The following is a 115,343-nucleotide window of genomic DNA, read 5'->3' as shown; positions in this document are numbered from 1 at the left end:
CGCCGAGCGCCGCGAGCGTTCCGCCGCTCCCGCGCAGCGCCAGCTGACCGGCGAAAAGGCCACCGGCACCGTCAAGTTCTTCAACGGCACCAAGGGCTTCGGCTTCATCGTGCGCGATGACGGCCAGCCCGATGCCTTCGTGCACATCAGCGCCGTCGAGCGTTCGGGCCTGCACGGCCTGTCGGAAGGCGATCAGCTCGAATTCGACATCGAGATCGATCGCCGCGGCAAGGCTTCGGCCGTGAATCTGGTCCAGCGCTGATGGACCTGGCCATGGCCGCCCCTGGCGGCCATGGCTCCATCTCGCGCTTTCCTCGATCGCTTCACGAGCGGCCCCGGAAAGCACGCGGTGCATGTCGAAGGCACGGGTCAAGGCCGCCTTCGACAGGCCGGCAGCGGGCAAGGGGCCGATGCCCCCGATTCGATTGCACGGCATGCGGACGGACCAGCTCCCTTTCGGAAGCGAAATCCGGCCTCATTGCCTGAACCCCAGGCCAGAGGGGGTTCGTTCCTGCCTGCAAGGCCGCCCTTCGCCGGCGCCGTCAGGCTGATGATCTGAGAACCTGGCCTTGTCATGGCGCCACCGACGTCATGACACGGCCAACAAGACGACAACGGATTGCATGAACAACGACGATCGCAGCGGCGACAATGACTCTCCTCTTCTCGACCTGGACAAGGGTTCGGTCCAGCGGTTCATCGCGCGCGCCAAACGCCAGGGCGTCATCACGGTCAAGGAGCTCAATGCCGCTCTTCCGCAGGACCAGATGAACACCGACCAGATCGAGGACATCATGGCCGCGATCTCGGAAATGGGCGTCAAGATCATCGAGAACGACGATGACGACGACGAGGATGGCGAGCAGGAAGACGGTGTCGACGCCGTCGATGGTCGCGATGACGAGTCCGGTTCGGATTCCGATTTCGAGGAAGGCAATTCCCGTCGCCGTCCCGGCGAGACCCGCAAGGCCGACACGCACGCGCGTTCCGACGACCCGGTTCGCATGTACCTGCAGGAAATGGGCTCCGCCGAGATGCTCAGCCGCGAGGGCGAGGCCGCCATCGCCAAGCGCATCGAAGCCGGCCGCGACATGATGATCATGGGGCTCTGCGAAAGCCCGATGACCTTCCACGCCATCATCGGCTGGTCCGAAGCGCTCAACAACGGCGACATGCAGCTGCGCGAGATCCTCGATCTCGACGCCATGCTCTCCAAGGAACCGCAGCCCGAGAACCTGGGCGAGGACGGTGAAGCCGACGGCGAGATTTCCGCGGCCACGGCCGGTCCCACCTTCAAGGAGGACGACGATTCCGACGAGGACAACTCGGAGGAAGTCGACGAGGACGGCAACCCGATCGCCAAGCGCCGCATCGAGGACGACGAGGAAGAGGACAACACCCTCTCGCTCGGCCAGATGGAAGCCGCGCTGACGCCGGAAGCCCTGGAGAAGTTCGCGCTCATCACCGAGCTGTTCCGCACGTTCGAACGCGTCCAGAGCGAGCGCCTCGACGCGCTGGCGCTCGGCATCGACTTCCCCGCCGCCAAGGAAGAACAGTACCAGCAGCTTCGCGAGGATCTTACCGCGCAAGTCGAATCGGTGCAGTTCCACGCGACGAAGATCGAATACCTCGTCGACAACCTCTACGCCTTCAACCGCCGCCTCACCACGCTCGGCGGCCAGATGCTGCGCCTGGCCGAGCGCCACAAGGTCAAGCGCGCCGACTTCCTGGAGGCCTACACGGGCCGGGAACTGGACGACACCTGGGTCGCCGACATGGCGAAAAAGGACAAGAAGTGGGCGGCCTTCGCGGAAAACGAGGCTGAACCGGCCGAGCGCATCCGCCTCGAGGTTTCGGACATCGCGGCATCCACCGGCATGGCCCTGTCCGAATTCCGCCGCATCGTGAACATGGTCCAGAAAGCGGAGCGCGAGGCGCGCATCGCCAAGAAGGAAATGGTCGAGGCGAACTTGCGCCTGGTGATCTCGATCGCCAAGAAGTACACCAACCGCGGCCTGCAGTTCCTGGATCTCATCCAGGAAGGCAACATCGGCCTGATGAAGGCGGTCGACAAGTTCCAGTACCGCCGCGGCTACAAGTTCTCGACTTATGCCACCTGGTGGATCCGTCAGGCGATCACGCGCTCCATCGCGGATCAGGCCCGCACGATCCGTATCCCGGTCCACATGATCGAGACGATCAACAAGCTGGTGCGCACCAGCCGCCAGTTCCTCCATGACCAGGGCCGCGAGCCGACGCCGGAGGAAATGGCCGAAAAGCTGTCGATGCCGCTCGAGAAGGTGAAGCGGGTCCTGAAGATCGCCAAGGAGCCGATCAGCCTCGAAACGCCGATCGGCGACGAGGAAGACAGCAGCCTGGGCAACTTCATCCAGGACGAGAACGCCGTCATCCCGGTGGATGCGGCGATCCAGTCCAACCTGAAGGAAATGATCACCCGCACGCTGGCCTCGCTCACCCCGCGCGAGGAGCGCGTGCTGCGCATGCGCTTCGGCATCGGCATGCCGACCGACCATACCCTCGAGGAAGTCGGCCAGCAGTTCTCGGTGACCCGCGAACGTATCCGCCAGATCGAGGCCAAGGCCCTGCGCAAGCTCAAGCATCCGAGCCGTTCGCGCATCATGCGGGCATTCCTCGACTGAGCCGTGCCCTGCAGCAAGCGGGCTCATCCCGCGCGGCAAATGGCGAGGCTATCAGCCTCGCCATTTTCGTTTGTAGCATGATGGATCGACACGGCATTGGACGCCCCTATCCAAGGGGCTCCCATGCCGGAATCGATCCCCAGGCCGTCAGAAGCGGGTGCTCATCCCGAAGTTGATCGAGCGGCCCATGCCCGGTACCGGGCGCAGCATGCCGGTGGCGCCGTAGTCGCCCAGCGACATGCCGCCGAGCGGCAGGGCATAGCCCTTGTCGAACAGGTTCTTCGCTTCCACCGTCAGCGTGATGCCCTGCGCCAGCAGCCCCAGCGTATAGCCCGCCCGCAGGTTCACCAGCGCATAGCTCTGCGTGCGCGGCTCGTTGCGGGTGGCATCGACACGGGTCTTCTCGGCCACGAACTGGATGTCCGCGCCCGCCTCGAAGGCGCCGCTGCGATGCGCGAGGCCCATCGTCAGGTTGAACGGCATCTGCCGGTAGAGCGGGCCGTTGTCCGAGCGGTTCTGCCCGTGAACCCAGGCGGCGCTGGCGGTGAAGTCGGTCTCGCCGCGCGCGGTGCGCTGCAAGGGCACGCTGGCGCTGGCGTCGATGCCGTAGAGCTCGGCCTCCTGGTTGGCGAACTGCAACTGCACAAAGCCGCTGGGCATGCCCATCATGTCGGTCAGGTCCCTGAGGCGGACCGCATCGATGTAGTCGTGAACGCGGGTATAGTAGGGCGAGATCTTGAGCATGGCGCCGCCCTTCGCGGTCAGCCGCAGGGCCGCGCTGACCGTGTCCGCCCGCTCCGGCTTGAGGTCGAGGTTGCCGACATAGCCGTTGCCATCGCCGTACCAGCCGATCATCTGGCTCGACATCGCCCCCTGCCCCCAGGCATAGCGCTCGTAGAGGTTGGGCGAGCGGGTCTTGTGGGCATAACCCAGTTCGAAGGCCAGCATGTCCGCCGCCTGCCAGCTGACCAGCGCCGTCGCGCTCCAGTTGTTGTCACGGCGATGACGGTCGGCGGCGTTGAACGTGGCCGCGGCCATTGCATCGGCCATGTTCATCATATCGGTGCCGTAAGGCTGGACCGCGCCGGTGTTCATCGTCACCCGGTCGAACCGCGCGCCGATCAGCGTAGAGAGACGGTCCGACCAGTGCGATTCCCACTCCCCGAACAGGCCCAGACGGTCACGCCTGCCGTTGTTGATATTGAGGTAGGTGTCCGGCCCCATCATCATCGACCCGGCAACCGGCGGCCACCAGTCGTCCATCCCTTCGTGATGGAAATCGCCGCCAAGGTGCAGCGTGTCCTTGCGGCCGAGCGGCAGGTTGACCTTGAGCGCGGACGTGAAGGAATGAACCTCGGTCTTCATCGGCATCGTGCCAGGCTGCTTGTCGGCCAGGAAGTCCATCGCATGGTCGGTATCGCGGTAGCCGGCGGTGAAATCGACATCGCCCCAGCCGAACACCCCGCGATAGCGGCCGTTGAGGAACCACGACGTGTTCGAGGTCATGTCCATGTACTGGTTGGGGAAGGCCTCATAGGGCGCGAAGTGATAGCCCCCCTTCACCTCGAACAGGCCGACATCGGTCTGCGCGGCGAGGGCAAGCTGGTGATCGGTCTTGGCGTATTCGGTGGAGCGCACCTTGCCCATCGCGCCGCCGCCCTTGTAGTCGTCGGACTGGGTGTAGGAGCCGGTATAGGTCGCGCTCACGCGCTTGCCCGCCACGGTCAGCGAAAGCGCGCCGCCGAAGCCATCGCCATTGCTGCGATAGAAGCTCGAGGCCTCTCCCGTCACCAATGTGCCGCCTTCCACCGCGAAGCGCGGCATCCGGCTCTCGACGCTGACGATCCCGGCGATGGTGTCGCCGCCCATGCTCACCGGCGAGACGCCGGGCACCACCGCGATGGCGCCGACCGTCTGGGGATCGGTGTAGGACAGCGGCGGGTTCATGTCGTTGGGACAGGCAACGTCGATCGGCAGCCCGTCGACAACGATCAGCACCCGCTGCTCGCTGAGCCCGCGCAGGATCGGCATCGAGGACAGGCCGCCCCCGCTCGCCGCGCTCACCCCGGGAAGCTGCGCAAGGATGGCGCCGGTATCGCTGCTCGACACCGCCTCGCGGCGAAGGCGCTCCACCGAGACCCTGGAGGCGTTGAGCGGCGCCGCGGCGATATTGCGCACGGCCGACGTGAAGTCCGCGTGGAGGGCGGGAAGCGCGGCGGCCTCGGCGGCGGGCGGCTCGTCGGAACCGGTTTCCTGGGCGGCAAGAGGGGCAGGCGCAAGAGCGAGCGCCGCGGCGATCGCGAAAATGGACGTCTTCATGGAAAAACCCTGTTGTTCGCGGGGCCAGCGCTCCGCGCCGACCCTGCGTGACCTGAACTGTCGAAATACCGGGCCGCCGTGCGCTGCGCAGGCGGCCACGGGATCGGCTCAGGCCGGAGGGCCTCTCAGCGGTGGGCGCAAATGGGGCCGTGGGGCAAGCGCAACCGCGCGGACCGGCGCGAAGCCCAGCGCCACGATGAAGGCGATCGCCAGCGCCAGCAGCACCGGATCGGCGCCGCCCAGCGAGACCATCGACAGCGCGCCGAACGGACATTCGCCCTTGGCAGGCTTGCCGGGCACGTGATCGCCGCCGGTCTTGAGCGGCACCAGCATCTGCAGGGTGCCGTCACCGCCGGAGGCATCGTGACAGATCTCGATGGTGATCGCGCGGAGCCCCTGCCCCGGCATGAAGCCGGTCGGCAGAAGGGCCTTGAGGCAGAGCGCGATAGCCGCAAATACAAGCGCTTGCTTGTGATACTGCCGGAAAAAGACGCGCCAGGTCCCCATGGCCCCTGCCCCTAGCCCAGCCTTCGCATGTTGTCACGCAAACTGGTACGTCAGCTGCAGGCCGACTGCCCGCCGGTACCGGTGACGCCCGCGGTGAGGTTGCGGCTGTCGCGGATCAGGAAGGCCGCTTCCTGATAGAACACCGGGTTCTGGACAAACATCGTCCCGAACAGCGGCTGGTAGGCGTAATAGACCTCGACATACATGACCGCCGAATTGGTCGTCGCGGTGATCACGTGCCCGGTCTTGCCCATGCCGGTGAGCGTGGTGCCTGCCGCCCCATAGGCCGAACTGCGCGCCAGGCTGCCCCGGCATCGCTGCCAGTGGATGTATTGCTGGTTGCTGGAGTTGATCTCCAGGCTGGAGAGAATGATCCGCCCGTTGCCGGTGAAATTGAACGAACTGCCCTGCATGACCGCGCCCGACATGACCGAGTTGATCTGCGTCTCGGTCACTGTCGGGGTTACCGCGGTATTGTCGGTCTGGCCAAGGCGCGAGGCGTTGTCCGCCACCGAAGTCGCGATCTGGGAAACCTCCATCTTCACCATCGCCATGTAGGCAAGCTCGGTGCCGTAGAGGCCCAGCGTCAGCATGATCGGCAGCATCAGCGCGAATTCCATCAGCGACACGCCGCTGCAATCGCGCCGGAGCCTGCGCATGACGCGGCGCAGGCGAGGAACAAGCATCCGCTTCATCGGCAACTCCCCGCCGCCGAGCCATAGCTGCTCTGCAGCGCGTATGGCTGGTTCTTCCGCACCGCGATCGCCGTCAGCGTGCGGCTGTTGTCGCGGTTGGTCAGGCCGGGGATCGGGAACAGCGGCTTGTAGGTCGCCTTGACGGTGTAGACGACAACGTCGTTGGCGCCGCCATTGCCCGACTTGCCGATATCGGCATCCCACTGGCCGTTCTTGTTCTCGTCGGTGTAGGTTTCCCCGTTGTCGCAGGTGCCGTTCGAATTGGCGTCGTTCCACGCCTCGGGCCGTGCGATGTCGGAGAAGTCGTAATAGCTGCTGCGCGTGACGGCGATCGTCACGCCCGGCGCGACATTGCCGACGATGCTGGCGATCGCCTGGTCCTGCGCTGCGGTATCGACCGCCTCCAGCGTGCCGTTACGCGCCGATTCCTCGACCGCGCCGTGCAGCACCGCGCTGACATAGGCCATGTGGCCGATATCGAAGATGCCCATCAGCAGCACGATCAGCACCGGCCCCGCCACCGCGAATTCCAGCGCGGTGACACCGGCCTGATCACGGCGTAGACGGGTGCGCAGAGCGCGAAGGCGGCGCCCGGTCACTGGGTCAGCCTCAGTTCGCCGACCTGCTTGGCGATTTCCTGGAAGGCCGTGCTCAGTTCAGTCGCATTGGCGGCCGTATAGGAACTGTTGGCCGAGGCGCAGGTCGTCAGGTCGCTCGACAAGGTGGACGTGAAGGCGATCACCCAGAGACGGATGCCCTTCGCCTTGATCGCCTCGCAGACGGCCAGGAAGCGCTTGGTATGGTTTGCCGTCTCGGTCGACGAGCTGCCGTCGCTGGCGACCTTGCGGTCCCAGTATTCCATGCCCCAGGCCTGCTGGTAATAATTGACCGTCTGCATCTCGCCGTCGGTCATGAAGATCAGATGGCGCGATACCTCGCCGCCGTTCGCGGCTTCAGTGTTGACGTTGTCCTGGAAGATGCCTTCGGGCGAAATCATCCGGCCGCCCCAGATCATGCCGATGTCGAGGTAGGTATTCCCGTTGGCGACCAGCGAATTGGCGTAAGTATTGAAGGCGGATTGCGACATCTCGGTCAGCAACTGCCCTTGCGCCGGGCAGGGAGAAGTCGCCAGTTTGCCGTTGGTGGTACTGGCATAAGTCATGTTGTTGCTGCCGCACGTGCCACTGGAACAGCGCATGTAAGCGGCCTCGGGCCAGAGCGGTCCCCAGCGCGTGGCATCGTTGCTGGGAATCGTGTCGAGATCGATGTCGTAGGCACTGGAGGGCGAGATGCCGGTCACCGAATTGTAGCTGATGCTGCTGGTGGCAACCGTGGAACGCTCCAGGATGCAGCCATCCCAGGTAGAGGAGACCGCGGTCCCGTTGGTGCCGGTGTAAAGCGTTGCTGAATCGCCCGTCTTGAAAACGTCGGTGGCCAGCGTCCAGGGCTGATAGACCGTCTGGTAATATTCCGAGTTGGCGGTCGGCGTTCCGGTAACGGTCTTGGCGCCGGTCCACGTCTCGTTGGTAGTCTCGGTGCGGGTGCTGTCCTGATAGTAGATCTTGTACTTCGAACCCGACTGCGCGCAACTGTAGGTACGCTGCGTCTGCCCCTGAGAGATCTTGCGTGTCACCGTGAGGTTGGGGCTGGTGCCGCTCACCGTCAGCGTGACCGATTCCGAACCGGAGTCACCCCAGGTCGTGGAAGTCGGCAGGTTGTTCTGGCAAGTCGAAGAATTGTTGTAACTCGTATTGGAATACTGCGTCAGGCTTCCGGTCGACGTCGAGCCGTACGTCGTCGAACTGCTGCTCTTCGTCGCGCTCGAATAGTCGATGTAGATCGCCGTCTTCGTCTGGTAGGTCCAGGTATCGGCAATGTAGCTCGGGTCCACGGCCGTCACCAGCTTGCCGACGTTGACGGTGGTGCTGTAGGGCACGAAACCATAACGGATACGCGCGTTGGTGGCCGCCGTCGCATCGGCCAGCGTCGTGTAAAAGTCCTTCATCGCCTGTTGCAGCGCGGCCAGGCGGGTCTGGCTGCCGGACAGAATCTGGCCCATCGACCCGGTGGTGTCGAGCACCATCATCACATCGGCATTGCCCACGCCCATCGACGAGGCGCAGCTCACCGAAACGGTGAAGGTGTTGAACCCGAACAGGCGCATGACCAGCGTGTTGAGCGTGGTCGTCGCCGTGCCGGTAACGGTCTTGCCGCCGTCGGTCGATGCCGCAACGAAGCTGGTGCCGGTCACTTCCTGCGAGGTGCTGTCGAAATTGGTGGCGAAGTAGTTGTTCGCGGCGGTCTGCGAGGCGGTGTCGAAACCGGCTGTCGTCACCGTGCGGCGACCAGCGAGCACGGCGGCGTCGCAGGCAGCCTGGAGCTGGTTGCGCACCTTGTAGTCCCGGCTGAGATCGATGCCCGAACCGACGACAGCGGCGGCCACCATCATGCCGACAGCGGCCAGCGGCAGGATATTGCCCGCCGTGTCGCGCAGCAGATGCAGGAACCGATAACTCAAGAGGCGCATCGCTAGCCCAGTCATGAAGGAATACCCCCCGGTAATCAGGGAGTTTCCCTAGACAGGAATGCTTAAGGAAACCCTTCGTGGTGCTACGGCGCGCATCCTCGACAAAACGTAGCCAATCGATGGAAACGCCAAATTAACCTTGCGAGGCGGCCTGCAGAAAGCGCCCCTTTGCCTTGAAAACAAACGATACATCACCGCAACCGCCCATCCCTTGCGGATGGCGTCGGCAACCGGGATCGCCTTGACGGTTGAGGCATGAGGGGCGCACCGCTAATCCGAAAGAATGAGCCAGCCCGTTACGCCCGCCATCCTTTTTGTCTGCCTCGGCAATATCTGCCGTTCGCCGCTGGCCGAGGCGGCCCTGCGCTGCGAAGCGGCCCGCGCCGGGTTCGATGTCCTGGTCGATTCCGCCGGAACCGGCTCCTGGCATATCGGCAATGCCCCCGATCCGCGCGCCCGCGCCGAGGCGCTGCGGCACGGCATCGACATCTCGTCCTACCAGGCCCGGCAGGTCGGGGCCGACGACTTCGACCGGTTCGACCTGATCGTGGCGATGGATAACAGCAACCTCGGCAATTTGCGCCGGCTCGCCCCCTCGCGCCCCGGCGGAACGCGGGCGAGCCTCTCGCTGATGCTGGACCATGTGCCGGGCATGGCGGGCCGCGATGTCGAGGATCCCTACTTCGGCGGTCCGGAAGGCTTCGTTACCACCTGGGAGCAAGTGACGGCAGGTGCCAGAGGCCTGATCGCGGCACTACAGAAGGCGTGACCAGTAGCGCAGCGTCTTCGCGGTTTCCAACGCGTCGCGGTGGTCCTTCCACGAAAGGGCGCAGGTGAGCCCATCCAGCGGCGCGTAGCCGCGCTTGCTCCAGAACGCATCGAGCGGGCGGTAGGCCGCGGGCCGGTCGGGATGAGCGGCCTCGCGGACCACCGATGCAAAAACGGCGATCCGTGCCCCAGCCTTGCGCGCCTGCGCCTCGCGCTGGTCGAAGAAGGCGTGGCCCACCCCCTGCCCGCGCCATTCGCCCAGCAGCACCGATTCGCCGAAATAGAACGCCTCGGACACGTCGATTCCATGCATCTCGACAGGCCCGCGCAAGGCCTGCTCCTGCGCCGCGAGCGGCGACGCGGTTGCCGCGCCGACGATGCGACCGCCCTCGCAGGCCGCCACCAGCACACCGCCGGGCGCCTTCACGAAGGCGGCAAGATAATCACGCTCGTAGGCCGGATCGCCGTCGTAGAGATAGGGCCACTCGGCAAAGACCGTCATGCGCAGGCGCGCAAGATCGTCCACGGCCGAGAGAATCTCGGCTCCGGTCAGCGTGCGTATGGTCAATGTCATGGCAATATCCGTCTGGGGCCCGTCCAGGGTCCGTCCACGTTACGGTCACGTCCCGGCCGCGAACCGTCTGCAAACACGGGATAGAAGCGGCGCACCACGCTCGCAATAGTGGCGCACTTCCTCCGCCACCAGCCTCACACACCCTGCATCGCCGACCGGATGACGCAAGCCGGTTTGCTTTTGCCCCCCATTGAATTATATGCGCGCTCGAACGCCCCGGCCGAGCTGTCGCCTAGCGACGCCCCCGCGCCGGGGCTTGCTCTTTTTATCCATTCAAGGACGAACACGCATGTCCCGTCGCCGCCAGATCTACGAGGGCAAGGCCAAGATCCTCTACGAGGGCCCCGAACCCGGCACCCTGATCCAGTACTTCAAGGACGATGCCACTGCGTTCAACGCGCAGAAGAAGGGCACGATCCAGGGCAAGGGCGTGATCAACAACCGCATTAGCGAGTACGTGTTCACGCGCCTCAACCACATCGGCGTGCCCAACCACTTCATCCGCCGCCTCAACATGCGCGAGCAGCTGGTCCGCCAGGTCGAGATCATCCCGATCGAGGTCGTGGTGCGCAACGTGGCGGCCGGCTCGATCTCCAAGCGCCTCGGCATCCCCGAGGGCGAGATGCTGCCGCACACGCTGATCGAATACTACTTCAAGGACGACGCGCTGGGCGATCCGCTGGTCGCCGAAGAGCACATCGCCTGCTTTGGCTGGGCCACCAACGAGGAGATGCAGGACATCTCGTCGATGGCGATCCGCGTGAACGACTTCATGTGCGGCATGTTCGCGGCGATCGACATCCGCCTCGTCGACTTCAAGCTCGAATTCGGCCGCATCTGGGACGGCGACTACAGCCGCGTGATCCTGGCCGACGAAATCAGCCCCGACGGCTGCCGCCTGTGGGACATGCACACCGGCGAGAAGCTGGACAAGGACCGCTTCCGCCGCGATCTGGGCGGTGAGGAAGAGGCCTACCAGGAAGTCGCCCGCCGCCTCGGCCTGCTGCAGGACGACAATGGCCCGAGCGAAGTGCTCGACCTGTCGAAGCACCGCAAGCTGCGCGGCAAGTAAGGCATCGCCTGAACGCATGCAAAGGCCCGGCCACCGCAAGGTGTGCCGGGCCTTTTCGCGTCAAGGCTTGCGAAAGCGGCCTGAATTCGCACAAATCACCTCTTGTTATCAGCATCTTGCTCAGGCACTGGCGCCACATGCGAACGATTCTCATTACCGCCCTCCTCCTTGGCGCCGCCATCCCTGCCATTTCCGCTCCGGCCACGGCGCGCGAAGCCGTAGCCGCGCCGCGTGCCGAGGACAGCAGCTGGGCCTTCGAGAAGAGCGACGTCCCGGTCGATCCCGACTTTCGCTTCGGCCGCCTGTCCAACGGCATGCGTTATGTGATCCGCCACAATGCGACCCCCGCCGGCACGGCCGTGGTACGCATGGAGATCGCCGCCGGATCGCTTGACGAAACCGATGCCGAACAGGGCTTTGCGCACTTCCTCGAACACATGGCCTTCAACGGCTCGGCCCACGTCCCCGAAGGCCAGATGGTGCCGCTGCTGGAACGTGAGGGGCTGGCCTTCGGTGCCGACACCAATGCCTCGACCACCTTCGAACGCACCGTCTACAAGCTCGACCTGCCGCGCGCCGACCAACACCTGCTGGATACCGCACTGATGCTGATGCGCGAGACTGCCAGCGAGTTGACCATCGCCCAGGCTGCCGTCGACCGCGAGCGCGGCGTGATCTTCTCGGAAATGCGCGACCGCAACAGCTACGGCTACCGCAACAGCGTGGCGTCGGCCGGGTTCTTCTATCCGGCCTCGCGCTATGTCCGCCGTTTCCCGATCGGCACGACGGAAACCCTGAACGCGGCCAGCGCCGCATCGCTGCGCGCCTTCTACGAGCGCGAATACGTGCCCGCCCATGCCACGCTGGTGGTGATCGGCGATTTCGACGCGGACGCCGTGGAAACCGCCATCCGCAGCCGCTTCACCGACTGGGCACCGCGCCCCGCCGAAGCGCAGCCCGATGCCGGTCCGGTCAATCCCAAGGACAAGGACCGCACCGCCATCTGGATCGACCCCGCCCTCTCCGAGCGGCTGGTGATCCAGCGTAACGGCAAGTGGCTGGACGAGCCCGACACGATCGCCCAGCGGCAGGAAAACCTGCTGCGCTCGGTCGGCTACGACATCGTCAACCGCCGTCTCCAGCGCCTCTCCCGCAGTGCCGAACCGGCGTTCCGCGGCGCCGGTTTCGGCACCGGCGACGTGTTCGAGGCCGCTCGCTCCACCCGCCTCATCATCGACAGCGTGGACGGGAAATGGGCCGATGGCCTTGCCGCGGCCACCCGCGAATATCGCCGTGCGCTGACCGGCGGCTTCACCGATGCGGAAGTGGCCGAACAGCTCGCCCAGCTGCGCACCGCTCTGACCAATGCCGCAGGCTCGGCAAATACCCGCAGCAATGCCGCCCTTGCCGCCGCCGCGCTCTCGCTTGTCGAGGACCGTCAGGTGCCCTCGACGCCGCAAGGCGCGCTCGACCGCTTCACGGCCTTTGCCCCGCAGATCACCCCCGCCGCCGTGCTGGCGGCGATGAAGCGCGAGGCCCTCGCACTCGACAAGCCGCTGATCCGCTTCGAGGGCCGCACGGGCCCGACAGGCGGTGAAAAGGCCCTGCGCGAGGCCTGGCGCCAGGCCATGCACGCGCCGCTCCCCGCCGAGCAGGCCGCTGCCACGGCGCAGTTCGCCTATACCGATTTCGGGACCCCCGGCACGGTCGTTTCCGACACGCTCGATCCGCTTTACGGCATCCGCGAGGTGCGTTTCGCCAATGGCGTGATGCTCAACCTCAAGCATACCGACATCACCAGGGACCGCATCGCCGTCAGCGTGGCCATCGACGGCGGCAACATGCTCGACACCCGCGCCAACCCGCATGCGACCGACATGGTGCCCTACATGGACGAAGGCGGCCTCGGGAAGCACAGCCGCGACGAACTCGACACGATCATGGCCGGGCACACGCTGGGCTTCGGGCTCGGCAAGGGCGAGGCCAGCTTCGCGGCGCAAGCCGGAACGACGCCGCGCGACCTCGAATTGCAGCTGCAACTGCTCACCGCGCTGATCACCGATCCCGGTTACCGGGCGGAAGGCGAAGTGCAGTACCGCCAGCAGATCAACAACGCCTTCGCCAGCCTTCGCGCGACGCCGGGTTCGGCGATGCAGGCCGATCTCGGCACCATCGTTTCCGACAACGACCCCCGCTTCAGCCTGGGCAAGCTGGAAGATTACCGCCAGCTCACTTATGCCAAGCTGAAGGCCGATATCGGCGACCGGCTGGCGCACGGCGCCATCGAGGTCGGCATCGTCGGCGATGTCGACGAGGACAAGGCGATTGCCGATGTCGCCGCCACGCTGGGCGCCCTGCCCGCGCGCGAAACCGCCTTCCGCGAGTACGCCGACCAGCCGCCGCGCACGTTCACCACGGACCGCAAGCCGCGCGTGGTCCGCCACACCGGCCCGGCCGATCAGGCGCTGCTGCGCGTAACCTGGCCGACGCGCGACGATGCCGATGCGATCGAGACGCTCAAGCTGCAACTGCTCGAACGGGTGGTGCGCATCGAACTGACCGACAGCCTGCGCGAAGCGCTCGGCAAGGCCTATTCGCCTTCGGCCGGTGCCGCGCTGTCGCGCCGCTGGAAGGGCTACGGTACCTTTGCCGTGGCCGCCTCGGTGGACGTTGCCGACGTGCCCGCCGCCCGCAAGGCGATTGCCGATGTGATGACGCAGCTGCGCAAGGCGCCGGTGAGCGACGACGTGCTGCAACGCGCGCGCCAGCCGCTGCTCGAAGCCTTCCAGAACGCGCTCAAGAGCAATGCCGGCTGGATGGCGCTGGTGGACCGCGCCCAGACCGAGGCGGACCGCATCGAACGCTTCAAGCTGGCGCACGACCGCCTTCAGGCGCTCACCGCCGCCGACGTCGAAGCCGAAGCGCGACGCTATCTCGATCCCGCGCAGGGCCTCGAAGTGCTGGCCCTGCCGGAAGGTGTCACCGAACCTGTGAAGTAACGGATGTCCGGGCCGGGGGACACGGTCCCCCGGCTCGTCCCGTTCAGCGCGCGTGATTGGGCCGCGTCGGCCGTCCGGTGCGTTCGGCCCATTCGGCGATGAGATCGTCGTAGAGCGCCTGGTCGATCAGATCGTACTTTTCCGGGAAGTTGGCGAAGGCGCCCATCGCGCTCTTCACCGAGCCCGTCTCCATCAGTTCCCGCGCCATGGCGAGATGACCGACCGCCGCCGAGACCCAGCCCCAGGCGGTCGACAGCGTGAAGGCGGTATCCGGCAGGTTGAAACCCAGCGTGCAGACCGGGATCTTCATATGCGGGATCACCTCGGCCTGCTGCGCGGGCGGTGCGCTGGCGAAGACAATGGCGTCGGCCCCCGCCTCGGCATAGGCGTGACCGCGCCGGATCGCCTCCTCCACCGAGCCCGAGCCGCCGCCGCCATTGGCGCTGGTGTAGAGTTCGTCGCAGCGCGCAATGATGACCAGCCCGGAATCGCCCCGCGCCTTCACGCCCGCCTCGATCCGCAATTGCATGTCCTCGATGGAACACAGCCCGTTGTCGTGCTTGGAATGCTTGGGGTTCACCTCATCCTCGACATGATACCCGGCGATCCCGGCAGCGGCGTAGCGGCGCGTGAAGTGATAGGCATCGGCCACCGTCTCGCCCAGCGTATCGGCATCGACGATCAGCGGAATATCGATGGCCTGCGCGATCCGGGCCGACTGCTCGATCATCTCGACTTGCGAGAAGATCCCGTTGTCCGGGACCGCGTAGTGAAATGCCGAGCAGGCATGGCCGCCCAGATAGGCCGCCTTGAAGCCGACTTTCTGGACGATCCGCCCGGTCAGCGCCGAATAGGCCTCGGCGGCGACAAAATGCTCGCCGCTCTCGATCAGCGCACGCAGCTTTTCACCCGGTGTCGGCATCGTCGTCTCCCTCGGCGCCGCTCCTGCGGGCGTCTTTTCCAGGAGAATGGCTGGCAGACCCGCGCCGCACCGGCAAGCACCCGCCGGATCGCCCCGGCGTTCAACGCCGCAAAAAATCGCGGCACGGCCGAAGCCGCGCCGCGCGAAGGCTGTTGCAGGGAATTGAGCAGACCGGCTCCGGGATTGGAGCCCACCCGCCGAGGACAGGATCAGAAGCGAACGGTGCCTTCCACGCCGAACGTACGCGGCGGGTTGAAGTTGCCGTAAGCGCCCAGCGTGTTCTGGTTCGCATAGGAGAGACGGTAGATGTGCGTCTCGTTGAACAGGTTACGGCTCCACACCGAGACGGTCAGCTTGGTGCCGTTGTCGCTCATCGGGATGTCGGCCAGCGCGATGCGGCCGTTGACGATAAAGCTGCTCTGCGCCTTCACGTTCTCGTCCTCGAAGCTGTACTGACGGCCTGCATAGGCGGCATCGAGGTGGAACTGGACGCTCTCGTCACGGCTTCCAACCGGGATGCTGTAGTCGATGAAGCCCGAGGCCGCGTTCTTCGGCGTATAGACGATGAAGACGTTCTGATAGACCGAGGTGGTCGCGGTGCTGAGGAACGGGTTCAGCGTCTTGGGCACCTTGGTGTAGGTATAGGCATAGGATGCACCCAGCGACAGGTTGTCGATCGGATGGACGTTCAGTTCCGCCTCGACACCGCGGATCTTGGTGGTGCCCGGCGCGTTGGTCGTTTCTTGCGTGTGCAGGTTGAAGTAGGGGCTGCTGGGATCGGTGTTCACGTTGTCGAAATCGACCTGGGTACCGTCACGATCCATGATGTAGCCGGCAAGGTTCAGGCGCACCTTGCGGTCGAGGAACATCATCTTCGCGCCGACTTCGTAGGACTTCACGGTTTCCGGGCCGAAGGCATCGAAAGTCTGCGAACGGTCGTTCGCGCCGCCGGCGCGGTAGCCGGTGGAGTACTTCGCGTAGAAGTTCAGGTCCTGCGTGGCGTCATAGGCCAGCGTGACCATCGGGTCGAACCGGTCCTTGCTGTAGTGGAAGCCGTAATCGACCGCAGCGCCGTTCACGATGTCCAACGTGCCGTCGCGCTTGTCATGCGTGTAGCGCGCGCCGACCGTCAGGTGGAGCTGATCGAGCATCGGCGGGGTGTAGGTGGCCTGCGCGAAGGCGGCGAGGCTCTCGGCCTTGGCGTGGCTGTCGCGCTGGAGGAACAGCGAGTCGTCGGACCAGCCCTGGTTGCTCGAGGAGACCGTGCCGGTCACGTTCGGGCTCAGCGTAGTGTAGCCGGTGCCGTCCGCGTTCCACAGGTTCGAACTGGGCGTCGCCGCATATTCGCTGGCGTGCTCGTTGTAGTAGTAGCCGCCCGCCACGAAATCGAGGTTGGGCAGGCTGCCGACAAGCTGCAGTTCCTGGCTGAACTGGTGCTGGTCGAGGAACGAGAGCGAGTAGCGGCTGAACTTGGTGTTCGGCAGGAACACCGTGCGGTGCGCGCCGCCCGAGTTGTCGTACTGGTCGGTATCGACCTGACGCCACGCGGTGATCGAACGCAGGGTCAGATCCGAGTTCAGATCGTAGCTGAGGTTGCCCATCACGCCCTGCGTGCGGTCGGTGCTGACCTGCTGTGGCACGCCGATGTCGGCGGTCTTCATGCGCTTGTCGCCGCTGACCTGAACGAGCGGGGAAAGCGGGGCGATATAACCGCTCGGCAGCTTGCCGCCGTTGGCGGCGATCTGCGCCAGCGTGGCCACCGGCAGGTTGTTCGGGTTGTAGTTGATGAGCTGGCTGTACATCGGCGTGTTGTCGTCGCGCGACTTGTCGAACGAGATGTTCGCCGTGAAGCCGTCCACCGGCTTCCACTGGGCCTGGATGCGGCCACCGACGCGGTCGTAATAGTTCCAGCCGACCTGGCCTGCGGCGGGGTTCTTCACCGTGGCATCCTGATGCTGGTAGACGCCGTCCACCTTGATCGAGATGTTGTTGAATTCGGGCAGGTCGATGTGGGCTTCGCCGGTGCGCTGGCCGTAGTTGCCGATGCCCGCCTCCACGCGGCCGCCGAACTCGCCGGTGGGCGCCTTGGTCACGATCGACAGCGCGCCGCCTTCGGTGTTGCGGCCAAACAGCGTGCCTTGCGGACCGCGCAGGACTTCGATGCGCTGCACGTCGAACAGCGCGGCGTTCAGGCCCTGCTGGCGGCCGAGGTAGACGCCGTCGAGATAGACGCCAACGCCCTGGTCACGCGCGGTCTGGTTGGCGTCGAACGGCACGATGCCGCGAATGCCGACGGTCAGCGCCGACTGGCGCGCCTCGAAGGTGGCAACGCGCAGCGAGGGAACGGTGCCGCTGGCAAGGTCGATCAGGCTCTGGACGTGCTGCTTTTCGAGATCGGCACTGGAGACCACGGCGATGGCGATCGGCGTCTTCTGCAGGTCGGTCTCGCGCTTGGTGGCGGTGACGATGATCGGAGCCCCTTCACCGCTTTCGGCAGCTGCAGCTTCGGGTGCGGCAGCTTCGGGGGCGGCAGCGGCGTCGGCTGCAAACGCGGCAACCGGCATCTGCGCCAGCGCGACGATGCTGCACGTGGCCGCCAGACGGATGGCGTGGCGAATCATGTGGAAACTCCCTGAATCTCTCGATTTGCCCTCGCGCAGTTGCGCTGCGAGGACCGCCACCGGGGCGGCAGGGAGGCTGACTAGGCATGGCCTTGGTCAGAACCATGTTGGTTTCTTGTATTTTTCTTGACCGGATTGTGACGCCGCAAACATGACAAATTTGACACGTGTGTGGCGGCTACCTCGGGCTTATGGGACCTGATCATTTCCATCGAATTGCAGGATGCAATGATCAAATCCGGCGACATCGTGCTGACTTCGGGCGACCTCACCCACGTCGGCGCCATCCGCGACAACTTCCTGACCTTCGAGGCGGAAGTGACCGACGCAACCGATCTGTGCGCCCGCGCGCTGCGAGGACCGACATGGGTCTTCGTGGACTGGCTGCTGCCCGAAATGTCGGGATTGCAGCTTTGCGGGCTGCTGCGCGACCGTATCAACGATCACCCGCTCCACATCACCATGGTGCTGCCCGAACCCGATCCCCGCGCGCAGGCCCGCGCGCTGGAAGCAGGGGCGGACGACTACCTGATCGGCCCGCTTTCGCCCAAGGCGCTGGTGCAGCGCCTGCGTATCTACCAGCCGGTTTCGGCCGCTCGCAAGGAAGTGCCGGCAATCCAGATCGGCGAGCTGGTGATCCAGCCCGATTCGCACCTGACGCGCTACAAGGGCCTCGTCGTGCCGCTGCAATCGAACGAGCAGCGCCTGCTCAACCACTTCGCGCGCAATCCCAACCGGGTGTTCACGCGCGGCGAACTGATCGGGGTGCTCGGCAAGAGCGTCGAGGTCTGTGACGAGCGCACGGTCGATTCGTGGGTCAGCCGCCTGCGCCGCAAGCTGCGCACGATGCAGGTGCCGCACCTGCCGCGCACGGTACGCTCGTTCGGCTACGTCTTCGACAACATGGAAGCCTGACGGGTCAGAGCCGCTCCAGCACCGGGATGAGTTCGTCGAAATGGTCGATCACCGCCGCCGCGCCGAGATCTTGCGGAGCCCGGTCGTTGAAACCGAAGCTGACGGCAACGCAGGGAATGCCCGCCGTCGCCGCCGCCCCGGTATCGTAGGTCGTATCGCCGACAAACGCCGCCCGGATCGGACGCTCACCGGCGCCGGCCCGTTCCAGCATCAGTTCGATCAGGTCGGGCCTGGGCTTGGCGCGCCCGGGGCCCAGGGTATCGCCGCCGATCACGGTGAAGAAACGGTCGGTCAGGCCCAGTTCGGCAAAGATCTCCACCGCCAGCCGTTCCAGCTTGTTGGTAACGACTGCCACCTTCACGCCGCGCGCGGCCAGCCCGTCGAGCATCGCCTCGCCGCCCGGGTAGAAGCGCGTGGTATGGGCCACATTGTCCGCATAGAAATCGAGCAGCGCGGCGTGGAGTTCGTCCAGCCGCTCGTCCGAAACCCCGCCGCCAGTGACTTCGAGGCCCTTGGCGAGCATCTTTTTCGCGCCGCCGCCGACAAGATCGCGCACCCCGTCCACGGCAATGGCTGGCCGCCCTTCGATCGCAAGCGCATGATTGAGCGCCACGGCAAGATCGCCGAGCGTATCGAGAAGGGTGCCGTCAAGATCGAAGCCGACTACGTCGAAAGGGAACTGCGTCATCCCCTCTTCAGTGCCTCCCCGAAGTAGAAACCGCAACAATTTGCTGGCAAGTGATGAACATGGTCGAAAATTCCAATCCGCTCGCAATCGTCGTCCTCGCCGCCGGCAAGGGCACCCGCATGAAGAGCGACCTGCACAAGGTCCTTCATCCCATCGCCGGCCGGCCGATGCTGGAACATCTGCTGCAAAGCGCCGCCGCGCTTGCCCCTGAGAAACAGGTGGTGGTGGCCGGGCACGGCCGCGAACAGCTTGAAAAGGCGCTGGGCAGCCGCGCCACCATCGCGGTGCAGGACCCGCAACTGGGCACCGGCCACGCGGTGCAGCAGGCGGAAGATGCGCTCACCGGGTTTTCGGGCGACGTGCTGGTTCTTTATGGCGACGTGCCTTTCGTCAGCACCGAGACGATGCGCGCGATGATCGACCGGCTCCATGCGCCGGACGCGCCGGCCGTGGTCGTGCTCGGCTTCGAGCCGGAAGACCCGCTGCAATATGGCCGCGTGCTGGCCCATGACGATGGCCGCATCGCCATGATGGTCGAATACAAGGACGCCACCGAGGAACAGCGCGCCTGCCGCCTGTGCAATTCGGGCCTGATGGCGGTGAAGTCGGCCGACCTGTTCGACCTGCTATCCCGCGTCGGCAACGACAATGCGCAAGGGGAATATTACCTTGTCGACATCGTCAACGTGGCGACGCTGGACGGTCGCACTTGCGCGGTGATCGTCACCCAGGATCCGCACGAAGTGGGCGGCATCAACAGCCGCGGCGAACTGGCCGAGGCGGAAGGCCGCTGGCAGGCCCGCCGCCGCGCGGCGGCCATGGCCGACGGCGTCTCGCTGATCGCGCCCGAAACCGTGTTTTTCGCCTGGGACACGCAGCTTGGCCGCGACGTCACCGTGGAGCCCAACGTGGTGTTCGGCCCCGGCGTTTCGATAGCCGACGGAGTGACCATCCACGCTTTCTCGCACATCGAAGGCGCGACGATCGAAACCGGCGTGAGTGTCGGCCCTTATGCCCGCCTGCGCCCCGGCGCGCTGCTGCGGCAGGGTTCCAAGGTCGGCAACTTCGTCGAGATCAAGAACGCGGAACTGGGCGAAGGCGCCAAGGCCAATCACCTCACTTACGTCGGCGATGCCACGGTCGGCGCCAGGGCCAACCTCGGCGCGGGCACGATCACCTGCAACTATGACGGCTACTTCAAGTACCGCACCGTCATCGGCGAAGGTGCGTTCATCGGCTCCAACAGCGCGCTGGTCGCCCCGGTGAAGATCGGCGCCGATGCCATCGTCGCGGCGGGCAGCACGGTGACGCGCGACGTGGGTGACGGCGAGCTTCGCCTCGTGCGCGGCGAACAGCTGGTCAAGCCCGGCTGGGCCGACCGCTTCCACGACGCGATGAAGAAGAAAAAGGCCGAAAAGGCCGCCGAGGCCAAGTAAGGCCCCAAGTAAGACGGCGCCAAGCAAAAAGACGGAGGGCGGCTGATGCCGCCCTCGCCCTTGAACTCAGGAGCCGATGGCCTGACGCTGGGCGATGAAGTCCAGTTCGGTTTTTGCCGCGGCATTGCCCGCATCATACGCAAGCGACTGCGAGAACATCGTCTTCGCCTCGTCCAGGCGGCCAAGCTCGATCAGGTTGAAACCCATGCCGCGCAGCGCGCGGGCAGCGATCCCGGCATCCGGCCCCTTGGTATCCTTGTCCACCACCGACCAGGCGCGCGCGAACAGGTCGTAGCTTTCCTGGAACTGCCGGCGAGACTTGAACAACTCGGCATATTCGTTGGCATAATGCGCATTGTCCGGCGCCAGTTCGGTGGCGCGGCGCAGTTCCGCCTCGGCCAGATCGCCCCGGCCAAGATCGACCAGCGCAAATCCCTTGCCGAAATGCGCGTCGCATACCGCGCTGCTGACCATCACCGCATCGCGCGGCGCGGCATGGCCCGACGCCTTTTCCGACAGGCACAGGCGCGGCCGGGCATCGCCCGTCAGCCCCTGCTCATTGGCGGAAATCACCGAATCGAACAGCTTCACCGCCTTGCCGGGCTTGCCCGCCCGGATCATGTCGAAACCACGGCTGACCATGCCGACATATTCGGCGTGGGCAGCGCTGCTGATCAGCGCAATCGGCGTAGCTTCGCCGGCGGTTGCAAGACCCGGAATCGCCGAAGCGGCGACGGAAACCAGCAACGAAACCGACTTCATCATGAAGTTCATCGGCACAGTCCTCTCCCGATCGGACCTTCGTGCGCCAGTCTGTGCCGGGCTGTTTCATCGAATGGTCTTCGTCGAAGTTCCTAGAGTATCCGACGAGCGCAGTTTGACAAGATGTTTCGCCGCACCCAGATCACGGCAAACCTTATTTCAACATCCGGAGTTTTTCATGCCCACCAGCCCCTGGAGCCACAGCCGCAGCGCCTCCGTGGCCGACGATGTCGACTTCGAGATCAAGGGTCAGGAGCTCCAGTTCGTTGAAATCGAACTGGATCCCGGTGAAAGCGCGGTCGCCGAAGCAGGCGCGATGGTCTGGAAAGACGCCCCGATCACGATGTCCACGGTGTTCGGCGACGGCTCCGAACAGCAGGGCGGCGGCTTCATGGGCAAGCTGCTCGGCGCCGGCAAGCGACTCGTGACCGGGGAGAGCCTGTTCACCACTGTCTTCACGCACGAAGGTCGCGGGAAGGCCCGAGTCGCGTTCGCGGCGCCGATTCCCGGCTCGATCGTGCCGATCAAGCTGGACGAGATCGGCGGCCGCCTGATCTGCCAGAAGGACGCCTTCCTCTGCGCCGCGCGCGGCGTGTCGATCGGCATCCACTTCCAGCAGAAGATCATGACCGGCCTGTTCGGTGGTGAGGGCTTCATCATGCAGCGGCTGGACGGCGACGGCTGGGTCTTCGTGCAGATGGGCGGCACCGTGATCGAACGCACGCTGGAGCCGGGTGAGGAACTGCATATCGACACCGGCTGCGTCGCCGCCTTCACCTCGGGAATCGATTTCGACGTGATCCGCGCAGGCTCGGTCAAGTCGATGATCTTCGGCGGCGAAGGCGTGTTCTTTGCCCGCCTGCGCGGGCCCGGAAAAGTCTGGATCCAGTCCCTGCCGTTCTCGCGCCTGGCCGGGCGGATGATGGCGGCGGCGATGCCCTATGGCGGGCAAAATCGCGGCGAAAGCACCCTGCTCGGCCTTGGCGCGCTGGGCGGACTTGCAGGCATGATCGACGGCGACGATTGAGCCCCTGCCTCCCGATCAAAATTCCCGCGGCTTTGCACACATTACCAAGCCTTCATGGTGGCGCCACCAAACGCCAACGATTATCGGCGTAAGGGCAAGGCAGTCTCGTCTCGAACAAGGTACTTCAAGCGCATGTGTGGAATCATCGGCATCGTCGGCAAGGAACAGGTCGCGGATCGGCTCGTCGACGGCCTTCGGCGCATGGAATATCGCGGATATGACAGCGCCGGCGTCTGCACGGTCGAAAACGGCCAGCTGATCCGCCGCCGTGCTCAGGGCAAGCTGATCAACCTCGTCAACGAACTGGCCCGCGACCCCGCCGATGGCCTGATCGGCATCGCCCATACCCGCTGGGCCACCCACGGCGCGCCCACCGCCGCCAACGCCCACCCCCATGCGACCGGGCACCTCGCCCTCGTCCACAACGGCATCATCGAGAACTTCCGCCCCCTTCGCGAAGCTCTCGAATCGCGGGGCCGCACGTTCGAGAGCCAGACCGACACCGAAGTGGTCGCCCATCTCGTGTCCGAACAGGTCGAGGCCGGGCTTTCGCCGGAAGAGGCCGTAAAGGTCGTCCTTCCGCAGCTTCGCGGCGCCTTTGCCCTTGCCATCGCCTTCCGCCAGCACCCCGACCTCCTGATCGGCGCCCGCCTCGGCTCGCCGCTGGTCGTTGGCTACGGCGAGGGCGAGACCTATCTTGGCTCGGACGCGCTGGCCCTTGCCCCGCTGACGCAGCGCATTTCCTACCTCGAGGAAGGCGACTGGGTGGTCATCACCCGCGAGGGCGCGCGGATCTTCGATGCGGACAACAACCCGGTAGAGCGCGAAATCGTCTCCTCCGGCGCCTCGGCGGTCGCCATCGAGAAGGGCAATTACCGCCACTTCATGCAAAAGGAGATCTTCGAGCAGCCGACCGTAGTGGCGCAGACCCTGCGCAGCTACATCCACCAGGTGGATCAGTCGGTCGCCCTGCCGCAGATCGATTTCGACCTTTCGGCAATCAAGCGCATCACCATCGTCGCCTGCGGCACCAGCTTCTACGCGGGCATGGTCGCAAAGTACTGGATCGAGACCTTCGCCCGCCTGCCGGTCGACATCGATGTGGCGTCCGAATTCCGCTACCGCGACCCCGTTCTGGAGCCGGGCGGCCTGGCGCTCTTCATCTCGCAGTCGGGCGAGACGGCGGACACGCTGGCCGCGCTCAAGCACTGCAAGGCGGCCGGGCAGACCATCGCCGTCGTCGTCAACGTGCCCACCAGCACGATGGCCCGCGAGGCGGACCTGCTGCTGCCGACCCACGCGGGCCCCGAAATCGGCGTCGCCTCCACCAAGGCCTTCACCTGCCAGTTGGCCGTGCTCGCCGCTTTGGCCGCGCATCTTGCCGTCAAGCGCGGGCGCATGGACCGCGCGGAAGAGAACGAGGTCGTCCAGCACCTGCTGCAGACCCCGGCCAGCCTCAACGCCGCACTCGCCTTCGACGAAGAGATCGCGGCGATGGCGCATCTTATCGCCCCTGCCCGCGACGTGCTCTATCTCGGGCGCGGGCCGGACTATCCGCTGGCCCTCGAAGGCGCGCTGAAGCTCAAGGAAATCAGCTACATCCACGCCGAAGGGTATGCCTCGGGCGAAATGAAGCACGGTCCCATCGCGCTGATCGACGAAGCCGTGCCGGTGATCGTCCTCGCCCCTTCCGGCCCGCTGTTCGAAAAGACCGTCAGCAACATGCAGGAAGTGCGCGCGCGCGGCGGCAAGGTGGTGCTGATCTCCGACGCCGAAGGCATTGCCGAGGCGGGCGAAGGCTGCATCGCCACGATCGAGATGCCGCGTGTCCACCCGCTGATCGCGCCGCTGGTCTATGCCGTGCCGGTACAGCTTCTGGCCTATCACGTCGCCTGCGTGAAGGGCACCGACGTCGACCAGCCCCGCAACCTCGCCAAGAGCGTGACCGTCGAGTAGTTTCCTGCCGGGGCCCGCGCCCTTTTACCTCATAATAACCCTTCGGCCGCTATCCAGACTACGTGGAAAAACGGTCGCAATCACCTCAAGCTCTCCCGAAGGAGCTGCCCGTCCTTGCCGTGCTCGGTTTTACCGAGCCGGCAGAGGGTGACTGGGCACACCTTCGCGGTCTCCAGTACTCCTGCCTTGCCCGCGCGAAGGCGGTACGCATGGCAACACAAGTGGCGGCCATCATCGCCGCCATCGCGGTGCTGCTGCGCCACCTGCCCCCGCTCGCCATAGCCGGCTGGGCGGGCTGCGCCTTCATCGTCCTGTGGTGGGGCATGCGAAACGAGCGCCAGTTCGCCGATGCCGAACGGCGCCGCCTGACCCGCGCCGAAATTCGCAGCCATGCCGTGACAGTCATTGCCCGCGCGGTGATCTGGGCCATCCCGGTCTGCGCTTTCGGGCCCTTCGTCGACCAGCAGGTACAAGTCAAACTCTGGACCGTGGTCGCCATGCTGATGACCGCCTGCGCGGTTCTGGTGCCCGGCGTACCGCTGGGCACACTGATCTTCACCAGCATCGTCGGCGGCTCGACGATCGCCTACTTCATCGTCCTTGGCACCTATGACATGGCGCTGGTCGGCCTGGCCTTCGTGGGCGTCGTCATTGCCGGGGCCGTGGAAAGCGCGCGCCAGTACCTTTCGACCAAGGTTGCCGAAGCCGGCATGCACGAGCGTGACGAGGTCGTCTCGATGCTGCTGCGCGAGTTCGAGGAGGGCGAGGCCGACTGGCTCTGGCAGATCGACACCGCCCGCCGCGTCCGCGCCGTGTCCCCCCGCTTCGCCTTTGCGCTGGGCCGCGATGCCTCCGAGATCGAAGGCGTCCCCTTCATCCAGCTGATCGCCGGCTCCGCCTGGGACAGCGGCCAGTTCCCGCCCAGCCTTCATGACCTTGCCGAACGCCTCAAGCGCCGCGAGAGCTTCTCGAACGTGCTGGTGCGCGTCTCGATTGACGGCCACCCGCGCTGGTGGGAGCTTTCCGGCACCCCCAAGATCAGCGACAACGGCCAGTTCGACGGCTTCCGCGGCGTCGGCTCGGACGTCACCGAAGCGCGCGAGAATTCCGACAAGATCGCCTGGCTCGCCCGCTACGATACGCTGACCGGCCTGCCCAACCGCCTGATGCTGACCGAGGCGCTGGGCGAAGCACTGGTCTATGCCGAACAGTGGCGCACCCGCTGCGCCTTCCTGATGATCGACCTCGACCGGTTCAAGGCCGTCAACGACACGCTCGGCCACCTCGTCGGCGACCAGTTGCTCGCCCGCGTGTCCGAGCGGCTCAAGAGCCAGATGACCGACAGCGAACTGTGCGGCCGCCTCGGCGGCGACGAATTCGCCATCGTCATCCGCGATGCTTCGGACCTCGAACATGTGAACCGCGTGGCGCAGCGGGTGATCCACTCCCTGTCGCAGCCCTACCACGTGGACCATCACACGCTTTACGTGGGCGCCTCGGTCGGCTCCGCGATCGGCCCGCGCGACGGGCAGACGGTCGAGACGCTTATGCGCAATGCCGACCTTGCCCTCTACCGTTCGAAGGACGGCGGCGGCAACGCCCATTACACGTACGAGCCCGCGCTCCACGCCCATGCCGAAGAGCGCCGCCAGCTCGAATTCTCGCTGCGCGCGGCGCTCCAGCGCGAGGAATTCACGCTCAATTACCAGCCCGTGGTCGATGCCCATAGCGAAGGCGTGCTCTCGTTCGAGGCCCTGCTGCGCTGGAACAGCAAGGAACACGGTTTCGTCAGCCCGGCAAAGTTCATCCCGCTGGCCGAGGACACCCGCCTGATCGTCCCGATCGGCGAATGGGTGCTCAAGGAAGCCTGCCGCGAAGCGATGAACTGGCCCGAGCATGTGCGCGTGGCGGTCAACGTCTCGGGCGAGCAACTCCTCGACCACAACTTCGCGCCGAGCGTCGTCGCCGCCCTCACCCAGAGCGGGCTCTCCGCCTCGCGCCTCGAACTGGAAGTGACCGAAAGCATCTTCCTGCGCGATGCCACCCTTGCCCGTTCGGCGCTGGAACAGGTCATGGCGCTGGGCTGCAAGATCGCGCTCGACGACTTCGGCACCGGCTATTCCTCGCTCGGCTACCTGCGCAAGCTGCGCTTCTCGACCATCAAGGTCGACCGCTCCTTCGTGCAGGGCGCCGCGACCGGCAATGCCGAAAGCCTCGCGATCATCCGCGCCGTCGTTGCCATGGCGGACAGCCTCGACATGTCGACCACGGCGGAAGGCGCGGAGACCGAGAAGGAAGTCGAAATGATCCGCCAGCTCGGTTGCCGCAAGATCCAGGGCTACTATTTCGGCCGCCCGATGTCGGCACGCGACGCCCTCGGGCTGTTCCGCAACCGCAGTTTTGTACACGACCAGTCGGCGGCCTGAACGGCCGCCGACCGGCGGACGCCCTTACGCAAAACGCTCGATGTCGAAGGGCGCCAGTTGTGCCACCGGCTCCCCGCCCGCCATCGCCGCCGCCATGAGCCGGGCCGTGATCGGCGCCAGCGTCAGGCCGAGATGCTGGTGCCCGAAGGCATAATGCAGGTTGTCGACCCGGCGCGAGCGACCGATGGCGGGCAGGTAGTCCGGCAGCGTCGGGCGGCAGCCCATCCAGCGCCGGAACGGCCCCGCGATCGGCAGTCCCAGTTCGCGCACATGGCGTTCGAGACGCTCCCACTTGCGGGGATCGGCAGGCGCGTCGGGATCGCCCAGTTCGACAAAGCTCGCCGCCTGCACGCAGTCCCGGTAGCGCGTGACGATCATCGAGCGTTCCTCGAACACCACGGGAGGCAAGTCCGCCGCCCAACCTGAAGCATCCGCGCGCACGTGATAGCCGCGCTCGGCAATGATCGGCACCTTGTGGCCGGCCGCTTCCATCAGGGCACGCGAACGCACGCCGGCGCAGATCAGGATCGTATCGGCCTCCACGCCCGGCAGGACGGCCTTGCCGCCTTGCACGTGCAGTTCCGCGTGGCGCTCCACGATCACCCCGCCGCGCTGCACGAACGCCGCGCGCAGCGCCTTGCGGAGATCGCCGAGGTCGGCAATCTGCCCGCTGCCGGTAAAACGCACCGCCCCCGCCGCCGGCTGGGCGCCAAGACCATCCAGCACCGCACGCTCGGCCGCGCTGACGTCCTGGACACGCGCGGCACCGGTATCCGCGCTTTCCCAGGCCTTGCGCCCGGAAATCGCAGCCTGTTCACCGTGCCAGACGATGAAATGGCCATCCTCGCGCAGCAGATCCGGCGCGCCGATGGCATCGGCCATGGTGCGCCAGGCCGGCATCGCCTCTGCCATCAGCGGACGCAGCGCCGCGCAGCCCTTGCGGAACTGCGCCGGGCGCGATGCAGCCAGCAAGCGCAGTCCGAACGGCAACCAGCGGCCGATCGCGGAAGGCGGAAACGCCAGCGCGCCGCCGCGCGAGAACAGTCGGCCCGGCAGGCTGCGCACGGCTTCCATCGAGGCCAGCGGCTCCACCTGCTCGACGGCGATATGGCCGGCATTGCCCCACGATGCCGCCGCGCCTGCGAGGTCGTCGTCGACCACGGTGACCGCACGCCCCGCGTCCAGCAGGGCGATGCCCGTGCAAAGCCCCACGACCCCGCCGCCGACGATTGCTGTACGCCCCACAAAAACTCCGTTGCATTGCTTCGATTAGATCGTATACCATATATAGTCAGCACGATCACCAGGCAAGGTTTTCCGACCGCATGTCCACCGTTTCCGCCTTTCCGACTGCAAGCCACGCGCCGCACATGGCAATGGCCAATGTCGCGTTGCGGAAATGTAATTTGGTTCGATTGCGGCGACCGGAGTCATCATCTACCGTATACGTTACACCCGCTGCGCCCATGATCGGCGCCGCGGTACATGATACGGAGACTTCCAGGTGACAATCGTCGTCCGCACCCTTGCTGAACGCATTTTCGACGTGATCCGCGAAAGGATCGTCGAAGGGAAGCTACCCGTGATGGAGCCCGTGCGCCAGGATGCACTGGCCGCCGAACTCGGCGTCAGCAAGATCCCCCTGCGCGAGGCACTCGCCCGGCTCGAACATGAAGGCCTGCTGACCAGCCAGGCCAATCGCGGGTGGTTCGTCCGCCCGATGTCGACCGACCAGGCCGAGGAAATCTACCAGCTTCGCCTTTCTATCGAACCGGTCGCCGCGGCCTATGCCTGCACCCTCGCCGACGCGGATGACAAGCAGGCCGCCATCAAGGCGTTCGAAATCCTCGACGTCGCGGCCAAGGACAACCTGGCCGAAGTGGCCGTGCGCAACCGCGAATTCCACGTCGCGCTGGTGCGCCCGGGCAAGCGCTTGCTGACCACCCAGCTGGTCGAGCGCCTTGAAGTCCTGGCCGAGCGTTATGTGCTCTCGCACCTCGAACCGGCCGGACGCGGCGACCGCGCCCACATGGAACACCGTGACCTGCTCGATGCCTGGCTCGCCGGAGATGCGGCCAAGGTGCAGGGCCTGCTCACCCAACACATCGCCAGCACGCTTGACGACTTGCGTGCCCATTTCACTGCCGCTCAGACCGGCTGAACCAGATCGGGGGGACCGAATGCTCGGACCGCGTAAATCCATAGAAAAACTGTCGCAACGCTATTCCGGACACTCCCTCGCCAAGACACTGAGCTGGCCGCACCTGATCGCCCTTGGCGTCGGCGCGATCGTCGGCACCGGCATCTACACACTGACGGGCGTCGGCGCCGAGCGCGCCGGCCCCGCCGTGATCCTGGCCTTTGCCGTCGCCGGTGCGGTCTGCGCCTGCGCCGCGCTCGCCTACGCCGAGATGGCCACGATGATCCCGGCCGCGGGCAGCGCCTATACGTTCTCCTACGCCGCGATGGGCGAAACCGTCGCCTGGGTGGTGGGCTGGAGCCTGATCCTCGAATATTCGCTGGCCTGCTCCACGGTGGCGGTCGGCTGGTCCGGCTATCTGGTCGGCTGGATCGAATCCGCCGGCATCCACCTGCCCCACGCCCTGCTGGTCGGCCCGCATGGCGGCGGCATCATCAACATGCCTGCGGTAATTGTCGCCCTCGCGGTGATGGGCATGCTGATCGCCGGCACGCGCGAAAGCGCGACGCTGAATATCATTCTCGTCATCATCAAGCTGGTCGCGCTGTCGATCTTCGTGTTCATGGCGGCCCCAGCCTTTAATGCCGATAACATGCACCCCTTCATGCCTTACGGCTTTGCCAGCACCGAAGTGGGCGGCATGCAGCGCGGCGTGATGGCGGCGGCGGCCATCGTGTTCTTCGCCTTCTACGGTTTCGACGCGGTCGCCACTTCCGCGGAAGAAGCCAAGAACCCCGGCCGCGACCTCACCATCGGCATCGTCGGTTCGATGGTGGTCTGCACCGCGATCTACATGGCCGTCGCCATCTCGGCGATCGGTGCCCTGCCCTTCCAGCAGCTTGCCAACTCGCCCGAACCGCTCGCCCTCGTGCTGCGCCAGCTTGGCCAGCCGGTTGCCGCGCACCTGATCGCGCTTGCCGCCGTTCTGGCGCTGCCCTCGGTCATCCTCGTGATGATGTACGGCCAGAGCCGCGTGTTCTTCGTGATGGCGCGTGACGGCCTGCTGCCGCGCAGCCTTGCCAAGATCAGCCCGCGCACCGGCGCGCCGACCCGCATCACGCTGATCACCGGCGTCTCGATCGCCCTCGTCGCCGGCATCTTCCGCCTCGATGAGATTGCCGAACTGGCCAATGCCGGTACGCTGATCGCCTTTATCTCGGTCGGCGCCTGCCTGATGATCCTGCGCCGCCGCTCGCCGCAGCTGCCGCGCCTGTTCAAGTGCCCGCAGCCCTATCTGGTCGGCACCCTGACGATCCTGGGCTGCGCCTACCTGCTGTTCAGCCTGCCCTCGACGACGCTGGTCCGCTTCGGCGCCTGGAACGTCATCGGCCTCCTCGCCTACTGCCTCTATGGCCGCAGCCGCAGCGAAGCCGCCCTCGAAGCCAAGGCTGCTTCGTAAACCTGTCCGGGGGATGCCCTCCCGGGCATTCCCCGCCCCCCCTTCCCGCCCCCTTATCCGAATGCGACACGGTCCAAGGAGATCGCGATGAAACACGCCCTTATCAAAGCCGCCGCCCTTGGCCCCATGCTGGCAGGCGCGCTGCTTGCCAGCACCTCTCCGGTTCTCGCCAAGACCGCCTACGACGGCGTCTGGCTGTTCGACGACACCCCGCCCACCCCCGGCGTGACGATGATGGAAATCACCTCCAAGGGCGGCAAGATCGCCGGCTCGGTCACCACCAAGTGGTACGGCCCGGTCGAGATGATGAACCCGCACATCGAAGGCGGCGTGCTGAAGTTCGAGGCCCGCAACCTCAACGACCGCGACCACCCGACGCGCCCGTGGAGCGTCGCCATCGAGGACGGCCGCGCCCACCTCAAGGGCCGGATCTGGGAATCGGAAGTGGACAGCACCGGCCGCCCCGGCACCGCGAAGGACGCCAAGGCCCGCGCCTTCCAGTTCACCGCGCTCCCGGCGATGGGCACGCCGATCCCCAGCAAGCTGGCCGCCACTCCGCCGATGGGCTGGAGCAGCTGGAACAAGTTCGCCGAACACATCGATGACAAGACCGTGCGCGCGATGGCCGATGCCATGGTCTCCTCCGGCCTGCGCGACGCCGGCTATATCTACATCAACATCGACGACGGCTGGCAGGGCGAGCGCGATGCCAAGGGCGTGCTCCAGCCCAATGCCAAGTTCCCCGACATGAAGGCGCTGACCGCCTACGTCCATTCGAAGGGCCTGAAGATCGGCATCTACTCCTCGCAGGGGCCGAAGACCTGCGCGGGCTACATCGGCAGCTACGGCCATGTGAAGCAGGACGCCGATACCTATGCCGACTGGGGCTTCGACTACCTCAAGTACGACCTGTGCTCCGGTGAATGGTTCTACGCCGATGCCGACACCGTGAAGCGCAGCTACTATGAAATGGGCAAGGCGCTGCAGGAAGCCGGCAAGCGGACCGGGCGCGACATCCTGTTCTCGCTGTGCGAATATGGCCGTTTCGACGTCGGCAGCTGGGGCCGCGACGTCGGCGGCCAGCTCTGGCGCACGACCGGCGACATCACCGACGATTACCCGACGATGGCCAAGATCGGCTTCGACAAGAACGGCAACCCCGCCTGGGCCGGACCGCACGGCTGGAACGACCCCGACATGCTGGAAATCGGCAATGGCGGCATGAGCGGGGATGAATACCGCACCCACATGTCGCTCTGGGCGATGTCCGCAGCGCCGCTGATGATGGGCCATGACCTGCGCGAGATGAGCGCGGAGACGCTGGCCATGCTTACCAATCGCCGGGTCATCGCCGTCGATCAGGATGCGCTTGGCGTGCAGGGCAAGGCCGTGCGCAAGGCCGGCACGATGGAAGTCTGGAGCAAGCCGCTTGCCGACGGCCGCGTTGCGCTCGCGCTGTTCAATCGCGGCGATGCGCCCGCACCGCTTGCGCTCACTCCGGCCGACGCAGGGCTTGCCGCAATCGACAGTGTCGAGGACGTGTGGAGCGGCGCCCGGTCGGCCGCCCTGCCCGCCGGCTATCAGGTCCCGGCGCGGGGCGTGGTGATGGTTGTCGTCCACGGCGCAAAGGCCAGCTGACCCGGCCTAAAACTCAGATGATTCGGGAGGGCGCTGCCATCGTGCAGCGCCCTTTTTCGTGCACCTCCCCTCCTGAAAACCGCAGATTTCCGGGCAAGTCACGGCGATTGCGGCATTTTTGCTACAGATAACATATTTCGTATACTATATTTGACTTGTCGCGAAATGTGTCGCAACCTCGGTGCAACAACCAAGGGGAGTTCACACCCATGAAGGGTCGAATGAGGACACTTTATTGCGCGGCCGCGATGACCGCGATCGCCGTCGGCACCGCCGCTTCGCAGGCTGCCTACGCCCAGGACGACGCGGCTCCGGCCGCCGACATCGTCATCACCGGCACGCGCATCAAGCGCCCCGATCTTGCCAGCAACAGCCCGCAGACGATCGTTTCGTCCGAGGAATTCAAGTATCAGGGCGCGACCACGGTCGAGCAGGTGCTGAACCGCCTACCGCAGTTCACCGCAGACGCCAACGAGAACGTCTCGAACGGCTCGGACGGCACCTCCAAGATCAACTTGCGCAACCTCGGCTCGAACCGCGTGCTCGTCCTGCTTGACGGCCAGCGCCTGATGCCTTCGCAGGCGGTCAACCTCAACTTCGTGCCCAGCAGCCTGGTCGAGCGCGTCGACGTCGTGTCGGGCGGCGCCTCGGCCGTCTACGGTTCGGACGCGCTTTCGGGCGTGGTCAACTTCGTGCTCAAGAAGGACCTCGACGGTGTTCGCATCGACGCACAGGCCGGTTTCGCGCAGCACACCAACGACAACAGCTCCATCCGCAGCCTGCTGACCGCAAAGGACTATACCCCGGCACCGAAGTCGGTGGTCGACGGCGGCAAGCAGGACATCACCATCGCGGCGGGCAAGAACTTCGCCGACGGCCGTGGCAACATCACCGTGTTCGGCGGCTATCGCCACTTCAGCCCGGTTCGCCAGTCGGATCGCGACGTGTCGTCCTGCGCGCTCAACCAGCTCGACGATGCCGGTACCGGCCTCTACTGCGGCGGTTCGAGCAACTCGCCGTTCGGTTCGTTCGTGCCGCTTTCGGACAAGAGCGCCTACCAGGGCCAGACGCTGGTCAACAACCGCAGCGGTGACGGCACGCTCGTCCCCTACGACAATTCCTATGCCTACAACTACGCGCCGGACAACTACTTCCAGCGTTCGGACGAGCGCATCACCGCCGGTGGTTTCGCACACTTCGACTTCAGCAAGGCTGCCCAGCTTTACGGCAGCTTCATGTACATGCACGACCAGACCTTCTCGCAGGTCGCACCCTCGGCCATCTGGCTGGGCACGGCCTTCGCGATCCCGTGCAACCATCCCTACGCCAGTGCCGCGCAGCTCAACGCGATCTGCGGCAGCGCGGCGGGCACCGACACCACCGAAGACTCGCTGGTCGCCTACCGCATGAACGTGGCGCCGCGCCGCGACAACCTGCGCTACAACGACTACCGCTATTCGGCCGGCCTCAAGGGCGACCTGGGCAGCGGTTTCTCCTACGACGTCAATTACATGTACTCGCTGGTCAAGTACAACGAGACCTACATGAACGACGTCGACCAGGTGAAGGCGGCCCGCGCGCTTGACGTGGTGAGCGTCAATGGCGTGGCGACCTGCCGTTCGGTGGTCAACGGCACCGATCCGAACTGCATCCCGGTCAACGTGTTCACGCCCGGCGGCGTGACCGCCGAACAGGCCGCCTACCTCTTCACCGAGAGCAACACCGCCTCGCGCAACTCGCTGTCGGTGTTCTCGGGCTCGCTGAGCGGCGACCTGGGCGAGATGGGCGTGACCCTGCCCTGGGCCAGCCACGGCGTCGGCATCGCGCTGGGTGCGGAACGTCGCCGCGAGACGCTCAAGTTCACGGCAGACGAAGTCGCCCAGCAGAACGGCACCGTCGATACCGACGGCGTCATCAGCGTGACCGAGGCCTACGGCGAAATCGAAGTGCCGCTGATCGAAGACCAGCCGTTCATCCGCTCGCTCAGTATCAACGGCGGCCTGCGCTACTCGTCCTACGACAACAAGCAGCACTCGACCGGCCTCGGTTCCAGCTACAACGTGTGGACCTACAAGGCCGAACTGAGCTGGCAGCCGGTTGACGACCTGCGCATCCGCGCCAGCTACAACCACGCCATCCGCGCGCCCAACGTCGGCGAGCTGTTCGGCGCCCAGTCGGTCGGCAACGTGTCGGCCATCGATCCCTGCGCCGGTGCCACGCCGACCGCCTCGCTGGCAGTCTGCGAACTGACCGGCGTGACGGCCGCGCAGTACGGCAAGATCGTCGAATGCCCGAGCGACACCTGCTCCGCGCTCGGCGGTGGCAATACCGCGCTCAAGCCGGAAACCGCAGACACCTACACTGTCGGCTTCGTGCTGACGCCGAAGGCCCTGCGCCGCTTCTCGCTCTCGGTCGACTACTTCAACATCAAGGTGAAGGACTACATCGGCTCGATTGCCCCCTCGCTGATCATCAGCCAGTGTGCATCGACGGGTGATCCCTACTTCTGCGGCCTGTTCAAGCGCGATCCGCGCTCGGGCGCCCTGTTCGGCCAGAACGCGGGCTATATCGTCTCGACCACGCTCAACACCGGCTACCTCAAGACCTCCGGCATCGACGTCACGGCGGACTACACCCTGCCGCTCGGCGGCGCCGGCCAGCTCAACTTCAACGTCGTCGGCACCTGGCTTGCCGAACAGAAGGCAGAGCCGGTTCCGGGCATGGGCTCGTACGACTGCAAGGGCTACTTCGGCTACACCTGCGGCCAGCCCAACCCCGAATGGCGCCACGTCGCGCGTCTGACCTGGATGGGCGAAAGCGACACCACCGTCTCGCTGTCCTGGCGCCACATCGGCGGCACCAAGCTGTCGAGCCTTTCGGACAACCCGTTCCTCACCGGCACGCCGAGCATCATCAATCGCAAGATCGATGCCTACAACTACTTCGATCTCTCGCTCTCGCAGGCGATCGACAAGCAGTTCACCCTGCGCGCGGGCGTGAACAACATGTTCGACAAGGATCCGCCGGCCCTCGCCGCAGGCGTGCTCTCCTCGTTCGGCAACGGCAACACCTACCCGGGCGTCTACGACGCGCTCGGCCGCACGATCTTCATCGGCTTCACCGCCAACTTCTGATCCTGCCTTTCGGCGACGGCTCCCGCCCCATCCTCGGGACCGTCGCCGCGATACGGAACCCGCCCGGCCTTTCGAGGTTCGGGCGGGTTTTCTTTTGCCGCTTTGACGCGCCATGCATAGCCGTGACGCCCGCACGGCGCGGCCGCGACGCCCGCACGGCGCAGCCGGGACGCCACATCGCCATCGCCTGAACCTGGTCCCCTGCCCCCAAATCACGATAGGCCTCTCGGACCCTTGTCACGCGCCCGCGTGGAATTCCCGAAGGACGCGCCGTGGTGCCGTGACCACACCGCGGCCGGACGACCGGTCCATTGCCCCGCCGCGGACGCAGTGCCATCGAAGGATGGCGATGCCCCTCTCCTGCACAGACAAAAAAAGGCCCCCGCCGGAGGGTTCCGGCGGGGGCATGAATTCGTCGGCGGAGAGGGAATGCAGACCCGCCGAACGGGTGGGTATCGTAATCAGGTTACCTGGAAACCAGCCCAGAACGGATCCTCGCGGTCGATCCAGATGGTGTTGAAGCCGGTGGCGATGGCCGAACCCTCGATCGAGGGAATGATCGCCGGCTTGTCGCCCAGCATGACTTCCTGTTCGACGCGGCCGATGAAGCGGCTGCAGATGTAGCTCTCGTGCACGAAGCGCTCACCCACCTTCAGGCGGCCGGTGGCATGCAGGTGCGCGATGCGTGCCGAGGTGCCGGTGCCGCAGGGGCTGCGGTCGATTGCCTTGTCGCCGTAGAACACGGCGTTGCGGCCATCGGCGCCCTCATGCTTGGGTTTGTCGGCCCAGAGGATGTGGCTAACGCCGCGGATCGTCGAATCCAGCGGATGGACCGGCTCGTACTTCGCGCGCACGGCTTCGCGGATGCGGCCCGAAAGCTCGACGATGCGCGAGGCGCCAAGATCGTCTAGCCCGGTGTAGCTGCCCTGCGGCTCGACGATGGCGTAGTAGTTGCCGCCGTAGGACACGTCGATCGAGAGCGGTCCGATGCCTTCCACGTCCACCTCGATGCCGCGCTCGGCGACATAGGCGGGGACATTGGTGATGCGCACCGAAGTGACCTTGGGACCATTGGTCTCGTAGGCGATCTCGATCACGCCCGCGGGAACCTCGACGCGCAGCTTGCCCGGCGTCGCGGGCTGGATCAGCCCGTGCTCGAGCCCGAAAGTGACCATGCCGATGGTGCCGTGTCCGCACATCGGCAGGCAGCCGCTGGTCTCGATGAACAGGATGCCGATGTCGTTGGCCGGATCGCAGGGCGGATAGAGAAACCCGCCAGACATCATGTCATGCCCGCGCGGCTCGAAGCAGAGCCCCGTGCGGATCCAGTCGAACCGCGACAGGAAGTCCTGCCGGCGTTCGGACATCGAGGCCCCCTTCAACAGCGGAGCCCCGCCCGCCACGAGGCGAACGGGGTTACCGGCTGTGTGGCCGTCGATGCAGAAGAAAGTGTGCCGCATCGACGCTCCCTTATGCTGCTGCCGCGACCGTGAGGTCGGGACGGGTTGCGGCGGCACGTTCGACCATCGCGATCACTTCCGCGCGGCGTTCGCCTTCGAGGACGTAGCGCGGCGGCAGGACGCGTTCCGAACCGCGGCCCATGACCTGCTCGGCCAGCTTGATCGACTGCACGAGGTCATGCTCGGCATCGAGGTGGAGCAGCGGCATGAACCAGCGGTAGATTTCCATGGCCTTGGCATGGTCGCCGCGCTCGAACGCCTTGACCAGCTCGACCGACTCCTTGGGGAAGGCGTTGGTGAGGCCCGAAACCCAGCCCTGCGCGCCGAGGTAGAGACCTTCCAGGGCCACGTCGTCGAGACCCGCGAACAGCGTGTAGCGATCGCCGAAGGTGTTGCGGAAGTCGGTGAAGCGGCGGGTGTCGGGTGCCGATTCCTTGACGGCGACGATGTTCTTCACATCGACCAGCGCGCTCAGCACGTCCTTGTCGATCACCGTGCGGTAGGCCGGCGGGTTGTTGTAGAGCATGATCGGCAGACCGGTCTGGTCGGCAACGCCCTTGAAGTGCGCGACGAGTTCATGCGCCTTGGGCACATAGACCATCGGCGGCAGCAGCATGAGGCCGTCGGCACCGATCTTCTCGGCAGCCTGGGCATAACGAACCGCGCGGCGGGTATCGAATTCCGAAACGCCGGTGACCACGGGAACGCGGCCATTCACGGCCTCGACGATCGCGGTGAGGACCTGGACCTTCTCGTCGAATTCGAGCGAGTTGTTTTCACCAACGGTGCCCAGCGCGATCACGCCGGTCACGCCGTCGTTGATCAGGTCGTCGACGACACGCTGGGTATCAGCGAGATCAAGCGAGAGATCTTCACGCACCTGGGTCGTGACAGCCGGGAACACGCCCTTCCAACCAATAGCCATATCTAGAATCGTTCCTGCGAGTTTTCTGGTTAATCTAAATATCGTATACGATATTACAAATCGCCCAGCAATTGCGTTATTTGCACTACCAGGTGTCGCAAACGCCATTCAGCGATGAGCGAAACACGGGCAGCAGCACGAGAGCACCGGCCCGCACCAGCAAACCGGCTCCATCAATTTCAAGAATCCGGCACGACCACCGTGACCGTCATGGCGCCGCCATTGCCGGAAAATTCGACGTCGTTGAACCCCAGCGAAAGCGATGTCGCGCCATCGGGAATTGCAAGCCTCACCCCCTGCCCCACCGCAAACGGACGGCCCACCAATTTGCCATCGCCATCGACAAAAACAGCCATAAGTGCATGGCGATTGGTGGGATAGAGGACTTTGGGAGCATAGAGGCTGGGGTAATATTTTTTCCCCGCTCCCGGCATATCGTCAACAGCCTCGCTGGCAACCCCTTCCACGCCGACGTCGGCGCCGCCGACTTGCGTGGATGCCCCTTGCGCCGCGAATATCTCCACCGTCTCGCCGGACACATCCGCCAGGCCGCCGATAACGACCGGCGCGATCTCGCCCCCTTTGCCGTATCGCATCTTTGGATTGGCCTTGTTGAGCCAGGGCCCGGCGCGCGCATCCACCTGCACCACCACATCGCGGGCACTTGCCGGCATGGCCACAGCCGCCGTCGCCGCAAGGGCGACACCGATTCCGAGCAATCTCATTTCCCGCCCTCCGGTTCCAATGTCACGTTTGCTTCGGGAATGTGCACCTGAACGACGATCTGCCCGGCATTGTCCGAATAGATGTCGTCGTTGAGCCCCATCGAGATCGCCTGCGCGCCTTCCGGCACCTGCCGCGAAGTGCCCGAACCGATCACGAACGGTTTTCCCACCACCCGTCCATCCGCATCGATAAACGCGCCCATCAGCGCATTGAGATGCACCGGATAGCCGGACGCCTCGATGTAGCGGCTCGGAAAGGCCGTCCCCGAATTGCCGGTTGCCGCATCGGTTACGAACTCCTGCTGCCCGTCGGGCCCGAATGCGAGCCCGTCCTTTACCGTCGTCGTCTGCCCCGATGCGGCGAAATCGACACGGCTCCCCGGTTGCAGCAATGCACCGACCACCAAGGCCGGACGCGTGCCGTCATGCCGCCCGAAATCCATCTTGCGATTGATCCCCGGATTCCAGGGCATGGCGGTGGCGGCAACACGCGTCTCGACGTCGCGCGCCGTCGCAGCCGGGGACACCAGCATCCCGGCCATCAGGGCCGCGAACGCAAAAAGCCTCGAACGCATTTGACCTCCTGCCTTGCGAAAAGGGCTGCACCATCGCTGGCGCAGCCCTGTCCTGTTTCGCGCGTTCTTCCGCTACCCGATCAGAAGCGGAAACGAACGCTGCCCTGCACCGTCCGCGCCAGCGTGCGGACGCCGAGCGGCAGGAGTTCCTGGCTGCCATGGTAACGATAGACGTCGTTGCCGAGGATGTTGGAAGCCTCGAGCGAGAGCGTCATGAACGCGACTGGGGTATAGTTGATCGCCGCATCCAGCTTCGACGTGCTGCCCTGATAGGGCGAGTATTCCGGATTGGTCGTCCAGATGCCCATGCGGTACGACGAGCGATAGTTGTAGGCGACACGGGCGCTGAACTGCGGCGTATCGTAGAACAGCGTCGCGTTCGCGGTCCACTTGGAGGTATTCGGCGAATCGAACGCGCCCGGGAAATCTTCAGGATAGGGATATTCGATCCGCGCCTTGAAGATGTGGCTGGCGTTCAGGCTGGCGCCGAAGTTCTTGAGAATGCCCGGCAGGAAGTCGAAGAACGACTGAACCGTGCCTTCCATGCCGATGAACGTGCCGTCGCCCGCATTGCGCAACTGCTCGACGTACCCGACACCCGAAGCATACTGCGACAGATCGATACCGTAGCCTGCCAGTTCGCTGGCGGAGGCTTCTTCACGGCTGTAGTACAGGAAGCCGGATGCCTTCTTGTAATACCCGGCAACCGAGATCTGACCACCGCGACCGAAGTAGTATTCCGCGCTCGCGTCGAACGAATGCTCTCGCTGCGCCTTCAGGTTCGGGTTACCCGCATAGACGACTGGCGATGTTCCGCGGGTTTCCGCATAGTAGAACGGACGCATGTCATAGAAGCCAGGACGCGAGACATTGGTCGTGTATGACAAGCGCAATTGGGTCTTGGGGTTGAAGTGGATGATCGATGAAAAACTCGGCAGCAGATCGAAGTAGTTTCCGAAGCCTGGCGAGAGCTGAACGATATCCTGGTAGCCATTGGTTGCGTCGCCGGGACGGTAATTATAGCTGACCGACTTGCCCCAGGTATTCGTGTATCGCACGCCGGCAATACCATCGACCTTGATCGAGCCGATGTCGAATGCATAGTTCCCCTGAATATATGCCGCGAAGTTGTGCTCGGTCGAATTGAAGGTCTGACCGTTATCGCTCGGCGGGTAGACGCTGGAGAAACGGGTCGCGTTGGCCGGATCGTACTGCTGGATGTACTCGCGGATAGCATCGATGTTGGACATCACGACCGAACCCGGGATGCGATACCATTCGGTCGAAGAACCGCCGATGTCGGGCCCGACCAGCGAAGCCGAATCGAAGCCCGGGAACGTGCTGAGCGGCGCATAGGTACCGTTCACGCGCGGAAAGCCGTCACGATAGCCGTAATAACGGCTCGTCACGCGGCGGTTGAAGCGGCCACCCACCTGGAGGCTGCGCAGCAGGCCATCGGGCATGATGTCCAGCGTCAGGTCAGCCTGGGCGGAGAATTCCTTGTTCTTCGAACCACCATGGTTGTCCTGGAAGCGGTCGACGACATACTTCGAAATATCGGAAAGATCGACGCCGTTGAACGAGATCGAGGGAGCGCCCTTGCTGTAGACGTTCGACGCGAAATCAATGTTAGCCGATGTCAGCGTGCCGGGACGAATGATGGTTTCGACGAAGTAATTACCCTCATTAGACCAGTTATACTGAGCACTGGCATTGAGGTGCATGATACCGGAATTGAAATGCGTCTCGAAGTTTGTCGTATACAGGTTCGAGTGGAAGTTATTGTACTGGGTATCGATACCCGCAGGAATGCCGGTTGCATTGGTGTAGGTAGCTGACTTCACCGTACGGCCATCCGGCATCAGGACGATGTTGCTCAGCGACCCCACGAAAGGCATGTCCTGCACATAGAGGCGCTCGACCGAACGCTTCTCGCGCGATCCGAGGTAGCCACCCTCAAGAACGAAATCGAGCTTGTCGCTGGCCCGCCACTGCAGCACCGCGTTGATCGAAGGCCGCTTCACGTTGCCCTGCTCGATGCCGTAGTAGGCGCGATAGGGAATGACGACCTGCGAACCATCGGCGAGATCGACCTCGAAGGGCGACTCGCTCTCGATATAGTTCTCGCGGTAGTTCGTCTTGGTGTACGAGGCGTTCACCAGGAAACCGATCTCGCCGATGCCGGTGTCGAAACGGTCCGCCAGCAGAAGGCTGCCGTAAGGGCTGACCTTTTCCGAAATGTCGTCGTAGGAGCCGCGAACGCTGCCTGCGACCGTCAGCCCCTTCTTGAGATCAAACGGGCGGCGCAGTTCGACGTTGACGGTACCGGCAATGCCACCCTCGACCTGATCGGCGGTACGCGTCTTGTAGACGTCGACCTGCTTGAGCAGTTCAGCCGGAATGTCCGCGAGGTTCAAGGAGCGACCGTCGCCCAGGTTGGTGTTGTTGCCGTTCACCGTGGTCTGGACTTCGGCGAGACCGCGGATCGTCAGACTTTGGCCCTGTCCGCGCGCACGATCGATCTGCACGCCGGTGACGCGCGCCAGCGCGTCGACAACGTTGTTGTCCGGAAGCTTGCCCGCGTCTTCGGCAACGACCGAGTCCACGATCTGCTTGGACTTTTTCTTGGTATCCGTCGCGGCCACGACAGCGCCGCGAACACCGGTGACGACGATGTCGGTCTTGGGTTCAGCCTGGTCCGACAATTCGGATTCCGTCTTGGTCTTGTCCTGCGCCATTGCCGGTGCGGCCACGCCGATCGTGATCACCGACGTAAGTGCGGTCGATAGCTTCAAAATACCTGAGAAATGCATGCAAAACCCCCTGTTCTGATCCCCGACGCCGGTCTCTCCGGATGTCATATTTATATCGTATACGTCCTACGATTTCAAAAACGTGTCAAGGCGTTTGTGACAGGGTTTGTGATTTTTTGTCTGAGTAATCCGAATTGATGAAACTTATGGAATGCAAACGTGAAAAAGGGCGCAAGCCCATGACTTGCGCCCCATTCGAGACATATTCGTGAAATCCGCAGATGCCGCCGATCAGCGGCAGGTCGGCTCGCCATCCTCCCGGCGCGGGACAACCGGCTGCGACGTGGGCGCCAGCACCTCCCATTCCTGCACGGCCAGCGCCGCATGGGTCTTGCCGTCGCCGGAAGCCTCCATGACCGCGCGCAAGCAGCGCGTCGTCACTTTCGGGAATGCGACCTCCTGGAAGGCGTCCGTCGCCGTGCCATAGGCGCTGGCGCCCGGAACCGGCTTCCAGCCCTTCTTGCCGCTCCAGTATTCAAGATGCCATTTCGCGGGCGGCGCCACCCCGACGCCGGAACCGGCAGGCTGGTCGTTCCAGAAGCGGATACGCGAGCCGTCGATCGTGACCGGCTGGTCCCAGCGATACTCGATCCACTGGCTGGGCGGATTGTCCGGCGACCAGCTACCCCACATGTCGGGCGGCAGCGGAGCTTCCTTTACCACGCCGTCGTTGAGCGACTTGATCCAGAACTGTACCGGCACCGGATCGTTGGACGCGGTCGCCCATGCCGAGCGCGCGATGTTGCGACTGGGCGCCAGCGGCGGCTGCGGACGCAGGGTCGGCACCACCGGCAGGATGCGCGCGGGCGAGACGCTGTCGTCCCATTCCATCTTGTCGAGCGCGACGCTGCGGCGGAAATGGCCGCCGCCTTTCGCATCGGCCGTGTGATAGGCGAGATACCACTGCCCCTTGAACTCCACCGCCCCGGAGTGCGAGGTCGTCGAGGACACCGGCTTCAGCACCACGCCGCGATAGGTCCACGGCCCCATCGGCGAGGGCGCGGTGCCATAGGCGATGCAGGCGTGGTAGACGGCGGGTGTGCAGTCCGAAGTCGGGCCCGCCCTGTTGCCGGCGTAGAGCATGTAATAGGTGCCCTTGCGCTTCATGATCCACGGCGCTTCGAAGAAGCCGGTGAGCCCCTTCATCTCCAGCTCCGGTCCCTTGGGCGTGATCATGTCGCGCGCGAGTTCCATCCCGCGCATCTGGCCGAACGTGCCCCAGTAGATATAGACCCGGCCATCGTCGTCGATCATCGTGGTCGGATCGATATTCTGGATGTCGTTGGCGACCGGCACTTTCTGCGAGATGATCGGGCCCGAAGGATGCGCATCGCGCCAAGGGCCGAGCGGGCTGTCCGCCACCGCCACGCCAATGGCGAAGCGGTCCTTCGCGTCGCTGTTCTTCTCCAGCACCGGGGCATAGAGGTAGTAGCGCTTATCGGGCCCCTGAATGATCTGCCCGGCATAGGCGCGGGCAGGCTCGGCCCATGCGAAGACGTTTTCGGGCTTCAGGATCGCGGGATAATGCGTCCACTTGCCCGAGGCGGGATCGGCCGTCTTGAGCAATTGCCACTCGGGCATGATGAAGTCGTTGACGTCCGGAGCCGCCTCGTCGCGACCGGCCAGGATCCAGAGCTGGCCGTCCGCCACGAACGGCGCGGGATCGGTGGAGTAGTAATCCCCGTCGGCGAGGATGGGGTTGCCCGGAACCGTCAGTTCACGCGCCGTGGGCGCCTGCTGCGCAGAGACGGATACCGGGGCGCCGGACGCGAACGCGCCGGCCGCCAGAGCCAGCTTGAGACTATTCCTCATCGGGATAAGGCCCCTTCCCGCCGTCCTTGATCAGCTGATCGACGCGGCTGTCGATCACCGGCAGCGGCACCGCGCCCAGCGCCAGCACGGCATCGTGGAAGGCGCGGATGTTGAACTTGGGACCCAGCGCGGTTTCCGCCTTCTTGCGCGCATCCACGAAGGCCAGCTGGCCCATGTAGTAGGACAGCGCCTGTCCCGGCCAGGAAATGTAGCGGTCCACCTCGGTCTCGATCTCGTGATCGGACAGTGCGGTATTGTCGCGCAAGTACTGCTGCGCCTGCTCGCGGGTCCAGCCCTTGGCGTGGATGCCGGTATCGACGACGAGGCGCGAGGCGCGCCAGGCCTGATAGCTGAGCATGCCGAAGCGGTCGTAGGGCGTCTCGTACATGCCCATGTCCTCGCCCAGCGCCTCGCAATAGAGCGCCCAGCCCTCGCCATAGGCGGAGAGATAGGTATCGCGGCGGAAGGCCGGCAGGTCCTTGTTCTCGGCGGCGAGCGGCATCTGCATCGCGTGGCCCGGCGCACTCTCGTGCAGGGTCAGCGCGATCTGCGAGTAGAACGGACGGCTCGGCAGGTCGTAGGTGTTGACGAGGTAGATGCCCGGACCACCGCGCCCGCCGGTGTAGAACGGCGCCACGTCATCCGGCACCGGCTTGATGGCGAAGCGGCTGCGCGGCAGGTGGCCGAAGAACTGCGAGGCCTTGCCGTCGAAAGTCTTGGCGATCCACGCGGCGCGATAGAGCAGCTCGTTCGGCGTCTTGGGATAGAACTGCGGATCGGTGCGCAGGAAGTGCAGGAACGCCTTGAGATCGCCCTTGAAACCGACCTGCTGCATCACCTCGTTCATTTGCGAGCGGATGCGCGCCATTTCGCTGAGGCCGATCTGGTGGATCTCCTCCGGCGACTTGTCGAGCGTGACGAACTCGGAAATCTTCGACTGATAGTAGGCCTTGCCGTCCGGCAGCGCATAGGCGGCGAGCGTCTTGCGGGCCTGTTTCTCGTACTCGCCGCGCATGAAGGCGAGCAGCTTGGCGTGTGCTGGCACGACGCTGCCGGTGATCGCGGCGCGAGCTTCGGCGCGCAGCTTTTCCTGCTCGGCGGCCGGGATCGTCGAGGGCAGCTTCCTGAACGGTTCGTAGAACGGCGAATCCTCGGGCGTCTTGGCGTCGACCACGAGTTCGATGCCCTTGTCACGCCCGATCAGCGTGACTTGCGGGGCGGAGAAGCCGCGCTTCAGGCCCGCGCGCATGTTGTCGATCTGCTGGTCGTAATAGCGCGGGATCTTGCGCAGCATTTCGACGAAGTCTTCGGCGCTCTGCTGGTCGCGCAGCGGCGAGCGGGCCCAGTCGGCCAGTTCGCCCCAGAAGCTGGTGTCGGCGTTGAAGGGCTTTTCGTAATCGCGGTAACGCTGGGATGCGACAAAGGCGTCGATCTGGCCCTTGTAGACCGCGAAGTTGATGCGGTTTTCGGGCGACAGCCTGGCGACGTCGATCGCGGCGAGCTGCTTTTCGACCTTTTGCCAGGCCGCAAGACGCGCGGTCTGCGCCTTTACGCCGACGTCGGGAAGCGCGAGGCGCTCGCTCTTGGGACCATCCTCGCTGGGGCCGCTCTGCTGGAGACGCCAGGCGTATTCGGCGGTGTAGATCGCTTCGAAAGCTTCGTCCGGGGTCTGGGCTCCAGAGGTTTTCGGCGCGGTCTGGGCAGCCGGAGCCGCCACGGCAGAGACGGCAATCGTCGCGGCAACCGCCGCACCTGCCAGCAGCAGCGCGCGGCCAAGCGTAGTCTTCACGTCAATTTCCCCTTTCGAGAATTTCGAGAATGTCGGCGTGGAGCTGCGCGGGGATGCGCACGCCTTCCACTTGCGAACGGGCACGGGCGAGCAGACGGCGCGAACCGGGAAGCCGGGCGCCCTGCCCTTCGATGGTTTCGAACATGGTCTCGGCGCGCTTCAGGTATTCGTCCAGGCTGTCACCCAGGAAGCCCGCGGGATCGATGACAACGATCAGTTCACCGCCGATGGGCGAGCCGCCGCGCCCCTCGTCAGCGGCAAGCGATTCCGCGCTGGTCATGTCGCCGATCAGCGGCCCGGCCAGCAACTCGACCATGGCCGCCAGCGCCGATCCCTTGTGCGAACCAAAGGTACGCATCGCACCGTCGAGCACGGCCTTGGCATCGGTGGAAGGACGGCCATCGGCGTCATAACCCCAGTCCGGCGGGATCGCCTTGCCCGCGCGGCGGTGCAGTTCGATCTCGCCGCGCGCCACAGCGCTGGTGGCGAAGTCGAACACGAAGGGCGCGCGGTTCCTTCCGTCAGGATGGGCCGGACGCGGCCAGCCGAACGCGATGGGGTTGGTGCCGAAGACCGGCTTGGTACCGCCCTCGGGCGCGACCCAGGCGTGGCTGGGCGTGAAGGCCAGCGCGACGAGGCCCTGCTCGGCCAGCGCCTCGACCTCGGGCCAGAGCGCGGCGAAGTGAACCACGTTGTTCAGCGCCATGGCGGCGATGCCGTAAGTCCGGACCTTCTCCACCAGCAGCGGCATGCCGCGCTCGAAGGGAAGCTGGGCAAAGCCGCCCTTGCCGTCCACCTTGACCAGCGCCTTGGCCGGTTCGCTCACTTCGGGCACCGCATCGGGCACCACCACGCCGCGCGCCACCGAGTTGGCGGCGACGAGCAGACGATAGAGCCCGTGCGAGGTGCAGCCGTCACGCTCGCCCGAAACCATCGTCTGCGCCACGGCTGCCGCATGGTCCGCAGCCAGCCCGCAAGCGACCAGAACCTTGCGGGCGAAGGCGTCCGCCTCCTCCAGCGAGAAGGCGATTTCGCCGGTAGCAGTCATTATGTTCTCACTCACTTCGAAGCAGCAGGCTTGGCCGTGAACAGGCGCATGCCGAAGATCGGACCTGCCGAGCTGCGGTCATGCGGCACGATGCGGACCTTGACCTCGCTCTTGCCCTTGGTCAGCGCCTCGGGAAGCGCATAGTCGACATCCATGAACTTGCCCGGCGTATCGTTGTCGAGCTTCTGGGTGACGACCTTGGTGCCGTCGACAAAGATGTCGAACACGCGCGAACGCTCGCTGCCCCAATACGTCGCCTGCAGCAGCAGCGGGCCGGGCTTCACCTTCATCGTGAACTCGATGAAGCCGCCCGAGCGGGCATCGCGCCCGTTCCGGCCACGATAGGAGACCGGATAGGAGATTTCCGAGGTCAGGTTGTGGTCGCGCTCGGGCTGCATTTCGCCCAGGTGCATGACGTCGATCGAGCGGGCCGCGATATCCTTCTGGCGCGCCTGCTCGGCCAGGAACGAGGCTTCCTCGCTCTTCCAGCCGGCTTCGCTGAAGCGCTTGAAGTAGACGGCGCTGCGGCGGTCGTACTGGCTGTAGAACGGCACGAAGTTGAGGTCGCCCGGACGGGTCACGCCCTTGGTCTGGAAGCGCGGACGATCCGAGACGATCGGCGCGAAGGCGGACAGCGGATTGTCGCCCACCATCGCCGGCTCGACGCCGGTGAACTCCATCTCGGCCGGGCCGAGGTCCGCCGCCATGACCAGCGGGCCGCGCAGCACGGCCACCACGTCCTTCGAACCGGCGGCGGCCTCGAACCGCAGGTCGAGCGGCAGGGTGAGCGCAATCGTGTCGCCCTTCTTCCAGCGGCGGTCGATCACGGCATAGCCATTGACCGCATTGGCCGGAACCGGCGCACCGTTGACGGCAACGAGTGCGCGGCCATTGGCCCAGCCCGGAATACGCAGTGCCACGGTGAACTTGCCGTTCTTCACCGCGTCCAGCGTCACGCCCACTTCGGGCTTGAAGGGATATTCGGTGGCCAGCGTCAGCGCCACGCCCTTGGCCTTCCACTCCGCCTTCGACGGGATGAAGAGGTTGACGAACAGGGTGTCATCACCCTGCCAGTAGATGGAATCGCCATGCTTCGAATGGCTTTCCATGCCCGAGCCGACGCAGCACCAGAAGGCTTCCTCGCCCGGCTGCGAATAGCCGCGCGGGGCACCGCTCATCATCGGCGTCATGTAGGTGAAACCGCCGGTATGCGGGTTCTGCGCCGACATCACGTGGTTGAGGTGCGCCCGCTCGTAATAGTCGAACAGCGCCCCGTCCGGCTGCCACGAGTAGAGCTGACGGGTCAGCTTCAGCATGTTGTAGGTGTTGCAGTGCTCACAGGTCGATTCCGTGAGGTGCAGCGCGATATTGTCAGGCTCGAAGAAGTATTCGCGGTCGGCATTGCCGCCGATCACGTAGCTGTGGTGCTGGGTCACGCGTTCCCAGAAGAAGCGGGCGGCGCGGCCCGGCTCGTCCTTGCCGGTCAGCTCGTGGATGCGGGCCAGACCGATCAGCTTGGGCACCTGCGTATTGGCGTGGAAGTTGGCGAGCTTGTCTTCCTGCGCCACCAGCGGATCGAGCACGCGCTTGTCGTAGATGCGCTCAGCCACCTTCAGCCAGCGCAGATCGCCGGTCTGGGCGTAGAGCTCGGCATAGCTTTCGTTGAGACCGCCATATTCGCAGCCCAGCAGTTCCTGCATCTGCTTGTCGTCGAGCGCGGCAAAGACCTTCTCGAAGTAGCCGCCCAGGCCGATGACGACTTCCAGCGCCTTGGCATTGCCCCAGGCCGCATGAATATCGAGCAGACCAGCGAAATACTTGTGCACGGTGTAGAGCGGCGACCACGATCCGTTGAGGTCGAACCCGCCCGACTTGATCTCCCCGCGCATGACTTCGGGGAAGATTTCCTGACCATCGACGACCTTGCCGTCCTTGGTCTTGCGGCCGAGCGCGCCGATATAGCCATCGCTGCGCTGCGCCTGGCAGAGCGCCAGCTCGTCAACGATATAGTCCGCGCGGCGGCGACATTCGGGATTGCCGGTCTGCTGCCAGGCCAGGACCAGCGCGGTCATGTAGTGGCCAAGCGTGTGGCCGGCGATGGTGTCCGATTCCCAGCCGCCATAGATCGGCGCCTTGGGCTCAAGCCCCGCGTACTTGCGGAAATTGTGCAGGAAGCGGTCCGGGCTGAGCGACATCAGGTAGTCGACATTGACTTCCACCGCCGTCGCATAGTCCGAAGCGGTCAGCCGCACGTCGCTCAGCGGCAGCGGCTTCGCCTTGATCGGAAGCTTGGGGGCGATGACAGCCGCGAAGCCCTTGAGAGGGATTGAGCTGATGGCCAGCGCCGCCACGCCAGTCATCCATTCGCGCCGATTGGCCTTCATCACCGGAAACTCCTATCGAATATCGTATACGGTTATTGATAGGGTTAGACGCTCCCGAGTCAACCCCGTCGAAGCGTTAGCCTTCAGCGCCGAAGCGCGACGCGGGTGTCCGAGTGGGCAAGATCGATCAGTGCAACCATCGCCTTGCGCGCCTGCTTCGCGTTGCCCTCGGCAATGCAGCGGTAGAGCGCGTGGTGCTCGGGCATCGGGTCGCGCGGGGAGTCCTGCACGCGGCTCTTGATCGCGGTGGTCGAGGCGATGGCGGTAGAGATCGAGGTGGACAGCGCCTGCATCAGTTCGTTGCGCGTTGCCTCCAGCACCAGTTCGTGAAAGCGGATGTCGGCCGAGCGGCCCTTGTCGGTGGCCAGCGTACAGCGCTCCATCGTCTCCAGCGCATTGGCCATGTCGGTGAGTTGCCGCTCGTCACGGCGCAGTGCCGCCATTTCCGCTGCCTGCGGCTCGACGACCAGCCGCAGCTCGAACAGGTCGCGCAGGAACTCGTCACTGGCACCGCATTGTATCTGCCAGGCCAGCACATCGGGATCGAGCAGGTTCCAGCTCTTGCGCGCGTTGACGCGGGTGCCCGCCTTGGGCCGGCTGCTGACCATGCCCTTGGACGTCAGCACGCGGAACGCCTCGCGCAGCACTGACCGTGACACGCCCAGCCGCTCGGCGTGTTCCACTTCCGCCGGGAACACGTGGCCGGCGGGAAGTTCGCCGCCGACGATCGCCATCGCCAGTCGGCGCGCCACCGCATGGTGAAGCCGCTCGCTGACCAGCGGAAGGGCGGTTTCGGCAGAAGGAGTTGCGGTCATCTGGATCATCCCGGCGACTGGATCGTAGCATTCCTGAAATGCTCAGATCATATATCGTATAATTTTTTCTTGACCCTTTCCGTCGGGGACGTCAAGAACCCATGCATCTTTCCGAAGACAAGCGATGGGACCATGTCATGAGCACCTCCTTGATTTCCCGTCCACTCCTCTCCGTACTGAAAAAACCGGCTGCGGTAAGCCTGCTTGCGCTTGGAGCCGCCATGGCCTTCCAGCCCGCCGCACAGGCACGGCAGGCATTGACCGTGGCGACGCAATCCGCGCCGCCCAGCATTGCCGAGCGCTACCAGACGGCGGATGCCTTCCTTGGCGCAGGCATCGGCGACCTCATCGACAATGCCAATGTCGCACCGCAATTCGCTGGAAACGCGCTGTTCTACCGCACCGGCAACCGCAAGGACCAGCGCTTCCTGCTGCTCGACCTTGCCACGAAGCAGGTGCGTGAAGTGGCGACGACCGCAAGCCTGCTTGCGGCCCTGTCCGAGGCAAACGGCCGGACCATCTCCCTCGACGAAGCCCGGCTCGCCGACATCGGCTACGACGCCGAGCACGGCGCCATCGCCTTCGATGCGCTTGACGGGCACTGGCGCCTGAACGCGGCCGGCAAAGCCGAGAAGGTCGCGCCGGAAGCCCCGCAGCTTGACCTCCCCTCGCCCGATGGCAAGACCAGGATCGTCGCGCGCGGATACAATCTTTACGCCGTCGACGTGGCCTCGGGCCGCGAAGTGGCGCTGACCACCGACGGCACCCGCGAGCAGCCCTATGGCCGCTCGATCCCCGAACTTTCGCAGATCCTGCGCGAAGGGACCGAGGAACCGGCGATGCCCGTCACCGGCGCATGGTCGCCCGACGGGCGCTATCTGCTGACATGGCGGCTCGACACGCGCGATGTGAAGAAGCTTTCGATCACCCAGCAGAACCCGCCGGGCAGTTTCTATCCGCGCAGTTTCTCGTACATCTACCCGCTGGCGGGCGCGGAAAAGCTGCCGCAGGCGACACGCCTGGTGGTCGATGTGCAGGCGGCCCTGAAGAGCGGCAAGGCCCGGGTCGTGCCGGTCCTGATGCCTTCGGAATCGATCCTCTACCCCTCCCCGCCCGACATGAACTGGGTGGACGGCAAGCCGCGCATGCAGTGGACCGAGCGCGGCTATCGCCAGCAGGCCGTCTATGTGGCCGACCCGGCGACCGGCGCCGCGAAAATCGTCGCGCATGAGGCGGTGAAGCCGGTCATCACCGTCACCTCCTCGATGATTTTCCCTGCGCCGGAACTCGGCGGCGAACTGTCGATCTCGGAGCGCAGCGGCTGGGCGCAGCTCTATCTCGTCACGCCGGACAACCCGGACGGCGGCAAGGCGCTGACCACCGGCGACTGGGAAGTCCTCTCGGTGGACAATGTGGCCGAGGACAAGTCCTCGCTCATCGTCACCGGCGTCGGGCGCGAGGCGGCGCGCAATCCCTACTGGCGCGCGCTCTACCGGGTCTCGCTGAACGGCGGCTCCCTGACCGAACTGACACCCGAACCGCTCGACCACGATGCGCAAGTCTCGCCCGACGGCAAGTGGATCGTCGACCAGATGTCGAGCCCGACGACGCCCACCCGCGCGGTGCTGCGCGACGGCGCGACCGGCCGGATCGTGATGGACCTCGCCAAGGCCGACGACAGCCGCCTGCTGGCAGCCGGCTACACTCCGCCCGAACCCTTCAAGGGCGTGGCGGCGGACGGCAAGACGCCGATCTACGGCATGATCTATCGCCCCGCGCACTTCGATCCGAAGCGCAGCTATCCGGTGATCGACAACGTCTACACCGGCCCGACCACCACCCAGGTGCCCTCCACCTGGGGCATGGCGCTGCGCGTGCCCGGCAACAGCGTCGCGCAGATCGGCGCGGTTGTCGTGATGATCGACGGCACCGGCACCTCGCGGCGCGGTCAGGCCTTCCGCCTGCCCGCCTACCAGAACCTCGGCGAAGTGGGGCTGGACGATCACATCGCGCTGATCCGCCAGATGGCCGCCAAGTACCCCTACATGGACGTCAGCCGCGTCGGCGTGTTCGGCGGATCGGCGGGCGGCTACGACACCGCGCGCTTCGTGCTGCGCCGTCCCGACTTCTTCAAGGTCGGCGTCTCCGCCTCGGGCAACCACGACCTCCGGCTCGACAAGACCTGGTGGCCGGAAGTCTCGATGGGCGAGGCCGACGCGGCGACCTGGGAGCGCAATTCGAACATGGCGGTGGCCAACCAGCTCAAAGGCCACCTGCTGCTCGTCCACGGCGACATCGACGACAACGTGCCGGTCACCGAAAGCTTCCGTCTTGCCAAAGCGCTGATCGATGCCGGGCGCGATGTCGACATGGTGGTCGTGCCCAATGCCACGCACAACGTCTACCAGCCCTTCTTCTGGAAGAAGCTGCGTGACTATTTCACCCTTTACCTGCTCGGCGAGACACCGCCGCCGCTCGGCCCCGTGAAGCCTGCCGCACCGGCAGTCGCTCTGGCCCGTTAAGACACCCGCGAGGATTTGACATGAAGCGTCTTCTGAAGCCCCTCCCCCTGATCGCGCTGGTGCTGGCGCCGGTGCCCGCTACGCTGCCGATGGCGGCGGCGCAGGCACAGGAAGCGGAGAAACCGAAGCCGGTCTATCCGCCGATCCAGAAGACCGAGATGCAGACCCCGGCCTTCGATCTGGCGCTGCGCGCGGATACGCAGACGCTTGCCCACCTCTCGCCCAAGGGCAATGCCGCGTTCGACTTCGTGCCCGCGGGCCGTGAGGCCGAGCGTGCGGCCGACGGCTATGTCCACATCGGCGACATTCACATCCGCCTGAAAACCGCCGGTTCCGATTGGCAGGACTTCTCCTCCGCCCATGCCCGCAAGCAGATCGCGGCGCTGGCGGGCGGCAAGGGCGTGCTCGCCGCCGCCGACATCACCGCCTCGATGGGAGCCGGAATCCCGCTGCGCGTCGAGCGCCGCTGGGTGAACGAGGACGGCGTGCTCGCGCTGCGCTTCACGCTGGTCAACACCAGCAGCGCTGCCGTCGAGATCGGCGGCCTCGGCATGCCGATGGTGTTCGACAACATCATCCTCGACCGCGACCTCGATTCCGCCCACGCGCAGGCGAGCTTCGTCGATCCCTATATCGGCCGCGATGCGGGCTATCTGCAGGTCACGCGTCTGAACGGCGAAGGCCCGGCGCTGCTGGTGCTGCCCGAGAAGGGCACCCCGCTCGAAGCCTATCGCCCGATTGCCGAGGCGCGCGCTGCCCGTAACGGCGACATCTTCACCGACAAGAGCCCCCGCACGCAGGTCTCCGAAGGCTTCTACGACTGGACCGTCGCCAGCAAGGGCTTTGCCGAGAAGGAATGGGCCAAGGCCGGCCAGCAGTGGAACGAGCCGACCAGCATCACGCTGGCTCCCGGCGAAAGCCGCACGATCGGCCTGCGCTTCGTGACCGCGCCGAGCATCCGCGCGATCGAGGATACGCTGGTCGCCCAGAAGCGCCCGGTCGCGGTCGGCATTCCCGGCTATGTCGTGCCGACCGACCAGACGGCCAGCCTGTTCCTGAAGACGCCGAGCAAGGTCGCGAAGATCGAATCCTTCCCTGAAGGTTCACTCACCGCCACCTCGGAAAAGAGCGGAAGCGGCTGGGCCCGCTACCAGATCAAGGCCAGCGGCTGGGGTCAGGCGCGCCTGACGGTGACGTATGCGGACGGGCAGAAGCAGACCGTCAGCTACTACATCACCAAGCCGCTCGATCAGGTCATGGCCGACATCGGCCACTTCACCACCACCGACCAGTGGTTCGAAGGTAAGGGCGATCCCTTCCACCGCAGCCCCGCGATCCTCTCCTACGACCGGGAGGACAACAAGATCCTGACGCAAGACGGCCGCGTCTGGGTTTCGGGCATGAGCGACGAAGGCGGCGCCGGTTCGTGGGTCGCAGCGATGATGAAGCAGCTCGACAATCCCAGCCCGGAAGAAGTCGCCAAGCTGGAACGCCTCGTCAACGAGACCGTGCTGGGCACCCTGCAGGTGAAGGACGGCCCGCAGGCCGGTGCCGTCAAGAAGAGCATCTTCTATTACGATCCGGTCGAGTTCCCGAACTACTACGATCCCAAGATCAACTGGAAGAACTGGACCGCGTGGTCGAAGAAGGATGCCGGCGATCTCGGCCGCTCCTACAACTATCCGCACGTCGCCATCGGCCACTGGGTGCTCTACCGCCTGGCCCGCGACAATGCCGGGCTGGTCAAGCAGCACGACTGGAAGTTCTACCTTGAGTGGGCCTACCGCACGACCGTCGCGATGATGCGCGATGCGCCCTATTATGCCGAGTTCGGCCAGATGGAAGGCGACGTCTTTGTCGACATCCTGAAGGACCTGAAGCGCGAAGGCATGACCGCAGAGGCCACCGAGATGGAAGGCCTGATGAAGAAGCGCGCCGATCACTGGCGTTCGATGAAGTATCCGTTCGGCAGCGAGATGGCCTGGGATTCCACCGGCCAGCCCGAAGTCTATGCCTGGATGCGCTACTTCGGCTTCCAGCCGCAGGCGGATGAGACGCGAGAGGTTATCCTCGGCTACGATCCCACGATCCCCAGCTGGGGCTATAACGGCAATGCCCGTCGTTATTGGGACTTCCTCTACGGCGGCAAGGTTTCGCGCATCGAGCGGCAGATCCACCACTATGGCTCCGCGCTCAACGCGGTGCCGCTGTTCGACGCCTATCGCCAGAACCCCACCGACCTGCACCTGCTGCGCGTCGCTTACGGCGGCATGATGGGCGGGGTCACCAACATCGACCAGAAGGGCTTCGGCTCGGCCGCGTTCCACTCCTGGCCGGACATGATGAAGTGGGATGCAATCACCGGCGACTACGGCATGGGCTTCTACGGCCATGCGATCACCGCGGCGAGCTACATGGTCAACGACCCGCAGTTCGGCTGGATCGGCTTCGGCGGCGACCTCACCACCAAGGGCAGCACCGTAAGCCTCGCCCCCAAGGACGGCGCCCGCCGCCGCCTGTTCGTGGCGCCCGCAGGCCTCTGGATCACGCTGGAAGCCGGCCGCATCACGAGCGCCGACTATGACAGCAAGACCGGCAAGGTCACCCTCACGCTCGATCCGGCCAGCGCCACCAATCCGGCCGCGCGCCTGCTGTTCGAGACCACCACCGCTGGCGGCCGCACGTACACGACCGACACCGGCACGGCGGACCGCGACGGCTACGCCATCCCGCTCACCGCTGCAGCCACCACCGTCACGCTGACTCCCCGCTGATAAAGGACAGCTGACGATGAAGACTTTCCTGCAGGCATCGGCGCTGGCGCTCTCCGTCCCTGGAGCGGCCCTTCCGTCCGCGGCGATGGCTGCCTCCCCGGCTACCGGCTCCACACCGAGTGCGGCCTGCGTAGCCGGGGAATGGAAAGTCGCGGCGACCGATCCGTCGGACGCCGCCAATTCCGCCCTGCCCCTCCAGATGGAAAGCGCCCACTTCGCGCTGCACTGGAAGCCGGGCACGGTGGAACCGGAAGTGGCCAAGGCCGCCGCCGCGCATCTCGAATATGTCTGGAGCTATTTCCTCGGCACCCTGCGCTTTCCCACCCCACATTGCGGTTCGCCTCAGAAGTTCAAGGTCAATGCCTATATCGGCGTGGGTTATGGCCTCAGCGGCGGCGCGGACTCGCTCGGTCACATGGGCATGTGGATCGATCCGGGTGCGCTCAAGGACCGGTTCGGGCTGGCCCACGAGCTGACCCACGCGCTTCAGACCGCGACCGGCCGCCTGATGGATTCGCCCTTCACCGGCTGGATGTTCGAGAGCCACGCCAACTGGATGACCGTGCAACTGCCGGAATTCCGCCAGAACACGCACTGCTCGGTGCTGCTCAAGCAGTATCCCCACCTCTATTACGGCTCGACCCGGACGCGGTACTGCAACTGGCAGTTCTTCGAATATCTCAAGGACACCCACGGTTTCGAGGCGGTCAACGACATCTGGCGCAAGGCGCCGGGCAAGGACGATCCCGCGCGCCTCACCGAAGATCCCTTCAGCGTCCTCCAGCGCAACATGGGATGGACCCAGGACCAGCTCAACGACACTTTCGGCGACTGGGCGCTGCACAATGCCAACTGGGACTACACCAATCCCGACGGCAGCGATCAGGGCGAGGTCCTGCGCCGCAATTACGGCAGCTACGACCAGACCACCGACGCCGGCATCCTCTCGGCCACCGTGCTCGATCCGATCGATACCGCCCGGCGCCGCTTCGCCGTGCCCGAGATGGCCGCACCCCAGCGCTGGGGCTACAACGTGGTGAAGCTCCACCCCGATGCCGGTGCCGGCGAAGTGCGCGTGACCTTCCGCGGCGTGGTGCAGCAGGCCAGCGCCGTCACCGCGCTGCCCGGCCTTGCCGACGAGCCCGACACGATCCCGCCGCCCGCTTCCGACTGGCGCTGGGGCGTGGTGGCCGTCGGCGCGGACGGCAAGAGCCGCTACACCCCGCTCCAGCGCGGGGCACGGGGCATGGCCTCGATCGCGGTGCGGCCCGGCGATAGCGGGCTCTATCTGGTGGTCATGGCCACGCCCTCCAAGATGCAGAAGATCCGCTGGGACCAGCCCTGGTATTCGATCTACCGCTATCCATGGATGGTGCAGCTGGAGGGCGCCCTGCCCGACGCGCCCGCACCGATCCCCGGCGGACATCGCCACAAGAACGGCGGCGGCTGGGTAGGCCCCGCCGCCGATGTGGCGAAGACGGCATGGGTTGGCCCATATGCGCGTGTGATCTCCGGCACCGTCTCCGGCCATGCGCGGATCGAGGACCACGCGGTCGTGCTCGACAAGGCCGAGGTGCGGGACAATGCAGTGATTTCCGGCATGACCGTGCTGCGCGGCGATACCGTGCTGCGCGATCACGCCCGCGCGGCGACCGCCATGCTCGGCATCGGCGAGTACGAGAAAGGCATCGTCCTTTCGGGCACCGCCCAGACCATCGGCGATGTCGAACAGCGCGGCGGCTCGGCCTCGCGCGGGGTATTTTACGGCTTCGTCGATCAGGAAACCACCAAGGACCCCAAGCACGGCGCCGACCTTGCCGCACCCGTGCCGGAAGTCACTGCCAAACCGGACTACCGCTGGATTCCCTGATCGCACCCGTGCCGCATTGCCTCGCTGCGTAAATTTCGTATACGATATCTAAGAGCGCATTGCGCCGGGGCCTTCCCCCGCGTCCTGCCGATCCGCACAGAGGTTTTTCGATCCATGCTTGCTCCCCTCCGTCACGCCCGCGCGGCCCTTCTGCTGGCCGCGAGCGCGGTGTCGCTCGCCCCTGTCCACGCCCTTGCCGCGCCGAGCGCCGAGGACATGGCCCGCTCGGTATCGCTGCGTGCGGACTGGCAGTACCTGACGCGCGAGATCGCCTGGCCGGCCAGCTGGACGCCCGACGGCAGCGCCTTCTCCTACCGCAAGACCGTGGAAGGCGGCTTCGCGTTCGAGACTTATGACATGCCCACGCGGGCAAAGACCCCGGCCTTCGACCAGCAGAAGCTCGCCAGGGCGCTCGGCGAAGCGATGGGCGAGACGATCGATCCGCTGCGCCTGCCGTTCGACCAGTTCTCGTGGGGGCCAGATCGCCAGTCGATCGGTTTCGGCATCGACTATGCCGGGTGGAATTGCACGCTCACCGACTATCACTGCGCCCCAGAGGCCGACCCGCGCCGCCCGCGCGGCTTTGGCGTCGTGCGCGACCTTTCGGTGCCCGCCGACAACCACCCGCGCCTCTCGCCCGACGGCAAGTGGGAAGCCCTGGTCGAGGACAACAACCTCGTCGTCCGTCCTGCTGGTTCGAAAGACCTCATGCGCCTCAGCAGCGACGGCACCGAGGGCAATTTCTACGATCCCGAAACCATCGAATGGTCGCCCGATAGCCGCCATGTGATGATCTACCGCGTGCGTCCCGGCTTCGCCCGCCACGTGCTGCGCGTGGAAGCCGCGCCCGGTGGCCAGCTTCAGCCCGCCCTGCGCAGCCAGCTCTATCCCAAGCCCGGCGATGCCGTCGATCAGGAGCAGCCGGTGCTGTTCGATGTGGCAACGCGGCGCCAGACCGTGGTCGATCCCGCGCTGTTCCCCAATCCCTACCAGCTCTCGCAGCCCCGCTGGCGCGCGGACGGCAAGAGCGTGGAATTCGACTACGACAAACGTGGTTTCGGGCAGGCGCGGATCATCGCCGTCGATGCCGAGACCGGCGCGGCCCATGCCGCCGTCACCGAAGACGCCAGGACCTTTTTCTACGCCGACCGCCGCTTCGCGCATGACGTCAACGGGCTCGGAAACGAGATCATCTGGGCTTCCGAGCGTGACGGCTGGAACCACCTCTACCTGATGGACGGCAAGACCGGGAAGGTGAGGAACCGCATCACCACCGGCAACTGGGTCGTGCGCGAAGTGGTCAAGGTGGACGACACGAAGCGCCAGATCTGGTTCGCCGCCAGCGGCATGAACGCGGGCGAAGACCCCTATTTCCGCCACTATTACCGCATCGATTTCGACGGTCGGAACCTGACGCCGCTGACGCCCGAGCGCGCCGACCACACCGCCCGCTTCTCGCCCGACATGCAGTTCTACGTCGATACCTACTCGCGCGTGGACATGCCCACCGTCAGCGAACTGCACCGCAGCAGCGACGGCGCCGTGGTGGCGACAATCACCAGGGGCGACATCAGCCGCCTCACCGCCGCCGGTTTCCACGCTCCCGAAGTGTTCACCGCCAAGGGCCGCGACGGCAAGAGCGACATCTGGGGCCTCGTCGTGCGCCCGCATGACTACGATCCGGCAAAGAAGTACCCGGTGATCGAGAACATCTACGCCGGCCCGCACGACAGCTTCGTTCCCAAGACCTTCTGGCCCTTCGGTTACCATTCGGGCGGCGACAAGGTGATCGGCATGCAGGCGCTGGCCGACCTCGGCTTCATCGTCGTGCAGATCGACGGCATGGGCACCGCCAACCGTTCGAAGGCATTCCAGGACGTCGCCTGGAAGAACCTGCAGGATTCCGGCTTCCCGGACCGCATCCTCTGGCACAAGGCCATGGCCGCCAGGGACCCGTCCTACGACATCAGCCGCGTCGGCATCTACGGCGCCTCGGCGGGCGGGCAGTCGACGCTCAACGCGCTGTTGTTCCACGGCGATTTCTACAAGGCCGGTGTCGCCATGGCGGGCTGCTACGACAACCGCATGGACAAGATCAGCTGGAACGAGCAGTGGCTCGGCTGGCCGGTCGACAAGAGCTATGCCGATGCCTCGGGCGTGGACAATGCCGCCCGGCTGCAGGGCAAGCTGTTCCTGATCGTGGGCGAGCAGGACAGCAACGTCGATCCCGCCTCGACGATGCAGGTGGTGAACGCACTGGTGAAGGCGGACAAGGATTTCGACCTTCTCGTCGTGCCCGGCGGCGAGCACACCGTGGGCCGCTCGACCGGCCCGATCGACTACGTGACGCGCCGTCTCTCGGCCTTCTTTGTCCGCAGCCTGCAGCAATGACTCGGCGATAAGCGCCTATAAGCGCCTATTGGGAAATGCGCCGCACCGCATTTCCCAATGCTTCGCCAATACCGGAATGCGGCGGCTCAAGCCGGGCGCACTGCGGTGTTACGCGGCGAAACGTCCTGCGGCGCGATCGTCGCCGATCCGGAACATGCCCGCCTGCGCGGCCAGCGCCGTCGCATCGGAAGACAGCGATCGGGTCGCTGCCGAGGTCTCCTCGACCATCGCCGCGTTCTGCTGCGTCGCCTGGTCCATCACGCCGACCGCGGTGTTGATCTCGGAGATGGCGGCCGCCTGGGCATCGTTGTCGCGCGACATCGTGCCGATCAGCTTGTGGACCCGCTCGACCTCGACGGCGATGCGCTCCAGTTCGGTGTCGACGCGGGTGACCGCACCGGCCGCCTCGTCGATCTGGGCACGGGTGGTGCTGAGCCCGTCGCGGGCCTTGCGCGCCTCTTCCTCGGCCCGCATGGCAAGCGAACTGACGAGATCGGCGACAACCGCAAAACCGCGCCCGGCGTCCCCCGCCCGGCCCGCCTCGACCGCGGCGTTCATGGCCAGAACGCGGGTCTGGAAGGCGATCTTGTCGACCCCCTCGATCACCTCGTCAATCCCGCGCGCGCTTTCATGCACGGTGCGCATGGCCTGCACCGCGTCGACCGCGACGTCGCGCCCCTGGCCGACCGCATCGAGCGCGCCGCCGGCGATGCCCAGGGTTTCCGAAGCCCCGCTGGCGGTCGCCTTAACCCTGTCCTCGACCTGCTGGAGCGTGGCGGCCGCCTGTTCTAGGCTGGCCGCGTTGCTCTCGGTGCGCCGTGCAAGGTCTTCCGAGGCACGCGCGATCTCGCCCGCGCCGCCCTGGATCGCGCTCGACGTCTGGACCACCGAGCCGATGGTGCTGCGCAAGTTGCCAAGGCTTTTGTTGTAGGAACGGGTCAGCGACAGGAACGTGTCGGGCAGATCGTCGAGTTCGTGGACGAGATCGCCCGCCGCCAGCCGCGACATCGCCCGGTCGAGAGAATCGATCGCCTGCGACCGCTCGGCCTCGGCCTCCTCGAAATAGATCGAGATCGACAGGTCCATGTCGAGCATCGCCGCCTTGACCAGCGCACGGCTCACCTTGCCCGGCGAAATGCCCGGCCGCAGCAGCCGCCACGGGCTGGCGGAACGTTCCACCGCCGTCATGATCTCTTCGAGGATCAGCGCATAGGCGCCGATGTACCAGCGCGGCTCCAGCCCGATCTTCGCGTGCATCTTGCCGATGCGCGAAACCGCCTCGTAGTAGTCGTGATCGAACCGGGCAGACGAGATTTCCATCCAGTGTGCCACCTGGGCGGCCTTGGCCTTGTCCATGTGCGCGGCATCGCGGAACATCGCCGAAAGCGTCGGGGTCTGGCGAACGCGGTCGTAGAAACGGTCGAGTGCGGGGCCGATGCAGCGCCGCAGAAGAGGCTGCGCAGAGGCCAGGGCGCGGCGCTGCGCGGTATCGAATTCAAGGAACGCAAGCCGTTCCCCGATGGAATTGGTCGTCAAATCTGCTTCCTTCGCAAATATCATCGCGCGATGATGAATGTCCCCCGTGTCATGATAGGAAGACAGGGCCGAATTTCGGCTGGGTGACTGTCATTTTTGGCGGAACCCCGCGCTTTTTCGCCGCTCCCCTGTCCCATATCCGGGAATTTCCGGGTGCCCTTGCCCGCCTGCTCAGGACTGTTCCCTAGCGGCTATCCAACCGCCGATTAGCCTTCGCGGGCCTATGCCGTGCCGGTGTCCACCCGAGGCAACTGAACGAATGCGCGTTCCCCGCTCCATCCGGCCCATCGCCTGCGACACCAGCGGCGCGACGATCATCGAGTTCGCCATCGTCGCCCCGGTCTTCCTCGCCGTGCTGGTCGCGATCCTGCAAGTGGCGCTCGTCTATCTGGCGCAGGACGGCCTCGAAGGGGCAACCGAGACCGCAAGCCGCCTGCTGGCGACGGGACAGGCCCAGCAGGCGGGGATGAACGCCGCCCAGTTCCAGACGGCGGCGTGCTCCTCGCTGCCCAGCTACATGAACTGCTCCGGCCTGATGGTCGACGTGCGCACCGCCAGCAGCTTCTCCTCCGCCGACACCGGCATGCCGGTGCTGACCTATGACAGCAACGGCAACGTCACCACGTCCTTCGCCTACACGCCGGGCGGCCAGGCGGCGATCGTGGTGGTGCGCTTCATGTACCTCTGGCCGACCTCGAGCGGCCCGCTCGGCTTCAACATATCCAACCAGCCGGGCGGCAAGCGCCTGCTGCTGGCCACCAGCGTGTTCAAGTCGGAATATTACTGATGCCCCCCGCCCGCGCTCCCCTCCGTCTGGTCGCGCGCAGGTTCCTGCGGGACAGCACGGGTCTCGCGCTGGTCGAATTCGCCTTCGCCTTCCCGGTGCTGCTGCTGCTCTACCTTGGCACCTTCACGTTCGCCGATGCCTTCGCCTGCAGCCGCAAGGTCACCACGACTGCCCGCTCGGTGGCCGATCTCACCACCCGCTACCCCAGCCTCACCCAGGCGGAGGCGGCAGCCATTCTGGGCGCCAGCGCAAAAGTCCTTGCCCCATATGCCGTCAGCAATGCGGTGATCGTGCTCAGCGAAGTCCGGGTCGCCAGCAGCACGACCGCAACGGTAGTCTGGAGCAAGGCGCTCAACGGATCCGCGCTGGCGACCAATTCCACCGTCACCGTGCCCGCCAACATGACCTCCACGGGTACCTACGTGATCCTCGGGCAAGTGACCTACACCTACACCGCCGCGCTGCCCTGGGGGAACATCGGCAGTTACACGCTCTCCGACAGGATCATGATGCTGCCGCGCGTCTCGGATTCGGTGCCGCTGTCATGACCATCACCGCGCGCCTCTCCCGCCTGGCAGCGCCTGGCCGGCGGCTGCTGCGCGGGCGGCCCGGGCGGCGCGGCAACGTGACGATCCTGTTCGCCTTTGCCATCGTCCCGCTGATCTTCGCGGTGGGCTTTGCGATCGACTATGGCCGCGCGCTGCAACTGCGCACCCGGATGAACGCCGCCGCCGACGCCGCCGCCCTTGCCGCGGTCAACGTCGCCGCCATGCGCCAGTCCGACAGCGCCGCCGCCGACGCCGCGCGCGCGATGTTCAACGCCCAGGTCTCCGGCCTGTCCGGGATGGTTTACGATTCCGTCGCCAACCCGACCGTCGCGGTGACGTCCAGCGGCAGCCTGACGACCGGGCGTTCGGTCACGGTGAGCTACAAGGCTGCCTCGATCAACCTGTTCGGCGGCATCCTCGGCGCAACGACGCTGCCCATCGCCGGTTCCGTGACCGCCGACGCCACCGTCGCGCCGAACATCAACTTCTACCTGCTGATGGACATTTCGCCGTCCATGCTGCTGCCCTCCACCAGCACCGGATTAACGGCCATCCGCAGCGCCACCAGCAATTCCAGCCTGCCCAACGGATGTGCCTTCGCCTGCCACACGCTGAACCCGCACACCGACGCCATCTACGTGCGCAACGCCGCCGGAAAGGACATGTGGCTCGATCTCGCCAGCGGCAACGCCTGCCCGGTCTCCTCGACGGATTCGACCCGGGTCTATTGCACCAGCGGCACCGTCTACACCAAGGCGAACGGCCAGTATGCCGACAGCTACTGGCTGACCCGCAACTACGCCGCGCTCTACGGTGGCAGCAACATCACCTTGCGCATCGACGAGGAAGAGACCGCCGCGCAGAACCTGATCCCGGTCGCCATCACGGCGGCACGCAACAACCAGGTCACCTACCGCCTGCAACTCTTCACCTTCGACTGGACCCATCCTTCCGCCAGCGGCCCGGTCAGGACCATCACCTCGTCAATGACCGACGTCAGCCAGATGGCCAGCTACGACGTGCCCAATTTCTACAACATGCAGGACAACTGGTACCGCAACAATTGCCCGACCTCGAGCCTGTGCAACAACGACCAGGGCACCGAGGTGCACAACGCCCTCACCCAGATGAACACGACCATGCCCAACCCCGGCGACGGATCGAGCAGCGCCACCCCCCAGGGGGTGCTGTTCATCATCACCGACGGCCTGTCCGACGAACTTTACGGCTCCAGCCGCTGGAACCGCGAGTTCAACGCCCAGAACCTGGCGGACTGCACGACGATCAAGAACCGCGGCATCCGCATCGCCATTCTCTATACCGAGTATCTGCCGGAATCGCTGACCGGCGACGCCTGGTCGCAGTCCAACGTCGCCCCTTATCTTTCCAATGTGGAACCGGCGCTGCAATCCTGCGCCTCGGCCCGGCCGGACGGCACCACGCTCTATTACAAGGTCACCACCGACCAGAGCATATCCGACGCTCTTGCCGCGCTCTTTGCGCTGACCGTGCAGACCGCCCGCCTGGCCCGCTGACGCCCCGACAAAAAACGCCCCCGTTGCCGGGGGCGTTCTATCGACCGAAGTCGGTGTACGGCGCCGACGGACGGCGCCGTTGGATGGTGAATTCAGGCGCCGACCATGCCGCGGATCGCGCTTTCGAACAGCGCACGGCCATCGGTGCCGCCGTGCGTCGCCTCGATGGCGCGCTCGGGGTGCGGCATCATGCCCAGCACGTTGCCGGCCTGGTTGAGCACGCCGGCGATCTGGCGGGCCGAACCGTTGACGTTGCCGGCATACCGGAACGCCACGCGGCCTTCCCCTTCGAGGCGGTCCAGCGTTTCCGCATCGGCGTGGTAATTGCCGTCGTGGTGGGCGACGGGGATCGAGATCTCCTGCCCGGCCTCATAGCCCGAGGTGAACAGCGACTGGGCGTTCTCCACCTTCAGCGTCACGTCGCGGCAAACGAAACGGATGCCCGAATTGCGCAGCAGCGCGCCCGGCAGCAGGCCGCTTTCGGTCAGCACCTGGAAACCGTTGCAGACGCCGAACACCGGCACGCCCTTGTTCGCGGCCTCGATCACCGCGCGCATCACCGGCGAGCGCGAGGCGATGGCGCCGCAGCGCAGGTAATCGCCATAAGAGAAACCGCCGGGCAGGCCGATGAAGTCCAGGTTGTCCGGCAGTTCGGCATCGCCGTGCCAGACGCGGATGCATTCCGTGCCCGAGATCTTCTCCAGCGCCACCGCCAGATCGCGGTCGCAGTTGGAACCCGGGAACGTGACGACAGCGGAGCGGAACGCCATCAGGCGACCTTCTCGATGCGGTAGTTCTCGATCACCATGTTGGCGAGGAGCTTCTTGCACATGTCGTCGAGCGCTTCGTCGGTGACGGTCTCGGCCACGTCCAGTTCGAACAGGCGGCCAGCACGCACGTCGTTGACGCCGGCAAAGCCGAGGCCTTCGAGCGAGTGGTGGATCGCGCGGCCCTGCGGGTCGAGAACACCGGGCTTGAGGCTGACGTGGACGCGGACTTTCATCTGGGGACCTTTCGCTTCGCGGAGCGCAGATTCGAATTAGTGCGCCTATGACGCCGAGATCGGTTCGGGGCAAGGTTTGAGTGTATTGAACCGCCGCCGGCAACCTGCCATCCCCCCCCCATGCAGGAAACCATCAGCTTCGCAGGACAAGTCGCCATCGTCACCGGCGCAGGCCACGGCCTCGGCCGCGCCTATGCGCTGGAACTGGCACGGCGCGGCGCCAGGGTGGTCGTCAACGACCTCGGCGGCAACCGCGACGGGACCGGGCACTCGCAGGCAGCCCTCAGCGTCGTCGAGGAAATTCGCACGCTCGGCGGCGAGGCCATGGCCGACGGCAGCGACGTGTCCGACTTTGCCCAGATGGAAGCGATGGCCGCCCGCGCGAAGGAAGCCTGGGGCGGCATCCACGTGCTCATCAACAATGCCGGCATCCTGCGCGACCGCACGTTCGCCAAGATGGACATGGCCGATTTCGAGCAGGTCGTGCGTGTCCACCTGCTCGGCAGCGCCCATGCCACCAAGGCGGTGTGGGAAACCATGCGCGAGCAGAACTACGGCCGCGTGCTGATGACCACCAGTTCCTCGGGCCTGGGCGGCAATTTCGGCCAGGCCAACTACGGCGCGGCCAAGCTCGGCGTCCTCGGCCTCGCGCGCACCTTGCGCATGGAAGGCGCCAAGTACGGCATCCGCGTCAACAGCCTCGCCCCCACCGCCGGCACGCGCATGACCGCCGACATCTTCCCCGACGAGGCCTATGCCGCCTTCCAGCCCGAAGCGGTAGTGTCCGCCGCGCTCTATCTCGTCTCCCGGTACGCGCCCAACGATGCCATCGTCGCCGCCGGCGGCGGGGTCTGCCAGAGCGCCTTCATCACCATGAACGAAGGTGTCCTGCTCCAGGGCGATGACCTTAGCGTCGAAGGCTTTGCCCGCGCCTGGCCGGCCATCGCCGACCGCCAAGGCGACCGCGTGCTCGAAACCGGCATGGAACAGGCCCACCATGCGCTGTCCGTCCTCTTGAAATCGCGGGATTAAATTCCGGACGGGCGGATTGACGCCGCTTTCCTGAAACGGCAACCTGAACGATGCGACTGCGTCATTCGGGGGAAATCGTCAGGGCATGCATGGACAGATCTCGCCGCGCGATGCCGCGCGCCTGAAAGGCTATTCGCTCGCCACGCAAGTGGCCATCGCGGTATCCGCGATTTCGGCGATACTGCTGCTGGCTGCCTTTTTCTGGGCCTATTCCATCGGCAAGACCGGCCTGGCCCCGGACCAGAGCACGACGATCGGCATCGGTATTCTGGGCGGGGTCGGCATGATCGGGCTGGTCCTGCCATCGCTCGCCGGCACTGCCACCTTCCTGCTGTGGTTTCACAAGGCCATCGCCAACCTGCACCGGGCCGAATTGTCCGGCCTGCGCGCCCGCCCGCTGTGGTCGGTGATCAGCCTGTTCGTGCCGATCGCCCAGCTCTTTGTCCCCTTCCTGGCGATGCGCGAACTGTGGAACCGCAGCCACGGCGAGGATGAGTACCAGTCACGCACCGCCGTGACGACGATCTCGGTCTGGTGGCTGTGCCTGCTGACCGGATCGTTCCTGATCGCCTTTGTCCTCGTCATCGCCAGCCTCTACGTCTTCTCGCCGATCAAGCTCGTCGCGCCGGGCCTGCTCAACTTCATGCTGCTGGTGGTGGGCATCGGCTTCCAGTGCATGGCCGCGGGCTGCCTCGTGGTGATCCTGCGCCGGATCACCGCAGCCCAGGCCTCGCTGATCGACGGCAGCGCCATCTTCGCGTGAAGCCGTTCCGGCCGCCATCGCGCTTACGGCCGCCATCGCGCTTACGTCCGCCATCACAAGGCCTCGTACCGCTCGCCGCGGCCATCCGAACAGACGGGACAACTCCAGCCATGACCGAAAAGACCCTCAGCGAAGGGCTCGCCATCCTCGCGAGCCGGACCACCACGGTTCGCCTCGCGCTCTATGCCTACATCGGCCTTTCCACACTCGCCATCCTGACCTGGGCGGCCACGCTCGCGCTCGGCGTCGATCAGGTCAACGACCCATCCAATCCGCTGGTGGCCTCCTCGGGATTAGCCTCGATCGCCATCCTCCTTGTCTATGTCGGCTGCATCGTCACGATCTCGATGTGGATCCACCGCGCCCACGCCAACCTCTTCGCCGCCGGCATGGACGATCTGGAATTCACCCCCGGCTGGTCGGTCGGCTGGTTCTTCGTGCCCGTCGCGCTCCTGTTCAAGCCGTTCCAGGCGATGCGCGAGCTGTGGAACCGCAGCCACCTCGCCGATGACAGCTTCACCGCGCGCGCTGACTATCGCCTGACGGCCTGGTGGACCTGCTGGCTGATCGGCAACTTCATCGACAACGTCCTGTTGCGCGCCCAGGGCTTTGCCGGGACCATCGGGGTGATCGACCTGATCGCCTATGCGCTGCACGTCGCCGCCGCCTGGTTCCTGCTCGACATCGTCAACCACGTCGCCCGGGCCCAGGCCTCCGACCTCGACGCCAGCCACGCCTTCGCGTGAATGCGAAAGGTCAGTCCTCGACAACCTTGAGCAGCTTGCGCTCCAGCGGGCTGAGCACGTTCACCAGCTCATGCCCGCGCTTGAGGATCTGGCCGGCCTCGCCGAACAGCGTCCACATGCCCTGCTTGCCGCGCAGGGACGGACGCTTTTCGATGCGCGCCTGCGGCCGCTCGGCCGCGCGGCGGAAGGCGGAGAAATGCGCCGCATCCTTGTCGAAATCCATCGCGTAGTCGCGCCACATCCCGGCGGCGACCATCCGGCCATAAAGGTCGAGGATGCGCTGGAGTTCAAGACGGTCGAACCCGACCTGCAGCGGTACACGGCCGGGAAAGGCAACGACGCCGGCCGGAAGGGGATTTACACCGCCGTTGGGGCCAACCGCCATCGCGCCGTCAGACGCCCTTCACCACGGGTTCGGCATGCGCATCGACGACGGCGCGCGCCTCGGCATTGGCGCGCAGCAGGGCATCGACTTGCGCCCGCAGCGCCGCGACCTGCTCTTCCAGTTCATCGACGCGCTGGCTGCCCACCGGCTCGCACGGCTCCTTGCAGGGCGTGCCATAGGGCATGAATTCCTTGGCGTACGTCTCCGCCTTGACCAGCGTGGAACGGGCCTTGACGCCGATCATCGTCGCGCCTTCCGGCACGTCCTCGGTGACCACCGCGCTGGCGCCGACGCGCGCACGCCTGCCGACCGTCACCGGGCCGATGATCTGCGCGCCCGACCCCACGATGACATTGTCGAGCAACGTCGGGTGACGCTTGCCGCCCTTGCCGTTGGTAGGATTGGAACCACCCAGCGTCACGCACTGGTAGATCGTCACGTTGTCGCCGATCTCGGCCGTCTCGCCGATGACGGTGAAGCCGTGGTCGATGAAGAAGTTCCTGCCGATCGTGGCACCGGGATGGATGTCGATCGCGGTCATGAAACGGGAGATGTGGTTCACCACGCGGGCGAGGAAAAACAGGTCCGCCCGGAACAGCCGGTGCGCGATCTTGTGAAAGAACAGCGCCCAGACGCCCGGATAGAGCAGCACTTCCCACCGCGAACGCGGTGCCGGGTCGCGCGCGACGACCGAGTCCAGATAGCGGACGAGATTACCCAACATCGCGCGAATCTCCCATCATTCGGCCCGCAAGGCAAGCTGCCCCCGGGCCGATGGTCACATACCCTTGGTGTCGCCGCCCTTAACCTCTTCCAGCGCATCGCGCCAGATGGCCATTGTCGGGGGCTGCTTGCGCTCCAGACTGAGGCGGTCGATCGCGGCGACCAGCCGTTCGACGCCCAGATGGCTACGCTCGGTGCGCGGTACAAGGTAGTCGATCGCCGAAGGATCCAGCACGATCCCGTGCATCTGCGCGTGGACGTCGAACAGATCGGCCATCATCGCCTCGTCCGGCTCGCCGATTTCCAGCTCCAGCGCGGCGCCGAGACGCGACCCGAGGTCGGGCAGCTTCACCTGCCAGCGCCCCTCTCCTTCGCCGCGGCGATGACTGGCGACGATCAGCAGCGGGCGCCGGTTTTCCTGCGCGCGGTTCCAGGCATGGAACACCGCGTCCTCCTCCATCCGGTCGGCATCGTCGAGCGCATCGCCCTGCCCGGTCTCGACGAACCAGCGCGCCAGCAGCGACTTGCCCGAACGCGGACCGCCCGAAAGGATCGCTGTGAGGAACGGCCAGCGGCCCGGCTCCATCAAGGCGTCGACGGCCTGCGCGTTCGCGTTGCCCACGACAATGCGCGGCGGGCTGTCGCTCGCAGCCGACAGTGGAAGTGGTATCTGCCTCATGCCCCGAACCTTAACCAAAGCATTTTCAAGTCAGGTGGGACCACCTGACGACTCGGAAAATGCGAAAAACAAAGGAAATAGCGCGCGATCCGGTTCAACAGGAACGGATCGCGCTCTAGCGGCTGATCCTCAGCGCGCCGCCTCCCGCGGAGACTTTCCAACCTTGCGCACGAAGCGCGGCGGCGAGCCGGTCGGCGCCGCCTTCGGCGCTCACCCGCAACACGGAAATGCCACCGATGGCCAGGCTCACGGTGGCGGCGCCCCGCACGCCGGGCACGCCGCGCACGGCGGCAAGCGCGGCATCGACCGCACCGGCATCGGGACTTGCGAATTGTACGGTCACGCTCTCGGCCGCAGCGGCGGCGGGCGCCGGCTCACTCGGCACGGCAACCGGCGCCGCCGGGGCGATGCTGCCCGCCGGCACGGCGCCGCCCTGCGGCATCAGCTTGCTGCGCAGTTCGCCGAAGGCCCGGTCAAGCGCCACCTGGCTCATCGTCAGCGTCGGATCCGGGCGCAACTGGCCGCTCGACAGCGCGCCGCGATAGATGCCGTCGACCTGCTCCACCGCCTTGGCGAGCATCGCCGGCAGTTCCTGCTCGTTCGCCGCATCGAGTTCGAAACTGTCGAGATAGGTATTGTCGGGGCCATAGCGCGCGGTGAACGTGCCGTGGATCGGGCCGCCGGGCCACTGCCGCTCCAGCCGGGCGACCGGGATCAGCACGTCGCTGGCATTGAACTGGTCAAGCACGCCGCGCCACCAGAGGCGGCTGCGCCGGGTCGTCTGCCCTGCCGTGAGCAGCAGCGATTCGCCCCCTGCTCCGACCGGACGCACATAATCGACCGGGCTCTGCGAGGCCTGGAACTCGGCCCATGCCTTCTGCCAGGGGCCACGCACTTCGAAGACCTGCTGGACACCGCCGGAATTGAGCACCGGCACCAGCAGCAACGGCGCCGAACGCACGACAGCGCCGCTGCCGCCGACGAACTGCCCCGCCTTGCCCTTGTCGAAGATCACGCCCAGCGTGGCGATATAGCGGCGGGGACCGACCTGTTCCTGGCCGATCACCACCGAGGAAACCATGGCGTCGATCGCCTCCACCGGCATGTCGGGACCGCCCAGCTTTTTCCAGGCTTCCTTCTCGGCCTGCTTCCAGCCCTCGATTCGCGCCTCGGCGCCGGTCTTGGCCGAGACATCGACATGGATGCCGCTTACCTGAATGTCCTCGGAGTTGGCGAGCGGCGGAATTCCGCGATCGCCTTCGACTTGCGCACCGATTCGCCAGGCCGAGAATCCGGCCAGGCCAAGCGCCGCGCAGCCGCCAAGCAGCAGTGCAGCGCGGGCCACAGTCCAGCGCCGACCCTTGTCGTGGCCGGCCAATTGCCGGAAATTCTGGGAGAACGTGATCGCCATTATCGAAACCGTGGCGCCTTTTGCCCAATCGGGAATGGAAATCCAAGTCGGAAAGCGATAGGGGCGCGCAATGTCCGACGATAACTCCCCGAAGAGCTACTCTTACGAGCAGGCCGGCGTCTCGATCGCCGCAGGCAACGCACTGGTGAAGGCCATCGGCCCGCTGGCGAAATCCACCGCACGCCCCGGCGCCGATGCCGAACTGGGCGGGTTCGGTGGATTCTTCGACCCGCGCGCCGCCGGTTACAAGGACCCGCTGCTGGTTGCCGCGAACGACGGCGTGGGCACCAAGGTCAAGCTGGCGATCGACCATGACCGCCATGACCATATCGGCATCGACCTTGTCGCCATGTGCGTGAACGACCTTATCGTCCAGGGCGCGGAGCCCCTGTTCTTCCTCGATTATTTCGCCACCGGAAAGCTTGAGAACGGCGTCGCCGAACGTGTCGTCGCCGGTATTGCCGAAGGCTGCAAGATGTCGGGCTGCGCCCTCATCGGCGGCGAGACCGCCGAAATGCCGGGCATGTATGCCGCCGGCGACTATGACCTTGCCGGCTTCTGCGTCGGCGCCGTGGAGCGCGGCGAACAGCTGACCGGCGACAAGGTGGCCGATGGCGACATCCTGCTCGGCCTGGCCTCCTCGGGCGTGCACTCCAACGGCTATTCGCTGGTCCGCCGCCTCGCCGAGGACAAGGGCTGGAAGCTCGACCGCCCGGCGCTGTTCGATTCGGACGTGCTGCTGATCGACGCGCTGATCGCGCCCACGCGCATCTACGTGAAGAGCCTCCTGCCCTTCATCCGCTCCGGCCGCATCAACGCCCTTGCCCACATCACCGGCGGCGGCCTGCTCGAGAACATCCCGCGCGTGCTGCCCAAGGGCCTGCATGCCCGCATCGACGTCGGCGCCTGGCCGCAGCCGCGCCTGATGGCGTTCCTGCAGGCGCAGGGCAACATCGAGCCGGGCGAGATGGCCCGCACCTTCAACTGCGGCATCGGCATGGTCCTTGCGGTCTCGCCGGACGAAGTCGCCTCGCTCAAGGCCGAACTCGAAGCCGCGGGTGAAACCGTCTTCGTGATCGGCGTGATCGAGGAAGGCGACGCTCCTGATGTTCGGGGCTGCACCGTGCAGGGCAAGGCCGAGCAATGGTCCGCCCGCGAGGACTGGGAAGCCACCCACCTTGGCTGAGAAGGCCAAAGTCGCGGTTCTCATCTCGGGCAGCGGCACCAACATGGCCGCGCTGCTCTATGCCAGCCGGCTGGACGGCTGCCCGTATGAGATCGTGCTTGTCGCCAGCAACAAACCGGATGCGTCGGGCCTCGTGCTCGCCGCCTCCGAGGGCGTGGCGACTTTCGCACTCAGCCACAAGGGGCTGAGCCGCGAGGAACACGACGCGGCAATGGACGCCGCGATCCGCGAATCGGGGGCGCAATGGGTCGCCCTTGCCGGGTACATGCGCATCCTCACCGATGCGTTTGTCGGCAAGTGGGACGGCCGGATGGTCAACATCCACCCCTCCCTGCTGCCCAAATACACCGGCCTCCACACCCACCAACGCGCCATCGAGGCGGGCGACAGCCATGGCGGCGTGACCGTCCACCTCGTCATCCCCGAACTCGACGAAGGCCCGATCCTCGGCCAGCTGCCGGTCGCCATCGTGCCCGGCGACACCGCCGAGACGCTGGCCGCACGGGTGCTGATCGCGGAGCACCAGCTCTATTCGCGCTGCCTTGCCGAACTCGTCACCCGCGAGGCCTCGCCCGAGTGGCTGCTGGAGCGCGTGCGCGAACGCGCCATGGCGCTGCCCGAAGCGGACGAGATCTCCAGCCACGGCATGCCCTGCTTCGGCATCGTCAAGGGCAAGAAGTTCGCCTACTTCACCTCGAACCACCACGCAGACGGACGTACCGCGCTGCTGGTCAAGATCAGCGGGCCGGACGAGCAGGCCATGCTGATCGAGCAGGACGAGGACCGCTATTTCCGCCCCGCCTACTTCGGCGACGGCTGGATCGGCATCCGCCTCGACCTTGGCGAGAACGACTGGGATGCGATCGCCGACTGGCTCTCGCGCTCATGGCGTGCGGTGGCACCCAAGAAACTCACCGCGCTGCTGGACGTGGCGGATCAGTTCTGAGGTAGCGCCGATAACCCGGCGCGACCTCAGACCTACCCATCAACCCAATTCCCCGTCATTCCCGCAAAGGCGGGGGCGACGAAGTGTAATGGGTCAAGTGGCCGTGTGGCGACGCGCAGCTTGGCGGCCATTACCCTCCAAACCCAATCTAAACTCAGGCTCCGACCGCCCGCGCGTCGCGGATCATCCGGCCGATCTGGTCAAGCAAGGTCAGCCGCTCTTTCTTGAGGTCCTCCAGCCGCGTGTCGGAGGCGGCATCGAGTTGCTCCTCGATGCGATTGATCTTCCCGTTCACCTCGCCGTAGCGATCCGCCAGCACGGCAAAATGGCCGCGCGTGGCCTTGAGGTGGTGCAGGACCTCGATGTCCTCGGGGAATTCCTCGGCGAGATCGTGGGGCTTGTAGGTCATCGGCTCTCCTCTGTGCTCGATCGAGCTTCGATTGTAGCCCCTCACCCGCCCCGCTCCCTTGCGCGGGATCAAGCGCAAGGCGGAAAATTTCAGATCTGCGCGTAGTCCACCTGGGGCCGGCTTTCGCGAGTGCCGATATAACGCTTTTCAGGCTCGCGCGGGTCTCCGGCGATCAGCACGTGATCCGCGTGGACCTCGACCAGGGTGCCGACGAAGGGAAAGCCTTCGAGGCTGCCGTTCACGCGGTAACTGACGGTATCGCCGACCTTGAAGGTTGCGGGATCGAAATTGAATTCGAAGGGGCAGGCTTCGCCTATCTCACCCATGCCTTGCATCTTGCTCTCCTCTTGAGGGCGAAAATACCAAAGATGCCGGCACAGCCAAACCGAAATCGCGGGCTCCAGACCCCGGAAACAAAAAAGGCCGCCCGGGCGGGGCGGCCTTTCATGCGCGGAGGAAGCGTAAGCCTCAGCCGACGATTTCTTCGGGCTTGAAGAAGTAGGCGATTTCGATCGCCGCGTTCTCTTCCGAGTCCGAACCGTGGACCGAGTTGGCTTCGATCGATTCGGCGTAGGTCTTGCGGATGGTGCCTTCAGCGGCGTCGGCCGGGTTGGTGGCGCCCATCACGTCGCGGTTGCGCTTGACGGCGTCTTCGCCTTCGAGAACCTGCACGACCACCGGGCCCGAGATCATGAACGACACGAGGTCGCCGAAGAAGGGACGTTCCTTGTGGACGGCGTAGAAGCCTTCGGCCTGTTCCTGCGAGAGCTGGATGCGCTTCGAAGCGACGACGCGCAGGCCGGCTTCCTCGAGCAGCTTGGTGACGCCGCCGGTCAGGTTGCGGCGGGTCGCGTCGGGCTTGATGATCGAGAAGGTGCGGGTAACCGCCATGGTAGGTTCCTCAAAAAATGGGGCGAAAGTAAGGGTTTTGAATTGTTGCGCGCGCCCCTAGCCGGGAACGGGGCGCTTCGCAAGAATTAGGCGCCGGAAAGGTCAGGGATAGCGGCGGAGAATCATCCGGCCTGAACCCATCGGCCGCCGTCCTGCTTCCAGTAGTAGTGTTCGACGCCCTCGCGCTCGCGCAAGGCACGCCATGTATCGCGCGCGTGCTGGAGGGTGGACTGGTCGAACAGGAAAAAGGTGCGCGCGAACGGCTCCGCCCCTTCGCGCCACCGGCCGTCGGCGATCGCCATGAATTTCGCGCCATTGGCGGGCTGCGGCTCATCGGAAATGAGGATCGGCTGGTGGTCCTCCCCGTTCTCGCCCGCGAAGCCGTTGGCCAGGAAGCTTTCCGGCCCCACCGACCACAGCGCCTGGCAGATGCGCTGGCGCTGGCCGAGGTCGCCGGAAACGACGAGCAGGCGCTCGCCATTCCCCGCGACCTTTCCGGCGATCAGCGCCAGAGCGCTTTCGGCAGGATCACGACTGAGCTGATAGAAATCGACGCGCATGTCGCGACCCTGCCCTTTATCGATCAGGCTTCGAGCGTGTCGCGCACGAAGCGGTCGAGCAGGCGCACGCCGAAGCCCGAGGCGCCCTTGTCCCAGGTCGCGCCCGGCTTGTCGGTCCACACCGTACCGGCAATGTCGAGGTGCGCCCAGGGGGTGTCGTTCTCGATGAAGCGCAGCAGGAACTGCGCCGCGGTGATCGAGCCGCCGAAGCGCGGGCCGACGTTCTTCATGTCGGCGATCGGGCTCTCGATCATCTTGTCGTAGTTCGGCCCCATCGGCATGCGCCACAGGCGGTCGCCCGATGCGTTGCCGGCGGCGGTGAGCTGCGCGGCAAGGTCGTCGTTGTTCGAGAACAGCCCTGCATATTCGTGCGCGAGGCTGAGGATGATCGCGCCGGTCAGGGTGGCAAGGTCCACCACCTTGGCGGGCTTGTATTCGCGCTGCACCCAGGTCAGCGCATCGCAGAGCACCAGACGGCCCTCGGCGTCGGTGTTGATGACCTCGATGGTCTGGCCCGACATCGAGGTGACGACGTCACCGGGACGCTGGGCATTGCCGTCGGGCATGTTTTCCACAAGACCGCAGACGCCGATCACGTTGGCCTTGGCCTTGCGCAGCGCGAGCGCAAGCATGGTGCCGGCCACCGCACCGGCGCCGCCCATGTCCCACTTCATGTCTTCCATGCCGGCCGCGGGCTTGATCGAGATGCCGCCGGTATCGAACGTCACGCCCTTGCCGACGAAAGCAACGGGCGCCTCGCCGGCATTGCCGCCCAGCCATTCCATGACCAGCAGGCGCGCCGGACGCACCGAGCCCTGCGCGACGCCGAGCAGCGAACCCATGCCGAGTTCGGCCATTTCCTTGTCGTCGAGCACGCGGATCTTGAGGCCCGACCCCGCCATTTTCGCTTCGCAGCGGGCAACGAAGGTTTCCGGGTAGATCGCGTTGGCAGGCTCGGTCACCAGTTCGCGGGTGAAGGAAACGCCCTCGACGATGGCCTGCTCGACCGCCCAGGCCGCTTCGGTGCCTTCCGGCGCGCCGAGCACGGCAATATCAACGAGGCTCGGCTTGGCATCGTCGGCCAGCTTGGTGCGATAGGTATCGAGACGCCATGCACGCAGCACCGCGCCCAGCAGCGCGCCGGCCGCCTCGTCGGCCGCAAGGCCCGCGCCGGTGAGGTCCAGCGTCACGGCGGTTTCACCCGAAGTCAGGTACTTGGCGACGACGGCGGCGCCGGCACGCTCGACCGCGCCCTTGCGGTCCTTGCCCTCGCTGCCGAGCCCGACCAGCGCGACGCGCACGACATGGCCGTCACGCTCGACAAACCCCTCGAAAACCTGCCCGGCCTTGCCGCTGAAACGCGAGGCCTTGGCGCCTTCCACCAGCACCGCTTCGAGATCGGCGGGAATCGCGTCCTGATTCACGAAGCGGGCGACCAGACGCGCCGAGCCGGCGGCAGCAGCGTCAAGGAACTGGATATTCATGGGATCTCCTGAATTCTCGTGGGCAAGCGACGGACTTGTGCGCTTCGCCGCAACAGCGGATTGCAGTTAGGCACAGGCGGTGCGATAGGCAAGCCATGCTCCCGGCCGCCATGACCCAGCTGCATGTCCGCAAATTGCGCTTGCGATCGCTTCCCCTGCCCTTGCTTGTCGCAGGGATGACCACGTTTGCGCTGCCTGGCGCCGCGCTGGCACAGGACCTTTCACACCCCACCGAAAACACGCCGATTCAGGGCGCACCGCCCGCGCCGGGACCGGAAACCGCCGACAACGTGCCTGTCGCCTTCGAGGCGGACACCGTCCAGTACGACCAGAACGGCGAGACCGTCACCGCCAGCGGCAATGTCGTCATGCGCAAGGACAAGCAGTCCGTGCGCGCCGACACGGTCACCTGGAACCGCAATACCGGCCAGATCGTCGGCACCGGCAACGTGCGTGTGGTCGACCAGAACGGCAACCAGCTGTTCACCGACCGGGCCGAGCTGACCGACGAGCTCAAGACCGGGATGATGGAAAACCTGCTGCTGGTGCTGCGCGAAGGCGCCCGCCTGGCGGCCAACAAGGGCGAGCGCCTGGCCAACGGCGATGTCGTGCTGCAGCACGCGGCCTATTCCGGCTGCGCGGTGACAGACGACGAAGGCTGCCCCCGCAAGCCTACCTGGCGCGTGCTCGCCAAGTCGGTGATCTACAGCGAGGATCGCAGCGAAGTCCGCTTTTCCGACGCCCGCCTCGAGATGTTCGGCGCCATCCAGCTGCCGCTGTTCGGGCTGACGGTGAGCACCAACGGCGGCGCCGTGTCCGGCTTCCTGGTGCCCGACCTCAAGTCGAGCCCGTCGAACGGCATCGAGGTTGCCCAGTCCTATTACTGGAAGATCGCCGAGAACCGCGACCTGACCGGCACCTTCCACGTCTTCACCAAGTCCGCGCCGATGGCCTCGTTCGAGTACCGCGCGCTGACCGACCTTGGCGCCTACCAGATCACCGGCTACGCGACCTCGAGCAACCGCATCTCGCTCAGCGACAGCAACCCCGATCCCAACCGCGAACGCGCCTTCCGCGGCTACATCTTCGCCAACGGCAAGTTCCAGCTCGACCCGGCCTGGAGCGTGACCGCCTCGATCCGGCGCGCCACCGACCGCACGTTCCTGCGCCGCTACGACATCAGCCGCGACGACCGCCTGCGCTCGTCGGTGGAAGTCGAGCGGATCGATCAGGACAGCTACCTCTCGATCGCCGGCTATGCCACGCAGACGATGCGGTCCGGGCAGGATCAGGGGCAGATGCCGATCGCCATCCCGGTGATCGACTATCGCCGCCGCTTCAACGAATCGCTGCTCGGCGGCAAGTTCGAGCTTGAAGCCAACACCATGGGCATCACCCGCAAGGACGGGCAGGACACCCAGCGCGCCTTCGCCAGCGCCCAGTGGTCGCTGCGCAAGCTGACCAGCATGGGCCAGGAAGTGGTGTTCACCGGCCTCATGCGCGGCGACGTCTACCATTCGGACGACAACGACGCGACCGACACCATCATCTATCGCGGGCAGCCGGGCTGGCAGACCCGCGCCATCGCGCTGGCCGCCGTCGACGTGAAATGGCCGCTGGTCGGGCAGGTCTTCGGCGGCACCCAGGTCTTCACCCCGCGTGTCCAGCTGGTCGCCGCCCCGAAGATCCAGAACCTCTCGATCCCCAACGAGGATTCCCGCGCGCTCGAACTGGAAGACACCAACCTCTTCTCGCTCAACCGCTTCCCCGGTTACGACCGGTTCGAGGACGGCGTGCGCTTCACTTACGGGTTCGACTGGATGTTCGAGCGTCCGCGCTGGCGCATCAAGAGCACGATCGGCCAGTCGGTGCGCCTCAGCAACATGGCCACCGTCTTCCCCGACGGCACCGGCCTGACCAACAAGACCTCCGACATCGTCGGGCGGACCGAAGTGCGCTACCGCAGCTTCGTGAGCTTCATCCACCGCTACCGGCTCGACAAGGACAGCCTGACGATCCGCCGCAACGAGTTCGACATGGCGCTGGGCAACAACCAGACCTACCTTGAACTCGGCTACGTGAAGCTCAACCGCAACATCGACATCGAGACCGTCGACGGCGATTCGACAACGCTGGAAGACCTTCGCGACCGCGAGGAACTGCGCGCCGCCGGCCGTGTCGCCTTCGCGAAGTACTGGTCGATGTTCGGCTCCGCGGTCGTCAACCTGACCAACCGGAGCGAGGATCCGGTCTACGGTTCGGACGGCTTCCAGCCCTTGCGCACCCGCTTCGGCGTCGCCTACGAGGACGACTGCCTCGAGATCGGCGTGACCTGGCGGCGCAACTACGTGACCAACGGCGATGCCCAGAAGGGCGATTCCTTCATGTTGCACTTCGCGCTCAAGAACATCGGCGTCCATTGAGCCTGAAATTGTCCGCCCGGGGCGTTTTCGAACGCCCTGTTACAATTTGGTTTCCCGCCCCGCGCCCGAAACGTTGGCAGGCTCCGCCAAAGCCGCTATCGGACGCACTCAGTTTCGGTTAAGCCGCAGGCCGACATAGACCGGTCCCATGCGATCTGGTGCCTTCCGGGCATTCGATCCGGGGGGCCGGGATGGTCCGGTCGCAGACGGGATAGAGATCTACGGTGCTAGCAATCCAACGCAAAAGGTTCATCAAGCGCGCGTTCCGCAACTGCGCGATCGCCAGCGGCGCCGTCGCCTCGGCTCTCTCTCCGCTCGCCGCCTCGACGGCGGCATACGCCCAGTCCGCACAGACGCAGCAGGGCGACATCGTGATCCCCGACGACGTCAAGATCTTCGGCAACGACAACCCCAACCTGCGCCGCGCCACGGCGGTCGTGAACGGTGACATCATCACCGGCACCGACGTCGACCAGCGCCTTGCCCTCATCCTTGCCGCCAACCAGGGCAAGATCGACGAGGAAGAGAAGAAGCGCCTGCGCCTCCAGGTGCTGCGCAACCTGATCGACGAAACCCTGCAGATCCAGGAAGCCAAGGCAGCCGACGTGGCCGTCGACGACGCCGAGGTCGACAGCACGTTCGCCCGCGTCGCCTCGCAGAACTTCGGCCAGAACACGCAGGCCATGGACGCCTACCTCAAGCGCGTCGGATCCTCGTCCGATTCGCTCAAGCGCCAGATCCGCGGCGAACTGTCCTGGCAGCGCCTGCTCCAGCGCAACGTCCAGCCGTTCATCAACGTCTCCGACGATGAAGTGAACGAGATGCTGGAGCGCCTGAAGGCGGCCAAGGGCACCGAAGAGTATCGCCTCGGCGAGATCTACCTTGCCGCCACGCCCGACGCCCAGCAGCAGGTCTACCAGAACGCGCAGCAGATCGTGCAGCAGCTCAAGCAGGGCGGCAGCTTTGTCGCCTATGCCCGCCAGTACTCGCAGGCCTCGACCGCCGCGGTCGGCGGCGACCTGGGCTGGATCCGCCTGGCCCAGCTGCCCGCCGAACTCGCCACCGCCGCGCGCGACATGGCCCCCGGCCAGCTGGTCGGCCCGATCGAGGTGCCCGGCGGTTTCGACATCATCTACCTGATCGACAAGCGCCAGGTCCTCACCGCCGACCCGCGCGATTCCGTGCTGGCGCTCAAGCAGATCTCGCTGAACTTCCCCAAGGGCATCTCCGAGGCCGACGCCAACAAGCGCGCCGAGGCCTTTGCCAAGACCATCGGCACCGCCAAGGGCTGCGGCGACGTCGACAAGGTCGCCACCGGCATCGGCGCGCAGGTCGTCGCCAACGACCAGGTCAAGGCCCGCGACCTGCCGGGACCGATCCAGTCGGCCATCCTCAACCTCTCGCCGGGCGAAACGCTGCCGCCGTTCGGTTCGCTGACCGACGGCGTGCGCATCCTGATGCTCTGCGGCCGCGACGATCCCCAGGCCGATTCCGGCCCGAGCTTCGAGCAGCTGCAGAACCAGATGGAAGACGACCGCGTGAACAAGCGCGCGCAGATGTACCTGCGCGACCTTCGCCGCGACGCGATCATCGAATACAACTGATCCTCTCGTGAGCGGCTCCAAGGTCATCGCTGCGGCGCCGCTCGCCGTTTCGCTGGGCGATCCCGCCGGGATCGCCCCCGAACTGATTGCCGAAGCCTGGCGCTGGCGCGGCGATGCCGGCCTGGCCCCGTTCCTGGTCGTTGGCGGCGGCGCCGTGCTTGCCGCCGCGGCCCGCACGCGCGGCTTCGATCTTCCCGTGATCCGCATCGCCGATCCGTCCGAAGCGGCCGAAGCCTTTGCCAGCGGCTTGCCGGTTCTTGGCGATGAGGATGCCGCCCCCGCCTTCGGAACGCCGACCCCGGACGGCGCCCGGCTCGCGCTGCATTCGCTGACGCAGGCCACCGCACTGGCGGTATCCGGCGCCGCCGGCGCCATCGTCACCGGCCCGATCGCCAAGTCCAGACTCGCCGAAATCGGCTTTGCCCAGCCCGGCCAGACCGAGTTCTGCGCCGATGCCTGCGGCGTCGCCCATGACGATGCCGTGATGATGCTGGCCGGACCGAACCTGCGCACCGTGCCGCTGACCGTCCATGTCGCACTGACCCAGGTGCCGGGGCTGATCACCCGCGACCTGATCGAACGCAAGGCGCGCATCGTGGCCCGCGCGCTGGCCCGCGATTTCGGCCTTGCGGCTGCCCGCATCGCGGTGACCGGGCTCAACCCCCATGCCGGGGAAGATGGCCGCATGGGCCGCGAGGAGATCGACACGATCATCCCCGCCATCGCCGCTCTCGCCGCAGAAGGGCTTGCGGTCACCGGCCCCCACCCCGCCGACGCGCTGTTCGCCGCACATGAACGCGACAAATTCGACGTGGCGCTGTGCATGTATCACGATCAGGCGCTGATCCCGATCAAGACGCTCGACTTCGACGCCGGCGTCAACGTCACGCTCGGCCTGCCGATCGTGCGCACTTCACCCGATCATGGCACTGCCTTCGGCATCGCCGGGAAGAACCTGGCCAGCCCCGGCGCCATGATCTCCGCGCTGCGCATGGCCGGCGAATGCGCCGCCCGCCGCGCCACCACAGGACAGACCGCATGACCACCCTGCCCCCCTTGCGCGAAGTGATCGCGCGGCACGGGCTTTCCGCCAGCAAGGCGCTCGGCCAGAACTTCCTGTTCGACGAACAGCTGCTCGACCGCATCGCCGCGATCCCCGGCAGCCTCGAAGGCGCCAGGGTGCTGGAAGTCGGCCCCGGTCCCGGCGGCCTCACCCGCGCGCTGCTGCGGGCCGGCGCCGAAGTCACCGCCATCGAGATGGATCGCCGCTGCCTGCCCGCGCTGGCCGAACTCGAGGCCGCGTTCCCGGGCAAGCTCAAGGTCATCGAGGGCGACGCGATGAAGATCGACCCGGCGACGCTGTTCGACGGGCCCTACCACATTGCCTCCAACCTGCCCTACAACGTCGGCACCGCGCTGTTCACCGGCTGGCTATCGGGCGAGGCATGGCCGCCGCAGTGGTCGTCGCTGACGCTGATGTTCCAGGAGGAAGTCGCCCGCCGCATCGTCGCCGAGCCGAACACGTCGGCTTATGGCCGCCTCGCGGTGCTGGCGCAGTGGCGCTCGAAAGCGAAGCTGGCGCTGAAAGTCCACCGCAGCGCCTTCACCCCGCCGCCCAAGGTCATGTCCGCCATTGTCCACGTCGTGCCCGGCGAAGCACCGGCAGGGGTTTCCATGCGGGTGCTGGAACGCCTGACCGAGGCCGCGTTCGGCCAGCGCCGCAAGATGCTGCGCCAGAGCGTCAAGGGCATGTCCGGCGCGATCGAGGCGCTAGAACGCCTCGGCATCGATGCGCAGCGCCGCGCCGAAACGCTGACGGTGGACGAATTCGTGCAAGTGGCGCGCGAACTGACTGCACCGAAAGACTGAACGGCCCGACGCGCGCTGGCGCGGCGCCGGTCCGGCTTCCCCCGGATGCACGGGGTCAGTGCGAAAGGTCGCTGCCGCCCTCCAGCGCGATGCGCGCCGTCTGCAGGGGCTCTCCCGCCAGGTTCACCAGCTGCACGATGGCGACAATCCCCAGCAGCAGCAGTGCAACAATGAACGCGGCCTGCATCATGCGGGCCGGCAGCGGTCCATCCGAAGCCAGGGCCACGGCCAGCGGGTGACGCTGGCCTGCCCCCGGCTCGGCAAGCCGGGTGATGGTGATCGGCGCCCGGCTGCTTTCCAGAAGCGCCATCACGTCGATCGCCTCTTCCAGCACGATGTCGCAGTGCTGATCGGTGCGACAGCGGACCCATCCGGCCAGATCCTGCCCACCGATCTCGATTTCCACGATTTCCCCGGGCCTAAGCGCCACCGGCATCGCCAGTTGCAACCCCCGCTCGCTGGCATCGACAATCGTGACCTCGCTGTCGACCCCGGCCGAGTGCAGCCTTGCCTGCACTGTCGCCCGAACGCGATCCTCAGCGAAGATGCGCTGCTCTTTCATGGATCCGGCCTCCCACAGCCCCCTTGGCCGTCAGAATAACAGAACGCATGCCACAGGTAAGTTAAAGAACGTGCAATGCTACCAAAGATGGACAGGTCTGTCGGACAAATCGAATGACGGGGCCCGCGCGAACGCGAGGCCCGTCATCGCCGCAGGCGTCAGGCGTCTGCCAGAACCGGAGCCGCCGCCTTCTTGCGCAGGCGCCAGGCATGCAGCAGCGGTTCGGTGTAGCCATTGGGCTGCCCGGCGCCCTTGAACACGAGGTCGCAGGCCGCGCGGAATGCGAAGGACCTGTCCCAGTTGCCCGCCATCGGCTCGTAGAGCGGATCGGCCGCGTTCTGCGCATCGACCCGCGCCGCCATGCGCTGCAGCGAGTCCATGACCTGCGCCTCGCTGCAGACGCCGTGCAGCAGCCAGTTGGCCATGTGCTGACTGGAAATGCGCAGCGTCGCCCGGTCCTCCATCAGTCCGACATCGTTGATGTCGGGAACCTTGGAGCAGCCAACCCCCTGGTCGATCCAGCGCACGACGTAACCCAGCAGGCCTTGTGCATTGTTGTCGAGTTCCTCGCGGACCTCCTCGGCCGACCAGTTGGCGCCATCGGCCAGCGGAACCTGCAACAGGAGGTCGAGGCCGGGCACGTCCTCGACCGCGATCTCGCCGCGCAGGCCGAACACGTCGACTTCGTGATAGTGCATCGCATGCAGCGTCGCCGCCGTGGGCGACGGCACCCAGGCGGTATTGGCGCCGGTCCTGGGGTGGCCGATCTTCTGGGCAAGCATGTCGCGCATCATGTCGGGCGCGGCCCACATGCCCTTGCCGATCTGCGCGACGCCGGACAGCCCGTGCGCAAGGCCGATGGCGACGTTGCGCTTCTCGTAGGCGGCGATCCAGGCCGAGCCCTTGATGGCGTTCTTGCGCATCATCGGCCCGGCCCGCATCGAGGTGTGGATCTCGTCGCCGGTACGGTCGAGGAAACCGGTGTTGATGAAGACGATGCGATCCTTCACCGCGTGAATGCAGGCGGCAAGATTGGCCGAAGTGCGCCGTTCCTCGTCCATGACGCCGACCTTGATGGTGTGGCGCTCCAGCCCCAGCAGATCCTCGACCGCATCGAACAGGTCATTGGTGAAGGCGCACTCCTGCGGCCCGTGCATCTTCGGCTTGACGATGTAGATCGAACCCTCGCGGCTGTTGCCGTAGCGGGTGAGCCCCATGACATCCTGCTTGCCGATGGCGCTGGTGAGGACGGCATCCATGACGCCTTCGGGAATCTCGCCGCCGTCGGGCAGGAGGATCGCCGGATTGGTCATCAAATGGCCGACATTGCGGACAAACAGCAGCGAGCGGCCCGGCAGTTGCACCGTCTTGCCGCCGCTAACGGTGACGGGCTTGTCGCCCGCCAGTTCACGGGTCAGCACGCGGCCGCCCTTCTCGAAGGTCTCGGTCAGATCGCCGCGGATCAGCCCCAGCCAGTTGGCATAGGCGATGAGCTTGTCCCCGGCATCGACCGCCGCGACCGAATCCTCGAGGTCGACGATCGTCGTCAATGCCGCTTCCAGCACGATGTCGGCAATGCCCGCCCGGTCGGCGCTGCCGACCGGGCTCGCGGGATCGACAACGATCTCGATGCCGAGGCCGTTCGAACGATAGAGCCTGCCGCGGTCGGTCTCACCGACGTAGCAGGCCGGGTCGATCGCGGCCGCATCGATCGAGGCGACATCCGCCCACGAGCCTTCCGCCAGCGGCAGCGCCTTGTCGAGGAACGCACGGCCCGCCGCGATCACCGCCGCGCCGCGAACCGCGTCATATCCCTTGCCCTGGGCCGGCGCCGCGTCGAGCGCATCGGTGCCGTAGAAGGCATCGTAGAGGCTGCCCCAGCGCGCATTGGCGGCATTGAGCAGGAACCGCGCATTGAGCACCGGGACAACGAGTTGCGGGCCCGCCATCGTCGCGATCTCGGCATCGACGCCCCTGGTGCCGACGACGAAGGGCACAGGTTCGGGAACAAGATAGCCGATCTCGCGCAGGAAAGCCTGGTAGGCATCCTGCTCGATCGGCCTCCCCGCATGGGCGAGATGCCATGCATCGATCTGCGCCTGAAGGTCGTCGCGCCGGGCCAGCAGGGCGCGGTTCCGGGGGGCAAACTCGGCCACGAGGCGCGCGAAGCCGCTCCAGAAGGCAGCGGCGTCCAGCCCGACGGGGGGCAGAACCTGCTCTTCGACGAAGCGCGCCAGGGCGGCATCGATCCGGAGGCCCGAACGTTCCAGCATGTCAGTCATCATTCCTCGCAGTCCATGCGCGGCGCAAGTCAACGCGCGGCGCATCCGTGTTGGTCGCCAAGACTGTCCCGGGGAGGAATCGGAAGTCCGTATGCCCGATCCGCGCGTCATTGGCAACAGCCGCCTTGGCCCTGTCCCAGCACGGCGCGCGGCGTCGGCAGCTCTTACAATGGCGTCGGAAAGGCTTACATTGCAGGAACTCGTCAACCATCGAGTCCACCAGGAACCCATGACTGGCATGGGCGTTGCATCAATCGTGCTGAGTGTTGGGGCGGAGTTCGAAGAAGGAAGCCATGCTTCGCAAGATTGCCCGATTGTTCGTCATCAAGACGAACTGGGAAGCCTACATGATCATCTACGCGCTCGCGCTGGGCGCGGTGGAACGCGGCAGCGTTTACCTGTCGCGGTTTCCGGGATTCGGCGGCAAGTTGCTGTTCCTCGCCTGCACCGGCGCGGTGTTCATGGCGGGCGCCAAGATCCTCGATGCGATCAAGTACGAGAAGGCCCAAAGGCTGGCCGCCGACCCCGCACCGGAACCCGAAAAACCGGGCAAGGCCGCCTGATCGGCGATCGTTCGGGGGTAGGTAGGGCGATTCTGTTGCAAGGCTCGCCCCCAGCCCCTGGTATCCCTTCTGTTGCCCGGTGGGTCCAACCGCGCTTTAGCTTTGTAACTTCAGACCGTTAGGTCCTAGAATTACGCGGCGAGAGCGAGTGCTTCGTTGTCGTTGGCACTTGTGAGTTTTGAGCCTTGAACGGGTTACTCAGCCCGAATGAAAACACCGCTTTTCAACACACGTCGATCCTAGTTCGGCCCCGTCATCACCCCTGCGACAACAGGGTTGCCCCAATGAAGGGACGGGTGATGGTGGAGCCGCCGGGTACCGCCCCCGGGTCCGCTGTGCCTATTGAACGGCGCAGTTTATCATCATATCCGGCAAGCCGGCACCGACCCATATAGGGCGTGCGCCGCAAAAGAAAAGGGGGAGAGCCTGCGCCCTCCCCCTGCTTTTTTTTTGACGGGTTTCCCCGAAAACTTCACTTCTTCAGGGCGTCGCGGATTTCCGCCAGCAGTTCCACTTCGGTGGGACCGGCCGGCGCTGCCGGGGCTTCCTTCTTGGGCAGCAGGCGATTGGCCTGGCGCACGATGAGGAAGATCACGAAGGCCAGGATCAGGAAGTTGATGACGGCGGTGATGAAGGCGCCGTAACCGAACATGGCAACGCCCGCGGCCTTGAGCGCCGCGTAAGTCATCGGCCCGGTGTAGCCCGCCGGAATCGTGCCCAGCACCACGAACTTGTTGCTGAAGTCGATGCCGCCGGTGATGAGGCCGATGAACGGCATGATCACGTCGTCGGTCAGCGAGGCGACGATCTTGCCGAAAGCCGCGCCGATGATCACACCGACGGCGAGGTCGAGCACGTTGCCACGCGCGATGAAAGTCTTGAATTCCTGAAGCATTGTCCGCTTGTCCCTTGGTCGTTTTTCCGGCCGGTGCGCCGGTTGCCGCGTCGCGTGGCTGCGGTGTTGCCACATTGGCCCTTTCGTAACAATCGGTTGCGGCGCAATGTTCCATGCAGGGACTGTCCTTGAACCGGCACCGTGCACTGCTATCTATGCGGGCAGGACAGGACGAGGCCGCTTTCGGCCCGCCCGGACTTCGTGTCCATCAGGAGGTTTGCCCCGCATGACCCTTTCCCCCGCTGCGCGCCCCGGCCGCAACGCCGCCCGCAACGCCCTCATCTTCGGCGCGGCGCTCTCGCTGGCCGGCTGCGGCTTCAACTCGGTGCCCACCAAGCAGGAAGCCGCCAAGGCCAAGTGGGCCGACGTGCAGGCCGCCTTCCAGGAACGCGCCAACCTCGTGCCCAACCTTGCCGCCGTGGCCAAGGGCGCGGCAACGCAGGAGAAGGACATCCTCACCGGCGTGGTGGAGGCGCGCGCCAAGGCCACCTCGATCCAGCTGACCGCGAACGATCTCAATGATCCGGCCAAGATGCAGCAGTTCCAGGCCGCGCAGGGCCAGCTCGGCCAGAGCCTCTCGCGCCTGCTGGTCAGCGTCGAGCAGTATCCCGAGCTCAAGTCGATCGTGAACTACCAGATGCTCCAGACCCAGCTCGAGGGTCAGGAAAACCGCATCCGCATCTCGGTGCGCGACTACAATTCCGCCGTGCAGGACTACAACACCGAAGTCCGCACGTTCCCGACGATGATCGGCGCCAAGCTGCGCGGCGCGGACCCGCTGGTGCCCTACCAGGCGACGACGCCGGGCGCGGAAGTGGCGCCCAGCCTCGAAGGCAAGATGTAATCCGGTGAAACTTCTTCGCGCCGTTGTTGCGGCCGTCCTTCTGGCGTTCGGCACGCTGCTTGCCCAGCAGGCAGCGGCCGAGCCCACCTTCCCCAAGCTGACCGGGCAGGTCGTCGACGATGCCGACCTGCTCAATCCGCAACAGGAAGCGCAGCTGACCCAGAAGCTGGCGGCGCTGGAGAAGAACTCCGGCCGCCAGCTGGTGGTCGTCACCCTGCCCAGCCTGCAGGGCTACGATATCTCCGACTACGGCTACCAGCTCGGCCGCGCCTGGGGGATCGGCGAGAAGGACAAGAACACCGGCGCCCTGCTGATCGTCGCGCCCAACGAACGCAAGGTGCGGATCGAGGCCGGCTACGGCCTGGAACCGATCATCACCGACGGCCTCTCGTTCCTCATCATCAACAACCAGATCCTGCCCCGCTTCAAGGCGGACGACTATCCCGGCGGCATCGAGGCCGGCGCCGACGCGCTGATCCAGCAGCTCACCCTGCCCCCCGATCAGGCGCGCAAGGTGGCGGCGGACGCGGACAAGGCGCGCAAGCCGCAGAAGGGCGGCTTCCCGATCGGCACCGTGATCTTCATCCTCATCATCGTGTTTTTCGTGGTCATGCCGATGGTCAACGAGGCGCGCGGCGGCGGACGGCGGCGCAGCGGGCTTGGCGGGCCGATCATCTGGATGCCCGGCCCCTTCGGCCACGATGACGACGACGACCGCTGGGGTGGCGGCGGCTTCGGCGGAGGCGGAGGCGGCGGCTTCGGCGGCGGTGGCGGTTTCTCGGGCGGCGGCGGCAGCTTCGGCGGCGGCGGCGCGAGCGGCAGCTGGTAGAGGAGAGAGACACGATGCCTGCCCCCATCTACCTTTCGCCCGAAGACCACGCCCGCATCAGCGCCGCGGTTGCCGAGGCCGAAATGCACAGCTCCGGCGAGATCGTCACCGTGCTGGCCGACTGTTCGGACGGCTATACCGACGTGGCGCTGGCCTGGAGCGTGGTGGTCGCCTTCCTTGCCCTTGGCGCGCTGGTGATCGCCCCGGGGTTCTACATGGGCCTCTACGAGCAGGTACTGGCCGACTGGGGTCATGAGTGGACCCCGCGCATGATCGTCGGCCTTGCCGCCGGGGTTGCCGCGATCAAGTTCGGGGCGATGCTGGCCCTGCAACTCTGGCCGCCGCTCAAGTTCTGGCTGGTGCCGGGGCCGGTCAAGACCATGCGGGTCCACGCCCATGCCCTGCGCGCCTTCCGTATCGGTGCCGAGCAGCGCACCACCGGGCGCACCGGCATCCTCATCTACCTCTCGATGCGCGAACACCGCGCCGAGATCGTGGCCGACCGCGCCATCGCCGCCAAGGTCGATCCCGAAGTCTGGGGCGAGGTCATGAGCGCCCTGCTCGCCCCCGTGCGCGAGGGCCGCGTGGCCGACGGCATGGTCGTGGCGGTGGGCAAGGTCGGCGCGATCCTCGCCCGCCACTTCCCCCGCGACGACAACGACATCAACGAACTTCCCGACAGGCTGATCGAAGTATGAGCGAATTGACCCAATTGCCGCCCGATGCCGATGCGCCCGACGAGGTCATGTGGCAGGGCAAGTTCATCACCGCCCGCACCCGGGGACGCTGGGAATACGTCAGCCGCGCGCGCGGCATCCGCGCTGCGGTGATCCTCGCGGTGGACGCTGAAGACCACGTCATCCTTGTCGACCAGTACCGCGTGCCGCTTGGCAAGCGCTGCATCGAACTGCCCGCCGGGCTTGTCGGCGATCATGAAGACGTGGCGGACGAAGCGGCCAGTGTCGCCGCCGCGCGCGAACTTGAAGAGGAGACCGGCTACCACGCAGGCCGGATGGAGGACCTCGGCGAGTTCTACTCCTCGCCCGGCATGGTCAGCGAGAGCTTCACCCTGTTCCGTGCGCACGATCTGGCAAAAGTCGGCGAAGGCGGCGGCGTCGACAGCGAGAATATCGTGGTCCACCGGGTTCCGCTTGCGGACATCGCGCACCGTATCGCCCAGTGGCGCCAGGCCGGTTATGCCATCGACGTCAAGCTGCTGCTCCTGCTCGGCGCCGCCATGCTTGGCCAACACACGCCGGGCCAACACACGCCGGGCAAACACATTCCGGGCTGACGCCATGCGCACCCGCCTCGGCATCTGCCAGCGCAAGCGGCGCTATGCGACCGAGGCGGAGGCGCTCGCCGTGGCGGCGCGGGCGGAGGTGACCTTGCGGCCCTATCGCTGCCCGCTGTGCCGCCACTATCACCTCACCGGACGCACCAAGGGCATGCGCCTGCCCGCCTTCGAACGCGAGCGCCGAATGCCTCGATCCTGATACAGTTTGCAACGTTTGCTCGGGGCCCATGCGGTTCATCGCATTTTCCGTCCGGAATCGACAAAAATACCCCGTTAAGCAAGCAATTGAGGTTGCAAGCCGCCTAGGATTGGCAGAGGGCCAAGCCTCAGCCCTATGGAGTTTCCCTTGGTCGGATCGTTGTCCCGGCGCATCGTTGTTCTCTGCGTCATCCTGAGCCTCGTGCTCGCCCTGCTGGCGGGGCTGCTGCTCGATGCTTCGGCGCAGATGCGCGCCAGCCTGGGCTGGGTGACGCATTCGTCGCAGGTGCTGGAAATGAGCACGCGGACGCTGCGCCATCTGCAAGCGGCCGAGTCCGGCCAGCGCGGCTTCGTGCTTACCAAGAGCCTCGATTTCGCCACCAACGTCGCAGACGAGATTGCCGCCGCCCGCCGCGACGCCGACACGCTCGTCAAGCTTACCGCGGACAACCCGCTGCAGAACGAAAGGGCCCGTCAGGTCCAGTCGCTGATCCTGCAGCGCACCCAGTCCCTGACCGAAACCGGACGCCTCGCCCGCTCCGGCGATTTCGCCGCCGCTCGCGATAATGTCGCCTCGGGCAAGGGCCGCTTCCTGATGCTGCTGGTCAACGCGCGCGCGAACGACCTGCTCGAGGCCGAGCGCGCACTCGCCGCCGAGCGCATGCGGACGGTTCAGCTCCGCCTCGACAACATTCGCTGGCTGGTGGTGTTCGGCACGCCGATCGCGGTCATCCTGATCACCTTCATGGCGACCGCGCTGATCCGCCGCATCCGCCGCCCGGTGGACGAGATGATGGCGGTCATGGGCCAGCTCGGCGCCGGCGATCGCAGTGCACGCGTCACCGCCCACATGGATTCGAGCGAGTTCGAGCGCCTCGCCCAAGGGTACAACGAAATGGCGGACGAACTGGAAACGGCCGTCGCCGACCAGCTGGTCAGCGCCGACCAGCTCCACCACGTCAATGCCGAACTCAGCCGCAATGCGGATGTCCTGCGTGAACGCGGCGAAGTGATCGAACTGCTCGGCGGCATGGCCCACCGCATGCAGGCCGCCCGCACGGACGAGGAACTGGCCGCGATCATCCGCGTCTTTGTGCCGCGCGTGCTGCCCGACATTCCCGGCGCCCTCTTCGCGCACAACAACTCGCGCAACCTGCTGATCCCGATCGCCGCCTGGGGCGGCATCGAAGTGGAAGCCGCCGGCTTCGCGCCCGACCAGTGCTGGGCCCTGCGCCGCGGCCAGAGCCACTTCGTGATCGACCCCGGTTCGGACATCGTCTGCGCCCACGTCGGCCATGACACCGATCACTACCACTGCGAGCCGCTGCTGGCCGGCGGCGAAGTGATCGGCGTGCTCTACCTCAAGGGCGTGGTCGAGGCCGAGCGCCGCTTCCGCCTGACCGTGCTGACCGAGAACATCGCCTCGGCTCTCGTCAACCACCGGCTCCAGCGCGGCCTGCGCGAACAGACCATCCGCGATCCGCTCACCGGCCTGTTCAATCGCCGCTACATGGAAGAGACGCTGGCGCTCGAAATCGCCCGCGCCACGCGCACCGGCAGCCCGCTCAGCCTGGTCATGTGCGACGTCGACCATTTCAAGCGCTTCAACGACGAGTTCGGCCACGAAGCGGGCGACGCCGTGCTCCACGCTGTGGCTGCCGAAATGCGCGCGCGCTTCCGCGACGGCGACGTCGTCTGCCGTTTCGGCGGCGAGGAATTCACGATCATCGCACCCGGCTCCAGCGCCGCGGTGCTGGCCCAGCGTGTCGAGGTCGTGCGCCAGGCGATCAGCGAACTGACCGTGCACCAGGGCGGGCGCATGCTGGGCCTGACGACGATGTCGTTCGGCATCGCCACCTGGGAAGACAACATGGAGCGCGACGGCTCCACCCTCATCAAGGCCGCCGACGCCGCGCTATACCGCGCCAAGCGTGACGGACGGAACCGGGTGGTGCTCGACGGCCGCGCGGAAAGCCTCGCGGCCTGAAGGCTGTAGAAAAGAGAAGACGCAGGGGAGCCCTTCGGCGAAGCTCAGGATAAACTTCGCCCCCCCTGCACCCGCAATACCGTCCAGGTTACGCCTGCCAACTCCGCGGCGCGCCCATTGCTTTCTGGGCGATGCTGCGGCGCTTCACAGCGTCGTGAAGATCGCACCGAAGTCCTTGCCGCCATTGCCGGCCTCGACAAAGGCCTCGTAGATTTTCGTGGCATGTTCGCCCATCGGCACGGTGGCGCCCGAGGTTTCCGCCCCCGCCATCGCCAGACGCAGGTCCTTCAGCATCAGCGCCGAAGCAAAGCCGCCCGCATAGCCGTTGTCCGCCGGGCTCGCCGCGCCGACGCCCGGCATCGGCGTATAGTCGTTGAGCGACCAGCAGTAACCGGTGGCCTTGGAGCTGATCTCGTAGAACGTCTGCGGATCGAGGCCCGCCTTTTCGGCCAGCGCCAGCGCCTCGCAGGTGCCGATCATGTGGATCGCCAGCAGCATGTTGTTGCACATCTTGGCGACCTGCCCGGCCCCGGTGTCCCCGGCATGGATCACCGCCTTGGCCATCGGTTCCAGCACCGCCTTGGCCCGTTCGAACACGGCATCGCTGCCGCCGACCATGAAGGTCAGCGTACCGCCGTTGGCTGCCGCGATCCCGCCCGAGACGGGGGCATCGGCCATCGCGTAACCCGCCGCCTGCGCCAGTTCGACAACCTCGCGCGCGGTGGCGAGGTCGATGGTCGAACAGTCGAGGAACAGCGCGCCCTCGGGCGCCTTGCCAAAAACGTCCTGCGTATAGACCGCGCGGACGATGCCGCCATTGGGCAGCATGGTGACGACGGCATCGACACCCTCGACCGCATCGGGAACGGTCTCGAAGGCGGTGCAGCCATGCTCGGCCGCACGGGCCAGCGCCTCGCCGGACAAGTCGAAGGCGTTCACCACGTGGCCCGCCTTCACGAGATTCGCGGCCATGCCGCCGCCCATGTTGCCAAGGCCGATGAAGGCGATTTTCATGACATTCTCCCAAGATCGACCGCAAGCATCGCCGCGCCCAGAAGAAGGAACAGCGGCCCGAAAATCGATGCAAAAACCAGATGGAAGGTCTGGAAAGCTTTATCCAGACGCGTAAGCGGGAGCGGCTCCTCCCCGGTTGCCCGAAGGATGGCCGCCTCTAATGCGCTTATCTTTTCTTCGCTGCGATGCCGCCAATTGACGACCGCAACCCAGGTCAAGAACCCGCCAAAAACAAGGAAGAGAATGGCCGGGATCACTTGCCCTTCCAAACCCCCGGACGCTTCTCGACGAAGGCGGCCATGCCTTCGGCCTTGTCCTCGGTCGCGGTCAGCACCTGGAACATGCGGCGCTCCATCACGAGGCCGGTGTCGAGCGTGGTCTCGAAGGCGATGTTGACCATTTCCTTGTTCATCATCGCGGCCAGCGGCGGCATTCCGGCGATGGTTGCAGCGGCCTTCAGCGCCTCGTCCAGCAACTGGTCAAGCGGCACCACCCGGCTGACGAGGCCCGAACGCTCGGCTTCGGCGGCGTCCATCATGCGGCCGGTCAGGCACATGTCCATGGCCTTGGACTTGCCCACCGCGCGGGTCAGGCGCTGCGAACCGCCCATGCCCGGCGCCACGCCCAGCTTGATCTCCGGCTGGCCGAACTTGGCGTTTTCGGACGCGATGATGAAATCCGCCATCATCGCCAGTTCGCAGCCGCCGCCGAGCGCAAAGCCGTTCACCGCCGCGATCCACGGCTTGCGCGTGGCCTTGACAACATGGCTGGTCCAGCCGGCGAAGAAGTCCTGCGAATAGAACTCGGCGCTGGGCTTGTCCGACATCTCCTTGATGTCGGCGCCGGCGGCAAAGGCCTTCTCGCCCGATCCGGTCAGCACCGCACAGCCCTGCGTAGCGTCCGCCTCGAACGCGGCAAAAGCCTCGATCAGATCGGCCAGAACCCTGGAATTCAGCGCATTGAGCGCCTGCGGGCGGTTCAGCGTGATGAGAGTGACGTTGTCCTTCTTTTCGACCAGAATCGTCTCGTAGCTCATCATAGTTCCTTCAGGTGTTCGCTTCGCTTGTGATGGTCGGCGCGGGGCATGGCCCATGCCGCTGTGACTGTGCCTCTCGGGAAGAGGCATAAACCCGCATGTCCAGCCGAAGTCAGATCGGCTGCCATTCCTCCTCGGGCGGCAGCGGCGCGAAGATCGCGTCCAGCCGTTCCGGCGTCACCTCTTCGGGCCGCGCAGGGTTCCACTTCGGCGCATGGTCCTTGTCGACGATCACCGCGCGCACGCCCTCGGCAAAGTCCGGCAGGACCAGCACGCGGCTGCCGATGCGGTACTCCATCGCCATGTTCTGCGCGAAAGTATCCAAGCTCAGCGAGGCGGCAAGCTGGCGCAGCGAGACCTTGCAGGCCTGCGGGCTCTTGGTGCGCAAGGTCGCCAGTTCGCGCACGGCCCACTCGCTGTCGTCGCCTTCCAGCGAGGCGAGCACCTGCTCCAGCGTGTCGAACGCGAAGTGTTTGCGGATCTGCGCATCGTGCGCGGCGATCTTCGGTTCCGGCGGGGTCACCGACAGCGCGGTGAGCACGGCGCCGATGTCATGCCCGGCGGCGATGCGGCGCTTGGCTTCGGGCAGGTCCTCGCTCTGGAGGTAATGCGTGGCAAGTCCGGCCCAGAGGCATTCCGCCCCGTCCAGCCGCGCGCCGGTGAGCGCCAGGAACTGGCCCAGCCGCCCTTCCAGCCGCGAAAGGTACCAGCCCCCGCCGACGTCGGGGAACAGGCCGATGCCGGTTTCGGGCATGGCAAAGCGGGTGTTCTCGGTCGCCACGCGGTACTGCGCGGGCTGCGAGATGCCGACGCCCCCGCCCATGGTGATGCCGTCCATGAAGGCGACCACGGGCTTGGCATATTCGAACAATTGATGGTTCAGCCGGTATTCGGCAAAAAAGAACCGCTGCCCCTCGCGCCCTTCATCCTCCAGCGCGGAACGGCGCAGCAGGCTGATGTCCCCGCCCGAGCAGAACCCGCGCCCTTCGCTGTGCTCGATCCAGACCGCCTTCACCTCGGGATCGGCCGCCCAGCGGGTCAGCGAATCGCTCATCGATTCGCACATGCCCAGGGTCAGCGCATGGATCGCCTTGGGGCGGTTCAGCGCGATCACCCCGGCAATGCCTTCGCGGGACGTAAGCAGTTCTTCGGTCAGGATATCGGTGGTCATGGTCATCCCCGCAAAGGCTTACTTGAGGAGGTCGCGGCCGATGATCATGCGCATGACCTCGTTGGTGCCTTCGAGGATACGATGGACACGCAAGTCGCGCCAGAAGCGCTCGATCGGATAGTCCTTGAGATAGCCGTATCCGCCGAACATCTGCAGCGCCCGGTCGACCACCGAGGAGCCGGTGTCGCTGGCCATCATCTTGGCCATGGCGGCAAAGCGGGTCTTGTCCGGTGCCCCTGCCGTCACCTTGGCCGCCGCGAGATAGAGCAGCGCGCGGGCCGCTTCCAGTTCGGCGGCCATGTCGGCGAGGCGGAACTGGGTGTTCTGGAATTCGCCGATCGGCTGGTCGAACTGCCTGCGGTCCTTCACGTACTGGATCGCTTCGTCGAGGCAGCGCTGCGCGCCGCCCAGCGAGCAGGCACCGATGTTGAGACGGCCACCGTCGAGGCCCGCCATCGCGAACTTGAAGCCGTCACCCTCGGCACCGACGCGGTTCTCCACCGGGATGCGCGCATCCTCAAAGATCACCTGCGCGGTGGGAGAGGCGTTCCAGCCCAGCTTCTTTTCAGGCGCGCCGAAGGAAACACCGGGCGTATCCTTGTCGACCACGAAGCAGGACACCCCGCGCGACTTGTGCTCGCCGGTGCGCGCCATCACCACGTAGACGTCGTTGACGCCGCCGCCGGAGATGAACTGCTTGGTGCCATTGAGGACGTAGTGATCGCCGTCCAGCCGCGCGGTGGTCTTGAGCGCGGCCGCGTCGGAGCCCGAGCCCGGCTCGGTCAGGCAGTAGGAGCCGATCTTGTCCATCGTCACCAGATCGGGAAGATAGCGGTCCTTGAGCTGCTGGTCGCCGAACTGGTCGATCATCCAGGCGACCATGTTGTGGATCGAGATATAGGCGCTGGTCGCCGGGCAGCCGTAGGACATGGCCTCCATGATCAGCGCCGCATCCAGACGACCAAGGCCGATGCCGCCGTTCTCTTCCGAAACGTAGATCGCGCCGAAGCCCAGCTCGCCCGCCGCCTTCCACACGTCCACCGGATAGTGGTGCTTCTCGTCCCACTCGGCCGCGAAGGGGGTGATACGGTCGGCAGTGAACTTGCGCGCCGTTTCCTGGATCGCGAGCTGGTCTTCGGTGAGGCCAAACTGTTCGGTCATCGGGGTCCTGCTGTCTGGTGGGCGCCTCTAGGCGCACTTCTTGTAGGTTAGCGTTCCGGGTGCGGCATCGGGCCCGGTGTCCTTGCGGACCAGCGTCCTGCCGCCGTCGGGGCTGGAGAGCGCAACGTCAAGGTTCCAGCTCTGCCCTTCGCCCGAAAAGGCGAAATCGGCTTCGATCGCATTGGCCGAGGCCGACTTTATCGTGCCGAGCGAGGCAACCGCCTCGTAGAAGGTCAGCCGCTTGTCATCGATGACGAGCAGGCCCTTGGCATCGCCGGCGGTGCTGGTGCAGTCCGCCTCCACCATGCCCCAGCGCCCGCGCAGGCCCTCGGGGATTGCGGTGGGCAGCGGGGCCGGAGCGGCTTGCGTTGCAACCTCCTCCACCGGGGCCTCGCTCGTCGCGGTGGCTTCGGGCTGCGGCTGCTTCTGGCAGGCCGACAGACCCAGAGCGAGCGCGACGGAGAGGGAAAGCGGGGCGGCCAGGGTCCTGATATTCATCACGAAACGTCCTTTGCACTTCGGGCATTCAAGCAGGAACGCCCTGAGCTACCCCGCTGTTCCTTACATCACCCCATGGTCGGAATGATGAAGGCGCTGTCGCCCGCGCCGCCGTCCGGCCAGCGCTGCGTCACTGTCTTCACCTTGGTCCAGAAGCGCACGCCTTCCATGCCGTACTGGTTGTGATCGCCAAAGGCCGACCGCTTCCAGCCGCCGAAGCTGTGGTAGCTGACCGGCACCGGGATCGGCACGTTGACGCCGACCATGCCGACCTGCACGCGGCTGACGAACTCGCGCGCGGCGTGGCCGTTGCGCGTGAAGATGGCGACGCCGTTGCCGTACTGGTGCCGGGTGGGCAGTTCCACCGCTTCCTCGAAGGTCTTGGCGCGGACGATCTGCAGCACCGGGCCGAAGATCTCCTCCTTGTAGGCGCTCATCTCGGGCGTCACATGGTCGAACAGCGACGGGCCGACAAAAAAGCCTTCCTCATAGCCCTGAAGCGAGAAGCCGCGGCCGTCGACGACCAGTTCCGCGCCCTCGTCGACGCCGGTCTGGATCCAGTTCTCGATCTTCTGCTTGTGCACGGCGGTGACGACCGGGCCGTACTGCGCCTCGGGATCGTTGGAGACACCGACCTTCAGCTTGTCGATCGCGGCGATCAGCTTTTCGCGGAGGATGTCGGCGGTCTCGTCACCCACGGGGACGGCCACCGGCAGCGCCATGCAGCGCTCGCCCGCCGAACCGTAGGCGGCGCCCATGATGTCGTTCACCGCCTGATCCATGTCCGCATCGGGCATGACGATGGCGTGGTTCTTCGCGCCGCCCATCGCCTGCACGCGCTTGCCGGCAGCAACGCCGCGCGAATAGACGTAGTGGGCGATGTCGGACGAGCCGACGAAGCTGACCGCGGCGATGCCCGGATGGTCGAGGATGGCGTCCACCATCACCTTGTCGCCGTGGACCACCTGCAGCACGCCTTCGGGCGCGCCGGCTTCGAGGAACAGTTCGGCAAGGCGGTTCGGCACCGAGGGATCGCGCTCCGACGGCTTGAGGATGAAGGTGTTGCCCACCGCAACGGCGGGCGCGAACATCCACATCGGGATCATCGCCGGGAAGTTGAACGGGGTGATGCCCGCGCCAACGCCGAGCGGCGCGCGCAGCGAATAGACATCGATGCCCGGCCCCGCGCCCTGGGTATATTCGCCCTTCAGCATATGCGGGATGCCGCAGCAGAATTCCACGACCTCAAGTCCGCGCTGGATGTCGCCCTTGGCGTCGTCCACCACCTTGCCATGCTCGCTCGCCAAGAGTTCGGCGAGGCTCTGCATGTTCTGCTCGATCAGTTCCTTGAACTTGAACAGCACGCGGGCGCGGCGCTGCGGGTTCATCGCCGCCCACTTGGGCTGCACCGCCTGCGCGGTGGCGACCGCACGGTCGAGCAGCGCGGCGTCGCCCAGCGGCACCTGCGCCTGCACCGCGCCGGTGCTGGGGTTGAAGACATCGCCGAGGCGCGCGGACGGGCTGCCGGGTCCGCCGACTACGAAGTGGTCAATCAGGCGCATTCCTCATCCTTTCGAAATTCTGTCTTCGGGCACAGGCGCGCCCTTCAATGGCTAGGTGGTCCCGGCTCGATTTGCAGGCAAGCTGAAAATACGCCATCGATAACTGCACATTTGCAGCCCGATGGATGATTTCCCGCAGTGACGATGCCTTACCGATGCCCCCATCCATGCCATCGATAGACTGGAGCGACTATCAGGCCTTCCTCGCCATCGCCCGGGCGGGGCAACTGGCCGCCGCCGCGCGCGTGCTGGGCGTTGACCCCACCACGATGGGCCGCCGGCTGCGCCGTCTGGAGGCAGCCCTCGGCACCCGCCTCTTCGAGCAGACCCGCAGCGGCCAGGACCTCACCGAAGCGGGCGAGGCCCTGCTTGCCGCCGTGGAATCGATGGCGAAAGCCGCCGGACAGATTTCCGAACAGGCCGACCAGAGCGACGGCCTATCCGGCACTCTGCGCATCAGCACTTCGGAAGGGTTCGGCTGCTGGTTCCTCGCCCGCCACCTGCCCGCCTTCCAGTCCGCTCACCCGCGGCTTGCCATCGATCTTGTCGCCTCCAGCGGGTTCCTCAGCCCCGGACGGCGCGAGGCGGACGTGGCGGTGATGCTCTCGCGCCCGCGCACCGGGCCGCTGGTGGCGCACAAGCTGGCGGATTACACGCTGGCGCTCTACGGCAGCCGCGACTACCTCCAGCGCCACGGCACCCCCGCGCGCCCGGCGGACCTGCTCGAAGGCCACGCGCTCGTCGGCTATATCCCAGACCTCATCTACGCCCCTGAACTGCGTTATCTGGACGAGATTCACACCGGCCTTCGCGCCACGCTGCGCTCGCCCAGCATCACCGCGCAGCAGAGCCTGATCGCCAGCGGCGCCGGGCTTGGCGTGCTGCCCTGCTTCATGGCCGGAAGCGATGCCCGGCTGGTGCCGGTGCTGCCCGAAAAGCGGATATTGCGCAGCTTCTGGTTCGTCACCCACCAAGACATCCGCAAGCTCCCCCGCGTAACCGCGTTCCGGCAGTGGCTTGACGAAACCGTCAGGCACATGGAGGGAGTTCTCACGCCATGATTGGCACTATTCAGGGACAGCACGCACAGTGACCACGACGACCATCGATCCGGCCGAATTCCGCAAGGTTCTGGGCAGCTATCCCACCGGGGTCTGCGTGATCACCGCGCTCGACGAGGACCGTCCGGCGGGCATGGTGGTGGGATCGTTCACCTCGGTCTCGCTCGATCCGCCGCTGGTGGGCTTTTTCCCGGACAAGCGCTCCACTTCCTGGCCGCTGATCGAGAAGGCGGGCCACTTCTGCGTGAACGTGATGGCCAGCGATCAGGGCGAGGTCTGCCGCGCCGTCACCGCCAAGGGCGCGGAGAAGTTCGTGGGCGTGGAATATACCGTGTCCGCGCATAACCTGCCGATCATCGCCGATTCCATCGCCGCCATCGAATGCCGCCTCTACTCGGTGACCGAGGCGGGCGATCACTGGTTCGTGCTGGGCGAGATCCTGCGCATGGAAACCGTGCGCGAGGACGAGCCCATGCTGTTCCATCGCGGCCGCTACGGCAGCTTCGCCGAGCGGATGTAAGCACGGCCATGCGGGACTTTCGCGTCGAACTGCCGGGCGGAACGCTTGTCGGCGTGCGGCGCGAAGGTTCGGGCCAAAAATCGGAAACACCGCTGGTGCTGGCCCACGGCTTCGGCGGGTCGCGCCGGGACTGGGACGCGGTGATCGCCGCGCTTCCTGCCGACCTGCCGCTGATCGCCTACGACGCACGCGGCTTCGGCGCCTCGCCCGCCGAGCCAGGCGCGGCCTTTTCCCATGCCGACGACCTCCTCGCGCTGCTGGACGCGCTGGAGGTGGAGCGCGCCGATCTTTCCGGCCTGTCGATGGGCGGCGGCAATGTGCTGCACTTCGCGCTCGACCATCCGCAGCGCGTGAGGCGGCTCGTTCTGGTCAGCCCGCTGATGCTCGGCTGGTCATGGAGCACGGACTGGATCGAGCGCTGGAAAGCCATGGGCCGCGCCGCCCGCTCGGGCGACATGGCCCATGCCCGCGAGCTGTGGTGGAACCACCCGCTGTTCGCCAGCACCCGCGACATTCCCGAGGCCGCCGCGCATCTCAAGGCCTCGATCGCGGCCTTCCCCGGCAGTCAATGGGTGCAGGACGACCAGCGCCCCGAACAGCCCGACGTGGACCGCCTGACGGCCCTTTCCGTGCCGACACTGCTGCTCACCGGCACCCGCGACACCGAGGACTTCCGTCTGATCGCGAACCTGATCGCCAGCGCCGGACAAGATGTGGCCCGCATCGACCATGCCGGCTCCGGTCACCTTCTCAATCTCGAAATGCCCGGCGTTGTGGCCGGTGAGATCGAGGCGTTCCTGTCCTAAGGCCGGATGGCAACCGCCGCGTGCGCGCGATAGGGGCTCTGGTTCCAGACGTTACCGGGCGGGTCGTAGCGGCACACCAGCACCTCGAAACTGCGCCCTTGCGCCAGCCCGCAGCCAACCGCCGTGGTGCCCGACCAGATCATCTGGGTATAATGGCCGACACGGTGGACCCCGTCCTGCCACGACCGCATGCGGCGCAGCAGGGCTTTCTCGCCCGCCCAGCCCGCGACCATGTCCTCGACCCGGTAGGCACCGCGCGTCCCCATCCACAGGTTCTCGCCCTCGCTGCGGTTGGCGCTGTCGTGCTGCAGCACACCGGAGGCCGCCAGCCGCTGCGCCCAGCGGGCCGCGTCGCGGGCAAGATCCGCGCTCCAGCGCAGCGGCGGCGAACTCACCGCGGCGCGCTCCCGGTTGTGGAGCGCCAGCACGACATCCTGCCACGGCGCGTCACTGACCGCAGGCCCGGTGGCCGAAGCCGCCGCCGAAGCCGCGAGAGCCGCTGACGCAAGTGCGCCAAACATCATCGATAATCCTTACCCTGCAACCCTTGCGGGTACCCGCTACACCCGCAATCCTGTCAATTTGCGGAACGGTCCGAGACTAGCGCAGCAAGGGTTAAGACAAGCATTCCAGACGCCCCGTGCCATGCCGGGAAGGCGCACGAAAAAGGGCCGGAGTTTCCCCCGGCCCCTCATTGCGGCATTTACCCGGATCAGAACTTGCCGGAGAACGACGCGCCGATCACGCGCGGTTCGTTGAACACGGCGGCCATGTAGTTCTCGATCACCCCCTTGAGGTTCTTCTCGCCGGTGATGTTGCGGGCGAAGGCGGCGATCTCGTACTGGCCGCCGGGGGCCGAGTAGCCGATCTTCAGACCGCCCTCGAAGTCACCCTTCGAATGGAACTCCCGGGTCTTGTAGAGCACGAAGTTGGTGTAGCCCTGGAACATCCAGTCGGTCGCCGCGAAGAGCGAGCCGCCGTTGCCCAGCGGCACGTCGTAGCGCGCGGCGACATTGGCGGTGTACTTCGGCGCGTTGGGCAGCGGATTGCTGTCGATCTGCGCGAAAGTGCCCCTGCCGGCGATGACGATCGTCGGATCCTCGACCGTGCAGACCACGACGCCGTTCAGCGCACAGACCTGCGCGTAGACGTTCTTGTCCTTGATCTCGGTATGCAGCAGGCTGAGACCGGCGGTCAGCGTCAGGTTCGGCACCGGGCGCGCTTCCAGTTCGGCTTCCATGCCGTAGGCCTCGGCCTTGTCGGCATTGAACAGCACGCCGTTGCCATTGACGTCGTTGCCGTTGAGCTGGATATCCTTCACCCGGTAGGCAAAGCCCGAAAGGTTGAAGCGCACCTTGTTGTCGAACAGCTGGGTCTTGATGCCCGCCTCGCCCGAGAGGATCGTTTCCGAATCCGCCGTGGTGAAGTCGGCGTTGAACACGGCGGAACGGCCCTGGATGGTCGGCCCGCGGAAGCCGGTGGCGACGCGCACGTAGACGCTGACGTCCGGGTTCACCTTGTAGTTCAGGCTGGCATCCCAGCTCGGCTTCTCGTCCGAAAGGCGCACATAGCGGCGGCCGGTGTAAGTGGAGGCACCGGCGATGGTGTCTGCCGTCTTGAGCAGGCGGGTCTTCTTGGTGTCGTTGGTGTAGCGGCCGCCGGCGGTCAGCGTCAGGCCGTCCACCAGCTCGTAGCTGGCCTGTCCGAAGAAGGCCCAGCTGGTGTTCTCGTTGCGCAGGCGCACCCAGTTGTTGGGGTTATGCGCGGCGGTCGTGAGGAAATAGGCGCGCTGGTAGAAATCGGTGATGTCGCGCGAATCGAACCACATCGCGCCGACCTGCCACTTGAAGCGGGTGTCGCCGTTGCTGGCGAGGCGCAGTTCCTGCGTCAGCTGGTCGAGATCGCGGACATTGCCCTGCGACTGGCCATAGCCGTTGGCGACGCCGTTCACCGGATAGTCCGCTGCCGCACCGCCGTCGGTATCGCCGCGGCTGTAGCCCGAGGTCGATTCCCACGCGGTGATCGAGGTCAGCGTGACCGGGCCGAAGTCCATGGCGATGCGGCTGGAGGCGCCGTAGGTGTCATAGGCCTGCGGGTTGTTGTGCGCCTCGTCCAGCGCGATCTTGCTGCGCGGCTCGCCCGACACATCGTTCGAACCCTTGGTGAAGGCAGCGCGGTGGAAGATCGTCGAGGTGCCGTCGTACTTGCGGGCGTGGAAGCTGGTCAGCATCGAGAAGCCGCTGCCGGTCGGCGCCAGCAGCAATTGCACGCGGGCGTCACGCTCCTCGAAACCGCCCATGGCGTCCTTCCTGGGCGATGCGGTGCCGTCGGCGCTGGGGCCACTGTAGGTGTTGTCGATCCAGTCGTCGCGGCGCTGGTAGAGCGCGGAAACGCGGATCGCCAGCAGGTCCTGGATCAGCGGGCCGCCGACGCCGCCGTCGAAGGTGGCGGTGTTGTAGGAGCCGTAGCTGGCACTGGCGCGCCCGGTCCAGCGGTCGGTCGCGGGCTTGATCGTGTCGAACTTGATGATGCCCGCCGTGGTGTTGCGGCCGAACAGCGAGCCCTGCGGGCCGCGCAGCACTTCCACCTGGTCCATGTCGTAGACCGGGTTGGACTTGAGCACGACGTGCTCCAGCACGACATCGTCCTGGATGATCGACACCGGCTGCGAGGCGCCGAGGTAGAAGTCGATATTGCCGAGACCGCGAATGTAGAAGCGCGGGAAGATGCGGCCCGTGGTGGTTTCCGCGTAGAGACCCGGAACGCGGCCCGCCAGCGCCAGCGTATCGTCACCCGCGGCCTGGAAACCGCGCAGCTGGTCGCCCGAGACGACGCCGACCGACACCGGCACGTCCTGCAGGTTCTCCTGGCGGCGCTCGGCCGTCACGACGATCTCTCCCAGGCCCTGGTTGTCGGCCTCCGGAGCGGCAGCGGCGCCGTCCTGCGCCATCGCCATCTCGGCGGAGCCGAATGTTGCGAGCGCGGAGCCGAGAAGCAGGGCAGGTCGAAGGCAGGAAAGATGTCGCACGCGGAGAAAGTCCCTTCAGGGTTGAACCGATCGGGGCAGCTAGAAACGTGCGATTACATTTGCGTTACAATGACTTCATCCATCTTCTTCGGGCGCCTGCGCAGCGATGTTTTGCAATCCGGCGATGCAATTGTGCAACGCTTATCGCCGTAACCACGGATTGAATGGCCCGAAAGACTGTTTGAGAATTCGCGACAGACGAATTTCGCGGCGCCGGCCCGGCTCAGTTTTCCGCGCGCTCCATTGCCGCGAATGCCGCCGCGCGGGCGTCGAAGATCTCCTCGAGGTGGTTGACCGGGTCCCCCACGGTCACCCCGCCCTCGACCGGAATCACCGCGCCGGTCATGTGGCGCGACCGCTCGCTGGCGAGGAACAGCGCCACTTGCGCCACGTCGTCCGGTTCGCCGCGCCGCTTGATCAGCTGGTTGGAGAGGTAGACCGCGTTCACCCCCTCCTCGATCCGCGCGGCAAGGCCGCTCTCCGCCCCCTGCTCGCCGAAGGAAGAGAGTTCGGTGCGCACATGGCCCGGCACGATGCAGTTCACCCGGATGCCATGCCGCGCCAGATCGATGGCGGAGGACTTGGAGAACTGGATCAGCGCCGCCTTGGACGCGCGGTAGGTCATCATCGCATGGCCCGCCAGGGTGCCGGCAATGGAGGCATTGTTGAGGATCACGCCGCCCCGCTTCCGACCATCAGGCCCCTGCCGCGCCATGATCCGCGCCGCATTGCGCGTGGCCAGCATCGGCCCGAGCACGTTGACCCGCATCACCCGGTCAAAATCCTCCAGCGTATCGTCGAGGAAGCTGGGGAAGGCGCCGCAGGACATGCCCGCATTGTTGAACAGCACGTCGATCCCGCCGAAGCGGGAGACGGCAGCCTCGATCATCGCCTCCACCGCCGCCGGATCGGCGACGTCGGTGGGCTGGTAGACCGCCGCTGGCCCGAGCCTTTCCGCCAGCGCCTCGCCCGCCTCGCCGGCAATATCGGCGATCACGACTTTCGCGCCTTCGGCCACGAACAGCGCCGCGGTGGCGCGGCCGATGCCGCTGGCGCCGCCGGTGACGACGGCCACCTTGCCGGCAAGTTCCCCGGCCATCAGCGCGCCTCGAAGGTGATCGGCAGCGATTCGATCGTGCGCGTGGCGACGCTCGGCTGGTAGCGGATCGCGCTTTCGGGGATCGCCAGCTTCAGGTTCTTCATCTGCCGGACGATCTCGCGCGCCGCCACCTTCACTTCCATGCGCGCCAGCGCCAGCCCGATGCAGCGGTGCGGACCGCCACCGAAGGCCACGTGACGCCCAAGGTTTGGCCGCGAAGGATCGAACGTGCGCGGGTCCGGGAACACGGTCTCGTCGTCGTTGCCCGATCCGTAGACCAGCAGCATATGCGCATGGGCAGGGATCCTCGTGCCGTTCACGGTGACTTCCCGCGTGGTCATGCGGCTGAGCGCCCGCACCGGCGGTTCGGCACGCAGATGCTCCTCCACGAAGCGATTGAGTTGACGATCGTCGTCTGCCACGCTTTCCAGCAGTTCGGCCATGCCGGGGCGCGTGGTGAGGGCGTAGAACAGGTTGCCGATGGCGGTCGCGGTGGTGTCGTTGCCCGCGATCAGCGTGGCGCGCACCAGCGAGACGGCTTCCGCGAAAGTCAGCTTTTCCTTGCCGCCATCCTCGCCCGTGACTTCGGCATGGACCAGATCGGACAGCATGTCTTCCGAAGGGCTGGCCTCGCGCTCTTTCATCTTGGCGATCAGGTATTGCTGAAGCTCGGCGATCTGCGCGGCGTTGGCCAGCATCGTCTCGCGGCTCTGCATCGCGCCGATCTGCGCGGTGACCGCCACCGACCAGCGCGAAATCTGCTCCTCCATGCCCTGATCGAGCCCGAGCTGCTCGACGATCACGCGGATGGTCAGCGGAATGGCGATGTCCTTCACGCCGTCGCAGCGGCCATCGCCGCGCGCCACCACGTCGGCGATCACGGCGCGCACCACTTCGGTGATGCGCGGCTCCAGTTCCTTTACGCGGTGGGCGGTGAAGGCCTGCTCCATCAGCTTGCGGATGCGCGTATGGTAAGGCGGATCGGACATGATCGCGTCCGGGAAATAGCCGCCGCCATGCTCTTCGAGATAGGCCTGGAACTCCTCGCGCATGCCGCGCGCCTGCTGTTCGGAGTAGCCGTGCTTGACCGAGAAGGTCACCGGGTCCGACTGGACCGCCGAGATGTCCTCGTGCCGCGTCACCAGCCAGGAGCCGAGCCGCGCGTCATAATGGATCGGATCGCCGTGGCGCATGGCCCGGTAGTAGTCGCGCGGCCGCGCCTGGATCGCGGGATCGGCCAGCGAACCACTGTCCAGCAGCGCCTGTTCCCCTGCGCTCAGCGCCAGCCGCTCGCTCACTCGATCCTCGCCTGCCCCAGTTTGCGTCGACGTTGCCATGTGCCTGTCCCGTATGCGTGTCTTTGCGATCTTCTATGGACCGGCCGATGACGGCCAGCCATGCCCGCCCTCGAACCGAGGCTTGTCCCGAGGGGAAGAGTCCGTTTGACAATCCGGCGAAGCCGGATCTTGCGGCACCGGCCCTCTCCCCCGCCCAACCACCCATGAGCATATCCTATCGGGTGGTCGGGTGGGGGAGAGGGCCGGTGCCGCACAAAAATGCGCCTTCAGCGCATTTTTACAAACGACCCCTCAGTACCCCGACGCCGGCGCCACGGTAACTTCCAGCCCGTCCAGATCGCCCTTCATCCTGATCTGGCAACCGAGGCGGCTGGTGTCCTTCATGACGTCCGCCACCATGTCGAGCATGGCGAATTCCACATCGTCGGGCTCGCCCACCGCGTTCCACCAGTCGGCCGCGACGTAGACGTGGCAGGTCGCGCAGGCGCAGCCGCCGCCGCAATCGCCCATGATCCCGGAAACCCCGCGCGAACGGCCCAGTTCCATCAGGCTCACGCCCTCCTCCACGTCGGAAAATTCGTGCTTCACGCCGTCGCTGTCGGTCATGGTGACATGAAGGTTGCCCATAAGTCCGGCCCGGTCCTCTTCGTTTGATTTTCACACGTGATGCCGCAGCCGCGCCCCCGCGCAAAGCGCTCCCCGCGCCTTGCGACTTGCCCCAGCGGGAAAACCGCCGGTGCGAACGACCCGCGACGTTCCGGTACAGGACAAGCCCTCTGCCCGGCCCGTCATTTGCCGCATGGCTGCCCGCTTCTAACCTGCACTCCAAGAGCCACGCGCACATCGATGGCCGAAAGGAGAGACACCGTGGGACGGACCGTGATCCAGAACGCCACGATATTCGACGGGACAGGCCAAGGGACAAACGGGCCCACCACCAAGGGCGATCTCGTGGTCGAGGGCAACCGCGTGACCTCGGTCGGCGCTACGGCTGCCGCGCAGCCGGGCGACGTCATCATCGACGCCAGCGGCCTGTTCCTGATGCCCGGCATGGTCGAGGGCCACGCGCATCTCTCGTTCGAGAATGTCTGCGCGACCGAGGATCTCATCACCCCCTGCCCCGAAACGCAGGTCTTCACCGCCGCGCGCGGGGCCAGGGCGCTGATCGAGGCGGGCTTCACCTCCGCCTACGGCGCCTCCGAGGCAAAGCTGAAACTGGCCGTCGCCGTGCGCGAGGAGGTCAACGCCGGGCGCCTGCCGGGTCCGCGCATCCGGGCCGGCGGCCTCGAAATCTCGGTCACCGGCGCGATGGGGGACGAGAGCAAGCTGCACAATCCGAGGCAAGGCCCCTCCGCCATCGTCGACGGCGTGGAAGAGATGCGCAGGACCGTGCGCCTCCACTGCCGCGAGGGGATCGACAACGTGAAGCTCGATGTCTCGGGCGACCCGTTCTATCCCGGCACCCCCGGCCACACGACACCGATGACGTTCGAGGAAGTGCGCGTCGCCGCCGAAACGGCCCATGCCTATGGCCGCAAGATCAACGCCCACACCCGCTCCATCGAAGGCTCCAAGCACTGCGTGCGCGCGGGCGTCGACGGCCTGTTCCACTGCGAATACGCCGACGAGGAACTGCTGGACATGATGGAAGAGGCGCGGGACCGCATCTTTGTCGTCCCCACCGTCGGCCTTTTCGCGCAGATCATGGCGGGCGAGGCTTCGGCGCACGGGCTCTCGCCGGAAGTCGGCGGCTACATGAACATTCCGGACCTGCTGGAAAACTCGCTTGCGACGCATACCGAACTGCGGAGGCGCGGCATCCGCCACCTGATCGGCGGCGACTACGGCTTCGGCTGGAGCCCGCAGGGCACACAGGGGCGCGACCTCAAGTCCTTTGTCGATTTCTACGGCTATACCCCGGCCGAGGCGCTGGTCTGCGCCACCCGCAACGGCGGCCTTGCCATGGGATACGGCGGCGAGCTCGGCACGCTGGCGCCGGGCAAGCTGGCCGACCTGATCCTGGTCGACGGCGATCCGCTGGCGGACATCTCCATCCTCGCCGGGCCGGAAAAGGTCGTCTTCGTGATGAAGGACGGCGCGGTCCAGAAAATCAGCCCCACCCTTGCCGCGCGCGCAAACTCTCCCGCGCTCGAAGCGGCGGAATAAGGAGCCTCGCAATGAACGTCGCCACCGCACCGCTGCAGCCCGGCGAGGCCCGCTGCCCCGCCGAATCCACGCAGGACATCATCGCCGCCGACCGCAACCCCGCCCCCGCCTGGGCCGCCAGCGAAAGCTACCACTACCTCGGCAGCGAGGACGTCTCCAAGCAGCGCTACACCGATCCCGCCTTCGCCAAGGCCGAGTTCGAGCGGATGTGGACCCGCACCTGGCAGATGGCCTGCCGAGAGGACCACATCCCCGAAGTGGGCGACTATTACGTCTACGACATCGGAGCGTACTCGTTCGTCGTCACCCGCTGTGAGGATGACGAGATCCGCGCCTACTTCAACGCCTGCCTCCATCGCGGCACCAAGCTGAAGCCCTCCGGCACGGCGGGCTTCGCAGCGAACCTGAAGTGTCCGTTCCACGGCTGGACCTGGAACCTCGACGGATCGCTGAAGGACATCCCCGAAAAGTGGGACTTCGCCCACACCGCCACGCAGAAGATGTGCCTGCCCGAAGCCCGGGTGGAGCGGCTGGGCGGCTTCGTCTGGGTCAACATGGACCCCGCCGCGCCCGGCCTTGAGGAGTACCTCGGCGCAGAGGCCCTCGCCCATCTCAAGGCGTGGAAGCTGGAGGATCGCTATATCTATCTCCACGTCCAGAAAAGCTATCCGGCCAACTGGAAGCTGACGATGGAAGCGTTCATGGAGGCCTACCACGTCGGCGACACCCATCCGCAAGTGGCGCCCGCCAACGGCGACGTGAACTCGCAGTACGACGTCTACGGCGATCACGTGGACCGCTTCATCTCCACGCTCGGCGTGGTCAGCCCCAAGCTGCGCGGCACCTACAGCGAGGCGGACATCATCGCCAACTTCACGCTGGGCGACAGTTCCTCGCTGGGCGGCAGCAAGCCCGAACTGAAGGCCGGCGAACGCGCGCGGCAGGTGATGGCGGACATGTTCCGCCAGATGTTCGAGACGGCGACCAACACCGATCTCAGCCACGTTTCGGATACCGAGCTGCTCGATACCTACAGCTACACGTTTTTCCCGAACCTGTTCCTGTTCCCCGGCATCTCGCTGCCGATGATCTACCGCTTCCGTCCCGACGCGCGCGACCATCGCCGCACGATCTACGAAGTGATGTTCATGCGGCCCAAGCCCAGGGACGGCAGCGAGGTCGAAACCGCCGAGGTGGAGATCCTGGCCGACCACCAGTCCTTCACCGAAGCAAAGGGGATGGACCCCGGCTTCGGGCGCATTCTCGACCAGGATACCGACAACCTCCACGCCCAGCAGGAAGGCCTGGAAGCCAGCGCCAAGCCCGGCATCACGCTGGGCGACTATCAGGAAGTACGCGTGCGCCACTTCGAACAGACCATCGACAAGTACATCGCCATGCCGCCCTATTATCCCGATTTCAGAACCCTTCAGCGCTGATGACACGCAGAGGCGCCCTCCAGGGGCTTATCGTGATCGAGATCGCCGAGCGGGTGAGCGGCGAATATACCGGCAAGCTGCTGGCCGATCTCGGCGCCGAAGTGGTCAAGGTGGAGCGCCCCGGCGGCGCCCCCAGCCGCGCGATGGGGCCGTTCGCGGCGGGGGAATCGACGCTGTTCGCCTACCTCAATACCAACAAGAAATCGGTCGTGCTGGACCTTGCCGATGCGGCCGACCGCAAGGTGCTGGACCGCCTGCTGGCGCGCGCCCACGCGCTGATCGACGATCATGACGAGGGCTGGTGCCGGGCGATGGGCCTGACGCCGGACATGGTCTCCGGCGCGCATCCGGCGCTGGTCCACACGCTGGTCACCCCGTTCGGGCAGGACGCGCCGGAAAGCTGGCAAGCGGCCCGTCCGATCAACGTCATCGCCGCCGGCGGCTGGGCCTATCACAGCCCCAGCGAAACGCCTGCCGACAGGCCGCCGCTCAAAGGCGCGGGCCGCTTCCTCTCCGACTACGAAGCCGGGATCGACGCCGCGCTGGCCACCTTGGCCTCGCTGCTGCGCCTGCGCCGCGAGGGACAGGGGCAGTTCATCGATATTTCCGAAGTGGACGTGCAACTGAACCGCACCGACTGCGTGCTCGGCCGCATGCTGGCGGGCGAGGCCGAGCCGAGCGACGCGCGCACCGCCTACGACATGGGCGGCCCCGGCACCTCCTTCGCCTGCCGCGACGGGCACGTCTTCCTGCTGATGACCAGCCGCGCGCACTGGCAGGTCCTCTGCGCGCTGATGGGCGACCCCGCCTGGACGCGGGAACTGCGCGAAGACTGGCTGGAGTTCGACTGCACGCCGCCCAATGTCGCCAAGTTCCGCGAACACTTCACCGGCTGGATCGCCCGGCAGGACAAGCATCCGGTCACCGAGGCCGCGCAGAAGGCGGGCCTTGCCATGGTGCCGGTGCAGACCGCGCAGGACCTGCCCCGCCACCCTCAGTTCATCCATCGCGGGTTCTTCCAGCAGGCCGTGCATCCCGCGTTCGGGCAGGTCTCCTATCCCACCGCCGCCTACCGCATGAGCGCCACGCCGGTCATGGTGAAGGCCGCCGCCCCCCGCCTCGGCGCCGACCAGGAGGAGATCCTCGATGCCGCGTCCTGACCGCAAAGGCCCCCTCGCCGGCATTCGCGTGATCGAACTCACCAAAGTCTGGGCCGGACCTTACGCGGGCAAGCTGCTCGCCCACCTCGGCGCGGAAGTGATCAAGATCGAATCCCGCTCCAACCTCGACGAGATGCGCGCCTATGGCGGTGTGGACATCGACGCCGCACCCTATTTCCTGTCGATCAACCAGGAGATCCTCTCGGTTCAGGTCAACATGAAGACCGCCGAGGGGCTGGACCTCGTCAAGCGCATGATCGCCGATGCCGACATTCTGATCGACAATATCCGCCCCGGCGCAATGGAACGCTCCGGGCTCGATTACGAAAGCCTCAAGGCGATCAAGCCGGACCTCATCCAGTGCGCGATCAAGATGTGGGGCAGCGACGGGCCGCTGGGCTATCAGACCGGCTACGCCCCCTGCTTCGCCGCGCTCTCGGGCCTGACCGCGCTGGTCGGGCATGAGGGCGAGACGCCCAAGGGCATGAACATCCGCTACGGCGATTCCACCGCCGGGGCACTGGCCGCGCTCGCCTGCCTGGCCGCGCTCCACCACCGCGAGAGCACCGGCGAAGGCCAGTTCATCGACCTCTCGGCGGTGGAGGCGATGACCAGCCTGGTCGGCGACAGCCTCTTTGCCGCCAGCGTCACCGGAGACGTGCCCAGCGCCGACGGCAACTATCACGCGGAGATGGCCCCGCACGGCTTCTACCCCTGCGGCGAGAGCGGCTGGACAAGTATCGCGGCGGCGAACGAGGCCGAATGGCAGGCGCTGTGCGGCACGCTGGACGCCCCCGCCCTCGCCGCCGATCCGCGCTTCGCGACGCTGACGGACCGGCTAAGCAACCGCGCCGCACTCGATGCCGAACTCTCCGCCCTCACCCGCCCGCACGACGCCGCGGACCTTGCCGAAAAGCTCCGCAACGCGGGTGTTCCGGCGTTCAAGGCGATGAGTTCGATGGACCTGTGCGCGGACGCATTCCTCTGGGGCCGCGGCGCCTTGCGCATGGTCAGCGACCACCGCAACACCGCGCGCCCGGTGATCGGCCCGTCCTGGCGGATCAGCCCCGAAGGCCCGCAGGTCGAACGCGGCGCGCCGCTCCTCGGCGAGCACAATGGCTACCTCTACCGCGAGCTTCTGGGCTTGTCGCAAAGCGAAATGGACGACCTGATCGCCCGCAAGGTCATCGACTGAGGACCGGCCGCACGAAGCGCCGCCACGATCAATCCCATGGCCGCCTTGACGCGGGGACCACTGCGCCGGACTTCTCGTCCCGGCGAATGGGAGAGCAACGATGAATCCACCGCGGCCAAGGCCAAAGCTGGACCAGGAGAATACCGCATTCTGGACGGGCGGCCGCGAAGGCAGGCTGAACATCGTGAAATGCGGCGATTGCGGTGAATTCACTCATCCCCCGCGCCTGCTCTGCCGCCACTGCCAGTCCGAGAATGTCGCCCCTCACGCAGTAGCCGGCACCGGCGTGATCGACAGCTTCACGGTGAACCACCAGCCCTGGGCCAGGGATCTCGAAGTCCCCTATGTGATCGCCCGCGTGAAGCTGGACGGCGCCCCCGGGGTCTACCTGACCACCAACATCGTCCATTGCCCGGTCGAGGCGGTCGATTTCGAGGACAAGGTGCGCGTCGTGTTCGAGGAGCAGGACGGCATCTTCTACCCCCTCTTCGAGAGGATCGCCTGATGGCCAGCACGGAAGCCTATATCACCGGCCTCGGCCAGTCCGAGGTCGGCGTGCGCCTGCCGCGCCATCCGCTGCTCCTGACCGTCGATGCCGTGCGCGAGGCGCTGGACGACGCGGGGCTGACGCTCGGCCAGATCGACGGCGTGTTCACCTACCCCGGCAAGATGAACGGCTACACCGCCTTCTCGCCGGTCAGCAGCGACGACCTGATCGAAGTGCTGGGCATCAAGTCCAAGTGGCACCTCGGCGCGATGGAGCAGCCCGCCCAGCTTTCCGCCATCGCGGCGGCGGCGATGGCGGTGAAGCAGGGTCTCGTGCGCCATGCGATCTGTTTCCGCACCGTCTACGAGGCGGGCGGCATGGCCGATCCCGGCACCTACATGTCGGGCATGAAGCAGGACACCGTCACCGGCCCCTCGCAGTGGACCAGCCCGTTCTGGGCCACGTCCGCCGCCTGCTGGACCGCGCAATATGCCGCAAGGCACATGCACCGCTATGGCATGACGCGCGAGCAGCTTGGCCAGATCGCCATCAACGCCTCGAAGAACGCCATGCGCAACCCGCGCGCGCGGGCGATCACCAGGGAAGCGCTGACGCTGGACAAGTACATGTCCGCAAGGATGATCTCCAGCCCGCTCTGCCTCTACGACTGCGACCGCTTCACCGACGCCTCGACGGTGGTGATCGTCTCGGCCGGTGACGCGCTGGACGAAGTGACGACCACCCCGGTGCGCATCGCCGCGATGGCGGGCTCGGTCGATCGCTATTCGTGGGACCAGGTCGAATGGTTCGCCGCCTACGAGACCGGCGCCGACCTCTGGAAGCGCACCGACTACACCGCTGAGGATGTGGATACCGTCCAGTTCTACGACGGTTTCGCATTCCTGCCGATCACCTGGCTGGAGGGCCTCGGCTTCTGCGAAAAGGGCGAAGGCGGCCGGTTCATCGAGGGCGGTTCCCGCATCGCCCTGGACGGCGAACTGCCGATGAACACCTTCGGCGGCCAGCTTGGCGCCGGGCGCCTGCACGGCTTCGGCTTTGCCCATGAGGCGGTGAACCAGCTGCGCGGCACCGCCACCGGACGCCAGGTCGCCGGCGATCCGAAACTGGCCGTGGCGACCTCCGGCGGCGGGCCGATGGCAGCGGCGCTGCTCCTGGCGCGGGATTGAGAACTCCGGCCTCGCGGGCTCTCCTCCTGTGAGGCCGGGGATGTGAAGAACAAGGATTAAAGCAGGGGAGCATAGCCCCCCTGCACCCCCAAAACCGTATAGGGCACGCGCGCAGCTGCGTTTTGCACCCTCTTCGAGCCGGGAGACCTAATAGCCTGCGGCGCCAAGGAGCGCACAACGCGGTTGGCCAACGCAACGAAGACGGTAATGGGGGTCCAGGGGGGCTATGCTCCCCTGGTCTTATCCCTTTACCTTCAGGCCACCGCGACCTTGGCAGCCTTGCGCGGCGCCCGGTGCCGCTTCAGCCCGATCAGCGGGCGCAGCGGGCCGATTTCGCGGCCGATCAGGTAGAAGATCCAGGATCCCCCGGCCACGGTGATGCAGAGCGTCAGGAATTCCGGCAGAGCGGTCAGCCCCATGTCGCGGATGGCATAGCTGACAAAGACCATCACCGTCTGGTGCGCGATGTAGATCGGGAACACCGCCTCGACCAGCATCGGCCGCCACTTGCTGTCGAAGTTCCAGTAGCGGTCGGCAATGCCGAACAGCGCGACCACCGTGCCCCAGCACTGCACCGACTTGGCGAAGGACAGCGGCTGCTCCCACGCCGCCGGCGTCGGCGTGTTGCCGGGCCAGAGCAGCGTATCGCCGATCACCCAGGCATAACCGAGCAGGCCTAGCACCAGCGCCAGCTTCCACTGCCTCGCGATCGCCTGGCGCATCGGCTCCGACCCGCGCAGCAGGAAGCCGTAGAGGAACATGCCGAAGTAGTGGAGGTGCGCGGCGCGGTCCACGAAGAGGCTGTGGATGTCGGTCCAGCCGTCGTAGAACAGCCTCACGCCAAAGATCAGCACGATGCCCAGCGGCAGCATCAGCGGGCCGGACAGCAGCTTTTCCGCCTGCCCGCGCAGCCATGTCCGCCATGCATCCGGCAGGAACATCAGGCCCGCGCAGAGCACCAGCGTGTAGACGAGCAGGTAGATGACGAACCACAAGTGCATCGTCGCGGGCAGGCTTTCGTAGCCCACCTTGCGGAAGCTGAAGGCGTCATGGAACAGGAAATAGCCGTAGCCGTGCGCGTAGCCGCTGTTGATCAGCCCCATGTAGGGCTGCGGCGGGACAACGACGGTAAGGCCGAACAGCAGCGGAATGCCGAGGCGCAGCAGGCGGCTTTTCAGGAAGGCGCGGTTGTTGCCGTCCTTCTTGAGCAGCGCCGCGCTGGCATAGCCGGAAATCGCGAAGAGCAGCGCCAGTCGCCAGGCACTGAGGCCGAGGAGCGGGATTTCCGCCCAGCTCACCACCCCGCGCGTGGGGGTCTGGAAACCCCACGGGGTGAACGAAAAGCCGACATGGTAGAAGATCAGCAGGACAAAGGCGCCAACGCGCAGCCAATCCATTCCATAGTGGCGTTGCGACGGGGCGGGCTTCATCATTCTCCAGTGGGGGTGGCGGTTCCATCCGGCGGGAACCCGGCTCATGCGGGGCCCACTTAGGGATTTCGGCGCCTTTCCGCAATGACGGGCTTGTATCAGTCCGTCGCGATTGCCGCGCGGTTACGCCCGCCTTACGCACTTGCCGGATAGGCCCGAGATCGATCCGGAGCGGACGAAACTGCCCTTGGGCCTGCGGGCGCCGCGCTTCATCATCGCGCGATGATCCGCACCCGATCCCGCGCCACGATGGAAGATATAGCCAGGATCGCCGGGGTCTCGAAAAAGACGATCAGCCGCTACATCAACAACTCGCCCGATGTCAGCCGGTCCATGCGCGCGCGGCTGGACGCGGTGATCGCCGAGACCGGCTTTGTCCCCAATGCCCAGGCCCGCGCGCTGGCGCTGCGGCGCACCTTCCTGGTCGCACTGGTCCACGACGGATCCGACCGCGCCGTGCGCGAGGCGGCGGAGGCAGGCATCCTGCGGGCGATGGAAGGCAGCGAACTGGCACTGGTGGTGCTGCCCCGCGGCGACGACGCGGCATCGGGGCTGCACCGCTTCCTGGAACGGCATGGCCCCACCGGAGTGGTCCTGCTGCCCCCGCTCGCGGACCGGGAAGACCTTGCCGCCCTCTGCGCCCGGGCGGACACGCCGTGCCTGCGGCTGGGCGAAGACGAACCGGCCTGCGACGAACGCGCCGCCATGGCCGCGCTGGTGGAATGGCTGCTGGCCAATGGCCATCGCCGGATCGGCCTGATCGCCGGGCCGGATGCATCGGCCTCGGCCCGGCGGCGGGAAGCGGGTTACCACGATGCCCTGGCGGCGCACGGACTGGACCGGGGGCCATGGCTGGTGGCGGCGGGGGACAATTCCTTCGCGTCCGGCATGGAAGCGGCC

The 115,343-nt window shown here is 65.9% G+C and carries 96 protein-coding genes and 1 other RNA gene (2 of these 97 running past the window's edge); 47 read left to right on the top strand and 50 right to left on the bottom strand.

Translation table 11 applies throughout. The features are described from left to right. Positions 1-262, top strand: partial view of a cold-shock protein gene (locus CA833_RS27250; RefSeq protein WP_207078303.1) — the 3' portion only. The gene continues 443 nt to the left of window position 1, outside the view; the window shows 262 of its 705 coding nt (coding positions 444-705); its start codon lies off the left edge, out of view; its stop codon occupies positions 260-262. Positions 263-623: 361 nt separating this feature from the next. Then, a complete protein-coding gene (gene rpoD, locus CA833_RS13430; RefSeq protein WP_142634567.1) occupies positions 624-2,660 on the top strand; it encodes an RNA polymerase sigma factor RpoD in 2,037 nt (678 codons plus the stop codon). 147 nt (positions 2,661-2,807) lie between these two features. Here the strand turns inward: rpoD and CA833_RS13425 are convergent, their stop codons facing one another. The 5 genes from CA833_RS13425 to CA833_RS13405 form a co-directional block, all read right to left on the bottom strand. Beyond that, entirely contained in the window at positions 2,808-4,979 is a 2,172-nt protein-coding gene (locus CA833_RS13425; RefSeq protein ID WP_207078302.1) for a TonB-dependent receptor, read from the bottom strand. A 108-nt stretch (positions 4,980-5,087) separates the two neighbouring features. Further along, positions 5,088-5,486: a hypothetical protein gene (locus CA833_RS13420; RefSeq protein ID WP_207078301.1), complete on the bottom strand. Its 399-nt coding sequence runs from the start codon at positions 5,484-5,486 to the stop codon at positions 5,088-5,090. A gap of 50 nt (positions 5,487-5,536) precedes the next feature. Continuing rightward, the gene (locus CA833_RS13415) at positions 5,537-6,181 is read right to left on the bottom strand and encodes a TadE/TadG family type IV pilus assembly protein (protein ID WP_242526101.1); all 645 of its coding nucleotides are present in this window, start codon (positions 6,179-6,181) and stop codon (positions 5,537-5,539) included. Beyond that, positions 6,178-6,780: a TadE/TadG family type IV pilus assembly protein gene (locus CA833_RS13410; RefSeq protein ID WP_242526100.1), complete on the bottom strand. Its 603-nt coding sequence runs from the start codon at positions 6,778-6,780 to the stop codon at positions 6,178-6,180. The genes CA833_RS13415 and CA833_RS13410 overlap by 4 nt, the downstream gene beginning before the upstream one ends. Continuing rightward, entirely contained in the window at positions 6,777-8,723 is a 1,947-nt protein-coding gene (locus tag CA833_RS13405) for a pilus assembly protein TadG-related protein (protein ID WP_242526099.1), read from the bottom strand. The genes CA833_RS13410 and CA833_RS13405 overlap by 4 nt, the downstream gene beginning before the upstream one ends. Positions 8,724-8,991: 268 nt before the next feature. On the opposite strand from CA833_RS13405, the gene CA833_RS13400 reads away from it, so the two are divergent. Then, the gene (locus tag CA833_RS13400) at positions 8,992-9,477 is read left to right on the top strand and encodes a low molecular weight protein-tyrosine-phosphatase (RefSeq protein ID WP_142634573.1); all 486 of its coding nucleotides are present in this window, start codon (positions 8,992-8,994) and stop codon (positions 9,475-9,477) included. Here the strand turns inward: CA833_RS13400 and CA833_RS13395 are convergent. Beyond that, positions 9,463-10,050: a GNAT family N-acetyltransferase gene (locus CA833_RS13395; protein ID WP_207078300.1), complete on the bottom strand. Its 588-nt coding sequence runs from the start codon at positions 10,048-10,050 to the stop codon at positions 9,463-9,465. The genes CA833_RS13400 and CA833_RS13395 overlap by 15 nt on opposite strands. 289 nt (positions 10,051-10,339) lie before the next feature. On the opposite strand from CA833_RS13395, the gene purC reads away from it, so the two are divergent. Together purC and CA833_RS13385 are read left to right on the top strand one after the other, a co-directional pair. Then, a complete protein-coding gene (purC, locus tag CA833_RS13390) occupies positions 10,340-11,122 on the top strand; it encodes a phosphoribosylaminoimidazolesuccinocarboxamide synthase (RefSeq protein WP_142634577.1) in 783 nt (260 codons plus the stop codon). 137 nt (positions 11,123-11,259) lie between these two features. After that, the gene (locus CA833_RS13385; protein ID WP_207078299.1) at positions 11,260-14,121 is read left to right on the top strand and encodes a pitrilysin family protein; all 2,862 of its coding nucleotides are present in this window, start codon (positions 11,260-11,262) and stop codon (positions 14,119-14,121) included. 43 nt (positions 14,122-14,164) lie between these two features. On the opposite strand, the gene CA833_RS13380 is transcribed toward CA833_RS13385, so the two are convergent. Together CA833_RS13380 and CA833_RS13375 are read right to left on the bottom strand one after the other, a co-directional pair. Next, positions 14,165-15,043 carry an oxaloacetate decarboxylase gene (locus tag CA833_RS13380; RefSeq protein WP_142634581.1) on the bottom strand — a complete coding sequence of 293 codons (879 nt, stop codon included), beginning with the start codon at positions 15,041-15,043 and terminating at the stop codon, positions 14,165-14,167. Between the two features lie 209 nt (positions 15,044-15,252). Next, the gene (locus CA833_RS13375) at positions 15,253-17,664 is read right to left on the bottom strand and encodes a TonB-dependent receptor (RefSeq protein WP_207078298.1); all 2,412 of its coding nucleotides are present in this window, start codon (positions 17,662-17,664) and stop codon (positions 15,253-15,255) included. A gap of 228 nt (positions 17,665-17,892) precedes the next feature. Between CA833_RS13375 and CA833_RS13370 the strand changes: the two genes are divergently transcribed. After that, entirely contained in the window at positions 17,893-18,579 is a 687-nt protein-coding gene (locus CA833_RS13370; protein ID WP_142634585.1) for a response regulator transcription factor, read from the top strand. A 4-nt stretch (positions 18,580-18,583) separates the two neighbouring features. Here the strand turns inward: CA833_RS13370 and CA833_RS13365 are convergent, their stop codons facing one another. Then, positions 18,584-19,267, bottom strand: a complete 684-nt coding sequence (locus CA833_RS13365) for an HAD hydrolase-like protein (RefSeq protein WP_207078297.1) — start codon at positions 19,265-19,267, stop codon at positions 18,584-18,586. A 59-nt stretch (positions 19,268-19,326) separates the two neighbouring features. Between CA833_RS13365 and glmU the strand changes: the two genes are divergently transcribed. Next, positions 19,327-20,703 (top strand): bifunctional UDP-N-acetylglucosamine diphosphorylase/glucosamine-1-phosphate N-acetyltransferase GlmU, encoded by a 1,377-nt coding sequence (gene glmU / locus CA833_RS13360; protein WP_207078296.1) that lies wholly within the window; start codon positions 19,327-19,329, stop codon positions 20,701-20,703. A 66-nt stretch (positions 20,704-20,769) separates the two neighbouring features. Here the strand turns inward: glmU and CA833_RS13355 are convergent, their stop codons facing one another. Continuing rightward, positions 20,770-21,477 (bottom strand): diguanylate cyclase, encoded by a 708-nt coding sequence (locus CA833_RS13355; RefSeq protein ID WP_142634591.1) that lies wholly within the window; start codon positions 21,475-21,477, stop codon positions 20,770-20,772. Between the two features lie 166 nt (positions 21,478-21,643). Between CA833_RS13355 and CA833_RS13350 the strand changes: the two genes are divergently transcribed. The 3 genes from CA833_RS13350 (at position 21,644) to CA833_RS13340 (ending at position 26,874) form a co-directional block, all read left to right on the top strand. Beyond that, positions 21,644-22,492: a TIGR00266 family protein gene (locus tag CA833_RS13350; protein ID WP_142634593.1), complete on the top strand. Its 849-nt coding sequence runs from the start codon at positions 21,644-21,646 to the stop codon at positions 22,490-22,492. A gap of 132 nt (positions 22,493-22,624) precedes the next feature. Beyond that, positions 22,625-24,448, top strand: a complete 1,824-nt coding sequence (glmS, locus tag CA833_RS13345; RefSeq protein WP_207078295.1) for a glutamine--fructose-6-phosphate transaminase (isomerizing) — start codon at positions 22,625-22,627, stop codon at positions 24,446-24,448. Between the two features lie 62 nt (positions 24,449-24,510). After that, positions 24,511-26,874 carry a putative bifunctional diguanylate cyclase/phosphodiesterase gene (locus CA833_RS13340; protein WP_370584514.1) on the top strand — a complete coding sequence of 788 codons (2,364 nt, stop codon included), beginning with the start codon at positions 24,511-24,513 and terminating at the stop codon, positions 26,872-26,874. Between the two features lie 24 nt (positions 26,875-26,898). Here the strand turns inward: CA833_RS13340 and CA833_RS13335 are convergent, their stop codons facing one another. After that, positions 26,899-28,119 carry an FAD-binding oxidoreductase gene (locus CA833_RS13335; RefSeq protein ID WP_207078293.1) on the bottom strand — a complete coding sequence of 407 codons (1,221 nt, stop codon included), beginning with the start codon at positions 28,117-28,119 and terminating at the stop codon, positions 26,899-26,901. 259 nt (positions 28,120-28,378) lie between these two features. On the opposite strand from CA833_RS13335, the gene CA833_RS13330 reads away from it, so the two are divergent. From CA833_RS13330 to CA833_RS13315, 4 genes are all read left to right on the top strand, one after another. Further along, positions 28,379-29,035, top strand: coding sequence for a GntR family transcriptional regulator (locus tag CA833_RS13330; protein WP_142634601.1), 657 nt, complete (start codon positions 28,379-28,381; stop codon positions 29,033-29,035). Positions 29,036-29,054: 19 nt separating this feature from the next. Further along, positions 29,055-30,473 carry an amino acid permease gene (locus tag CA833_RS13325; protein ID WP_207078292.1) on the top strand — a complete coding sequence of 473 codons (1,419 nt, stop codon included), beginning with the start codon at positions 29,055-29,057 and terminating at the stop codon, positions 30,471-30,473. A gap of 87 nt (positions 30,474-30,560) precedes the next feature. Then, complete coding sequence (locus CA833_RS13320) at positions 30,561-32,111, top strand: glycoside hydrolase family 27 protein (protein WP_207078291.1); 1,551 nt, start codon at positions 30,561-30,563, stop codon at positions 32,109-32,111. A gap of 221 nt (positions 32,112-32,332) precedes the next feature. Continuing rightward, on the top strand, positions 32,333-35,245 hold the full coding sequence (locus tag CA833_RS13315) for a TonB-dependent receptor (RefSeq protein WP_242526097.1): 2,913 nt from the start codon (positions 32,333-32,335) through the stop codon (positions 35,243-35,245). A 461-nt stretch (positions 35,246-35,706) separates the two neighbouring features. Here the strand turns inward: CA833_RS13315 and CA833_RS13310 are convergent, their stop codons facing one another. From CA833_RS13310 to CA833_RS13265, 10 genes are all read right to left on the bottom strand, one after another. Continuing rightward, positions 35,707-36,705: a 4-hydroxyproline epimerase gene (locus CA833_RS13310; protein WP_142634605.1), complete on the bottom strand. Its 999-nt coding sequence runs from the start codon at positions 36,703-36,705 to the stop codon at positions 35,707-35,709. A gap of 10 nt (positions 36,706-36,715) precedes the next feature. Next, entirely contained in the window at positions 36,716-37,630 is a 915-nt protein-coding gene (locus CA833_RS13305; protein WP_142634607.1) for a dihydrodipicolinate synthase family protein, read from the bottom strand. Between the two features lie 179 nt (positions 37,631-37,809). Continuing rightward, a complete protein-coding gene (locus tag CA833_RS13300; protein WP_207078290.1) occupies positions 37,810-38,310 on the bottom strand; it encodes a hypothetical protein in 501 nt (166 codons plus the stop codon). Between the two features lie 41 nt (positions 38,311-38,351). Next, positions 38,352-38,930, bottom strand: coding sequence for a hypothetical protein (locus CA833_RS13295; RefSeq protein ID WP_207078289.1), 579 nt, complete (start codon positions 38,928-38,930; stop codon positions 38,352-38,354). Positions 38,931-39,010: 80 nt separating this feature from the next. Then, positions 39,011-41,725: a TonB-dependent receptor gene (locus tag CA833_RS13290; RefSeq protein WP_207078288.1), complete on the bottom strand. Its 2,715-nt coding sequence runs from the start codon at positions 41,723-41,725 to the stop codon at positions 39,011-39,013. A gap of 249 nt (positions 41,726-41,974) precedes the next feature. Beyond that, positions 41,975-43,555, bottom strand: coding sequence for a family 43 glycosylhydrolase (locus tag CA833_RS13285; protein ID WP_207078287.1), 1,581 nt, complete (start codon positions 43,553-43,555; stop codon positions 41,975-41,977). After that, entirely contained in the window at positions 43,545-45,344 is a 1,800-nt protein-coding gene (locus tag CA833_RS13280; RefSeq protein WP_242526096.1) for a DUF885 family protein, read from the bottom strand. Before CA833_RS13280 ends, CA833_RS13285 begins: the two co-directional genes overlap by 11 nt. Position 45,345: 1 nt before the next feature. After that, a complete protein-coding gene (locus CA833_RS13275; protein WP_207078286.1) occupies positions 45,346-46,392 on the bottom strand; it encodes an Ldh family oxidoreductase in 1,047 nt (348 codons plus the stop codon). 11 nt (positions 46,393-46,403) lie between these two features. Continuing rightward, positions 46,404-48,776: a glycoside hydrolase family 127 protein gene (locus CA833_RS13270; RefSeq protein WP_242526095.1), complete on the bottom strand. Its 2,373-nt coding sequence runs from the start codon at positions 48,774-48,776 to the stop codon at positions 46,404-46,406. Between the two features lie 83 nt (positions 48,777-48,859). Next, positions 48,860-49,591 (bottom strand): FadR/GntR family transcriptional regulator, encoded by a 732-nt coding sequence (locus CA833_RS13265; RefSeq protein ID WP_207078285.1) that lies wholly within the window; start codon positions 49,589-49,591, stop codon positions 48,860-48,862. A 221-nt stretch (positions 49,592-49,812) separates the two neighbouring features. On the opposite strand from CA833_RS13265, the gene CA833_RS13260 reads away from it, so the two are divergent. The 4 genes from CA833_RS13260 to CA833_RS13245 all read left to right on the top strand — a co-directional run bounded on the left by CA833_RS13260 (position 49,813) and on the right by CA833_RS13245 (position 59,148). Continuing rightward, positions 49,813-52,113, top strand: coding sequence for a DPP IV N-terminal domain-containing protein (locus CA833_RS13260; RefSeq protein WP_207078284.1), 2,301 nt, complete (start codon positions 49,813-49,815; stop codon positions 52,111-52,113). 20 nt (positions 52,114-52,133) lie between these two features. Beyond that, positions 52,134-54,887 (top strand): DUF5695 domain-containing protein, encoded by a 2,754-nt coding sequence (locus tag CA833_RS13255; RefSeq protein ID WP_207078283.1) that lies wholly within the window; start codon positions 52,134-52,136, stop codon positions 54,885-54,887. Positions 54,888-54,903: 16 nt separating this feature from the next. After that, complete coding sequence (locus CA833_RS13250; RefSeq protein WP_207078282.1) at positions 54,904-56,757, top strand: Svx/AvrXca family virulence/avirulence protein; 1,854 nt, start codon at positions 54,904-54,906, stop codon at positions 56,755-56,757. A gap of 114 nt (positions 56,758-56,871) precedes the next feature. Continuing rightward, positions 56,872-59,148: a DPP IV N-terminal domain-containing protein gene (locus tag CA833_RS13245; protein WP_207078281.1), complete on the top strand. Its 2,277-nt coding sequence runs from the start codon at positions 56,872-56,874 to the stop codon at positions 59,146-59,148. A gap of 108 nt (positions 59,149-59,256) precedes the next feature. On the opposite strand, the gene CA833_RS13240 is transcribed toward CA833_RS13245, so the two are convergent. Continuing rightward, positions 59,257-60,684, bottom strand: a complete 1,428-nt coding sequence (locus CA833_RS13240) for a globin-coupled sensor protein (protein ID WP_242526094.1) — start codon at positions 60,682-60,684, stop codon at positions 59,257-59,259. 259 nt (positions 60,685-60,943) lie between these two features. Here CA833_RS13240 and CA833_RS13235 point away from each other — a divergent pair, with 259 nt between their 5' ends. Genes CA833_RS13235 through CA833_RS13225 form a run of 3 tightly spaced genes read left to right on the top strand, consistent with a single transcriptional unit; the run spans position 60,944 to position 63,554 of the window. After that, positions 60,944-61,471: a TadE/TadG family type IV pilus assembly protein gene (locus CA833_RS13235; RefSeq protein WP_207078280.1), complete on the top strand. Its 528-nt coding sequence runs from the start codon at positions 60,944-60,946 to the stop codon at positions 61,469-61,471. Next, entirely contained in the window at positions 61,471-62,019 is a 549-nt protein-coding gene (locus tag CA833_RS13230; protein WP_207078279.1) for a TadE/TadG family type IV pilus assembly protein, read from the top strand. Before CA833_RS13235 ends, CA833_RS13230 begins: the two co-directional genes overlap by 1 nt. Beyond that, positions 62,016-63,554 carry a TadE/TadG family type IV pilus assembly protein gene (locus CA833_RS13225; RefSeq protein WP_207078278.1) on the top strand — a complete coding sequence of 513 codons (1,539 nt, stop codon included), beginning with the start codon at positions 62,016-62,018 and terminating at the stop codon, positions 63,552-63,554. The genes CA833_RS13230 and CA833_RS13225 overlap by 4 nt, the downstream gene beginning before the upstream one ends. Before the next feature lie 92 nt (positions 63,555-63,646). On the opposite strand, the gene purQ is transcribed toward CA833_RS13225, so the two are convergent. After that, entirely contained in the window at positions 63,647-64,324 is a 678-nt protein-coding gene (gene purQ / locus CA833_RS13220) for a phosphoribosylformylglycinamidine synthase subunit PurQ (RefSeq protein ID WP_142634637.1), read from the bottom strand. Then, positions 64,324-64,557 (bottom strand): phosphoribosylformylglycinamidine synthase subunit PurS, encoded by a 234-nt coding sequence (purS, locus tag CA833_RS13215; RefSeq protein WP_142634639.1) that lies wholly within the window; start codon positions 64,555-64,557, stop codon positions 64,324-64,326. The genes purQ and purS overlap by 1 nt, the downstream gene beginning before the upstream one ends. Positions 64,558-64,677: 120 nt before the next feature. On the opposite strand from purS, the gene CA833_RS13210 reads away from it, so the two are divergent. The 3 genes from CA833_RS13210 to CA833_RS13200 all read left to right on the top strand — a co-directional run bounded on the left by CA833_RS13210 (position 64,678) and on the right by CA833_RS13200 (position 67,098). Beyond that, positions 64,678-65,589, top strand: a complete 912-nt coding sequence (locus tag CA833_RS13210) for an SDR family NAD(P)-dependent oxidoreductase (RefSeq protein WP_207078277.1) — start codon at positions 64,678-64,680, stop codon at positions 65,587-65,589. 85 nt (positions 65,590-65,674) lie between these two features. Next, a complete protein-coding gene (locus CA833_RS13205; protein WP_142634643.1) occupies positions 65,675-66,352 on the top strand; it encodes a DUF4328 domain-containing protein in 678 nt (225 codons plus the stop codon). A 110-nt stretch (positions 66,353-66,462) separates the two neighbouring features. After that, on the top strand, positions 66,463-67,098 hold the full coding sequence (locus CA833_RS13200) for a DUF4328 domain-containing protein (protein ID WP_207078276.1): 636 nt from the start codon (positions 66,463-66,465) through the stop codon (positions 67,096-67,098). A 10-nt stretch (positions 67,099-67,108) separates the two neighbouring features. Here CA833_RS13200 and CA833_RS13195 read toward each other — a convergent pair whose 3' ends face one another. From CA833_RS13195 to CA833_RS13180, 4 genes are all read right to left on the bottom strand, one after another. After that, entirely contained in the window at positions 67,109-67,483 is a 375-nt protein-coding gene (locus CA833_RS13195; protein ID WP_142634646.1) for a DUF2794 domain-containing protein, read from the bottom strand. Positions 67,484-67,490: 7 nt separating this feature from the next. After that, the gene (epsC, locus tag CA833_RS13190) at positions 67,491-68,207 is read right to left on the bottom strand and encodes a serine O-acetyltransferase EpsC (protein WP_207078275.1); all 717 of its coding nucleotides are present in this window, start codon (positions 68,205-68,207) and stop codon (positions 67,491-67,493) included. A 54-nt stretch (positions 68,208-68,261) separates the two neighbouring features. Continuing rightward, a complete protein-coding gene (locus tag CA833_RS13185; protein ID WP_142634650.1) occupies positions 68,262-68,885 on the bottom strand; it encodes an ATPase in 624 nt (207 codons plus the stop codon). Between the two features lie 115 nt (positions 68,886-69,000). Next, positions 69,001-70,296: a heavy-metal-associated domain-containing protein gene (locus CA833_RS13180; RefSeq protein ID WP_207078274.1), complete on the bottom strand. Its 1,296-nt coding sequence runs from the start codon at positions 70,294-70,296 to the stop codon at positions 69,001-69,003. Between the two features lie 70 nt (positions 70,297-70,366). Between CA833_RS13180 and purM the strand changes: the two genes are divergently transcribed. Together purM and purN are read left to right on the top strand one after the other, a co-directional pair. Continuing rightward, positions 70,367-71,482 carry a phosphoribosylformylglycinamidine cyclo-ligase gene (purM, locus tag CA833_RS13175; protein WP_142634654.1) on the top strand — a complete coding sequence of 372 codons (1,116 nt, stop codon included), beginning with the start codon at positions 70,367-70,369 and terminating at the stop codon, positions 71,480-71,482. Beyond that, positions 71,475-72,428 (top strand): phosphoribosylglycinamide formyltransferase, encoded by a 954-nt coding sequence (gene purN / locus CA833_RS13170; RefSeq protein ID WP_255535824.1) that lies wholly within the window; start codon positions 71,475-71,477, stop codon positions 72,426-72,428. The genes purM and purN overlap by 8 nt, the downstream gene beginning before the upstream one ends. 154 nt (positions 72,429-72,582) lie before the next feature. Here the strand turns inward: purN and CA833_RS13165 are convergent, their stop codons facing one another. From CA833_RS13165 to CA833_RS13145, 5 genes are all read right to left on the bottom strand, one after another. Next, entirely contained in the window at positions 72,583-72,837 is a 255-nt protein-coding gene (locus CA833_RS13165) for a YdcH family protein (RefSeq protein ID WP_207078272.1), read from the bottom strand. An 89-nt stretch (positions 72,838-72,926) separates the two neighbouring features. Next, positions 72,927-73,172, bottom strand: a complete 246-nt coding sequence (locus tag CA833_RS13160) for a hypothetical protein (protein WP_207078271.1) — start codon at positions 73,170-73,172, stop codon at positions 72,927-72,929. 133 nt (positions 73,173-73,305) lie between these two features. Beyond that, complete coding sequence (gene ndk / locus CA833_RS13155; RefSeq protein WP_142634662.1) at positions 73,306-73,728, bottom strand: nucleoside-diphosphate kinase; 423 nt, start codon at positions 73,726-73,728, stop codon at positions 73,306-73,308. A 122-nt stretch (positions 73,729-73,850) separates the two neighbouring features. After that, on the bottom strand, positions 73,851-74,288 hold the full coding sequence (locus CA833_RS13150; RefSeq protein ID WP_207078270.1) for a DNA polymerase III subunit chi: 438 nt from the start codon (positions 74,286-74,288) through the stop codon (positions 73,851-73,853). Positions 74,289-74,311: 23 nt separating this feature from the next. Beyond that, positions 74,312-75,772, bottom strand: a complete 1,461-nt coding sequence (locus tag CA833_RS13145; RefSeq protein WP_207078269.1) for a leucyl aminopeptidase — start codon at positions 75,770-75,772, stop codon at positions 74,312-74,314. A 95-nt stretch (positions 75,773-75,867) separates the two neighbouring features. On the opposite strand from CA833_RS13145, the gene CA833_RS13140 reads away from it, so the two are divergent. The 4 genes from CA833_RS13140 to rsmA all read left to right on the top strand — a co-directional run bounded on the left by CA833_RS13140 (position 75,868) and on the right by rsmA (position 81,668). Then, positions 75,868-78,195, top strand: a complete 2,328-nt coding sequence (locus CA833_RS13140) for an LPS-assembly protein LptD (RefSeq protein WP_207078268.1) — start codon at positions 75,868-75,870, stop codon at positions 78,193-78,195. Positions 78,196-78,419: 224 nt separating this feature from the next. Next, positions 78,420-79,799: a peptidylprolyl isomerase gene (locus CA833_RS13135; protein ID WP_185928588.1), complete on the top strand. Its 1,380-nt coding sequence runs from the start codon at positions 78,420-78,422 to the stop codon at positions 79,797-79,799. A gap of 7 nt (positions 79,800-79,806) precedes the next feature. After that, positions 79,807-80,841: a 4-hydroxythreonine-4-phosphate dehydrogenase PdxA gene (gene pdxA / locus CA833_RS13130; RefSeq protein WP_242526092.1), complete on the top strand. Its 1,035-nt coding sequence runs from the start codon at positions 79,807-79,809 to the stop codon at positions 80,839-80,841. After that, complete coding sequence (gene rsmA, locus CA833_RS13125; protein WP_207078267.1) at positions 80,838-81,668, top strand: 16S rRNA (adenine(1518)-N(6)/adenine(1519)-N(6))-dimethyltransferase RsmA; 831 nt, start codon at positions 80,838-80,840, stop codon at positions 81,666-81,668. Before pdxA ends, rsmA begins: the two co-directional genes overlap by 4 nt. 55 nt (positions 81,669-81,723) lie before the next feature. Here rsmA and CA833_RS13120 read toward each other — a convergent pair whose 3' ends face one another. Beyond that, positions 81,724-82,230, bottom strand: coding sequence for a PilZ domain-containing protein (locus CA833_RS13120; RefSeq protein ID WP_207078266.1), 507 nt, complete (start codon positions 82,228-82,230; stop codon positions 81,724-81,726). A 158-nt stretch (positions 82,231-82,388) separates the two neighbouring features. Beyond that, positions 82,389-84,512: a malate synthase G gene (locus CA833_RS13115; protein ID WP_207080095.1), complete on the bottom strand. Its 2,124-nt coding sequence runs from the start codon at positions 84,510-84,512 to the stop codon at positions 82,389-82,391. Between the two features lie 293 nt (positions 84,513-84,805). On the opposite strand from CA833_RS13115, the gene CA833_RS13110 reads away from it, so the two are divergent. Next, complete coding sequence (locus tag CA833_RS13110; RefSeq protein ID WP_207078265.1) at positions 84,806-85,075, top strand: hypothetical protein; 270 nt, start codon at positions 84,806-84,808, stop codon at positions 85,073-85,075. Between the two features lie 57 nt (positions 85,076-85,132). Here the strand turns inward: CA833_RS13110 and ssrA are convergent. Together ssrA and mscL are read right to left on the bottom strand one after the other, a co-directional pair. Next, positions 85,133-85,495: a transfer-messenger RNA gene (ssrA, locus tag CA833_RS13105) on the bottom strand. A gap of 52 nt (positions 85,496-85,547) precedes the next feature. Continuing rightward, positions 85,548-85,970, bottom strand: a complete 423-nt coding sequence (gene mscL, locus CA833_RS13100; RefSeq protein WP_142634675.1) for a large conductance mechanosensitive channel protein MscL — start codon at positions 85,968-85,970, stop codon at positions 85,548-85,550. Positions 85,971-86,196: 226 nt separating this feature from the next. Between mscL and CA833_RS13095 the strand changes: the two genes are divergently transcribed. From CA833_RS13095 to CA833_RS13070, 6 genes are all read left to right on the top strand, one after another. Then, complete coding sequence (locus tag CA833_RS13095; RefSeq protein ID WP_207078264.1) at positions 86,197-86,814, top strand: LemA family protein; 618 nt, start codon at positions 86,197-86,199, stop codon at positions 86,812-86,814. A 4-nt stretch (positions 86,815-86,818) separates the two neighbouring features. Beyond that, entirely contained in the window at positions 86,819-87,643 is an 825-nt protein-coding gene (locus CA833_RS13090; RefSeq protein ID WP_207078263.1) for a YgcG family protein, read from the top strand. Between the two features lie 14 nt (positions 87,644-87,657). Beyond that, positions 87,658-88,341 (top strand): TPM domain-containing protein, encoded by a 684-nt coding sequence (locus CA833_RS13085; protein WP_207078262.1) that lies wholly within the window; start codon positions 87,658-87,660, stop codon positions 88,339-88,341. Continuing rightward, a complete protein-coding gene (locus CA833_RS13080) occupies positions 88,338-88,937 on the top strand; it encodes an NUDIX hydrolase (protein ID WP_242526091.1) in 600 nt (199 codons plus the stop codon). Before CA833_RS13085 ends, CA833_RS13080 begins: the two co-directional genes overlap by 4 nt. Before the next feature lie 4 nt (positions 88,938-88,941). Continuing rightward, positions 88,942-89,139, top strand: coding sequence for a hypothetical protein (locus CA833_RS13075; protein WP_142634685.1), 198 nt, complete (start codon positions 88,942-88,944; stop codon positions 89,137-89,139). Positions 89,140-89,286: 147 nt separating this feature from the next. Further along, entirely contained in the window at positions 89,287-91,125 is a 1,839-nt protein-coding gene (locus CA833_RS13070; protein WP_242526090.1) for a diguanylate cyclase, read from the top strand. Between the two features lie 144 nt (positions 91,126-91,269). On the opposite strand, the gene mmsB is transcribed toward CA833_RS13070, so the two are convergent. From mmsB to CA833_RS13035, 7 genes are all read right to left on the bottom strand, one after another. Beyond that, entirely contained in the window at positions 91,270-92,139 is an 870-nt protein-coding gene (gene mmsB, locus CA833_RS13065) for a 3-hydroxyisobutyrate dehydrogenase (protein WP_142634689.1), read from the bottom strand. Continuing rightward, positions 92,136-92,396 (bottom strand): hypothetical protein, encoded by a 261-nt coding sequence (locus tag CA833_RS13060; RefSeq protein ID WP_207078260.1) that lies wholly within the window; start codon positions 92,394-92,396, stop codon positions 92,136-92,138. The genes mmsB and CA833_RS13060 overlap by 4 nt, the downstream gene beginning before the upstream one ends. Further along, positions 92,393-93,175, bottom strand: coding sequence for an enoyl-CoA hydratase-related protein (locus tag CA833_RS13055; RefSeq protein ID WP_142634690.1), 783 nt, complete (start codon positions 93,173-93,175; stop codon positions 92,393-92,395). Before CA833_RS13055 ends, CA833_RS13060 begins: the two co-directional genes overlap by 4 nt. A 112-nt stretch (positions 93,176-93,287) precedes the next feature. Continuing rightward, on the bottom strand, positions 93,288-94,346 hold the full coding sequence (locus CA833_RS13050; protein WP_242526089.1) for an enoyl-CoA hydratase/isomerase family protein: 1,059 nt from the start codon (positions 94,344-94,346) through the stop codon (positions 93,288-93,290). Positions 94,347-94,364: 18 nt separating this feature from the next. Beyond that, complete coding sequence (locus tag CA833_RS13045; RefSeq protein WP_142634692.1) at positions 94,365-95,507, bottom strand: acyl-CoA dehydrogenase family protein; 1,143 nt, start codon at positions 95,505-95,507, stop codon at positions 94,365-94,367. 27 nt (positions 95,508-95,534) lie between these two features. Beyond that, positions 95,535-96,005: a hypothetical protein gene (locus tag CA833_RS13040; RefSeq protein ID WP_207078259.1), complete on the bottom strand. Its 471-nt coding sequence runs from the start codon at positions 96,003-96,005 to the stop codon at positions 95,535-95,537. A gap of 68 nt (positions 96,006-96,073) precedes the next feature. Then, on the bottom strand, positions 96,074-97,567 hold the full coding sequence (locus CA833_RS13035) for a CoA-acylating methylmalonate-semialdehyde dehydrogenase (RefSeq protein ID WP_142634696.1): 1,494 nt from the start codon (positions 97,565-97,567) through the stop codon (positions 96,074-96,076). Positions 97,568-97,734: 167 nt separating this feature from the next. On the opposite strand from CA833_RS13035, the gene CA833_RS13030 reads away from it, so the two are divergent. From CA833_RS13030 to CA833_RS13020, 3 genes are read left to right on the top strand one after another with little or no spacing between them, the layout of a single operon-like run. Next, a complete protein-coding gene (locus CA833_RS13030) occupies positions 97,735-98,628 on the top strand; it encodes a LysR family transcriptional regulator (RefSeq protein WP_207078258.1) in 894 nt (297 codons plus the stop codon). A gap of 28 nt (positions 98,629-98,656) precedes the next feature. Continuing rightward, the gene (locus tag CA833_RS13025; protein WP_207078257.1) at positions 98,657-99,148 is read left to right on the top strand and encodes a flavin reductase family protein; all 492 of its coding nucleotides are present in this window, start codon (positions 98,657-98,659) and stop codon (positions 99,146-99,148) included. 8 nt (positions 99,149-99,156) lie between these two features. After that, a complete protein-coding gene (locus tag CA833_RS13020; protein ID WP_207078256.1) occupies positions 99,157-99,954 on the top strand; it encodes an alpha/beta fold hydrolase in 798 nt (265 codons plus the stop codon). On the opposite strand, the gene CA833_RS13015 is transcribed toward CA833_RS13020, so the two are convergent. The 5 genes from CA833_RS13015 to CA833_RS12995 form a co-directional block, all read right to left on the bottom strand. Then, complete coding sequence (locus CA833_RS13015) at positions 99,951-100,478, bottom strand: CAP domain-containing protein (protein WP_242526088.1); 528 nt, start codon at positions 100,476-100,478, stop codon at positions 99,951-99,953. The genes CA833_RS13020 and CA833_RS13015 overlap by 4 nt on opposite strands. A gap of 188 nt (positions 100,479-100,666) precedes the next feature. Further along, the gene (locus tag CA833_RS13010) at positions 100,667-102,910 is read right to left on the bottom strand and encodes a TonB-dependent receptor (RefSeq protein ID WP_207080091.1); all 2,244 of its coding nucleotides are present in this window, start codon (positions 102,908-102,910) and stop codon (positions 100,667-100,669) included. Positions 102,911-103,205: 295 nt separating this feature from the next. Further along, entirely contained in the window at positions 103,206-104,081 is an 876-nt protein-coding gene (locus tag CA833_RS13005; protein ID WP_207078255.1) for an SDR family NAD(P)-dependent oxidoreductase, read from the bottom strand. Next, entirely contained in the window at positions 104,081-105,379 is a 1,299-nt protein-coding gene (locus CA833_RS13000; RefSeq protein ID WP_242526087.1) for a cytochrome P450, read from the bottom strand. The genes CA833_RS13005 and CA833_RS13000 overlap by 1 nt, the downstream gene beginning before the upstream one ends. Positions 105,380-105,670: 291 nt before the next feature. Then, positions 105,671-106,006: a 2Fe-2S iron-sulfur cluster-binding protein gene (locus CA833_RS12995; protein WP_207078253.1), complete on the bottom strand. Its 336-nt coding sequence runs from the start codon at positions 106,004-106,006 to the stop codon at positions 105,671-105,673. A 240-nt stretch (positions 106,007-106,246) separates the two neighbouring features. Here CA833_RS12995 and CA833_RS12990 point away from each other — a divergent pair, with 240 nt between their 5' ends. The 6 genes from CA833_RS12990 (at position 106,247) to CA833_RS12965 (ending at position 113,013) form a co-directional block, all read left to right on the top strand. Beyond that, positions 106,247-107,545 (top strand): amidohydrolase family protein, encoded by a 1,299-nt coding sequence (locus CA833_RS12990; protein ID WP_207078252.1) that lies wholly within the window; start codon positions 106,247-106,249, stop codon positions 107,543-107,545. 11 nt (positions 107,546-107,556) lie between these two features. Further along, complete coding sequence (locus CA833_RS12985; RefSeq protein ID WP_207078251.1) at positions 107,557-108,984, top strand: SRPBCC family protein; 1,428 nt, start codon at positions 107,557-107,559, stop codon at positions 108,982-108,984. After that, a complete protein-coding gene (locus CA833_RS12980) occupies positions 108,984-110,144 on the top strand; it encodes a CaiB/BaiF CoA-transferase family protein (RefSeq protein WP_207078250.1) in 1,161 nt (386 codons plus the stop codon). Before CA833_RS12985 ends, CA833_RS12980 begins: the two co-directional genes overlap by 1 nt. Beyond that, positions 110,131-111,339, top strand: coding sequence for a CaiB/BaiF CoA-transferase family protein (locus CA833_RS12975; RefSeq protein WP_207078249.1), 1,209 nt, complete (start codon positions 110,131-110,133; stop codon positions 111,337-111,339). The genes CA833_RS12980 and CA833_RS12975 overlap by 14 nt, the downstream gene beginning before the upstream one ends. A 100-nt stretch (positions 111,340-111,439) precedes the next feature. Next, a complete protein-coding gene (locus CA833_RS12970) occupies positions 111,440-111,844 on the top strand; it encodes a Zn-ribbon domain-containing OB-fold protein (protein ID WP_142634718.1) in 405 nt (134 codons plus the stop codon). Next, positions 111,844-113,013 carry a thiolase family protein gene (locus tag CA833_RS12965; RefSeq protein ID WP_242526086.1) on the top strand — a complete coding sequence of 390 codons (1,170 nt, stop codon included), beginning with the start codon at positions 111,844-111,846 and terminating at the stop codon, positions 113,011-113,013. The genes CA833_RS12970 and CA833_RS12965 overlap by 1 nt, the downstream gene beginning before the upstream one ends. 254 nt (positions 113,014-113,267) lie before the next feature. Here the strand turns inward: CA833_RS12965 and CA833_RS12960 are convergent, their stop codons facing one another. Continuing rightward, positions 113,268-114,410: an acyltransferase gene (locus tag CA833_RS12960; protein ID WP_242526085.1), complete on the bottom strand. Its 1,143-nt coding sequence runs from the start codon at positions 114,408-114,410 to the stop codon at positions 113,268-113,270. Positions 114,411-114,665: 255 nt separating this feature from the next. Here CA833_RS12960 and CA833_RS12955 point away from each other — a divergent pair, with 255 nt between their 5' ends. Beyond that, a protein-coding gene (locus CA833_RS12955) for a LacI family DNA-binding transcriptional regulator (protein ID WP_207078248.1) crosses the window boundary here: on the top strand, positions 114,666-115,343 show its 5' portion. The gene runs 441 nt beyond the window's last position; only the first 678 of its 1,119 coding nucleotides appear in the window; it begins with the start codon at positions 114,666-114,668; its stop codon lies beyond the right edge, outside the window.

It is taken from the genome of Novosphingobium sp. KA1, from assembly GCF_017309955.1.
GTDB lineage: Bacteria > Pseudomonadota > Alphaproteobacteria > Sphingomonadales > Sphingomonadaceae > Novosphingobium.
Note: the sequence above shows the minus strand (reverse complement) of the source record. Positions and strands in the feature narration are given on the sequence as shown.

Coding starts and splice junctions, on each gene's coding strand:
- rpoD (WP_142634567.1), top strand. CDS start 624: ATGAACAACGACGATCGCAGCGGCGACAATGACTCTCCTCTTCTCGAC.
- CA833_RS13425 (WP_207078302.1), bottom strand. CDS start 4,979: ATGAAGACGTCCATTTTCGCGATCGCCGCGGCGCTCGCTCTTGCGCCT.
- CA833_RS13420 (WP_207078301.1), bottom strand. CDS start 5,486: ATGGGGACCTGGCGCGTCTTTTTCCGGCAGTATCACAAGCAAGCGCTT.
- CA833_RS13415 (WP_242526101.1), bottom strand. CDS start 6,181: ATGAAGCGGATGCTTGTTCCTCGCCTGCGCCGCGTCATGCGCAGGCTC.
- CA833_RS13405 (WP_242526099.1), bottom strand. CDS start 8,723: ATGACTGGGCTAGCGATGCGCCTCTTGAGTTATCGGTTCCTGCATCTG.
- CA833_RS13400 (WP_142634573.1), top strand. CDS start 8,992: ATGAGCCAGCCCGTTACGCCCGCCATCCTTTTTGTCTGCCTCGGCAAT.
- CA833_RS13395 (WP_207078300.1), bottom strand. CDS start 10,050: ATGACATTGACCATACGCACGCTGACCGGAGCCGAGATTCTCTCGGCC.
- purC (WP_142634577.1), top strand. CDS start 10,340: ATGTCCCGTCGCCGCCAGATCTACGAGGGCAAGGCCAAGATCCTCTAC.
- CA833_RS13385 (WP_207078299.1), top strand. CDS start 11,260: ATGCGAACGATTCTCATTACCGCCCTCCTCCTTGGCGCCGCCATCCCT.
- CA833_RS13380 (WP_142634581.1), bottom strand. CDS start 15,043: ATGCCGACACCGGGTGAAAAGCTGCGTGCGCTGATCGAGAGCGGCGAG.
- CA833_RS13375 (WP_207078298.1), bottom strand. CDS start 17,664: ATGATTCGCCACGCCATCCGTCTGGCGGCCACGTGCAGCATCGTCGCG.
- CA833_RS13370 (WP_142634585.1), top strand. CDS start 17,893: ATGATCAAATCCGGCGACATCGTGCTGACTTCGGGCGACCTCACCCAC.
- CA833_RS13365 (WP_207078297.1), bottom strand. CDS start 19,267: ATGACGCAGTTCCCTTTCGACGTAGTCGGCTTCGATCTTGACGGCACC.
- glmU (WP_207078296.1), top strand. CDS start 19,327: ATGGTCGAAAATTCCAATCCGCTCGCAATCGTCGTCCTCGCCGCCGGC.
- CA833_RS13355 (WP_142634591.1), bottom strand. CDS start 21,477: ATGAACTTCATGATGAAGTCGGTTTCGTTGCTGGTTTCCGTCGCCGCT.
- CA833_RS13350 (WP_142634593.1), top strand. CDS start 21,644: ATGCCCACCAGCCCCTGGAGCCACAGCCGCAGCGCCTCCGTGGCCGAC.
- glmS (WP_207078295.1), top strand. CDS start 22,625: ATGTGTGGAATCATCGGCATCGTCGGCAAGGAACAGGTCGCGGATCGG.
- CA833_RS13325 (WP_207078292.1), top strand. CDS start 29,055: ATGCTCGGACCGCGTAAATCCATAGAAAAACTGTCGCAACGCTATTCC.
- CA833_RS13320 (WP_207078291.1), top strand. CDS start 30,561: ATGAAACACGCCCTTATCAAAGCCGCCGCCCTTGGCCCCATGCTGGCA.
- CA833_RS13315 (WP_242526097.1), top strand. CDS start 32,333: ATGAGGACACTTTATTGCGCGGCCGCGATGACCGCGATCGCCGTCGGC.
- CA833_RS13310 (WP_142634605.1), bottom strand. CDS start 36,705: ATGCGGCACACTTTCTTCTGCATCGACGGCCACACAGCCGGTAACCCC.
- CA833_RS13305 (WP_142634607.1), bottom strand. CDS start 37,630: ATGGCTATTGGTTGGAAGGGCGTGTTCCCGGCTGTCACGACCCAGGTG.
- CA833_RS13295 (WP_207078289.1), bottom strand. CDS start 38,930: ATGCGTTCGAGGCTTTTTGCGTTCGCGGCCCTGATGGCCGGGATGCTG.
- CA833_RS13285 (WP_207078287.1), bottom strand. CDS start 43,555: ATGAGGAATAGTCTCAAGCTGGCTCTGGCGGCCGGCGCGTTCGCGTCC.
- CA833_RS13275 (WP_207078286.1), bottom strand. CDS start 46,392: ATGACTGCTACCGGCGAAATCGCCTTCTCGCTGGAGGAGGCGGACGCC.
- CA833_RS13270 (WP_242526095.1), bottom strand. CDS start 48,776: ATGAAGGCCAATCGGCGCGAATGGATGACTGGCGTGGCGGCGCTGGCC.
- CA833_RS13265 (WP_207078285.1), bottom strand. CDS start 49,591: ATGACCGCAACTCCTTCTGCCGAAACCGCCCTTCCGCTGGTCAGCGAG.
- CA833_RS13260 (WP_207078284.1), top strand. CDS start 49,813: ATGGCCTTCCAGCCCGCCGCACAGGCACGGCAGGCATTGACCGTGGCG.
- CA833_RS13255 (WP_207078283.1), top strand. CDS start 52,134: ATGAAGCGTCTTCTGAAGCCCCTCCCCCTGATCGCGCTGGTGCTGGCG.
- CA833_RS13250 (WP_207078282.1), top strand. CDS start 54,904: ATGAAGACTTTCCTGCAGGCATCGGCGCTGGCGCTCTCCGTCCCTGGA.
- CA833_RS13245 (WP_207078281.1), top strand. CDS start 56,872: ATGCTTGCTCCCCTCCGTCACGCCCGCGCGGCCCTTCTGCTGGCCGCG.
- CA833_RS13235 (WP_207078280.1), top strand. CDS start 60,944: ATGCGCGTTCCCCGCTCCATCCGGCCCATCGCCTGCGACACCAGCGGC.
- CA833_RS13230 (WP_207078279.1), top strand. CDS start 61,471: ATGCCCCCCGCCCGCGCTCCCCTCCGTCTGGTCGCGCGCAGGTTCCTG.
- CA833_RS13225 (WP_207078278.1), top strand. CDS start 62,016: ATGACCATCACCGCGCGCCTCTCCCGCCTGGCAGCGCCTGGCCGGCGG.
- purQ (WP_142634637.1), bottom strand. CDS start 64,324: ATGGCGTTCCGCTCCGCTGTCGTCACGTTCCCGGGTTCCAACTGCGAC.
- purS (WP_142634639.1), bottom strand. CDS start 64,557: ATGAAAGTCCGCGTCCACGTCAGCCTCAAGCCCGGTGTTCTCGACCCG.
- CA833_RS13210 (WP_207078277.1), top strand. CDS start 64,678: ATGCAGGAAACCATCAGCTTCGCAGGACAAGTCGCCATCGTCACCGGC.
- CA833_RS13205 (WP_142634643.1), top strand. CDS start 65,675: ATGCATGGACAGATCTCGCCGCGCGATGCCGCGCGCCTGAAAGGCTAT.
- CA833_RS13200 (WP_207078276.1), top strand. CDS start 66,463: ATGACCGAAAAGACCCTCAGCGAAGGGCTCGCCATCCTCGCGAGCCGG.
- CA833_RS13195 (WP_142634646.1), bottom strand. CDS start 67,483: ATGGCGGTTGGCCCCAACGGCGGTGTAAATCCCCTTCCGGCCGGCGTC.
- epsC (WP_207078275.1), bottom strand. CDS start 68,207: ATGTTGGGTAATCTCGTCCGCTATCTGGACTCGGTCGTCGCGCGCGAC.
- CA833_RS13185 (WP_142634650.1), bottom strand. CDS start 68,885: ATGAGGCAGATACCACTTCCACTGTCGGCTGCGAGCGACAGCCCGCCG.
- CA833_RS13180 (WP_207078274.1), bottom strand. CDS start 70,296: ATGGCGATCACGTTCTCCCAGAATTTCCGGCAATTGGCCGGCCACGAC.
- purM (WP_142634654.1), top strand. CDS start 70,367: ATGTCCGACGATAACTCCCCGAAGAGCTACTCTTACGAGCAGGCCGGC.
- CA833_RS13165 (WP_207078272.1), bottom strand. CDS start 72,837: ATGACCTACAAGCCCCACGATCTCGCCGAGGAATTCCCCGAGGACATC.
- CA833_RS13160 (WP_207078271.1), bottom strand. CDS start 73,172: ATGCAAGGCATGGGTGAGATAGGCGAAGCCTGCCCCTTCGAATTCAAT.
- ndk (WP_142634662.1), bottom strand. CDS start 73,728: ATGGCGGTTACCCGCACCTTCTCGATCATCAAGCCCGACGCGACCCGC.
- CA833_RS13150 (WP_207078270.1), bottom strand. CDS start 74,288: ATGCGCGTCGATTTCTATCAGCTCAGTCGTGATCCTGCCGAAAGCGCT.
- CA833_RS13145 (WP_207078269.1), bottom strand. CDS start 75,772: ATGAATATCCAGTTCCTTGACGCTGCTGCCGCCGGCTCGGCGCGTCTG.
- CA833_RS13140 (WP_207078268.1), top strand. CDS start 75,868: ATGCTCCCGGCCGCCATGACCCAGCTGCATGTCCGCAAATTGCGCTTG.
- rsmA (WP_207078267.1), top strand. CDS start 80,838: ATGACCACCCTGCCCCCCTTGCGCGAAGTGATCGCGCGGCACGGGCTT.
- CA833_RS13120 (WP_207078266.1), bottom strand. CDS start 82,230: ATGAAAGAGCAGCGCATCTTCGCTGAGGATCGCGTTCGGGCGACAGTG.
- CA833_RS13115 (WP_207080095.1), bottom strand. CDS start 84,512: ATGACTGACATGCTGGAACGTTCGGGCCTCCGGATCGATGCCGCCCTG.
- CA833_RS13110 (WP_207078265.1), top strand. CDS start 84,806: ATGCTTCGCAAGATTGCCCGATTGTTCGTCATCAAGACGAACTGGGAA.
- mscL (WP_142634675.1), bottom strand. CDS start 85,970: ATGCTTCAGGAATTCAAGACTTTCATCGCGCGTGGCAACGTGCTCGAC.
- CA833_RS13095 (WP_207078264.1), top strand. CDS start 86,197: ATGACCCTTTCCCCCGCTGCGCGCCCCGGCCGCAACGCCGCCCGCAAC.
- CA833_RS13085 (WP_207078262.1), top strand. CDS start 87,658: ATGCCTGCCCCCATCTACCTTTCGCCCGAAGACCACGCCCGCATCAGC.
- CA833_RS13080 (WP_242526091.1), top strand. CDS start 88,338: ATGAGCGAATTGACCCAATTGCCGCCCGATGCCGATGCGCCCGACGAG.
- CA833_RS13075 (WP_142634685.1), top strand. CDS start 88,942: ATGCGCACCCGCCTCGGCATCTGCCAGCGCAAGCGGCGCTATGCGACC.
- mmsB (WP_142634689.1), bottom strand. CDS start 92,139: ATGAAAATCGCCTTCATCGGCCTTGGCAACATGGGCGGCGGCATGGCC.
- CA833_RS13055 (WP_142634690.1), bottom strand. CDS start 93,175: ATGAGCTACGAGACGATTCTGGTCGAAAAGAAGGACAACGTCACTCTC.
- CA833_RS13050 (WP_242526089.1), bottom strand. CDS start 94,346: ATGACCACCGATATCCTGACCGAAGAACTGCTTACGTCCCGCGAAGGC.
- CA833_RS13045 (WP_142634692.1), bottom strand. CDS start 95,507: ATGACCGAACAGTTTGGCCTCACCGAAGACCAGCTCGCGATCCAGGAA.
- CA833_RS13040 (WP_207078259.1), bottom strand. CDS start 96,005: ATGAATATCAGGACCCTGGCCGCCCCGCTTTCCCTCTCCGTCGCGCTC.
- CA833_RS13035 (WP_142634696.1), bottom strand. CDS start 97,567: ATGCGCCTGATTGACCACTTCGTAGTCGGCGGACCCGGCAGCCCGTCC.
- CA833_RS13030 (WP_207078258.1), top strand. CDS start 97,735: ATGCCATCGATAGACTGGAGCGACTATCAGGCCTTCCTCGCCATCGCC.
- CA833_RS13020 (WP_207078256.1), top strand. CDS start 99,157: ATGCGGGACTTTCGCGTCGAACTGCCGGGCGGAACGCTTGTCGGCGTG.
- CA833_RS13015 (WP_242526088.1), bottom strand. CDS start 100,478: ATGATGTTTGGCGCACTTGCGTCAGCGGCTCTCGCGGCTTCGGCGGCG.
- CA833_RS13010 (WP_207080091.1), bottom strand. CDS start 102,910: ATGGCGATGGCGCAGGACGGCGCCGCTGCCGCTCCGGAGGCCGACAAC.
- CA833_RS13005 (WP_207078255.1), bottom strand. CDS start 104,081: ATGGCCGGGGAACTTGCCGGCAAGGTGGCCGTCGTCACCGGCGGCGCC.
- CA833_RS12995 (WP_207078253.1), bottom strand. CDS start 106,006: ATGGGCAACCTTCATGTCACCATGACCGACAGCGACGGCGTGAAGCAC.
- CA833_RS12985 (WP_207078251.1), top strand. CDS start 107,557: ATGAACGTCGCCACCGCACCGCTGCAGCCCGGCGAGGCCCGCTGCCCC.
- CA833_RS12980 (WP_207078250.1), top strand. CDS start 108,984: ATGACACGCAGAGGCGCCCTCCAGGGGCTTATCGTGATCGAGATCGCC.
- CA833_RS12975 (WP_207078249.1), top strand. CDS start 110,131: ATGCCGCGTCCTGACCGCAAAGGCCCCCTCGCCGGCATTCGCGTGATC.
- CA833_RS12970 (WP_142634718.1), top strand. CDS start 111,440: ATGAATCCACCGCGGCCAAGGCCAAAGCTGGACCAGGAGAATACCGCA.
- CA833_RS12965 (WP_242526086.1), top strand. CDS start 111,844: ATGGCCAGCACGGAAGCCTATATCACCGGCCTCGGCCAGTCCGAGGTC.
- CA833_RS12960 (WP_242526085.1), bottom strand. CDS start 114,410: ATGGATTGGCTGCGCGTTGGCGCCTTTGTCCTGCTGATCTTCTACCAT.